Genomic DNA, 115,343 nt, shown 5'->3' on the forward strand with positions numbered 1-115,343 from the left:
CTAGCGGCTCTCTGCGCAGCGACCTCGGACCCGACGGCACCGGCGGTGGAGATGTTGTTGCCGGAGGCGGCACTGGTGGGGGCACCGGCGGTGGCACAGGTGGAGGCACAGGCGGTGGTACTGGTGGTGGCACAGGCGGTGGTACTGGTGGTGGCAACACCGGTGGCGGTGATGGCGGCACGGGCAACCCGCCTGTGGCAAGCACTCCGCTCACGCCGGTGCGCGACACCGTGGCGGATGTCACAGGAACGCTTTCCGGAACAAGCGGCGTCATCAGCGACGTCAACAACATCGTGACCTCCACTCTGGGCACGGCCACCAACGGCACGCCTCTGAGCGGTGTGGCCCAGCCGGCGGGCGGCATTCTTGGCAATGTGAACAATGCCGTCAACAGCGTGGGTAGCGGCGTCAGCGCAGGCCTGGGCCAGATCGGCAAGACGGCCGACCCCATCGGCACCACCTTGCAAGGCGTGGCTCCCGCTGTCGGCTATCTGGGCGCTGCGGTCACTTCGGCAGGCAAGACGGTCAGTGCGCTGGACACTCCTCAGCTTGGCGTGGTCGGCGATGTGGCGGGCCTGGCGGGCGGCACGGTGCAAATCCTGGGCACCACCGTTTCCGGCGTCGAGGGCACGGTGGCAAAGCTGACCGGCAACCCGCTGGTCTCGGGTCTTACGACTCAGGTCAGCCAGGTCGCCACACCGGTATTGAGCACCGTGCTCGGTACCACCCAGAATCTGGTTCAGACCACTGGCCTGGGCCAGCCGGTTAACAGCTTGCTGGGTACCGTGGGCGGAGTCGTCAATCATGTGGGAGCTTCCGTCACCAGCACCGGAGTTCCCGTTGTTGCTCCGCTGGGCGGTGTGGTCTCGGGCGTCGGCCAGACCGTGGCCGGCCTGGGCGGCGTAGTGACAGGCCCCGGCACACCTAGCGGCGGCCTGCTCGGTGGCGTACTTGGCAATGTCACGGGCGGCGCAGGCGGCTCCGCTGGTGGAGCAGGCAATATTGTCGGCGGCGTGCTGGGCGGCGTTACAGGCCTGGTCGGTGGTGTGACCGGTGGAGCAAGCGGTGGCGGCAATGCCGGTAGCCCTGTCGCAGGAGCAGGCAATCTGGTCGGAGGCGTGTTGGGCGGCGTCACAGGGCTTGTCGGCGGGGTCGCGGGATCGGCAGGCGCTCCAGCAGGAGGCAGCGGCAGTGCAGGCACTGCGGTGACAGGCCTGGTCGGCAACACCGTTGGCGCAGTCACAGGCCTTGTGGGCGGTGTACTTGGCGGCGTGACCAATGTCGCTGCAGGCGCAGGAGCAGCAGGTGGTGCAAGCTCCTCGGGCGGCCTGCTGGGTGGACTGCTGGGCGGCAATCTGGCGCTCGGCCTGGGCGGTGGAGCGGTAGCCACCAGCAAATAAGGGGAACGGCGGTGGTCTGTGCACCGCTTGAGCCTGGCCCGCCTGCAGGCGGGCTTTTTTACGACAGCCCCATACCCAGTTCTGGGGATGTAGGGAACAATGAGAGTCATAAAAATAGAACAGGAGGGACTTTTGCAGTCAAAAGCAAAACCACAGGGCCGCATCGGCTCCAGGATTCAGGCGTTGGCACTTGCAGCCTGGGCTCCTCTGGCCTGGTCACAGCAGGCTGGCAACCCGCTCAACAGCCTGCCCCAGACACCCGAAGCTGCAAGGAATCTGCAGCAGCAGCCCAGGCTGGTACCGGTGCAGATAGACAAGCCTCAGCCAAGTGTCCAGGATCTCATCAACCTCCGGGTCGCAGTACGTGGCGTCAATGTGCAGGGAAGCACGGCAATTCCTTTCGAGGAGGTCAGCGCGCTTTTCACGCCCTTCATCAATGGCACGCATACGGTTGGCGAGCTCAACGCCGCGACCCAGAAGGTCAGCGAGCTGTATCAACGCCATGGCTACGCCCTTTCTTTTGCCTACCTTCCTCCGCAGGACTTTGCCAATGGCGCGGTGCAGGTCATCGTGGTCGAAGGCTATGTGCAGAGCTTGAATCTGGAGGGAAATTTCGGTCGCTCCGAGGACCAGATACGCGAAATTGCCCAGCCGCTGCTCAATGAGAGGCCTTTGACCACCAAAACCTTTCAACACCAGACCCAGCTGATGGCACGCCTTCCAGGAGTGCAGATCACCGCGTCGGCCAATCTGCCGACCACCACCGATGGTGCAGTGCCCCTGGTCATCAAATCCAAGCACAAGCCCATTGCCGTCACCGTTGGGGGCGAGGCGCGCAAGCCCACGCCGCGCATCATTGCCTCCCTCACCCTGAACGACCCTCTGTGGTCAGGCAGCCAGCTTCAGGCTTCGGCGATGTTGCAAAACCCCGACAAGGAGCGTTTCGGCAGCATCGGTTTCACTCAGCAGTTGACACCAGAGGGCACGCAGGCACGTGTCAGCTATTCCGACTACCGCAGTTTCAACCCGCCGGCAACGCGCATTCCCGGCATTGATGACCTGACACAGCAGCGCAAGCTGGACTTCAATATCAGCCACCCATGGATCTTGAGCAATACCACCCAGCTCAGCACCACGGCGGGTCTGTATGCCATCAATTACAGCCGTGAACTGGCCGATAGCCAGGCCTCCCTGCTGCGCGAGGAAAAGGTTCGCACGCTCTATGCGCAAATGGCCTGGGCGTCCTTTGGCAAGACCACCACTCGTTCGGCTTCGGTCCTGCTGGCCCACGGCCTGGACAGCCTGGGGGCCTACAAGAATCTGGACCTCTACTATCGGCAGGGCTTGCTGCAAAAGCTTGAAAACCCGGCCAAGCTGGACTTCACACGCATCACCGCCGACTATGCACAGCGCCATCGCTTCGCGAACAAGATGGGCGCCGCTTTTGCCGTGGGCGGGCAATACAGTGCCGACATTCTTCCCATCCCGGAGAAAATCTCCTTTGGATCCACCCGCTTTGGCCGCGGCTATCAGGCTGGCGAGTTCTCAGGCGATTCCGGCGTAGGCGCCAGTGCCGAGCTCAACTACCAGTTCCTCATCAACCAGGCCTGGATCAAGTCGGCCGAGCCCTATCTGCTCTACGAATGGGCACGTACGCATCAGCAGACCAGCGGCGTCAGCGGCAATACGCTGCGCTCTGCCAGCCTGGGGCTGCGCCTCTCCGACAGCCGCCACTACGCACTGGACCTTGCCATGAGCAAGCCGCTGGGCGATCGCTCTGTCAACAATCCCGATAGGGAACTGCGCTACAGCCTTGTATTGAGCTACAACCTGGATCCCTGACTTGCTGCGATTCCGCCTGCCGAGCCGCTGTGTAACGCAGCGGCTTTTTCTTTGTTTCCCCCTGAACGACAAGCCACAATATCGCCCATGAAGAAAAACGATATAGCGCCGTTTTTTGCTGCGCTCAAGGCCGCCAACCCCACGCCACAAACCGAGCTGGAATACACCACGGTGTTCGAGTTACTGACCGCCGTGCTGCTGTCTGCCCAGGCCACCGACGTAGGGGTGAACAAGGCCACGCGCAAGCTTTTTCCTGTTGCCAACACTCCGCAGGCCATTCTGGATCTGGGGCTTGAGGGGCTGGAGAGCTACATCAAGACCATAGGCCTGTACCGCAGCAAGGCCAAGCATCTGATGGAGACCTGCCGCATGCTGGTTCAGCTGCATGGCGGCCAAGTACCCAGAACCCGCGAAGAGCTGGAAGCCCTTCCCGGTGTAGGCCGCAAGACCGCCAATGTGGTGCTCAACGTGGCTTTCGGTCAGCCCACCATGGCCGTGGACACGCACATCTTCCGCGTCAGCAACCGAACGGGGCTAGCACCTGGCAAGAATCCGCTGGAAGTCGAAAAGCAGCTGCTCAAGCGCGTACCCGACGAATACGCGGTGGACTCCCATCACTGGCTGATCCTGCTGGGCCGCTATGTCTGCCAGGCGCGCAAGCCCCGCTGCTGGGAATGCGTGGCGTCAAAATACTGCGATTTCACACCCAAAACCCCGGCACCGGCAGCTGGAAAAAAGAGCTGAAAACGCCCCAAATGCATATCCACAAAGCGCTTTCAGCTATATCTTTTCAAGCTCCTCAGCTCTTGCCGCTGACGCCAGCCGATTCAAAGCTGGCCATCTCATTGAGCATGGTGCAGGCCGAGCGCAGCAGCGGCCAGACCAACGCCGCGCCAGAACCCTCACCCAGGCGCAACTGCCAGTCCAGCATGGGTTGGGCCTGAAGGTGGGCCAGCAGGCGGGCATGACCCGGTTCACCCGATCGATGCGCATACACGCAGCGCTGCAGCACATGGGGCTGCAGGCGGCTGGCCACCAGCACGGCGGCCGTGGTGATAAAGCCGTCCACCACGATCAGGCGGCGTTCGGCAGCGGCCTGCAGCACAGCTCCAGTCATGGTGGCGATCTCCAGTCCGCCCATAGCTGCCAGTACAGCCAGTGGATCTTGCACGTCGGCGTGAAAATCCAGCACCCGCCCGAGCACTGCGATCTTGCGCGCCAGGCCTTCGCTGCTCAGGCCCGTGCCCACCCCGGTCACTTCCTCTATCGGCTCGCCGCACAGACGCGCCAGCAGCAATGAAGCGCTGGATGTATTGCCTATGCCCATCTCGCCCAGCAACAGCGCATTGCCCGGCAGTTTCTTGACCAGTTCCCCGCCATTGCGAAGCGCCATCGCACATTGCGCTTCGCTCATGGCCGGGCCCTGGCTGCAGTCCGCCGTGCCATAGGCCACCTTGCGCCGCCACAGGCGTGGCTCATGAGCCTTGGGAAGCTTGTGCGCAGGATCCTGCTCGCGCACCTCAAAGTCGCGGGCCACGCCGCAGTCCACGACATTCAGATCAATTCCGTTCTGCAGAGACAGCACGCTTACGGCCGCGCCGCCAGCGAGGAAGTTCTCCACCATCTGCCAGGTCACGTCGACCGGATAGGCCGACACACCCTGAGCAGCCAGTCCATGATCCGCAGCGAACACCACCATCTGCGGTGCATACAGATTGGGAGTCTCGCAACCCACGATGCCGGCAATGCGCAAAGCCAGTTGCTCCAGCACGCCCAGCGATCCCTGGGGCTTGGTCTTGAAATCCAGGCGATGCTGGACACGGACTTGCAGCGCCGCGTCATGGATATCCTGCACCTGCGGGCAGGACCAGAGGGTGGATGGTGGGAATTCGGAAAAAGAAGCGGAACTCATGCTTGCAGTCATTCCCGGTGCATCAGGCCTGAGTGCCATCCACCACCGGGATGCAGAAGGCACGCTTTTGCGATCCTGCAAGTATCGCGCTTTCATCGGCACCGAAACGCCAAGTTCGCCGATTGCTCAGGAGCGGCATGAAAAAGGCCCCTAAGGGCCTTGGCTGAAGACGCGGCAAAAGCCTCAGCGAATGACTTCCTCAACCGTGATTTCGCGCAGGATGCCGCCATCCTTGACCGAGCCGCTGACAGCGCCGTCCTTGACACGTGCCATACAGGCCTGCTGGTCGATTTCGGTCTTGAACACACCGCAGCGGGCGTAGGCATTGCGCTCGTACTGGCTGAGGCCTTGGCCGTCGTCGAGCTTGCCCTTCTTGGCTTCGGCACTTGCCGCCATCGCCTCGCGTGAAGACGAATTGCTCTCACGCATGGGACGCTGGCCCTTGTGATGATGGCGGTGGTGGTGCTTTTTCATCGCAGGCTTGGCCGCATCCATCGCAGCTGCTTCAGCCGCCGGCTTGGCTGCATCCACTTGTGCGCAGGCCATGCCTGCCAGCGACAAAACCGCTGCACCCAAAGCTAGTTGAAGAGTCTGAACCTTGAAAAAAGCCATACGCAACTCCATTCCGAAAAGTGAATAGCTCTGTCAGCTTGCACTCACTCTCAGGCAGGACTTATCGGCTCAGCGGCTATGCGTCCGCAGGAACAGTCCTACAAATCAGACCGAAGCCTGGAGCGCGGTCGGCTCAAACCATTGCCCCACGCCCTGCGCCAGCCGCGCAAACACCTGCTCCAGGCTGGGTGCATCGTGGCCGAACAGCGCATGAATTACCTCGGCGTTTTCAAACAGGCCATGTAGATAGGTACCGATGACAGCGCTGTTGCCTCCCTGCCATAGCATGCCGGGCAACAGCTCCTGAGCCGGTCGCACGCTGGCCGTCTGCATGTCGGAACGCAGCTGGGTCTGGCCGTGGTGGATCTCGTAGCCACGTGCGGGCACGCCACTCAGGGCATTCCATGGGGCTTGCAACGCAGGCAGTTGCAGGGTCGTGGGTTGCACGGTCTTGTCCTGCGCAAACAGGGTCGCCAGCGGCAGCAGACCCAGGCCTGCGGCATTGCCGTCCACTCCATGCAGATCGATCAGCGCCTCGCCCAGCATCTGCAGACCGCCGCAAATGCCCAGCACGCGCTTGCCGAGTCCGGCATGAGCGACGACGGCTGCATCCAGCCCTTGTGCACGCATCCAGGCCAGGTCGGCAGCCGTGGCCTTGCTGCCCGGCAGAATGACCCAGTCCGCCTCGGCGAGTTGCGCGGGAGAGCGAGCCCATACCACGCGCACGCCCGGCACTTGCAGCAGGGGCTGAAATTCATCGAGATTGCTGATGCGCGGATAGGCGATGATGGCAATCGTGGTGTGAACGGCCCGCCCGGCTCCCGTGCTGCCGCGATCATCGAACACGCCGTCCTCCTCGGGCAGACCATGCTGGAACTGCATGGGAATGCAGGCCACCGTGGGCACCCCCGTCTTCTCTTCCAGCATCTGGGGCGCCGGTGCCAGCAGTGCTGCATCGCCCCGGAACTTGTTGAGAACAAAGCCCTTGATGAGCTTTTGCTCATCCTCGGGCAGCAGGGCCCAGGTGCCGTAGAGGTGGGCAAAGGCACCGCCGCGGTCTATGTCCGAGACCAGCAGGCAATGTGCGTTGCAATGTTTGGCCACGCGCATATTGACCACATCGCTGGCATGCAGATTGATTTCGGCCGGCGAGCCCGCGCCTTCGATCACCACCACATCGTTTTCGGCACGCAGCTCGTCCAGCGCCTGCGCGATCTGCGGCCAGACCTTGAGACTGCGACCTCGCCAGGGCATGGCACTCAGCTCCTCATTGACCTGGCCGAACAGCACGACCTGGCTGTGCGTGTCGGCCTCGGGCTTGAGCAGCAGCGGGTTCATGCGCACATCGGGCACGGCCCCCGCCGCCAGGGCCTGCAGATACTGGGCCGTGCCGATCTCGCCCCAGCGGCCCTCGGGCGTGGCCACAACGCGCGCGTTGTTGCTCATGTTCTGCGCCTTGAACGGCGCAACCTTCAGGCCCTGGCCGCGGTAGTAGGCGCACAGCGCCGTGGCCACCCAGCTTTTGCCCGCGCCACTGCTGGTGCCCAGCACCATGATGCAACGTGCTGTCATGTCTTAAGTCTCGGTTGGGATCGGCAGCACCACGCGCTGCAGGATTCTGGCCAGCGCCTCGCCGGGATGGGTGCACATGCCCATATGCGAGGGCGAGGTCTGGATGATGCTGCTGCGCTTGGCCGTTAGCCAGTGATAGCGTGCACGCATGGGCAGCTGCGCAATCGGCCCACCATCGACCCTGCCTTCGCAGATGGCCACAATGGAGCCCAGGTGACGGTGCACGGCCTCCAGATCCACATTCGGGTCCAGCGCCAGCAGACGCTGTTCGTCAAGGGCCACGGCAGCCTGCAGATGACCGGTGCGCTGGCAGGAGAGGATCACACCCGCGTTCACAAATTCCTCACGCTCCACGCGCGGCACTACCCGCACGATGGCGTAGTCGTAGACCTCATGCGCGTGCATCGATCACTCCTTGCAGCCAGCGGCCACGCTCGGCAAGCCGGGCCACGAAATAATTCACATAGGCCGCGCGATGGGCCTGCACATTCCTGAGCACATCGCCCTCTTTGTCGGCGGCGGCCTGCTCCAGAAAGCAGTCGGGCACCTCGTCCACGATGCTCTTGAGCACTTCGGGCCCAAGCTTGGCGGCCAGTTGCGCATCCAGTTGCGCCAGCTGGCTGGCCTGCGGCAGCAGCACATGCTCGGCACTGGGCGCAAAAGGCTTGGCCGGATCGGCAACCTTTCCGTTCCAGGCATGGTGAAAGGTCAGACTCGCACCATGATCGATCAGCCAGGGCTGCTTCTGGTACATCAGCATATTGGTGTTTCGCGCCGTGCGGTCCACATTGCTGACCAGGGTGTCGAACCACACGAGGCGCGATGCAAAGTCGTCGTCCACCACGTCCACCGCCGGGTCAAAGTTGATGGAGCCCGGCAGATAGTCCAGCCCCACGTTCAGCCCGTCGCTGGCGCGAATCAGGTCCTGGATCTCGGGGTCGGATTCGGTGCGGGACAGGTCGCCGTTCAAGTGCAGCAGCACGATTTCAGGCACCGGCAGGCCCAGCGCACGTGCCATGCCGCCAGAGATGATCTCGGCCATCAACGCGCGCACGCCCTGCCCGGCGCCCCGGAACTTGAGCACATAGGTGCCCAGATCGTCGGTCTCGACAATTGCCGGCATGGAGCCGCCTTCGCGCAGCGGCGTGACATAGCGCTCCACCAGCACCGAGCGCAGCTTCAAGGTTTCAGTGTCCATGGGAAATGGTAGCGCCTTGCGCCCATCAGGTCTGATCGGCAAGGTCATTGGATGCTTTTCCAGGCCTGCTCCAGCGCGGCCTGCGACACGGGCGGCAGCACGCCCAACCGCACATGGCCGCTCAGGCCAAAGCTTGCGCAGTCGCGCAGTTTGATGCCCTGGGCACGCAGGCCGGCCAGAGGCGCCGCAAGCTCTGCCAGCGGCAGACCTGCGACAAAGTAATTGGCCTGATGACCGGGAACGACCTGCCAGCCCAGCTTCTCGCACAGCGCCAGCTGCTGCGCCTTCCAGCGGCGCAAGGTCATGAGGCTATAGGCCAGCCATTGCTGCGCCTCGTCCGTCACCCAGGCCTGCAGCATGGCCACTCCATGCGAGCCCACCACCCAGGAGGCCGCCAGCGCATTCAGCGCCTGCAGCTCTGCCGCTGCGGCCTGCATGGGCGCAATCGCATAGGCAGCGCGCACACCCGTCATGCCCAGCGCCTTGTTCGGCGTCCACAGCTGCCAGACCGTGTCGAGATTGCGCTCGGGTGGCTGGTCCTCCAGCCATAGCGGACGGTAGGCGCAGTCCAGCACGCGCCATTCCTTCTGCGCCGGCGGCTGCTGCCAGGCAGGCCAGATGTCTTCCATCGCCCCCAGCGGGCTTGAAGGCTCGCAGGCCCAGCTGAGCACCGGCGCCACGACCGCTTCTGTACGGCGGCACAGCGCCAGCCGCCACACCCGCGCGGCCTGCAGATAGTCGCCATAGTGATGCTGGGGAAACTGCACGCTTTTGGCACCGCTGCGCACAGCGTGCAGCGTGAGGCGATGAATCAGCTCGCTGCTGCTGCCGCCGATCAGGATGCGCTCTACCGCCACGCCATGAAAAGCCGCCAGCTGCGCGCGCAATGCCCCGTATTGCGGATCGGGGTATTGCGCTACATGGGCGGCCTGCAACGCCTTCACGGCCATGGGACAAGGCCCGCAGGCATTGCGATTGGTCGAAAAATCATGCGCCGGAACGCCCAGCGCATCGGTACCGCCATGCATGGCTGCCGCATTCACATCAAACATTGGCAAGCAGCCTTCCTCTCCACAGAAACATCAAAATCATAGCAATCAATGCAAGCAGTACATGCAATTTGATCACTTTTGATGCCAATTTTACAGACAGCTTCAGATCAGCCGCCTGCGGTGCCTGCCCCTGCGGGTTGAGTCTATAGACGCCGGGTTTGGAAAGCTGAACCCCCAGCGCCTGCGCCATGGCTCCCATGGGCCAGCCGCCATTGGGCGATGGCGTCACGGCTGCATCGCGCCTCAAACCGGTCCAGGACAGGCCGCCGGCCAGCAGCGCCAGCCACATTGCGGTGATGCGCGCCGGAATCCAGTTCAGCACATCGTCGGCGCGGGCCGCCCATTTGCCCGTCCATTGCCAGTGGCGGCGGCGCTCGCCCTGGCCTCGCCAGCCGGGGTAGCCCCACATGGCATCGGCCGTATTGGCAAAACGATAGACGGCCGCCCCGGGCAAGCCGGCCACGGCAAACCAGAACAGCGGAGCGATCACGGAGTCGCTGAGGTTCTCGGCCAGCGTCTCGATGGCGCTTTCGCGCACGGTGGCCGCGTCCAGCCGTGTCGTGTCGCGACTCACCAGCCAGCTCAGACGCTCCCGCCCTGCGGGCAGCGATTGCTGCAGTGCGGCCTCCACGGCAAGCACCTCATCCTTGAGCATGCGCCAGGACAGCAGCGGCTTGAGCAACACCCCCATCACCAGCCCCCAGAGCCACCAGGGTGCAAAACCCAGCATGAACTGGGCGAGGCCATAAACCATGAAAAACAGAGCTGCCAGCGCACACCAGACAATCGCTGCAAGGCCAAAACGCAGATAGTCACTCTGCACCTCAACACGCGGTGCAAGCGCCTGCCCCGACCAGCCCAGCAATTTGCCCATCAGCACCACGGGGTGCAGCCACACCGGCGGCTCGCCCCATAGCCGGTCCAGCAGCAAAGCAACCAGCAAGGCCAGCAAGCCAGCCTGCACATTGGCAGCCCAGTTGGGCGCCGCCAGATCACTGGCGGTAAATGTCTGATAGAGCCATGCCAGCGGACTGAGAGAAAGACCGATCAGCTCAGTCCAGCCAAAACTTGTCATGCGTCTGTTTTGTCCTTCGCGGCGCACGGCCCGCTGCCCGGCTTGCCCTTGGTCGCCGCGGCCACCACACGCGAGTCGTCCCAGACATCGTCCATCAGCATGTCTTCCAGAGGCGCACGGCAGGCCCATTTTTCCTGCTGCAACATGGGCTCGGCATAGTAGGCATCGACTGGGCCCAGGCAGAGCACGCCCAGCGGGTGGGCACCTTCAGGCATCTGCAACAGCCTTGCCAGCGCCAGCGGATCGAAAATCGAGACCCAGCCCATGCCCAGACCTTCGGCACGCGCGGCCAGCCAGAGGTTCTGGATGGCACAGGCGCTGCTGGCGATATCCATCTCGGGCAGGGTGCGGCGGCCGAAGATATGCGCCTCGCGTCCCGGCGGCATGGCGACAACCAGCACCTCGGCCGCATCGAGCACACCCTGAACCTTGAGCTTCATGAAGTCTTCTTCACGTTCGCCCAGGGCATGGGCGGTGCGCACGCGCTCCTCCTCGATCAGACCGTGGATCCGCAGGCGCAATTCGGCACTCTTGACCCGAATAAAGCGCCAGGGCTGCATGAACCCCACGCTGGGCGCGTGATGTGCTGCACGCAACAGGCGCAGCAAGACCTCGTCGGGGACCTTACCGCCCGCAAAATGACGCATGTCGCGGCGCTCATAGATGGCGCGGTAGACGGCAGCCCGCTCGGCCTCGGTGAAAGGCGTTGCGGCAATCGTCGCGAAAGAGCTGGTCTTGGATTCGGTCATGGAACTATTGTCGCGCCACAGACATGGCAAAAGCCATCAGTCTTCGATACCTCTTTGAGCGGGAATACCCGCCTGGAAGGCATGTTTGATCAGCGTCATCTCGGTCACGGTGTCGGCGATGTCGATGATCTCCTGCGGGCAGCGGCGGCCTGTCAGGCAGACATGCACATCCTTGGGGCGTGCCTTGAGCGTGTCCAGCACCTCCTGCAGCGGCAGCCAGCCGTAGATCAGCGGATAGGTGATCTCGTCGAGCACGACCAGAAACAGCTCGCCCGAGAGAATATCGGCCTTGGCCTTTTCCCAGCCGTCACGCGCCAGCTGGGCGGAGTGATCGAGATCCTTGCTTTTCCAGCTGAAGCCATCGCCCAGTCCTTCAATGGGCAGACCGACCTGCTCGGCCAGGCGGTGCTCGCCAAAGCGGGCCGTTGGCACCTTCATGAACTGATAGACCTTGACTGCCTTTCCCCGCCCCGTGGCTCGGAAGGCCAGACCAAAGGCGGCCGTGCTCTTGCCCTTGCCATTGCCGGTGTTGACGATGATCAGGCCGCGGCGTTCGCCCTCGGGCTTTTCGTAAGGCTTCTCGGTGGGAGGAGTTTCAATATTCATAGCTAATCTCGCTTGTCTATCAAGGGCTAAAGGGCAAAAAATCAGAATTTCAGCCGGACTCAGCTCAGGCGCGGCAAGGCCAGCCACAGGCCATCGAGTTCGCGCACCTGTATGCGTCTGTCAAACACGGACTCCAGCGCGGCATGGGTGGCGGGATCGCTGCACGCGCCCTGGTGGGTGATGCGGCCGGCCTGCATGACGACCATCTCGTCAGCCAGCAGGGCAAAGGACAACTCGTGCAGCACGCTGACCAGGGTCGCGCCTTGCTGCACCAGACTGCGGGCCGCCAGCATCCAGTCGGTCTGGTGCGGCGGGTCAAGATTGGCCAGTGGCTCATCCATCAGCAGAGTCCGGGCCTGCACGGCCAGGGCCCTTGCCAGCAGCACGCGCTGACGTTCACCTCCCGATAGCTGGCCTATGCTGCGCTGGCGCCAGTCCCAGGCATGGGTCTGGCGCAGCGCCTGCTCCACGGCCTGCCGGTCGGCGTTCGAGGCCGGAGCCAGCCAACCCTGGTGGGGCAAACGCCCCAGCATGACCACGTCATACACGGCCATATCGGCCGCAACAGGCTGATTCTGGCCCAGCCAGGCCAGGGCCTTGGCACGCTCGCGGCCATTCCAGTCGCCCAGCTCGCGGCCCTGCAGAAACACCGCGCCGCTTTGCCGCTGGTTGGCGGCACGCATGCCGGCCATGGCGCGCAGCAGCGTGGATTTACCCGCGCCATTGGGGCCAACGATGGCCGTCCAGCGGCCCTGGGGAATGCGCAGGCTGATCTGACGCAGCACCTCGCGCTCGCCCAGCTGCACACTCAGAGCCTCGGTCGCCAACGGGATTCCGGTCTCGATATTGCTGCTCATGTGCCATCTCCAGACGGCATGGCGCCACGCTTGTGCATCAGCCAGAGCAGATAGCTGCCTCCCAGCACCGCCGTCAGCACCCCCACGGGAAGCTCCTGCGGTGCGATCAACCATCGCGCCAGCAGGTCGGCGGCCAGCAGCAGCACCGCCCCCATCAGACTGCTTAGCACCAGCAGCCAGCGGTGCAGCGCGCGCACCATGGAACGCACCAGATGGGGCGCAGCCAGGCCTACAAAAGCGATCAAACCGGTCTGCGCCACGGCGGTCCCCGTGGCCAGCGCCAGCAGCACGATCAGCAGCAGACGCAGCGGCGCCAGCGGCAGACCCAGACTATGGGCCGTGGCCTCGCCGAGTGCCAAGCCGTCGAGCACGCGGCTCAGGCTACAGGCCAGCGCCAGCGCGGGCATAAGCACCCACAGCATGAGAGCGCAGGCAGGCCAGCCCGCAAAGGCTGTGCTGCCCAGCATGAAAGACTGCATGGCCTGCATGATGTCGGGGTTCATGAGCAGCACCAGCGATGCGGCGGCGCCCAGCACCACACCCACTACCACGCCGGCCAGCAGCAGGCGCATGGTGTTCTGCACGCCCTTGGCCAGCACCAGGGTCAGCACCACGGCAAGCACGGCACCCGCAAAAGCCGCGCCCGTCACGCCCCAGCGCGCCAGGCCGGCCAAAGCGAAAGGAGAGACACCCAGGGCGGCCATGGCCAGCGCCACCCCAAGCGATGCGCCCGAAGCACTGCCCAGCAAATAAGGATCGGCCAGGGGGTTGCGAAACACGCCCTGCGCCACCGCTCCGGCCAGCCCCAGCAGGCCTCCGGCCAGCAAGGCCGCCGCCGTGCGTGGCAGGCGAATATCCATCACGATCTGCCAGGCCAGCGGGTCTTGGCGGGCATTGAGTACGCTCTCAAAACCCGTACTGCCGATACCCGCGCCCAGCAGCGCCAGCAAAGCAGCAGCCAGCGTCAGCCACAGCAGCAGCCAAGCAGCGGCCAGCCCGCGCTGCCCCCTGCGGTGACGACTGGAGATGCAGGCGTTCATGGGCTCTTGCCCTGCCTTGCCGCCAGACGCTGCAGACATTGGGCAATGATTTGCGCCCCCTCGGCCATGCGGGGGCCTGGGCGCACCAGAATGTCGGATTGCTCGGGCGTGAAGGCGCAGATCGCGCCCTGCTTCACCGCCCGCATCTGGGCCCAGCCCGGGTATTCCGGCACGCCGGTTTTCCAGGCTCGCTCGCCGGCCATCAGAATGTCAGGATCCAGCTTGACCACATATTCGGGATTCAGGCGCGGAAACGGCCCTTGCCTGGCGTCGACCACGTTGCGCAGATGCAGCCGCGTCAGTGTCTGGCCGATAAAGGATTTTTCACCGGCGGCATACGGGCCGCGACTGGCCTCAAAGTACACACGCTGACCGCGCATGGCTCCGGGCACGCTGGCAGCGGCCTTGTTCAGGTCGGCCTCGATTCCGGCCCAGACGCGGTCTGCGCCCTGTGTGGGCGGCAAGGCGAGCAGCTGACCTATTTTCTGCATCACGGTACGCGCTTCCTCGTGGGTGCGTGGCTCCAGCGCCACCACCTTGAGGCCCAGCGCCTCCATTCGCGCAATGGCCCGTGATGCCATGGAAACCAGCACCAGATCTGGCTTTAGCGCCACAATAGCCTCGATATTCGGATCCAGCCCGCCACCCACCACGGGCACGGTCTTCACATGGGCTGGCCAGTTGGAATAGCGATCCACCCCCACCAGTCGTTCGCAACCGCCCAGTGCGCACAGGCTCTCGGTGAGCGAGGGCAGCAGGCTGACGATGCGCTGCGGCGGTTTGGCCAATTGCACCTGCGCGCCACGTGCATCGGTGATCTGCACGGACTGCGCCGCCACCGACAAAGCCCCAGCCAGGCCGCAAACAAGCAGCGCAGCAGCGGCAAACTGTTTTACGGTGGCCCTCATGCCTGCGGCCCTTTCAATGCCAGAGGCAAGCCGGCGCACATCAGCGTGACGCTTTCGCAATGCGCTGCCGCCTGCTGATTGAGCAAGCCCAGCGCATCGACAAAGGCGCGCACTTCGCGCCCCATGGGAATCACGCCCAGACCGATTTCGTTGCCGACCAGAATGACGGGGCCGGCTGCTTCATCAAGCGCTTTCAGAAAGAGTGCTAGCTGTGATTGCCAGTCGGGAGCTGGAGATTGGCTGTCTTCGGAGTTCCCGGTCTGCACCGGCATCAGCCAGTTTGTCAGCCACAAAGTCAGGCAATCAATCACCAGCAGCCGCTGCGGGCTGCTGTGCTGGGCCAGCACCTGGGCCAGCTCGCGAGGCTCCTCTATGGTCAGCATGCCTGGCACGCGCTCGGCGCGGTCGCGCTGGTGGCGCGCAATGCGCTCGCTCATTTCCGCGTCCCAGGCCTGGCCGGTCGCCACCAGCGCAGCCTGATTCCCGGCATCCGTCTGCAGCCACTGGCGCGCCAGCAGCTCCGCACGACGGGATTTGCCGCTTTTCTGCCCGCCCAGTATCAGCTGGGTACGCGGCATGACGAAGGAGACTGTGCTTGCAGGGCTCATGGTGATGGACTAAAGGTTCAGTCTTCGATTGTTGCGCCAAAAAGCGCCGCCACAGCCGATGGGCAGGACGGAAACCAGGCATGAAAGTAACTGGCCCGCACACTGCCATATTGATAAAGTGCCTCGCCACGGTCTGCCTGTACGGCTGCACCAGGGCGGCTGCTGCGCGTGAGCACCGGCATGGCGGTCTCCAGTCTTGTGTAGTGAAAGGTATGACCGCGCAACAAGCCCATATCGAGCGCCAGCTGCTGCATGCCCAGACCGCCGAGCCTGCTCTGCATGACAACCTGGCCGGGCAGCAGCCCCCACATGGGCTGGGTGCAGCCGTCCAGTGCTGTCACTCCATCACACAGCGCCAGCATGCCGCCGCACTCGGCCCAGACGGGCTTGCCCTGCGCCATATGCTCTGCAATGCCGTCGCGCAACTGCCGGTTCTCATGCAGGGCCCGGGCATGCAGCTCCGGATAGCCGCCGGGCAGCCAGATCGCATCGCAGGGCGGCAGCGCATCGCCAGCCACCGGCGAGAAAAAGCACAACTCGGCCCCCATGACACGCAGACAGTCCAAATTGGCGGGATAAATAAAGGAAAACGCCGCATCGCGCGCAATGGCAATGCGGCGGCCGCTCAGCCAATGCTCCACCCGAGCTTGATCGCCGGACATGTCCGGCGCTGCAAAGTCCACGCACCAGTCCTGCCAGCTGGGCTGACCGTCGTCCGAGCTCCAGGCCCGTTGCCCCAGGGGAGTCTGGGCCAGGGCGTCGGCCGCCGCATCCAGGCGCTGCAGGGCATCGCCAAGCTCGTGGGCGGCGATCAGGCCCAGGTGGCGCTCCGGCAGCAGCGCCGCAGACTTGGCCTTGACCGCTGCATCGCCCAGTTGCACACCGGGCATGGCACCCAGCCACAGCGACTGCTCGCGCAGGCCTTGCCTGAGCAGATCGGCATGATGGGCCGTGGCCACGCGGTTGGCCAGCATGCCGGCCCAGCGCAGACCGTCACGGTAATGCTGCAAGCCATAGGCCAGCGCCCCGAAAGTGCCCGCCATGGCCGAGGCATCGACCACGGCCAGCACAGGCAGACCCAGCAGCAGCGCCAGATCGCCAGCGCTGAAATTGCCGTCGAACAAGCCCATCACGCCTTCGACAAGAATCAGATCTGCTTCCTGGGCCGCCTCATGCAGACGCTGGCGCACATCCCCCTCGCCCGTCATCCACAAATCCACCGAATGCACGGGCGAACCGCTGGCCAGCTCGTGCCAATAAGGGTCCAGAAAATCCGGCCCGCACTTGAATACGCGCACCTTGCGTCCCTGGCGCGCATGCAGGCGAGCCAGGGCAGCCGTGATGGTGGTCTTGCCCTGGCCGGAGGCCGGAGCACTGATCAGCAACGCCGGGCAACGCGGGCCGGGTTCATGCATTGCGATGACTGTCATGGTCTCTTACCTGGCTTCCCACTTCACACCGATATAGCCGCTGCGGCCTTCGGTGGCATAGGTTCGGGCCAGCTCATAGCGCTTGTCGGCCAGGTTGTTGACGCGTGCCACCAGGCTCCATTCACGCGTCAGCTGCTTTTGCGCACTCAGATTCCAGAGCGTGTAACCGCCCAGCACGGTCTTGTTGGCCGCATCGTCAAAGCGCTTTCCGGCAGCCTGCATTTCGGCGCCCAGCCTCCAGCCGGCCAGCGTGGTGTCGGCAGACAGATTGGCGTAGCGCTTGGAGCGGCGAGCCAGTTGCAGATCCTTATCGGTATCGCGCGGATCCTGGAAGTCCACCGAACCTTGCAGATTCACCATGGCCAAACGGGTGGTGCCGGCCAGGGTGATGCCTTCGTAACGAGCCTTGGCCACGTTGGCATAGCAGCCGCCGTAAGGGCCGGTATTGCCCGCACAGGAGCCGGTATTGCCTACATAGTTGATGAGATTGGAGACATTGTTGCGATAAAGCGTAGCCGAGAAGCTGTCGCTGCCTTTGCCCCATTTCAGGCCCAGTTCCACATTGCGGCCTTTTTCCGGCGACAGACTGGCATCGCCATATTGGCTGAAGCGCTGATAGAGCGTAGGTGCACGAAAGGCAGTGCCGGCCGATGCGGTTGCGCGCCAGTTGGGCATAAACTCATAGCCGTATGCAGCGCTGCCCGTTGTGTGGCCGCCAAATTCACTGTCGCGGTCATGACGGGCATTGAGCTGCAGCGTGTGCTTGCCAGCATGCAGGCCATAGCCCAGCGCCAGTGCGTTCTGAGAGCGATTGCGGCTGCCGATATCCAGGCCGTTGTTGACCAGCTTGTCCTCACGGCGTTCCAGCGCAGCCGTCACGGTCTGCGCTCCCAGCCGCCATTCGTTCTGGAACAGATAGTTGTGCAAACGCGTATCGGTTTCATAGACACTGGGCTTGGTCTGGTAAAAATCGCGCGACTGCGTGTACTGCAGGCGCGTGCTGTAGACATCGCTCCACTTGGCCAGCCAGTTCAGGCCTACCGCATTCATCTTGTAGATGCTGCGGTCGTCGGCCATGGGGCTGGCCTTGGAGACAGGGGCGTCATAACCCGCGTTCATATAGCTGGTCAGAGCCGTGGCTTCAACACGGTGATTGCTGTTGATCTGGTAGCCCACCCGCCCGTTGAAGGCGTTGCTGCGATAACCATCGGCATCGGGATTGAAGCCCGCAGAGGTCTTGGCATTGAAGCCGTTGCTACTGGCATGCGAAACACCCAGGCTGTAATCCCAGCCGGCCACACCGCCGCTGACGCCGGCCTGCGCCTTTACCGTGCCACGACTGCCCCAGCCCAGGCCCACATAGGGCTTGGCTTTGCCCTCACCCTTTTTGGTAAAGATCTGCACCACGCCGCCCATGGCGTCAGAACCGTAAACAGCCGCTGCCGGGCCACGCAACACTTCAATTCGGTCGATCGCTTCCAGTGGGATGTCCTGCCAGGAGGCTCCGCCCGTGGACTGCGAATCCACTCGCACACCATCGATGTAGACGGCTGTGAAACGCGTGTCGGCACCGCGCAGATAAACGCTGGTGGTCGAGCCGGCGCCGCCGTTGCGCACCATCTGCACACCCGGCAGACGCGAGAGCACATCGGCTACACCCACGGCACCCGCAGTTTCAATCGTTTCACGGCCCACCACCGACATATCGGCCACCAGATCGGACAAAGGCTGCTCGATGCGATTGGCGGTGACCACGGTTTCTTTCATGTGCACCGCATCGGCCTGTGCAGCTGATTGAGCCTGTGCGGCAAACGCCACGGCCAACGCAGATGCCAGAAGAGTGGGACGGAGAACAAACGATGCGCGTGCGCGCGAAGCCACCTGCGCCATGCGCAGGGACGAAGATTGCGGACTCATGGAAAGCACACTTGAATACGCCCACATCAGCCTACCCGCCGACATTGAGCAAACATACCTGCACAGAATGCAGGCAACCCATGTTGGCCGGTATCCGGGCTAGGCGAATCATCCTCTTGCCGGCCTTCCCAGCGCGCAGCGCCAGTGGCCATGGGGAAAAAGGTGGAATGCCGCAGCATTCCATTCGCCGACCGTTGCGGGGGCAGCGCAGGTTCGGTGTGCCAGTGTGTCTGGCCAGCACCTCCCTGCTTCCCGTTGAACTGAGACCACAGAAAAGCGACCTCGAGCACCAACAGGCGCCCATTGTAATGAGCGCCACGCGGCGCAAATCCTTCATTCGGAGTAACCGAGCGCGGCTCAGGTGACGATTTTTTACCTTAAATATGCACTTGAGGTACACAGAACTTGTGCAGCACGCTACGATTTTGAGAGAAATATTGCAGTTTTACGATTGCGGCAGTCAAGCAGCCTGTGCTCCAGCGCAAACTGCTGAATTTGCCTGCACATTTATACTCACCCACGGACTGCAAGACCTACAATGGCAGAGTCTATGACCACCCAGCCCTCTCTTGATCTCATTGCCGAGCGCGTAGAGCGTCTGCTGGTGCGCCACGAGGAACTGCAGCGCACCAACACCCTGCTCACCGATCAGGTCATCGCTCTGACGCAAGAGCGCGATTTGCTGCGTCTGCGCCTGCAGGCCGCACGTGCGCGCGTCGATGCCTTGATCGAACGCCTGCCCGCCAACCAGGGAGAGTGACAGTCGTCACCCTCCATCACCAGACCCGCCACTGACGCCCATGAAGCAGATCGATGTGCAAATCATGCAGCAAAGCTATGTGCTGACCTGCCCCGATGGTCAAGAAGAACGTGTGCAGGAAGCCGTTCGCCGCGTGGACGAAGCCATGACCCGCATCCGCGACAGCGGCAAGGTCCGCTCGCGCGAGCGCGTGGCAGTGCTGGCAGCCCTCAATATGGCTTTCGACGTGCTTGACCGCGATGCCCAGCAAGCCCTTATGGCCAACGCCCAGGCAGAAATGCAGGCGCATGCTCAGGAGCAGTTCGCGCCCCCCGAGATCAATGAGGCCGCCCAGGCTGAACTGCAGCGCCAGCAGGAGCTTGCCGAGCAACTGGTGCTCAAGCTCGATCAGGCACTGGATGCTGACGCCAGGCTGCTCTGATCGGGTAACCTCAGCAGCAAAGCAGTCATGACCTCCGCGCGACTGCCAATACCCGTTAGAATAAAACCGTCTGCAAATCTGCCGGTTTTTATATTTCCTTGAACCAATGCTCAACGAGCATGGGCTTGATAAATCACCTATTGAGCGTGATCGTCTCGCGTCAGATGAACCCAACGATAGGTTGCTCTTGCCCACCTGAACCCCCGGTTCAGGATGACGAGCCGGTGGCATTTGCAGACACCTTTATACATACAAGCTGTTGATTTGCTTGCTTTCCAGCCATGAAGATGGCCTGAAGAATCAAACAAAGCCGAGCAATCGCAGGCAATTGAAATCAACAACTTGTACATCTATCTGGATTGATGATTGGCCCGCGTTGCGGGCCTTTTTCTTGCCCAATAGACTGAAGCCATGCTTGCCGCCACCCTTCTCTGCCTCGTCATCGGCATCTCCGACGGTCGCACCCTGACCGTGCGCTGCGGTGAGCCTGGCGCTTATGAGCAGGTCACGGTCAGGCTGCAGGGCATCGATGCACCCGAGCGCAAGCAGCCATTCGGCGAGAGAGCCCGACAAGCATTGGCTGAGCTGACATTTCTTAAGGAGACCGAACTGCGCTGCACCAAGACAGATCGGTACCAGCGACAGATCTGCTCTGTTTGGGTGACGCCTGCATCGGCACCCAGCGGGCCGCGCACGCTCGATGCCGGCCTGGCCATGATCACCCAAGGCATGGCCCGATGGTACCGCGCCTGTGGCCACGAACAGTCTCCCCAGGCGCGGGGACAGTATGAGTTTGCCGAGCAAGAGGCCATGGCACGCAAAGTCGGGCTGTGGCGTGATCCAGAGCCGGCTGTGCCTTGCAATCGGCCCACTCGCGCGGGTTTCTGCAAACCCTAAGTCGGTTGTCGCCCTAGCGAGCAGATCAGGATTTTCATGTTACTGCCCGCTGCACAGGGCGGATTCAACCGGTCGATGCAACACAAAGCAGCCGCTCCGAAGTGAAAACGCCAGCAAGCGTATGACATGATTCAGCGTCACCCTCGTCGCAGGCATACCCTGCCCCGCGCGCAACGTCTCGCAGGCTGTGCGCCTTCTTGTTTGCCGCTGTCCACACCAACATCCCTCCGCCATGAGCACCGCCATCGCCCTTCAGCCCCGCCCTTTCATGACCGTGGATGTCTTCACGGTCGTGCCCTACCGCGGCAACCCCGTGACTGTAGTGCTCGATGGGCGCGACCTTGACGATGCACAGATGCAAAACTTTGCGCGCTGGACCAACCTGTCCGAGACCACCTTTGTCCTGCCCCCGACGGACGCGGGCCGCGCCCTGGGCGCCGACTATCGAGTGCGCATCTTCACCCCGACTGCCGAAATGCCGTTTGCCGGCTACCCGACGCTGGGCACCTGCCACGCTTGGCTCGCCCAGGGCGGGGTCCCCAAGCATCCAGAGCGCATCGTGCAAGAGTGCGCCAAGGGTCTGATCCCCATCCAGCGCTCGATCCACGGCCTGGCATTCGCCACTCCGGCCCACCAGGCCCTGCCCCTGCCTGACCATTTGCACCTGATCTACGAGGCTCTGGGCATAGACGCAGCCCAGGTGCAGGATGCCGCCTACCTGGACAATGGAGCACAGTGGCTGTGCCTGCTGCTGGACAATACCGACAGCGTTCTCGGCCTGGAGCCCGACTTGGCACGCATCAAGGCCCTGGGCCATAAGGTAGGGGTGGCTGCTCTGTATCGAGCCACCAATGCGATGCCACTGATCGGCAATGCCTGTCAGGAGACACAGGCACAGCTCGAAGTGCGCGCCTTTTCCACCACCGGTGTGGAAGACCCGGTTACCGGCAGCCTGAATGGCAGCCTGGCTCAGTGGCTAATCGCCCAGAAACATATGCAGGCGCCCTACGTGGCAAGCCAAGGGATCCGCGTTGGCCGCAACGGCCGAGTGTCCGTGCAGCAGGATGCACAGCAACAACTGTGGATTGGAGGCCACACAGTCACCTGCATGCAAGGCACGGTCCAACTGTAAGAGCGCCCCCGATCCATGAGGCGTGCACCGACGATCAATGCAGCCAACTTCAGCAGCGCCTCGTGGGCACCAATAGCGACTTGTACAAGTTGGCTGGCAACTTGACCAAGCTTGAAGTCCCCTTGAAGTGAGATGCAATGTACAAGGTGGCATTGCAGATGCCGAACCGGCGTCTGAACGGCTGGGCCGATTGAATCTGTCGCTGTTCGGTCGAGAAGACCGCTGTAACGTTGGTAGCTGGGCCTGAAGTAGGCTCAGCTCGAAAGCACCGCACGAACCAATGCCTCTACGTGGATTTCGACGGTATCAAGGCAGGGAACAGGGCTGTTGCGGTCACTAAGGATCAGCGGCAGTTCAGTGCAGGCGAGTGCTATATGGTCGATACCTTCACGTTGCTGCAAATCCTGAATGATGGCAACGAACTCCTGGCGAGTGTTCTCTTTGACAAGGCCATGCTCAAGTTCGGCCTCGATCTTGGCCTGGATTTGCGCAATCTGATGCTCACTGGGCACGATAACTTGTATGCCCCGATCTTCAAAAGGTGTCTTGAAGAATGTATTCGTCATGGTGAACACGGTACCCAGCAAACCGACTTTTCGCGCGCCTCGCTCCTGTGCCGCGTTGCAGGTGGCATCAATGGCACTCACTATGGGAACCGGCGACAGCGGGAGTATGCGGTCCAGAACGATGTTGGGCGTATTGCCAGTCAAACCCACCATGCCCGCACCACCGGCGGCCAGGCTGTGAATTGCGCCGAGCACATAGTCGGCAAGCTGCTCGAACTCGCGTTCACGACAGAGGCTGAACACCTTGAAAGCGTTGAGGCTTTCGATGGACAGGCGAGGCAGATTCTCCTTGCCCGTCTGTGTCTGAACGCCGTGAATGATCTTTCGGTAATAGGCCACGGTGGACTCCGGGCCGATGCCACCAATGAGGCCGAGTTTCTTCATTTCGCTGTTCCTTGAGGTAATTCCGGGTGGTTGCCCATGGCGACATTCAGCGAGGCCGCTGAATTGCCTGCTGAAACGGTGCCAGCATGTGTTTCGATGAAGCGCCTTAGCAGCATCAACGGCGTTGGTGTCGGACTAACGCCTTGCAGCATGGCTGCTGGATCCAGACCTTCCGCGCGCAGCACTTGCGCTCTTGCATTGATGCAGGCTGCCATGACTTCCGATGTGAACTCTGGATGAAACTGCACGGACACCGCGGTGGGGCTGTATCGGACTATCTGATGGGGATCGTGAGCTGAGCGAGCCAATGCCCTGGCTCCATTGGGCAGGCGCAGGATGGTCTGAAGATGTGTGAGGTGGGCCAGGAAGCGAGGTGGGCATCCGGCAAGCCAGTCGTCCGGCTCAGCAACCGCCAGTTGTTCGATTTCCAGACTCCCCATCTCTCTGCCGTCAGGGTGGTAGTCCACTGCTCCTCCCAGTGCATGAGCCATAAGCTGATGCCCATAGCAAACTCCCATGAGAGGCATCCCCTGTGTCACAGCCTGCCGTATCCATATGGCGGTCGCTTCGCTCCAGGGATGCTGATCGGTCACCATGGACCACGAGCCCGTGATGATCGCCGCACGGTGCTGCCCGGGCTCGGGCAGAGGTTCTCCTTCATACACCTTCACTATGTCCATGGTTTCGGGCCTGCAGCCAGCAGCTACCAGAAACCACTGGGGAAGATCGCCTGCGATGACTCGAATGTCCTCGGGCGGCGTGCCCGCCTGGATCAGCAGCAAAGATTGAGAGTCCACGAGAAATGTAGGAAGGTGGCAATACCTCACACTTTAGTGAAACAAATCCATCATGAATACTGAATTCCAATGATGAGAAAATCTCCAAATGAGAAAGATCGATCTGGAATCGTTGGCGTTCTTCAAGTCTGTTGTGGATACCGGTAGTGTCACCCAGGCTGCCAGGCAGATGAACCGCGTGCAGTCCAATGTCACCACGCGCATCCGCAATCTGGAGGAGCGTCTGGGCGTGCAACTCTTTTTGCGGCATGGCAACCGGCTCAAGCTCTCGGCCGAAGGCGAGGTACTGCGCGGCTACGCCGAACGGATATTGCGACTGTCGTCAGAGGCCGAGTCCGCAATGCTGCTTCGGGCGCCGCAGGGTACGCTGCGACTGGGCACACTGGAGAGCACGGCTGCGGCGCGACTGCCTCCGTTTCTATCCAGGTTTCATGAGCGCTACCCGGATGTATTCATCGAACTGGTTACCGGATCCACATCACGGTTGCTGGACATGGTTCAGCGTTATGAAGTGGATGCAGCGCTGATTTCTGAGCCGTTTACGGCACCGGGACTGGCGACCCAGAAAGCATTTGATGAAGAACTGGTGCTCATCGCCGCACGCTCGGCTACCGGTGTGCTGGATTCGGAACAGTTGTCACGCTGCACAGTGATTGCATTCCCTGCAGGCTGTTCGTACCGTCGAATCCTGGAGGAATGGTTTGCCAGCATCGGAACTGCCCCTCACCGCGTTCTGGAGATGGCGTCCTACCACGCCATCGTGGCCTGCATTGCAGCCGGTACGGGCGTCGGCATCATGCCGCGCTCCATCTTGAGGGCCGTACATGCCGAACCACAGTTGCAAGTGCTTCCGCTGCCCAGACACTATGCAGAAGTGACCACGCATCTGGTCTGGTTGCCACAGCAGGAGTCAGCCTCCACGGAGGCGTTGAGGCAAATGCTGGCCGCCGACCGCCTAAAGAGTTGACCTTAAGCTCTTTGAGCTTAAGCAGCCGCTCCTGGTCGTTTCCGACCAGACACCATGCCGCAGCCGCAGCGGCCTGCTCCGAGTCACTCTCGCCTGACCGATAGGCCGTCGATCAAAATCGTCCACAAGCGCATCTACCGAACTTCTTGCAGCACCTGAAGTCCCACAACAACGATTAGCCCAAGCTCATCAAAGTGCCGCAGGAAGAACTGAGGCAGGCCAACCACGTCAACTCCTTCGACAAGCCCAATGATTTCCCTATTGAAATCGACGCCAACGCCACAGGCGTGATGATTGCGGTCGATGACTGGGATATGCCTTTGGTTGAAGGATGCTGGACTTACCCAGTCAATACTAGGCGATCGGAACCTCCCGGAGTGGCTGGGCGACAAGACCGTGCAGTGTCTAAAGGAAGATCCTTGGAGTGCCTGGTAGGAAATAGCGGCGTTCGCACAGGATGTGGTTCTTACTGCTTAATCACGGCGCCAGCCAAGGCCTCCAGAAGTGTCATCCCCGCCTGCCCACAGCGGCATGCTGCCTGGACCTTGATACGCTCCACGCCCCCATTCATAGCGCATATCACTGCTTCCCATCGTCCGCTGGGCACCTTGCTCTGGCATGTGTCCGGCATCACGCCCCGGCATCATCGAGCAACCCGCCAGCACACTGACTACTGCTGCAATTAAAAGTAGCGCTTTCATGACAACTCCTTGAGAAGAAGGAGTCTTCAAGGCTATTCCTGAGGCGTGTGTCCGCTGTAAATTCTTGTTGAACGGCTACTTTGCTTACCTAATTCATACAACAGTCAGTATTGATGCGCTCTGTTTTTTGAAGCTTTGAAGCCATAAAACTTGGCTGTCTACTTGAGGTCGAGGCTGATCGGTTCTTTCTGGCAGGCTGATGAGCCCTTTGTTCCAGTGAAGGCACTGCGCGACGAATTCGTGTGCCCAGGCACGTATGCCGAGCGGCTGGACGAAAGGACCGTGCAGTGCCTCGAAGCAAAAGCTTGACCCTGCCATTCACCTACATGTTCTGAGCGCCATAGAAGGCACCATCACCTCCGGTCCAAGGACGTCCATTGTCGTCATGCATCCAGCGATCCCGGTCGCCGCTCATATTCATTCCTCCCATCGTCTGGCTGGAACTCTCGGCAGGCATAGACCCGGAACTACGTCCCGGCATCATTGAGCATCCTGCCAGCATGCTGGCAAGTGCCGCGATTAAAAGTAGCGCTTTCATAGCAACTCCTTAAGAACGTGGAGCATTGCAGGCTAGTCTTGCCGCGCGCGCTGCATGTAAGTTCTTGTTGAACTTCCTGTTTGCCTACCCAATTCGTGCACCGTCCCGGCTCAAGCGGGCTTTTTTTGTTTCTGGATCGCAATGTTCAAGAGCATTTACCGCAGTGTTGTAGGTCGGCATGTCGAGTTGAAGGCGCCAGGAAACACTTCTACCGATATAGCCTTCCAATGGCTCTGGGTCGCCTTGCCGTATGCACCGCTAGCGATCAGTTCGACCCAAACTTTGTCAGGTCACTCACCGTAATTTTCCGGGGCCGGAATTCGGGCAAACTGTTATTTGCAACAACCAATCGCACCTTGGCGACCATTAACCGGCAATGGCTCACTCCCCTGAAAAAACACGCGGACCACCCTTGTGGGGCCCTAAGTCTTCATCGCCTCTTGCCAATGAAACTCAGCATTTCGAACGCTGGCGCAAGCGCACATGGCAGTTGCACGCTTCGGTCCTATTGAGCCATCTATATGCCTTCATGCTATTTCTCGGCCACTGCTGGGCAGGCTACGTGCCGTTGCATGCAGTGCTGCTGTATGGGCTCTGGATAGGTGCAGGGATGGCCTTTATCACCTGGGCCTACGCCAGTGGCTGGAGCCAGACTCAGAGTGACCCTGGCTTGTTCTTCTGGCACCAACTGGTCTCGGTTACAGGGGTGCTAGGCTTGCTTGTCGCAGCGCCTCAGGTTGCGTTCCAGGCACTGGTTATGCTTCTAGTCTTCAGTACCGACGGCTTTCTTGCACCGCGGCGTACAAGCTTCTGGATGACCTGGAGCTGCACGCTCATTGCAATTGCACTGGCTGTTTACTGGGTAGGGCCACAGATGCGCATGACCACCGACACCCTCATCGGGCAGTTCCTCACTGTCGGCGTCATGCTCGGAGCAGTCGTCCGATGCAGCGTGCTGGTCACCTACTTTCGTGGCATGCAATATCGACTCAGTGCGAGTAATGAAAAACTGGCCATCGCGCTGAAGCAGATTGAAAACTTGGTGCGCAACGATGACTTGACGGGACTGGAAAACCGCCGAGGGGTCATGGATCGACTGCAACAATGTATTCATGCGGCTCAACGCAGAGACGCCCCGTTTTGCATCGCAATGCTTGACATTGACTTCTTCAAACAGGTCAATGACCGTTACGGTCATGAAGGAGGAGATCAAGTACTTCGAGCCTTTGGACAACTTCTGTCCTCGCAGATTCGTGCAGCCGATTGCGCTGGTCGTTACGGCGGAGAAGAATTTCTTCTGGTGCTCTGTGACACACAACTGGCCCAGGCAGGAGTGTTGCTTGAGAGAATTCGCGAAAGCACAGAAGCACTCCCATGGACACAGTTAGTGCACAAAGATCTGCGAGTGACATGTACGTTGGGTGCGACTCAGTATCGACAGGGAGAAACCGCAGAAGCCCTCATCTCGCGCGCTGATGCTGCTATGTATCGAGGCAAGGCCGCTGGACGCAATCGCGTAGTTCTCGCGTAGATCAAACTTTCGCTAGCCAAGACCCTGAGCCGTCAGATCACTTCCTTGTGAGTGATCATTCCCGCCCACTGCCCACCGCTATCAAGCACATTGCACTTCTTGATGCGGTCATGGACGCCGAGAGCCTTCACGATCGCAGCTTTCCTTGATACAGGAGGTGCCATTGCCAGGGCCAAGCCTTCGCGCCTGACTACCGATCCGATTGAGGCGAAGGGATGCGAAGGCCGCAATGCTCTTGCATTCTTCCGAGCAGCGCCAGCATCACCGGCGCCAAGGCCGCGCCCGGAGATAAAACGTGCCATGCGCACAGCCGTTTTCAACATCCACTTATCGAGCCCTTCCTGCCATGCAGCGGAATTTTGTGCTTGGAAAAGCACATGCACCCGACGCTCATGAATCGCCACTGCCTTGCTGGACTTATTGCAAGAGCAGGTACTGAGGCAGTTTGAATGTTTATGGCCTGGCATCTACGTCGCTGGAGCTCGATCAATATCTCACTACCGATGCATGTGGCATGCTTGGCACCATTCACATTTTTTAACCATGGAGGCTCAATGAAGATGAATATGCCGTGTATCCGCCCTCGTGTGGCAGCCTTGCTACTTGGAGTTTCAGGTCTAGCAGCCATGTCCAGTTCCTGGGCATGCACACGGCTGGTATTTCACGGAGCCAACGGCCAAGTGATCACTGCACGATCCATGGACTGGAAGAGTGACATCGTCAGCAACCTCTGGGTACTGCCGCGAGGCATGCAGCGCACTGGCGAAACCGGCCCCAATACTGTGCGCTGGACGTCCAAGTACGGCAGCGTCATCACTTCAGGCTATGACATTTCCACTACCGACGGGGTCAACGAAGCCGGTCTGAATGCCAACCTTCTATGGCTCGTCGAGTCGCAATACCCTGCATTTGGCACCAATAGCAAGCCAGGCCTATCGATTGCCGCCTGGGCTCAATATGTACTGGACAACTTTGCGACAGTGCAGCAGGCAGTAGCCGCGCTAAGTAAGGAACCATTCACCCTCGTATCCGACACCATGCCCGGTGAAAACCGGCTGACAACCGTACACCTTTCAATCTCCGACGCCAGCGGCGATAGCGCGATCGTGGAATACATCGCGGGCAAGCAAGTCATTCATCATGGTCGCCAATACCAGGTCATGACAAACTCGCCAACCTTCGACCAGCAACTGGCGCTCAATGCATACTGGAAACAGATTGGAGGCACCACAATGCTGCCTGGCACCAACCGTGCAGCAGACCGCTTCGCCCGCGCTTCGTTCTACGTGAACGCAATACCCAAGGATCAAAGCCCGAACAAGGCGCTCGCCAGCGTGTTCAGTGTGATTCGCAATGCCTCTGTTCCTTATGGCCTGAATACGCCGGAGGAGCCCAATATTTCCTCCACACGCTGGCGCACCGTGTTTGATCACGAGCGCAAGCTGTATTTCTTTGAGTCGGCACTGACACCCAACACCTTCTGGGTAGACCTGAAGGCACTGGACTTCAGCAAGGAAAAAGGCAAGGTCATGAAGATCGATCTGGGACCGGACCAGAATCACACTTATTCAGGGGATGCCACTGGCCAATTCAAGGCATCCGAGCCATTTAAATTTCAAGGCATCTGATCATTTCTCAGCCAATGATTCTGCCCTGATACAAACCCGCACCGTGCGGGTTTTTCTTTCTGGAGCGCGATGTATCAGCCAATGCTGGCGGTCCGCCAACCCTGCCTCCGAGTTGCCACTGTCCTACCGCAAAAAGGCGTACCGACCTTATCCACATGCACTCAGCGCACCCCAAAAGACCCCTGACTGACAAGCAAGCAGGAACCCTTCAATGGGCGCGTATCCCTAGTCTCATCAGACGATTTTCCTCAACTCCACCACTTCAAGAATCTGGCTGATGAGTTGCTCGATCTTCAACCGCTGCATCGTCCTTGATGCGCAGATTGGAGTGCAGGAGCATCAAGCCAGACCGAAGAATCTTGATTCGCCTGAATGTTCAGGGTCCCTATCGCAAGGAAGTGGCATGTCGTATACGTTGACTGGTTTTGAAGGCAAAGTGGCCGTGGTCACCGGTGCAGGCCGGATGCGCAGCATCGGTCGCCCCATTGCACTGGCATTGGCGCAAGCGGGTTGTGATGTTGTCCTGACGGGCACGGGCCGCGCCCCCGACACCTATCCGGAAGATGAGCGCAAAGCGCATTGGCGAGATATCGAATCGGTGGCGGATGAAATCCGTCAGCTCGGGCGCCGCGCCCTGCCTGTGGTTTCCGATGTCAGCAATCCAGAGTCCATCGACGCATTGCTTGCACGCACGATTGCAGAATGGGGACGTGTGGATTTTCTGATCAACAACGCGGGTGCAACCCGCGGCGACGACCGCATCCCGGTGACGGAGCTATCCATCGATACATGGCATCGGGTGATGAATGTCAACCTGAACGGAACCTTCTATATGTCTCGTGCGTTCGCAAAACATATGGGGGCACAGGGAGAAGGCGGCGCCATCATCAATATCTCGTCGCTGGCAGCGCAGCTGCTGGCACCCGATACTGGCGCCTACGCCACCACTAAGGTGGCCATCAATGGCCTGACCACCATCATGGCGCGAGAGCTTGGCCCCAAGAAGATTCGCGTGAATGTCGTGGCTCCAGGCATCGTGGAAACAAGTCGCCTGGATGATGTGCCTCGCGGCAAAGTGTGGGACGACATGATCGCCGGCTACATCTCTCTGGGTCGAGCAGGTACCGGCGAAGATATCGCCCACTTGGTCGCATTCCTTTGCAGCGACCAAGGCGAATGGATCACCGGTCAGAACATCTACGTCGACGGCGGCCATCTGCCAACGCCACGACGCCTAACATGAATTAACTGCACTCCAACCGTGAGTCGCATGAGTGGGCTCTGACAAGCCACCTCAAGCAACAAACAGGCTCGCCATCGCGCGAGCTTTTTGCTTCCAGAAACGCCATGCGCACTGCACCATTAAGTCCCTATACCCTCTACAGCCGCTTCGTAAGATACAAAGCGGGCCGCTGCAGCCGCCAAGGCCGAATGGCTTGACGTCCAGATTCAGAAAGCAAGAAAGGTTGCCGCCCGACTCCTTCATGAGCACAGAGAGCCTGGCACAAGACCCGCATCACTCTATCGAGCTTGAATATCACCGACGCGAATGACGACAGGCCCCTGACCTTGATCGTGCTTTGTCGCAGCCAGCCCATGAATTGCTTGCCAATGGGCTCTGTATGCCGCCAAGTTCTGCCCCGCTCCAGCAAGTTCCTTGGCTCTCGTCAGGCGCTCAAGCGCATCGCCACTGATAGCTGCTGATCGAGCCTCACCATTGGTCCTGTACTCAAACACAACCCTGCGCGGGCTCATTTCATACGTTGCACTGGCATCCATTCGATCCATACATGCCTCACTGAATTAATCAGCCATAGTTTAACCATAGCTATCCGCTATGTGGCTTTTACTTTCTGGAGTCCTGCCCTCAACACTCAATCTGGTAAGCGCTGCGGCAGCTGCCATTCATCAATCTCCTCCAGCTTTCAAGAAGGCCAGGGACGAGCGCCGCCCTGCAACCCCTGCCCGTCGCGTGCTTTTCTCATTCGAGGAGCCAAAATGGAAAGCAAGATCTCCGACCATGCCGCAACGCATTGCAAACAACTGCCACCCTGTTCCCCTGCATGCAGCCTGCGCAGGAAACTCAGCCGACAGTGCTCGATGCTCTCGCCTCTGCAGCAAGCGTACTAAGCGACTAACAGAAAGGCTGCGACCGGCATTCGACAGCTCCAGACGTCGGTGGCGCATCTGCCTTCGCATTCAAACCTGGTTTCAACCTTGCAGGCAGCGTCTCCGCCGTGATAGTGCCGACCTTTAAGGCATGACCCAGCCAGTGAATGACGACTTCAAGCGCCATGACTGCGACTCCAACAACCACGAGGCGATGACGGATGTAAGCCCCACGCTGACAACAGCTTCCAGCCAGGCACAAGAAACAGCCCGCTTGCCGGGCCTTTTTTGCCTGTTTTCCGGGCTGGAATCAATGATTGCCCAACCAGGCCACGCTGTTGAGAAAGAGTCGCACCAGTTCGGTCTGACGACGTACCCCGGTCTTGGAGAAGATGGAGCGCAAATGGGCGCGGGCGGTATTGGGTTTGATACCCAAAGCCTCGGCCGCCTCCTCCAAAGACATGCCGTTGCTCAGATGCGTGGCCACTGCTGTCTCTGCAGGAGTCAGATGGAAAAGCTGCTGCGTGAGCTTGACGGGCGGCTCTGCCTTGCCCGTCGTATCACGCAGAAAAACCGCTACGCTGGGACGCTGCTTGCCTTCGGTCCATTCATCGGGAGAGATGCTTTGCACCACCACGCCCCAGTTGAGTTGGCCGGACTGGCGAGTGATGGACATGCCCTCGGTCATGGAGACGCTCTCCAGCTTGGGAGAGAGCAAGGCATCGCGGATCAGACGCTGCAGCCGGCGATTGTCATTGGCATAGACGGCCTCGAGCGCACCGTTGTTGACCCGTATTCCATCGCCCACGTTCAAAATGGTGGTGGCTGCTGGGTTGGCTTCAATCATTTTCCCCGTCTGATCGAGAATGACCACGCCCATCATCAGCTGCGCAGTGGCACGCCCGTATAGCGAAATGACCTGCCGGTCACGATGCAGATTCAGCTGCATGTTCAACACCCGCTTGAGGTGCGGCACCAACATGCGCACCACGTCCAGATGTGTTGACTCGAATGCTCCCGCCGCCGCAGGCCGCGTGATGCGCCAACCATAGGAGCAGCCGTTATCGGTCATGACATCCACTGCCAGAATGTGCTCGATGTCCACCCCCTTGCACCAGTCGGTGTAGTAGCGACAGGAATGCCATTCGGCTTCCGTCATCACATCCGACAGGGTGAGCACCTTGTCCTTGGCGATACCGAGAAACGGGCTCCATTGCGCATAGGGGTCGTAAGGAATGACTTCGGAGCGACCGCTCGATGCTGAAATCACCCAGCCCACATTCTCACCATGAGGGTCGCGCACCACGAGCGAGGCGTAGTTGCCATTGGCGCTTGAGCGCAGCAGCTCCAGAAATACCTTCCAGTTCTGCGGGTCCATGGCTGACTCGTACAGCGCAGTAATCAGTTGACTCAGGGCTTCGGTACCGATGACCGGGACCTGTTCCGGCGACGAAGCTGCCTCAGGCTCCACGGCATACGGAACGGGAAAGCCGGTGACGGCCTGAAGAGTATCCGAGCGATAGTTGTAGAAATCAAAAGTTGCGTAATCGCTTTTGGGCATCTGCTGTCTCAAAAAATCCGGCCCATCAAATACCGCACAGTTACTCAACTCTGCGCGCGTTCTTCATTGATGCACGCACCCGGAAGTCGGCCCAAGAAATGCCTTGATTTTGCTGAATCCCCACAAACTGCGCATCGTCAAATCAGACGATAGGAAACCTAGCAAAAAAGCATGCCCTCCAACTATTGCAGACCTGCAATATGAATACCACTGGCATCGTCATCCGACGAATACGGCTGAGCTCTCGGCTCCTGCTCGGATGCACCCTGCTCCAAGCGCTTTCGGAATTGCTCCGCAGGCAAGGCTGGCGAGCACAGATAGCCCTGAAAGTAGTCACCCTGTAACTGCTCAATTGCCTGGCATTGCTCCTGCGTTTCCACTCCTTCTGCCACAAGTTCCACACCCAATGCCTGCCCCATGCTGATGATGGCGCCCACAATGGCCTTGTCTCCCGCATCGTGCGGCAGGCCGCGCACAAAACTCTGGTCGATCTTGATCTTGGAGATCGGCAGTTTTTTCAAATAAGCCAAGCTCGAATAACCGGTACCGAAGTCGTCAATGACCAGACCCACGCCCAGCTCTGCGATCTGGTGCACGCGCAAAGCCATTTCCTGCGCTTCCTGCAGCAAAATGCTCTCGGTCAGTTCCAGCTCCAGCCACTGTGCCGGCAAGCCGCTGGCTTCCAGCACATATTTGAGGCGATCCACAAAGTCCGGCTGCCTGAACTCCAGCGCGGAGACATTCACCGATACCTTGACAGGCATGTCCATAGCCAGCCAGCGCGCCGCCTCTTGTACTGATTGCTCCAGCACCCAGGCATCCAGCGCAACCACATAGCCGGACTCCTCCGCCAAGGGAATGAAGGCTGCAGGAGAAATCACCCCCAGCTCGGGGTCCGTCCATCGAAGCAAGGCCTCTGCCGCCACAATGCGACCCGAACGGATATGTACCTGTGGCTGAAAGTGCACGGCCATATGCCCCTTGTCCAGCGCCTGGCGCATGGCATGCTCCAGCTTCATGCGCGAGAGCAGACCCGCACTCATTTGCGGCTGGTAGAAACTGAAATTGCCGCGTCCACGCTCCTTGACACGATACATGGCGATATCGGCCTGACGAATCAGCTCGTCCAGCGTCAAACCATCCGCCGGAAATTGCGCAGCCCCAATGCTGCACTGAACGGAAAAGCCCAGGCCGTCAAGCATGAAGGGCTGGCGCATTTCGTCCAGAATACGGGCAGCCACGGCCGAAGCCCCTTCCCCCGTGCAATCATGCAGATAGAGAACAAATTCGTCCCCGCCCTGACGGCACAGCACATCCGCAGGGCGCAGCAGTCCGCTCAGCCGCTGAGCAACCAGCTTGAGCACCCGGTCGCCGAAGTCATGGCCCAATGAATCGTTGATGATCTTGAAACGATCCAGATCCAGAAACAGAATGCTGAAGGGCTGCTGTGTGAAGCGCGCAGCAGTGATTGCGGCTTGCACGTGACGGCTCAAACTCAGGCGATTGGGCAGCCCTGTCAACGCATCACTGTAAGCCAGCTGCTCAATCTGCTTTTGGGCACTGCGCTGCATGGTCATGTCGCGCATAAAGCCAATGCTTTGTACCAGACGCCCATAGCCGTCACGCAATGCCACCCAGGACAGCCAGACCGCGCAGCGCTGACCTTCACTCTGCTTGAGCCAAAGATTGCCCTCCCAGAAGCTGCCCACATCCCAGCGCGCAGCGGCCAGCTCCAGCAGGTCGGACACAGGCCCTCCCTCGGACTCGAACAGAGTCCAGGCAGCGAGCCCCAGCACCGCCTTGCCATGCAGCAACTGCCCGCCGGCCGGATTGACCTGAACGATGACACCATTGGCATCGGCAATGAAGATACCGTCCAGGCTGGACTCGAACACTCTTGCAGCCAGACGTAGTTCTGTCGCCGAGCTGGATTCCACCGTGATGTCTCGATAGGAGTAGATACGCCCTATCGCCACACCGCGACTGAGCTGAGGCACGGAGCGACGCTCCAGCACCCTGCCACTGAGCAGCTGCAGTACCTCCGAGGTTTCAGGAGCCGACAGATCCTGCGCATCCTGCAGAAGAGTGAACTGACTCTCGCTGCTGATGGTCTGCGCTTCCAGATGGGCAAAGACGGCCGCATCATCTCGCTGCACGAGCAGTGGTTCGGGTAGTTGCCACAGCTCCGCGAAACGGTGATTGAATGCCCGAATGCCGCCGCGCAGATCACAGACCAGCATGCCATCTGCAGCGGACTCAAGCGTCGCCCGCAACTCTGCAAGCAGCATGTCCAGTTCGCTCTCGTGCCGCAACTGCTCGCTGCGGTCGAGCATGGTGAGCATCAACCAGCGCGGATTCAGGGCGATGGAGCCCACCCCCATCTCCACAGCTGTCAATGAACCATTGGCTGTACAGATTTCTGTGAGAAATTTCGCCCCGCCCACCCAGTTTGAGGCATCCTGCCAGAACGCCTTTTGCACCAGGGAGGCGCACAGCACATCGACATACTGCTCCTGCGCCTGCTCGGGCGTGTAGCCCGTGAGCTGCATACTGGCTGCATTGGCATGCACGACACGCAATGTCTGCGCATCCAGCAGCCAGACCGCCTCCTGCAAACCATCGAGCATGGAGGCAAGCAGAGGGTCAATCAGAAAACTCTGCTGCAAAGTCACGCGAGGTCTTTCTCGGCAGCAGGTGCTGCAGAACTGTCAAAAAAGTAGCAAAGACGCCTTTGCGGCTGTAAAGCTTCTAACGCATTTCGAGAAAGCTGATTTCGCGTCAAGCCCCGGCGAATACCCAAACCCACATATTCAAGCAAATCTACGAACCGCAGCTTCTGCGGCGCCTGCATGTCATAGGTCAGCACCTTCGGCTTGAGCGACTGGCTGGTGTTGACAGACACCACCACGCCCATCCGCCCATCGCTTAGTTCCACCAAAGAGCCCGGTGGATAGACCCCCAAGGTCTGCACGAATGCCTTGAGCACATCGGGCGCATACCGCTGGCGATACTGTCCGTACAGTGCAGCCATGGCTTCATGAGGCGTCATTTCGTTGCCTTGCAGTGGCAGATTGCACAAGCGCTCAAAATTATTGACCAGCGCCAGGATCTGTCCGGCAATGTCCATATCTTCGGCCAGCAAGCCAAGTGGAAAGCCTGACCCATCGGCCCATTCATGATGCTGGGCGATGGCCGTCGTGACGGAAGGAGGATAGCCCATGGTTAGAGCCAATGCCACCGACTCTCCGACATGACGTGCATACACGGTCTCTCGCAGTGGCGTGCGGCCCGTGCCCTGATTCAGTGCATTGGCCGATGCGGAAATCTCAAGCCCCGGCTTGCCGATGTCATGCAACAGGGCCGCCGTGCCCAGATCCTTCAATACGTCATCGCACAGGCCCAGCGTCTTACCCAGCAACAGGCTCAGCACGGAGACATTAACACCATGAACGCCAAAGGTGGCGCCCCCCGTATCCGCGAGCAGATGCAAACTCAGATCACGAGCCTGCGCCAGTTTGACGACTTGCTGTGCAACCAGCATATCCGTCGTTGTCCGCGCCTTCTCGGGGTTGACAGGCAACAAGGCCTGCACGTCATCAAATACGGAAACCGCGCCCAGAAACCTGGACTGCACGCCCAAAATACTGTTACGCCAGGCATGCGCATCGTTCTCGGGGGGGGCAGGAGCGGGTTGAGGGTCTGCTGTCGGAGGCGCTGCCGCTTCCTCCAGATCGCTTCTCGATAGATCGACCTGAACTGCCTTGAGCTTCAGGGTCCTGAGTGTCTGCAACTGCTCGTCATTGACAATCTTGAAGCTGCTGACGGGAAACGGATGGCGCAACCAGCCGGTCTCCAGATGGACATACATGCCGATACGCAGTTGTCCGATATCAATAGCAACGAAACGATTCACTTTGGGCGCTACACACAAGATGAGACATTATTCCGCAGTTCCATGACTGCTCAAGCATGACTAGGGTCTGTTGGGATGCAAACAGCGTCAACAACCCCCTCTTGTGTGACTTATCGGCACCAAAGACTGGGTTTGTAGACCAGGTCCATCCACAAAGCCCAACTCGCAACGCCAATCAGCATCAGACCTGCAACTCTGGTGCCCCACCTGGCCCGCAATGCATTGACATGCGACTGCCCCAGTTGCCACAGCCAGGGCCCCGCCAGCAACCACAGTGCACCACCAACGGCAAAGGCAGCCATGGACAAAGCACCTTGCCAGGCGCCGCCACTCAGGGCCGCCACCAACACCGCCGAATACAGCAAACCACAAGGCATCAGTGCCCAGGCAAAGCCCGCTGCCAGACTGCCGCCCGGCGCGGTGACCCAGGGCTGAACCCTGGCCCAGACGGAACGCCCCGCCCTCTCCAGCCAGGCTGGCTGCCGCGCCTGCACCACCATGGCCAACCCCCAGGCCATGACCGCCACATGCATCAGCGTCCAAAGTCTCTGCAATGCCGTTGTCTGACTGGTCAGCCAGGCCAGACTTTCCATGGCCACGGCCGCGATCCCGCCCAGCAGGGCATAGGCAGCGATGCGCCCCAGATGAAACAGGCTGGTACGCAGCCATTGGCGTTTTTGCAGGCCGAGCACGACAACTGGCTGCCCGCCGCCGACAGGCTTCGCTGCTGTGACCACACTGCAGGGGGCAGCGCACATCACAAGACAATGGGGCCCACCCACGAGCCCCATGATCAAAGCAGTCCAGACCAGCGAAAACAACATGCGCTAGATGATGCGCGAAAAGCGGGCGCGGTTCCGGTCGGCCTGCAAATATCGGTCAAACAGCATGGCTACTCCGCGCACAAAAAACCAGCCCAGGCCAGTGACCTTGAAGCCCTCGACGGACAGCTCGACCAAGCCATTGCGCTGCATCTCTGCCAGCGCATCCAGCTCCGCAGCGAAGTACTCGCGGAAATTGATAAGCCAGGCCTGCTCCATGGGCTCATACAGGACGGAGCCCTGGCACATGATGGACATGATGACGGCTCTGCGCACCAGATCGTCACGCGAAAGCGCCAGTCCGCGCTGCACGGGCAGCATGCCTCCATCGACGGCATCGTAGTACTCTTCAAGAGTCTTGACGTTCTGGCTGTAGGTCGCACCCACCTTGCCGATAGCCGATACGCCCAGTGCAATCAGATCGCAATCAGGCTGGGTGCTGTAGCCCTGAAAGTTGCGATGCAGGCGCCCCTGGCGCTTGGCAATGGCCAGAGAGTCGTCAGGCAGCGCAAAGTGGTCCATGCCTACATAGACATAGCCGCCATCCATGAATGCATCAATTGCGCCGGAGAGCATGTTCAGCTTGTCCTGTCCCATGGGCAGGTCTGCCGATTCGATACGCCTTTGCGGCTTGAAACGCTCGGGCAGATGCGCATAGGCATACAGTGCAATGCGATCGGGGCGCAGCTCATTGACCTGTGCCAGCGTGCGCGCAAAAGACTCGGGCGTCTGCCTGGGCAGCCCGTAGATCAGGTCCACATTGATGGAGACAAAGCCCAGGCGGCGCGCCTCGGCCACCAACGAAAAGACTTGCTCGGCGGGCTGCTCGCGGTGCACCGCTTTCTGCACCGCGGGATCAAAGTCCTGCACGCCAAAGCTCAGGCGATTGAACCCCATGTCCTTGAGAGCTCTCAGCCGCTCGTTGCTGACGGTGCGCGGATCGACCTCGATGGAGTACTCGCCCGCGGGATCCAGCTTGAAATGTTCACGCATCAAAACCATCAGCTGCTGCAACTCGGCATCGCTGAAGAAGGTCGGTGTGCCTCCGCCCAGATGCAGCTGGCTTACGAGCTGACCTTTGCCGCAATGCTCGGTATGCATGGCCAGCTCGCGGCTCAGGTAGTCCAGATACTCGGCAGCCTTCTCGTGATGCTTGGTCACGATCTTGTTGCAGGCGCAGTAATAGCAAAGCGACTCACAGAACGGCACATGCACATAAACGGACAGGGGCAAAGCACGCGAGCCAGAATGCGTCTTGCGCTGCTTGAGTGCCAGTATGTAGTCGTCTGCACCAAAAGCCTCAACAAAACGGTCGGCTGTTGGGAACGATGTGTAGCGTGGGCCGGGGATATCAAAGCGGCTCAGCAACTCAGGCGTGACTGCGGTCATAACTGGGAGTTAGGGTGCGCCCACACTCTGTATAGAGCAGATTTCAATGGAAATCAGATCCTGAAAATCATGCCCAAAATAGGCAAAAGCGCATGTTTTTGAACGAATACAGGCAATGTGCCCCAAGGCAATCACCCTGTCCTTGATGAAAATCAAGAGACCTCAAGGCAAGTGCTGCGACAATTTGATCCATCTCATCTTCAACCACGAGGTCAATGACCAGCGCGACTCTCCACTCTGTGTCTGTCTGCGCCGTTGCAAAAAGCCCATGAATCTTCAGACCATCAAAGCATCCTGCTCCAACTGCAATCTGCGTGAACTGTGCATGCCCATGGGCCTGGACGATGAACAAATGGAGCGCATTGACGAGATTGTGGCCACGCGCCGCAAGGTCAAGCGCGGCGGGCTGCTGTTTCGCAATGGCGAAGAGTTCACCTCGCTGTATGCCATTCGAACCGGCTTCTTCAAGACCAGCGTGGCCACCGAAGACGGACGCGATCAGGTCACAGGCTTTCAGATGGCTGGCGAAATCATTGGTCTGGACGGCATCGTCAACGACCACCACACTTGTGATGCCGTGGCCCTGGAAGACGCCGAGGTCTGTGTCATGCCGTTTGACAAACTGGAGCAGCTCTCGCGCGAGGTCACGGCCCTGCAGAACCATGTGCACAAGGTCATGAGCCGCGAAATCGTGCGCGAGCATGGCGTGATGCTGCTGCTGGGCAGCATGCGTGCCGAGGAGCGCCTGGCGGCCTTTGTGTTGAACCTGGTCCAGCGCCTGTCGGCACGCGGCTTTTCCAAGTCGGAACTGGTGCTGCGCATGACGCGCGAAGAAATCGGCAGTTACCTGGGCCTCAAGCTCGAGACCGTGAGCCGCACCTTCTCCAAATTTGCAGAGGAAGGCATCGTGGAAGTCAAGCAGCGCCACCTGCGCATCCTGGATACCGAGGCGCTCAAACGCATCGTCAACAGCCAGCAATGCCAGAGCTGAACCGATTCGACAGACACTCTCAAGACAAAGCCCGCGGACAGCGGGCTTTTTTATCTGGGCGAGTTACTCGGGCAGAGGCTCGGAAACGATGCCGCCATTGAGATCGCTGACGGAGCGCCCCAGCATCACCGTCATCGCACCTCCAATCAGCGTCACGACCCAGAAGGCAAAAAAAGCGACCGTATAGATGGCCTGGCGCGACCAGTCCAGTGGGGAGCCCAGCCAGTGCACATCCAGCGGGTCCACAAAAGCGAAAACCACCATCTCCATGATTGCCGCCGCCAGAAAGGCCGGCCAGACAATCCACATCCAGCGTCGAGCATCCATCCTGATTCTCCTTGGGCTGTGGGCTTGGTCATATTTTGCACAACAGTGGTGACCGTTCATGCAGGACTGCGGGCATGCACCGTGGCGGGAAACCCTGAACCACTCTCTTTTCAGTAGCATCCTGCGCCATCTGGATATCAAAAAACCATTTACTTCTACATCAACGTTAGGCGGAGCATTCGCAACACGCTCTGATTTTGATATCGGCAACAAAAAAGGCCGCAAAAGCGACCTTGGCGGAGCAAGCGCCGGAGCGCTCAGCGATCCAGCGGATGGTCCTTGGCTGGCGTGGCCGCATGATTGCGACCGGTGACTGCTGGGGCCAGGCTTTTTTCACTTTCGCTCAGGCGCTGGTTGATTTCCATGCCATGGCGGTAGTAGTCAGGGTCAATCACGGGATCGGGCCTGCTCAGTGCGATGTATGCGGTGACAAAGCCGGCAATCACCACGATCACCGGGCCGGCGATGATGAGCCAGACATGGGCAAACTTCCACCAGGGCTTGCCGTCCTCGGGGTGGATGATCTTGGCCGTTTGCGAGACCTTGGCTTGTGCTGCCGACATGATGAAACCTCTTTCCAAAATTCTGACCACCCGAGCACGCATGGCAGGGTGGCATAAATTGTTGCCGATTGGCGGTGCCCTTGTCCGGCCTCCGTGATGGCTCACGAAGACCGGCAAGACCTGGCATTAACGCGGCACCAGGAACACCGTCTTCTCGGAAATACGCCCTGCTCCGGCAGTCACTGCATCCACATTGAAGTGTACGGGGTGCGAGCCGGGAGTTGCCGAGCCATACGGAATCTGCAGCCGCACCGCAATGCCGCGTGTCTCTGCCGGGCCAACGCTCACTTCCTGCTCGGATGCGACTTCCAGATTCTCCAGGCCCACGGCGCTGATACGGTAGCGCTGCTCGGACTCGGTGGCGTTCATGATCTGCAGACGGTAGACGTTCTCCAGCTTGCCGCCCGCCACGATGCGCGAAAGCGCAGCACGGTCGCGAATCACGTCGACCTTGAGCGGCTCGCGCAGCACCAGACTGGCGATCATGGCGGCGCTGAGGGCCACCAGCACGGCCGAGTAGATCAGCACACGCGGGCGGAAAATGCGGCGAATCACCTGCACCTGCTTCCAGGCCTTTGCCACGGCATTCTGAGTGGTCAACCGGATCAGGCCACGCGGATACTCCATCTTGTCCATCACGGAGTTGCAGGCATCGATGCACAGACCGCAGCCGATGCATTCGTACTGCAACCCTTTGCGGATATCGATGCCCACGGGGCAGACCTGAACGCAAAGCTTGCAATCTATGCAGTCCCCCAGGCCCTGTGCCTTGTAGTCGACGTCTTTCTTGCGCGGGCCGCGAGCTTCACCACGTTCGGCGTCGTAGCTGACGATCATGGTGTCCTTGTCGAACATGGCACTCTGAAAGCGTGCATAGGGACACATGTACTTGCAGACCTGCTCGCGCATATAGCCGGCGTTGCCGTAGGTGGCGAAGCCGTAGAACGCCACCCAGAAGATCTGCCAGTTGCCCTGGAAGGCCATCAACTCCACACCCAACTCACGGATGGGCACGAAGTAGCCGACAAAGGTGAAACCTGTCCAAAGAGATAGAGCGATCCAGAGAAACTGCTTGAGCGACTTTTTCCAGATCTTCTCCAAAGTCCAGCCGCTCTTGTCGATACGCATGCGGGCACTGCGATCGCCTTCGACCTTGCTTTCGATCCACATGAAGATCTCGGTGTAGACCGTCTGCGGACAGGAGAAGCCGCACCACAGACGCCCGGCTACGGCGGTAAACAGGAACAGCCCCAGTGCGCTGATGATCAGCAGCCCCGTCAGATAGATGAAGTCCTGCGGGTACAGCACCAGTCCGAACAGATAGAAGCGCCGGGCCCCCAGATCGAACAGCACCATCTGGCGCTCGCCCCACTGCAGCCAGGGCAGGCCGTAGAAGACGATCTGGGTCAGAAACACCATGGCCCAGCGCCACCGTGAGAACACGCCGCTAATAGAGCGTGAGTACACTTTTTGCTCGGAAGCGAACATAGGCACCAGCTCAGGCCCGCCCTCATGAGGCTCAGGCGTGATCGGTATGACTTTTCGGGGCTTCCCCTGATCGCACGGCATCGCAGTTCCTTAATATTTTTGTAATTACTGAAAATTGAAACGCGAAAAAGGCGGTGCCAGGGCACCGCCTTTTCAAAACGCATTACTTCTGGTTTTGCGTATTCGAAAGACTCCAGACATAGGAAGCCAGCACGGCAATTTGCGCCTCCGTCAGCTTCTCTTTCTGGGCAGGCATCTCATTGTGCTTGCCGTTGTTGACGATGTTCACGATTGCCGCCTCGCCCCAGCCATGCAGCCAGATGTCGTCGGTCAGGTTAGGAGCACCCAGCGCGGGGTTGCCCTTGCCGTCCATGCCGTGACAAGCCGCACAGGCCACGAATTTGGACTTGCCCTGCGAAGCCTTGACGGCATCGTGAGGGCTGCCCGACAGGCTCAGCACATAGTGCGCCACATTGCGCACATCTTCCGCCGAGCCCACGGCTGCCGCCATGGGCGGCATCATGCCGATACGGCCGTTGGTGATGGTCTCCCTGATCTTCTCGGGAGATCCGCCATGCAACCAGTCGCCGTCCGCCAGATTCGGGAAGGACTTGCTGCCGCGAGCGTCAGAGCCGTGGCATTGCGCACAGTTGTTCATGAACAGACGCTCGCCAATGGCCATGGCCTGAGGATCCTTGGCCATTTCTTCGGTGGGCATGCTGGTGAACTTGGCATACAGAGGCTCCAGGTCCGCCTTGGCCTTGGCCATTTCCTTGTCGTAGGCGCCGGTCTGGCTCCAGTCCAGCTTGCCGCCGAAGCCGCCCAGACCTGGGTAGACCACAAGATAGCCCAGGCTGAAAACCACGGTGATCACGAACAGACCCATCCACCACTTGGGCATGGGGTTGTTGAGTTCACGCAGGTCTTCGTCCCAGACATGGCCTGTGGTGTTGTCGCCCGAGGGAACGACCTTCTTGCGGGCCACCAGAATCAGCAGCAGCAAGCAGCCAAAGATGCCGATCAGCGTAATCGCCGCGACATACACCGACCAGAAATTGTTAATGAAATCGCTCATGGGATGTTCTCGTTGTGGTGATCAGACTCAGTCTTCCAGGAATGGAACCTGAGCTGCCTCGTCAAAACGGGCCTGGTTGCGGCGGGCATACGCCCACCACCAGATGCCCACGAAACACGCCAGCGATGCCAGCGTGGCCACGATACGCATGGTGGTGATATCCATTTCCAGCCCTTTCTCTCTTACTTGACGGCGCGACCAAGGACCTGCAGATAGGCAATCACTGCCTCCATCTCCGTCTTGTCCTTGACCTCGGCCTGAGCACCGGCGATTTCCGCATCGGTGTACGGCACGCCCACCTTGCGCAGCGCGCTCATGCGCGTTGCCACGGCCGTGTCATCCACCTTGTTGGCTTCCAGCCAGGGGTAAGCAGGCATGTTGGACTCGGGCACCACGTCACGCGGGTTGTTCAGGTGGATGCGATGCCATTCGTCGCTGTACTTGCCGCCCACGCGATGCAGATCGGGGCCGGTACGCTTGGAGCCCCACTGGAAGGGGTGGTCGTAGACGAACTCGCCAGCCACCGAGTAGTGGCCGTAGCGCATGGTTTCGGCGCGGAAGGGACGGATCATCTGCGAGTGGCAGTTGTAGCAACCCTCGCGCAGATAGACGTCGCGCCCCATCAGCTGCAACGGCGTGTAGGGCTTGAGACCCGCCACGGCTTCGGTCGTGGACTTCTGGAAGAACAGCGGCACGATTTCCACCAGGCCGCCAATGGTCAGCACGAACAGCGTCAGCGCGATCAGCAAAAAGTTGCTGGTCTCGATCTTCTCGTGCGAAAAGCTCTTGGGAGCTGCGTTATTTTGATCAGACATTGCTTTTGCTCCTCAATGCTCAGGCGTGAGCCACCACGGCAGGCACTGCCACCTTGACGGAACGGCCGGCCATTGCGGTCTTCCAGGTGTTCCATGCCATCACCAGCATGCCGCCCAGATACAGCAGACCGCCAGTCACGCGAATCACATAGAAGGGATAGGTCGCCTTCACGCTTTCCACGAAGGTGTAGGTCAGCGTGCCGTCGGGGTTGACAGCGCGCCACATCAGGCCCTGCATCACACCGGCAATCCACATTGCGGCGATGTACAGCACGATGCCGATGGTCGCCATCCAGAAGTGCAGCTCGATCGCGGGCACGGAGTGCATCTTCTCGCGGCCGAACAGACGAGGGATCAGGTAGTACAGAGAGCCCATGGTGATCAGACCCACCCAGCCCAGAGCGCCGGAGTGCACGTGGCCCACGGTCCAATCGGTGTAGTGGCTCAGCGCGTTCACGGTCTTGATGGCCATCATCGGGCCTTCGAAGGTGGACATGCCGTAGAACGACAGGGACACGATCAGGAAGCGCAGGATGGGATCGTCGCGCAGCTTGTGCCAGGCACCCGACAGCGTCATGATGCCGTTGATCATGCCGCCCCAGCTGGGAGCCAGCAGGATCAGCGAGAACACCATGCCCACGGACTGAGTCCAGTCAGGCAAAGCGGTGTAGTGCAGGTGGTGAGGACCCGCCCACATGTACGTGAAGATCAGCGCCCAGAAGTGCACGATCGACAGGCGATACGAATACACGGGACGGCCCGCCTGCTTGGGGATGAAGTAATACATCATGCCCAGGAAGCCGGCGGTCAGGAAGAAGCCCACGGCGTTGTGCCCGTACCACCACTGAACCATCGCATCCTGCACGCCGGCGTAAGCCGAGTAGCTCTTCATCCAGCCGGCGGGGATGGAAATATTGTTGACGATGTGCAGCAGGGCCACGGCCAGAATGAAAGCACCGAAGAACCAGTTGGCCACATAGATGTGCTTGACCTTGCGGATGCCGATAGTGCCGAAGAACACGATGGCATAGGACACCCAGGTCACGGCAATCAGCAAGTCCAGAGGCCATTCCAGCTCGGCGTATTCCTTGCCCTGGGTGTAACCCAGAGGCAGGCTGATGGCCGCGCCGACGATAACCAGTTGCCAGGCCCAGAAGGTCAGGCTGGCCAGCTTGGGCATGAACAGCTTGGTCTGGCAGGTGCGTTGCACCACGTAGTAGCTGGTCGCGAACAGCGCCGAGCCACCAAAAGCGAAGATCACGGCATTGGTATGCAGCGGACGCAGACGTCCGTAGCTCAGCCATGGAATGCCGAAGTTGAGTTCCGGCCAGGCCAGCTGGGACGCGATAAACACGCCCACCGCCATACCTACCACCCCCCATACCACGGCCATGATAGAGAACTGTCTTACGACGGTGTCGTCGTAATAGACAGCATTGTTATTTGTTGCTTCCATCGGGCACCTCTTAGATATCTTGCAAAGTGTTCATTGGTTTCTGGTCGGGCTCGTTGAGCCACATCAATCGTCGCGAAGAATGCGCTCGCCTTCTTGTTCCACGCTCTCGAACTGGCCCCGGTACACGGCCCACCACAGGGCAGCCACAATGGCCATGACCAGAACAACCGACAGCGGAATCAATACATACAAAATGTCCATCAATGGCCTCCTTGAGTCAGTGGCATGACGGTGCCCCGCGGCGCAAGGTGCGCGGGGGCGGACGCGTTGCTATCTGCAGCCTGCAGCGGCAACGCACGTGCAAGACGGGCTGCGTTGGCGACGACCAGCAAGGAGCTCAGCGCCATGCCGAGCCCTGCCAGCCAGGCAGGCATCCAGCCCACGAGGGCCAGAGGAATAGAGATCGCGTTATAGGCTGCTGCCCAGCCCAGGTTCTGGCGCACCACGGACAGGGTCCGTCGGGCCAGCAACAGGCTTTGCAACACTAACTCCAGGCTGTCTCCCAGTACCACGAAGTCTGCTTGCGATTGTGCCAGCGGCACTGCTTTACCAAAAGCAAAAGAGACATGCGCTCCGGCTAAAACTGGGCCGTCATTCAGGCCGTCGCCGACCATGGCAACCTTATGCCCTGCCGCCTGTGCCGCCTGCATGGCGGCCAGCTTGTCCTGCGGTTTGCAGTCGCCCTGCGCCTGCTCTATGCCCAGCTTGGCGGCCACGGTTTGCACCGCTGCAGAGCGGTCACCCGAGAGCAGTTGCACCGTCACGCCTTGCTGCCTGAGGTCGGCAATGACCTGGGCCGCTTCGGGACGCACGTCCTCGCTCAGATGGAACTGTGCCAGGGGCAGCCAGCCACCTTGCGATTCCTCGGCCAGCACCACGCTCTGTCCCAGTTCATGCGGAGCCAGCTCGGGCACGCCGCAATGCGCGGCCGAGCCCAGACGAAGATGGCGGCGCAAGGCGGTATTGCTGCGCGCCTGCACCCAGACATCGAGGCCGCTGCCAGCGATTTCCTGGACGGAATCCAGCAGCCATGCGCTGGCAGGCAGTTCGGCCACCTCGGCCGCCTGCGCCAGTGCCTTGGAAGCGGGATGCATGGACTGGCGCGCCAGCAAGGCGGCCAGCGCCAGCAGCTCATCAGTGTTTTGACCTTCTGCAGGTGTCAGCGCGCGCAGCACCAGGCCGTCGCGCGTCAGCGTTCCGGTCTTGTCGAACACCAGCGTATCCACGGCGGCCAGCGCCTCCAGCCCCTGCAGATTGCGCACCAGCACGCCGCTGCGCGCCAAGGTGCCGGCCGCCGTCAGCATGGCCACGGGCGTGGCCAGAGAAAGCGCACAGGGGCAGGTGACAATGAGCACGGCCACGGCCACCATCATGGCCTTGCCCGGGTCGGTGGGCCACCACCAGATGGCGGCAGCCAGCGCCGCCAGCAGCACCACAACGAGAAAAGGCCGGGCCACCTTGTCGGCCAACTGTGCCAGTGTTGGCTTTTGCAGCGAAGCGCTTTCCATCAGATTCACGATCTGCGCAAAGCGGGTGCCCTCACCCACGCTGTCCACTCTCACATCGACAACACTGTCCAGGTTGTAGCTGCCGGCGGTGACTGCATCGCCTTGTGCGCGCAAAACAGGCGTGGACTCGCCAGTCAGAAGCGCCTCATCGGCATGGGTGGTGCCGCGCAGAATCCGGCCGTCTGCGGGGAAAGCCTCGCCCGTGAGCACACGCACCACATCACCCACACGCAGGCGGCGCGTGGCCACACGCTCGAACTCTCCCGAGTCGGGCTGCTGACGCAGCACCGAATCCGGCAGCCGGTTCATCACGGCTTCCAATGCACCGGCCGTGCGATCGCGCAGGCGCAGCTCCAGCCAGCGTCCTGTGAGCAGGAAGAAGACAAACATGGTCAGCGAGTCGAAGAAGACTTCCTGACCGAAGGGACCGGAGGGATCAAAAGTGCCCAGCGTGCTGATGACAAAGGTGATCAACATGCCCAGGGCCACGGGCAGGTCCATGCTCACGCGGCGCTGGGTGATGTCCTTGAGCGCGCTCTTGAAGAAGGGCCCGCAGCAAAACAGCACCACGGGCAGAGAAATCACCCAGGATGCCCAGCGCAGCAAGGTCTCCATCTCCAGCGACAGGTCGCCGGGCCGCGCCGTGTAGGCGGGCCATGCATACATCATCACCTGCATCATGCACAGGCCGGCCACCAGCCAGCGCCACAGGGCTCGGCGCGTCTCGGCCTGGCGCAGCTCGCGCGCAAATGCGTCGCGCGCGGGCAAGGCGCGATAGCCGGCACGCGATACGGCCTCCATCCATTGCGATGGAAGCACCTGGGCGGGACGCCACTCGACACGGGCTCGGCGCGTTGCGGCACTGACTTCGGCTGCCTGCACTCCGGGGACAGCCCGAAGCGCCTCCTCGATGGTCAGCGCACATGCAGCACAGTGCATGCCCTCCAGAACCACAAAGGAATCCCACACCGGGGACTCGGTTGCGTTCTCGGAGATTGGGGCCTTGGAGCTCTGGCCGGCGGGGCGACCAAACGAGCTCCATTCTTGCGGATCGTCCAGCAGATGACTATGCATCTGGGACAAGTTCAGGAAACCGGTGTCAGCAACAGCATGCTCTGCCGCGGAAGGCTGGACAGTAGTGTGTTGGGACATGTTTCAAGCGTAACGACGCCAGATGATACCCACCTTGACATTAATCAACCGTTAACTGCCCAATCGACATATGCTTGTATTTACAACGCATGCAACCCAAGGAGAAAGCTATGTACAACCGCATTTTGATTGCTACCGACGGCACCGAACTCTCAGACAAGGCTGTGCATGCAGGCCTGGATCTGGCCGCTTTGTGCGGCGCCAGCGTGATTGCGCTCAAGGTTGTCTCGCACTATCCGCGCAGCTACCTGGAAGGCAGCGACTTGCTGGACATCAAGGAAGCCAAGCGCGTTGAGGAGCAATGGACCAATCAGGCCCAGACCCTGCTGAACGGCGTCAAAGCCTTTGGCCATGAGCGCAAGGTCAATGTCACCACCGAAATCGCCCACTCAGACCTGGTGGCCGAGTCGATTGTGGAGATGGCCAAAAAGCATGACTGCGACCTGATCGTCATGGCTTCGCACGGTCGCAAGGGTCTGCAGCGCCTGCTGCTGGGCAGCGAAACCCAGCATGTGCTGACGCACTCACCGGTGCCGGTGCTGGTGCTGCGCTGATCGGATCTCTCTGAGCCGCTTAGCGGCTTCCCTTGAGAGGATGGCATCTGATGGCATCTGTACTGGGAGACGCCCCTGGCCGGGCGCCCCTCGCCGGGCGCCCCTTGCTGGGTTTACCCCTGATATCCAGTGACACAGGCTGCTCATGGGCCGCCGTTTGCTACTCACAAATTAAAAGCAGCTTGCGTACAAGCTGCTTTATTTTTGGGTCGATTCAATGCTGAATCTGCCTTGCAAGCTGCGCAATAAGCTCACTTTTCAGGAGTCAAGTCAAAAGACAAGCGCCTGAAACGCAGCCAATAGTGCAGCCAAAAACCAACGCCTGGCGTCCGCTTCGACCGGGTTCAGGAGAACTCCTGCTGATACTGATCGCGCAGCAGCTTCTTCTGGACCTTGCCCATGGTGTTGCGCGGCAGGCTGTCCACCACATAGCAGCGCTTGGGCACCTTGAAATTGGCCAGCCTGGCTTTGAGCGACTCCAGAATTTTCAGCCCATCCAGTTGCGCGCCCTTGCGCGGCACGATGACGGCAACGCCGACCTCGCCAAAGTCCGGGTGAGGCACGCCCACCAGGGCGCTTTCGTCCACGCCGGGAAGATCGTTGATGAAGCCTTCCACCTCGGCCGGATAGACGTTGTAGCCGCCCGAGATGATCAAGTCCTTGCTGCGCCCCACGATGCTGAAATAGCCGCGCTCGTCCTGCAGGCCCACATCGCCGGTCTTGAACCAGCCGTCGGCCGTGAACTCCTCTGCCGTCTTCTCGGGCATGCGCCAGTAGCCCTTGAAGACATTGGGGCCCTGCACCTCGATATTGCCGATCTCGCCTGCGGGCATGGCCTTGCCGTCATCGCCATGAATGCGCACGCCCACGCCAGGCAGGGGAAAGCCCACGGTTGCGCCGCGACGCTCGGCCTCGTTGCCATAGCGCGCATCTGCCTGATAGGGGTTGGAGGTCAGCATGATGGTCTCGCTCATGCCGTAGCGCTCAAGAATGGTGTGGCCGGTACGCGTCTTCCAGGCACGGAAAGTCTCGATCAGCATGGGAGCCGAGCCCGAGATGAACAGACGCATGTGCGCGGCCATGTCGCGATCCAGTCTGGCATCGGCCAGCATGCGCACATAAAGGGTTGGCACCCCCATGAAGACGGTCGCATCCTTGAAGCGCGCCATGACGGCCTCGGGCTCGAAGCGGGCAAACCAGATCATGGGACTGCCGTTGAGCAGCGCGCCGTGAATGGCGACAAACAGGCCATGCACATGGAAGATGGGTAGCGCGTGAATCAGCACATCGCCTTCCTGCCAGCCCCAGTACACCTTGAGCATGGCCGCATTGCTCAGCAGATTGCCGTGGCTGAGCATGGCGCCCTTGCTACGCCCCGTGGTGCCGCTAGTGTAGAGAATTGCCGCCAGATCGTCGGCGCGACGTGGCACGACCTGATGCTCGTCGCTGTGGTGGGCCGCTCGCTCCAGCAAGCTGCCCGTGCGATCGGTGCCCAGGGTGTAGACATGGCCCACGCCGTGGTTGAAGGCAATCTTGGACACCCAGCCAAAACAGCCGGGGGCGCACACCACCACGGCCGGCTCGGCATTGGTGATGAAGTACTCCATCTCGGCGCTCTGGTAGGCGGTGTTCAGCGGCAGGAACACATGGCCGCTGCGCAGCGTGGCCAGGTAGAGCATCATGGCTTCGACCGACTTTTCCACCTGCACCGCAATGCGGCTGCCCTCGGGCAGATCCAGCGAGGCCAGCAGATTGGCCATGCGTGCACTGCCCTGCTCCAGATCGGCCCAGGTGTAGTAGAGGCTGGAGCCATCGGGCTCGATGGCCTCCACGGCGATTTTCGTCAGATCCGCAGGAAACGCAGCGCGCAGCGCGCTGAAAAGATTGGCTTGAGGCATGTCGGTCATCGTGATGCTGTCGAACTCGGAAACGGTGAAAGCAAAAGGTCCATGGCCATCATAGGCCCGGCCCTGGCCTGGCCGGTGGCGCCAGGCACTGAAAAAATCACTTCTTCAAAATGGGGCGCCAGCAAAGGGCGCCCCGCAAGGCAGCCAGCTGGCTCAGGAGTCAATCTTCACATTCGCCGCCTTGACCACATGGGCCCAGCGCTGGATCTCGCTTTGCACCATGGCGGCAAACTGCGGCTGGCTCAGCTGGCCGTAATCGGCGCCGTTCTTGGCCCAGGCAGCCTTGATGTCCTCGGCGGCACCGATCTTGCGTACCTCGTCCAGCATCTGCTGCTGCACGGCAGCAGGCGTGCCCTTGGGGGCCCATAGCCCATACCAGGTGGTGACGGTGAAGTCCGGCAGGCCGCACTCGGCCGCGCTGGGCACATCGGGGAAGGCGGGATTGCGCTTGGCTCCCGCCACCATCAAGGCCTTGATGCGGCCGCCCTTGATATGCTGGGCCGATGAGCCCAGGCCATCGAACAGCATGTCCACATTGCCGGCAATCAGGTCCTGCAGCGCCGGCCCTGCGCCCTTGTAGGGGATATGGGTGATCTGGGTCTTGGTCTGCAGCTTGAACAGCTCGCCCGCCAGATGGTGCGAGGAGCCCGGCCCTGCCGAGGCATAGTTGTACTTGCCGGGGTTGGCACGCAGGTCCTGTACAAGAGCCTGCAAGCTGGCATGCGTCACCTTCTTGGGATTGACCACCACGACTTGCGGCACGCTGGCCAGCAGCGCCAGCGGGATGAAGTCGCGCTCCAGATCGTATTCGAGCTTGGGGTAGACCGATGGCGCAATCACATGGTGAGTGCCGCCCATGAAGAAGTTGTAGCCGTCGGGTACGGCCTTGGCCGCAATGCTGGCGCCCAGCGTACCGCCCGCGCCACCGCGGTTGTCTATCACCAAGGTCTTGCCCGAGGTCTTGGCGAACTGGGCAGAGAACGGCCTGGCAAAGGTGTCGGTGCCGCCGCCGGCAGGAAAAGGCACGATCAGATTGACAGGCCTGCTCGGCCATTCCGATGCCTGGGCCATGCCCGTCCAGCCCGATGCTCCAGCCGCCAGCAGCGCCCCCGTCGCCCCCAGCAGCGTGCGCCGCTGCAAACCCACGCTCTTTTCCCAAGAATCCTGCATCTATGTCTCCTCTGCGCGCCTGGTCAGCAGCATCGCCGCAGCCAGACTTGTGGTTGGAAGACGCAGCAGCAACAAGCCGGCTCAGGCCGGGCGCAGCGCGAGTCGCGATGCACTCAACCCTTGCACAGCGATTCGATCTCCGAGGAAACGGGAATCTTGCTCTGCGCCAACAGGCTGCGGTGCTTGTCCAGGCGCTTGAGGTCATACAGATAGTTGACCATCAGCCCCATGGATTGCTTGAGTCCCTTGGACGACAGGTCTGCCGCCCAGTTCAGGCGCTCCACGCGCGCACCGTTGCCAAGGTGAAAGCGTGCCACGGCATCTAGCGGACGACCCTTGGCAGTTTCCCGACCCAGATAGCGCGCGGCGCAAAACATGGCAGCCTGACGCACCACCGATTTCTCCGGCAGCGAGCCCGGATCGTCCAGCGCGGCCAGCAATTGCGCGGCACTCACTCCGCCGGCGACCTTCTCCAGGGCTGCCTTTTGCTTGTCGTCGAGCTCCGCCAGCGCCGCATCGCCGTTCTTGCTCAGCCAGCTGCGCAGTCCCGGAATCGGCGACAGCGTGGCGAACTGCTTGAGCTTGGGAAACTCCTCGGTGAGCGTCTCCACCACATGCTTGATGAGCGAATCGCCGAAGCTCACGCCCTTGAGTCCGGTCTGGGTGTTGCTGATGGAATAGAAGATGGCGGTGTTGGCCTTGGCCAGATCGGCTGCCGCTGCGGCCTCGTCCAGCAACGGAGCCATGCTGCCGGCCATCTTGTCCAGCAGTGCCACCTCCACAAAGATCAGCGGCACATTGGGCATGCGCGGGTGAAAGAACCCATAGCAGCGGCGGTCGCTGTCGAGGCGATTCTTCAGATCGGCCCAGCTGCGGATATCGTGCACTGCCTCGTACTTGATCAGCTTTTCGAGCAGCGATGCGGGCGAGTCCCAGTTCAGGCTTCTGAGCTCCAGCAAGGCCACATCGAACCAGCTGGAAAACAGATGCTCCAGCTCGGCGTCCAGCGCCACATAGTGCTGCTCCCCCTTGGGCAAGGCCAGCAACTCGGCGCGCATGTCGACCAGAAAGCCCATGCCGCCCTTGGGCTGGGCAAAACGCTGCAGCAGCCGCGTGCGCGACGAAACCAGGGCGCGGCGCAGGCTCATCTCGGCCTCGCCGCGTTCCACATCGCTGCCCGCCTTGTCGTAGCGCTCGCGGGCCGCCTGCAGCGCCTTGGCATCGGGGCCGAACTTTTCGATCGCCAGCAGCCAGAAGTCCTTGCGCGCGGCCAGATCGGCCTTGGCATACCAATCCATCAGCAGCTGCGCGTGACGGCCGCCCTCCACGTCGCTGAGCGCGGTATCCGCCACCTGCTGCATGTCCAGCAGCAAGCGACGCAGCTCGCGCGGCGACAGCGCCTCCTCCCCACGACGCAAGGTGGCCTCCAGGCGTTGCGCCAGCGGGCGATGCTGGCCGTCGCCCTTCTCGCCCTCGGCACCGCGCACCCACAGCTTGGTTTGCTCAATCCACTCGGCTGCCCACCCCATATGCATCTCCTTGTTCCAGCACCATCATGCTCTCATTGAAGAAGCAGATACCGCAATTGCAGTAACGCTTTCAGCCATTATGTGCAGTTTTTCCGCCTCGCACACCACACCATGAAAAACGCAGACCGAAGTCTGCGTTTTTCAGGATTTGGCCTTCAGGCCGCAGTCCGCTGAACCGCGTAGGCCTGGCGCTTGCCGCACCACACCCACATGAGCACACCGGCCACGATCATGGGAATGCACAGCCACTGCCCCATGCTCATGCCCAGCGAGAGAATGCCCAGGAAGTCGTCGGGCTCGCGGAAGTACTCTGCGATGAAGCGGAAGGCCCCATAGCCGATCAGAAAAACCGCCGCGACCTGGCCGGGCTTGCGCTCCTTGCGCGCGTAAAGCCACAGGATGATGAACAGCAGCAGCCCTTCCATCAGGAACTGATAGATCTGCGAGGGATGACGCGGCAGCATGGAGCCGCTTTGCGGGAACACCATGGCCCAGGGCAGATCCGCACTCGCAAAACGCCCCCAGAGCTCGCCGTTGATGAAGTTGCCGATGCGGCCCGCAGCCAGCCCTGTGGGCACGCAGGGCGCCACAAAATCTGCGACTTCCAGCCAGTTGCGCTTGCGCGAGCGCGCAAACCAGATCATGGAGCCGATGACGCCCAGCAGGCCGCCGTGAAAGCTCATGCCGCCCTGCCAGACAGCAAGAATCTCCAGCGGATGCGAGAGGTAGTAACCGGGCTTGTAGAACAGGCAGTAGCCGATGCGCCCGCCCACGACCACGCCCAGCACGCCAAGGAAGAGAATATCCTCCACATCCTTGCGCGCCCAGGCACGATCGCCCGTCATGTATTTGAATGGAGGGTGGTGCAGTCGGCGCGTGCCCAGAAACAGGAACAGACCAAAGGCCACCAGATAGGTAATGCCATACCAGTGCACGGCCAGCGGGCCAATCTGCACGGCTACAGGATCAATGTGCGGATACATCAGCATGTCAGGCATTGTGCCGCAGGCCGATGACGTTTCTGCAAAACTGCATGCTCCGAGAACGCTGCAGAGCCTCATTCACCGGCTCAAAGCCCCCTGATGCGAAAAACCTCGACCTGGCATCCTGCTGCATCCGGCGCCAGCGGCGCTCTTTCAAGCGTCAATGCGGCTTGTCCACCGCCAGGCCCTGCTCGCGCACGGTCTGGCGCACAACCTTGGCGGTCTCATCCATCATGGTGCTCAATCGCTGCGGTGTGCCACCCAATACATTCACGCCCATGGCCTGCAACCGCTCCTGCACGGCAGGATCCTGCAAGGCCGCGTTGGCAGCGCCGTTGAGCCTGGTCACGACGGCCTGCGGTGTTCCTGCCGGAGCAACGATGCCGAACCAGGTGATGGCCAGATCGTTGAGCGCAGGGTGGCCCAACTCCCTGAACGTGGGCACCTGCGGCAGGGCCGGCAAGCGCTCCTGCGCGGCCACGGCGAACGGAACCAGGCGGCCCGCAGCCACATGCGGAGCCGACGAAGGGTATTGATCGCTGAGCACCTGGGTCTCGCCCGACAACGCGCCGCTGATCACCGGCCCCTGTCCCTTGTAGGGAATATGGTGCAGCTTGAGCTTGAGATCGGCATTGAGGCGCTCGGCAATCAGATGCCCGATGGAGCCGATTCCGGCCGAGCCGATATTGAACTGACCCGGCTTGCTGCGCGCAAGAGTGAGGAACTGGGCGTAGTTCTGCACACCCATATTGGGATGCACGGAAAACACCGACGGAATGGACGCCAGTGCAACCACCGGCACAAAGGCCTTGGCAGGATCTATGCGTGCCGTCTGGGGCAGCATGACGGGATTGACCACCAGCGTGCTGATGGTGCCCAGGCCGATCGTGTAGCCGTCAGGCGCCGCATTGGCCACGGCCTCGGCCCCGATGAAGCCGCTGGCGCCGGACCGGTTGTCGACCACCACGGGCTGACCCAGCGTCGTGTGCATGGCATCGGCAACCAGGCGCGCCACGATATCGGTGGAGCCTCCGGGCGTGAAAGGGACCACCAGACGCACGGGACGCTGCGGGTAACGCCCTTCTGCAGCCTGCGCCGTCAATGCCCCCAGCAAGGCCAGCAGCCCTGCTGTCTTCAACAAGAAGGAGGGGCGAACAGCGAAAGACATGGAGATCACTTTCTGGCAAGACAATAAAAACAGCCGCGCGACTTGCATCGAGCGGCTGTGGGATTGTCCGTCAGCAGGCAAAGTCCGCGCTGACGAAATGACGAAACAAACGTAACTTAATCGTCGAGCAGCGACAGATCGCGCACGGCGCCGGTATCGGCGCTGGTCACCAGCTTGGCATAGGCCTTGAGGGCCGCTGAGATCTTGCGGGGACGGGCCTGGGCAGGCTTCCAGCCCTTGGCATTCTGCGCTTCACGGCGGCGGGCCAGCTCTTCGTCGCTGACCAGCATGTTGATGCTGCGGTTGGGAATGTCGATGCGGATGATGTCGCCGTTCTGCACCAGGCCAATCGCGCCGCCGGCTGCCGCTTCGGGAGAGCAGTGACCGATGGACAGGCCGGAGGTACCGCCCGAGAAGCGGCCGTCCGTCAGCAGCGCACAGACCTTGCCCAGGCCCTTGGACTTGATATAGCTGGTGGGGTAGAGCATTTCCTGCATGCCGGGGCCGCCCTTGGGGCCTTCGTAGCGCACGATGACCACATCGCCTGCCTTGACCTTGTCGGCCAGGATGTTGGCCACGGCCTCATCCTGCGACTCGACCACATGGGCCGGGCCTTCGAAGACCAGGATCGACTCGTCCACGCCTGCGGACTTCACCACGCAGCCGTCCAGCGCGATGTTGCCGCGCAGCACGGCCAGGCCGCCTTCCTTGCTGAAAGCGTGCTCGTAGCTGCGGATGCAGCCTTCGGCACGATCCAGGTCCAGGCTGGGCCAGCGGGTGTTCTGGCTGAACGCCACCTGCGTGGGAATGCCGGCGGGGCCAGCCATGTAGAAGTGGCGCACGGCCTCGTCCTGCGTGCGCATGATGTCCCACTGCTCCAGCGCATCCTTCATGGTCTTGGCATGCACCGTGGGCACATCGGTGTGCAGCTTGCCGGCGCGGTCCAGCTCGCCCAGGATGGCCATGATGCCGCCAGCGCGGTGCACGTCTTCGATGTGGTACTTGGGCGTGTTGGGTGCCACCTTGCACAGCTGGGGCACGACGCGCGAGAGGCGGTCGATGTCGGCCATGGTGAAATCGATACCCGCTTCCTGGGCGATGGCCAGCAAGTGCAGGATGGTATTGGTGGAGCCGCCCATGGCGATGTCCAGCGTGATGCAGTTCTCGAAGGCCTTGAAGCCCACGGAGCGCGGCAGCACGCTGTCGTTGTCGTTCTCGTAGTAGTCGCGGGCCAGCTCGACGATGCGGCGGCCGGCGCGCAGGAACAGCTCTTCGCGGTCGGCATGCGTGGCCACCACGGTGCCATTGCCGGGCAGGGACAGGCCCAGCGCTTCGGTCAGGCAGTTCATCGAATTGGCGGTGAACATGCCCGAGCAGGAGCCGCAGGTCGGGCAGGCGGAGCGCTCCACCTCGGCCACTTCGGCGTCGGAATAGCGCTGATCGGCCGCGATCACCATGGCGTCCACCAGGTCCAGCTTCTTGAACTCGATGGTCTTGGTTTCGGGGTTGGCCAGCTTGGTCTTGCCGGCTTCCATGGGGCCGCCGGAAACAAAGATCACCGGAATGTTCAGGCGCATCGCAGCCATCAGCATGCCGGGGGTGATCTTGTCGCAGTTGGAGATGCACACCAGCGCATCGGCGCAATGGGCATTGACCATGTACTCGACCGAGTCCGCGATCAGGTCGCGGCTGGGCAGCGAATACAGCATGCCGTCATGGCCCATGGCGATGCCATCGTCCACGGCGATGGTGTTGAACTCCTTGGCCACGCCGCCGGCCTTTTCGATCTCGCGCGCGACCAGTTGCCCCAGATCCTTCAGGTGCACATGGCCGGGCACGAACTGGGTGAAGGAGTTGGCAATCGCAATGATGGGCTTGTCGAAATCGCCATCTTTCATGCCGGTGGCACGCCACAGGGCGCGCGCACCGGCCATGTTGCGGCCGCCAGTGGAGGTTTTGGAACGGTATGCGGGCATGGGGTTCGCTATAAGACGTTATCGGGAAATGATTCTTTGGATTATGGCCCAGCACTGCAAGGCAGCGATGCCTAGCCCATGGCGGGCTGTCAGGCAAAACAATCGCCAGGCATCGTCAATCACGATGCCTGATTCACTGCTCAACGACGTCGCTGACCCGGTGCCATGGCCTGCTTCTGACGCTCGATACGCTCTTTCTTGCGCTGGTCCATCTTCTCCATGGCCTTGCGCTTGGTATAGCCCGAAGCATCGGCCCAGGCCCACCAGACGGCAGCCGCGCCATAAACGCCCAGAATCGGCCACCAGCTCCAGCCTGCAACAGGCCCGATCTGAGCCAGCTTGAGCAGCGACAACACGATCGCCAAACCTAACAGATACATACATCCCCTTTTTTGTTGATTTTCCAGAACACAGAGTGCACTGGAGAGTACACAAGCCAAGCACTACAATGCGCTAAAAGATCAACTTTAACCCCGCACCCTGGGAACTCATGATGAAGCAATTTCTGATCGCTTTCGCCCTTTCCGCCGCTGCCGTGGCACCTGCCATGGCCGATCAGGCCCTGGCACAGTCCAAGAACTGCATGGCCTGCCACGCTGTTGACAAGAAGCTGGTTGGTCCCGCATTCAAGGATGTGGCCGCCAAGTATGCAGGCCAGAAGGACGCAGCCGACAAGCTGGCTGCCAAGGTCATCAAGGGCGGCTCCGGCGTGTGGGGCCCCGTGCCCATGCCCGCCAATCCCCAGGTGAACGACGCCGATGCCAAGAAGCTGGTGGCCTGGATTCTGGCGCAGAAGTAAATCGACTGCCTCTCAACGGCGCGAGACAGGGCCGTTATCAAAAACCGCATGGCTCCCATGCGGTTTTTTGTTTCTGAAGCTACCGCGACTCAGCGGATCGCCCTGCTCTTCCATCAGCCCACCGGCACCAGGATTCCAGACTTCGCTCCACACCCGTGAGATCAGCATCTGCAACACTTGACTGCTGCTGCTCGGCAGCAACTCGGCCCGTGGCTCGCTTCGCGACGAATCAATACCGCAGCCGTTGCAATGCAGACTGTCAGGCAGCAGCGTGCAATAAAAAAGGCCCCGAAGGGCCTTTTTTTGGATTCACGGCCTAGGCCAGTGAATTACGCATCACGCGAAGCACGCTTGCGATCGTGTTCCTTCAGGTGACGCTTGCGCACGCGCAGGCTGGTGGGGGTGATTTCCAGCAGCTCGTCCTCTTCGATGAATTCCACGCCGTACTCCAGCGACAGCTCGATGGGAGGCGTGATCTTGATCGCGTCTTCCTTGCCGGAAACACGGAAGTTGGTCAGCTGCTTGGTACGTGTGGCGTTCACCACCAGATCGTTGTCGCGGCTGTGGATGCCGATGATCATGCCTTCGTACACGGGGTCGCCGGCCTTCACGAACATGCGGCCACGGTCGTCCAGCTTGCCCAGGGCGTAGGTGAAGATTTCACCGTCGTCCATGGAGATCAGCACGCCGTTCTTGCGGCCGCCGATGTCGCCCTTATGGGGTTCGTAGCTGTCGAAGATGTTGGCGATCAGGCCGGAACCACGTGTCAGGTTCAGGAATTCGTTGGTAAAACCGATCAGGCCGCGGGCAGGGATACGGTATTCCAGACGGACGCGACCGCGGCCATCGGGTTCCATGTTCACCAGCTCGCCCTTGCGCTCGCCCAGTGCCTGCATCACGCCGCCCTGATGGCCTTCTTCGATGTCGGCAGTCACCAGCTCGATAGGCTCGTGCTTTTCGCCGTCAATCATCTGCATCACGACGCGAGGCTTGGACACGGCCAGCTCGTAACCTTCGCGGCGCATTTCTTCCAGCAAGATGGTCAGGTGCAGTTCGCCGCGGCCGGAGACTTCAAAGATACCGTCTTCGTCGGTTTCCTTGACGCGCAGAGCCACGTTGGAGCGCAGTTCCTTTTGCAGACGGTCCCAGATCTGGCGGCTGGTCACGAACTTGCCTTCACGACCTGCCAGGGGCGAGGTGTTCACGCAGAAGTTCATGGTCAGGGTGGGCTCGTCAATCTTCAGCATGGGCAGAGGCTGGGGATTGGCGGGGTCGGTGACGGTCTCGCCGATACCGATGTTTTCGATACCGCTGATCAGCACGATCTCGGAAGGACCGGCTTCGGTGGCCTGCACGCGGTCCAGACCCTGGAAGGTATGCACCTGGTTGATCTTGCCGCTGTAGCTCTTGCCGTCAGGACCGGCCATCACGGCCACTTGCTGACCGGGCTTGAGCGTGCCCTGGGTGATGCGGCCCACGCCGATACGACCCACGAAGGTGGAGTAATCCAGAGCGGAGACCTGCAGCTGCAGGGGAGCGCCGGCATCGCCTTGCACGGAAGGCACGTGATCCAGGATGGTGTCGAACAGGGCGGACATGTCCTCACCCCACTTGGCACCGGGCTCGCCCTCTTCCTTGGACGACCAGCCGTTGATGCCGGAGGCGTAGACCACGGGGAAGTCCAGCTGCTCGTCGGTGGCGCCCAGCTTGTCGAACAGGTCGAAAGCAGCGTTGATCACCTTGTCGGGGTTGGCGCCGGGCTTGTCCACCTTGTTCACCACCACGATGGGGCGCAGGCCCAGGGCCAGAGCCTTCTTGGTCACGAAGCGCGTCTGGGGCATGGGGCCTTCCTGCGCATCGATCAGCAGCACCACGCCGTCGACCATGGACAGGGCACGTTCCACTTCGCCGCCGAAGTCCGCGTGACCGGGCGTGTCTAGAATGTTGATGTGGGTGTCCTTCCAGGACACGGCACAGTTCTTGGCCAGAATGGTGATGCCGCGCTCACGTTCGATGGCATGGTTGTCCATCACGGTGTCGACGACTTTTTCGTGCTCGGCAAAAGTGCCGGACTGGCGCAGCAGCTGGTCCACCATGGTGGTCTTACCGTGGTCAACGTGCGCGATGATCGCAATGTTGCGGATTTGTTTGCTCATAATGTTTCCAAAATGCCGCTTGCTTGTGGACGCGGCGTTCCTTCCAAAATTTGTTGAATTTCTAGCGGACTGAGCAGGCGCTCGGGAATCAATTCCCCGCTCGCCACACGGCCTACCCCTAAAAGGGCATGCGGGCGCTCACCATACACCGCCACGGCCGGGGCATCCGCCCAAGACCCTCGACGGCGCAAGCCTGATAGAAAGCGTCCTGCATCCTGTTCACCCAAGGTGACGACGGCATGACGATGCAGCAGGGTATCGACAGGCTGGACCTGCGCGATGCGCTCTTCATCGTTCATGGCTTCCAGCGCCTGCAGCGTCACGCAACGCGATACTTCAAGACCGCCGGTTTCCACACGGCGCAGAAAACGCAAGTGGGCGCCACAGCCCAAGGCCTCGCCCACGTCTTCGCCCAATGTGCGGATATAAGTGCCCTTGCTGCAGCTCACTCTCATCTTGACAGCCGGATGCCCCTGATCGTCCTGCACCAGAGTCAGATCCAATGCATGAATGGTGACATCGCGTGCGGGGCGCTCCACTTCCACGCCCGCACGGGCATATTCATAGAGTGCCTTGCCGTCCTTCTTCAGCGCACTGTGCATGGGCGGCACCTGCTTGATATCGCCTGTGAACTGGGCCTGCACCTGCGCCAGGCGCTCGGGCGTGATGGCTGCCAGATCGACGGCACGCTCCAGCACCACATCGCCCTCGGCATCGGCCGTGGTCGTGGTCTGGCCCAGGCGGGCAATGGCTTCGTAGGTTTTCTCGGCTTCGAGTTGAAGCTGACTGAATTTGGTGGCAGCGCCGAAACACAGCGGCAGCACGCCACTGGCCAGCGGATCAAGCGTGCCTGTATGCCCGGCCTTTTCGGCGCGCAGCAGCCACTTGACCTTCTGCAAGATATCGTTGCTGGACCAGCCCAGCGGTTTATCGAGCAGCAACACCCCATGCACAGGGCGCCGCTGCACCCGGGTGCGAGGGGCGTTCATGTGCTTATTCCTGTTCGGGTCCGCGCGACGCCACAGCCTTGGCGATCAAGGCGTTCATGTCGGCAGCGCGCTCTGTAGTGCGGTCGTAGACGAAATGCAGCGTGGGCACGGTATGAATGTGCAGACGCTTGAACAGGCCGTTGCGCAGAAAGCCTGCGGCCTGATTGAGTGCTGCCAGCGTCACTTCGGGATCGCCGACGAGCACGCTGAAGAACACCTTGGCGTGGGCATAGTCAGGAGTCACCTCCACGCCTTGCAGCGTGACCATGCCGACGCGCGGGTCCTTCAACTCGCGGGCGATCAGCTCCGACAGATCACGCTGGATCTGGTCGGAAACTTTGAAGCTGCGGTTGGGAGCAGCAGATTTGCGTTTGGTTGCCATGAATAAAAAAGGAGCTATTTGCGCTTGCTGCACAAGGAATTCAAGGCATTTTCAGCCTCAAATCCTTGCGTAACAGGCGCTAGCAGCTATTGCTTTTACAGCGTACGAGCGATTTCCTTGATCTCGAAGACTTCCAGCACGTCGCCTTCCTTGATGTCGTTGTAGTTGCGCAGCTTGATACCGCACTCGAAGCCTTCCTTGACTTCCTTGACATCGTCCTTCATGCGACGCAGCGACTCGATCTCGCCCGTGTAGATGACCACGTTGTCGCGCAGCAGACGGAAGTGTGCATTGCGGGTGACGTGACCTTGCGTGATGTACGAGCCGGCAATGGTGCCGATCTTCGTCGCCACGAACACGGTACGGATCTCGGCCATACCGATGATCTCTTCGCGCTTCTCGGGAGCCAGCATGCCCGACATCGCAGCCTTCACCTCATCCACGGCGTCGTAGATGATGTTGTAGTAGCGAACGTCGACATCATTGCCTTCAGCGGTCTTGCGGGCCTGAGCATCCGCACGCACGTTGAAGCCGATGATGATGGCCTTGGAAGCCAGCGCCAGGTTGACGTCGGACTCGGAGATACCGCCCACGCCGGAGTACACCAACTGAACCTTGATCTCGTCGGTGGACAGCTTGAGCAGCGAGGCTGCCAGAGCTTCCTGCGAGCCTTGCATGTCGGCCTTGATGATGATGGGCAGGGTCTGCACATCGCCAGCGGACATTTCGGCGAACATGTTTTCCAGCTTCGCAGCCTGCTGCTTGGCCAGCTTGGTGTTGCGGAACTTGCCGGCGCGGTAGGTCGCGATTTCACGGGCACGACGCTCGTCGCTCAGCACCATGAAGTCGTCACCCGCCTGGGGCACTTCGTTCAGACCCTGGATCTCGACAGGGATGGAAGGACCGGCTTCCTTGGTCTGCTTGCCGTCTTCGTCGAGCATGGCTCGCACGCGACCATAGGTCTGGCCAGCCAGCACCACATCGCCGACCTTCAGCGTACCGGACTGCACCAGCACCGTAGCCACGGTACCGCGACCCTTGTCCAGCTGGGCTTCGATCACGATACCCTTGGCAGCGGCGTCCACGGGCGCCTTGAGTTCCAGCACTTCGGCCTGCAGCAGCACTTGCTCCAGCAGCTCGTCGATGCCCTGACCGGTCTTGGAGGACACGGCCACGAAGGGAGAGTCACCGCCGTATTCTTCGGGTAGCACCTCTTCCACGACCAGCTCCTGCTTGACGCGATCGGGGTTGGCTTCGGGCTTGTCGGCCTTGGTGATGGCCACCACGATGGGAACACCAGCCGCCTTGGCGTGCTTGATGGCTTCCTTGGTCTGGGGCATGACGCCGTCGTCGGCAGCAGCCACCAGAATCACGATGTCGGTGGACTTGGCACCGCGAGCACGCATGGCCGTGAAGGCCTCGTGACCGGGGGTGTCCAGGAAGGTGATGATGCCGCGAGGCGTCTTCACATGGTAGGCACCGATGTGCTGAGTGATGCCGCCGGCTTCGCCCGACGCCACCTTGGTGCGACGGATGTAGTCCAGCAGCGAGGTCTTGCCGTGGTCCACGTGACCCATGACGGTCACCACGGGAGCGCGCGGCAGTTGCTCGGCTTCGGAGTTGGAGACTTCCTCGGCGGTGAAGGCTTCGGGATCGTCCAGCGCAGCCACCTTGGCGGTGTGGCCCATTTCTTCCACCACGATCATGGCGGTGTCCTGGTCCAGCGGCTGATTGATAGTGACCATCTGGCCCATCTTCATCAGAACCTTGATGACCTCGGATGCCTTGATGGCCATCTTGTGAGCCAGTTCGGCCACGGTGATGGTCTCGGGCACCGAAATCTCCAGCTGACGGAACTCGGGAGCCTGCTGCTGTTGCTGCTCGTGACGATCATTGCCACGACGGCCGCCCTTGGGACCACCGCGCCAGTTGGAACGGCCAGCCACGCCGCCGGAGCTGTCGCCACGGGTCTTGATTTCCTTCTTCTTGCCGGCGTCGTTGGACCAGCTCGAAGACAGCTTGGCGGACTTGACTTCCTTGCCTGGACGGGCACCGCCGCCGGCATTGGCCGCGCCAGCGCTGCCTGCAGGCTTGTTGCCATCCTTGGCGGCAACAGGCTTCTTGGCATCCGCAGCGACCGGAGCAGCCTTCTTGGGCTCCTCGGGCTTCTTGGCGACCAGCACCTTCTTAGGCGCAGCCATCATGGCGCGGATGGCTTCCGCTTCGGCCAGGGCCTTGCGGCGGCGCTCATCCAGATCCTTGGCGCGGCTGGCTTCTTCAGCAGCCTTGGCCTGGGATTCGGCTTCCGCCTTGGCGCGTGCCTCGGCCTGGGCCGCAGCACGTGCGGCAGCGCCTGCGGCGTGCTCGCGCTTTTCTTCTTCCTTTGCCGCCTTGGCTTCAGCCACCTTGGCGACTTCCGCGGCTGCATAGGCTGCAGCACGTTCCTCGGCTTCGCGCTCGCGGCGCTCGCGCTCTTCGCGCTCTTGACGTTCCTTGGCCAATTGTTCTTCCTGATGGCTCAACAGCTCGGCCTCGCGGCGAGCATCTTCTTCACGGCGTACCAGCTCTTGACTAGCGGCACGCTCCTGCACAGCCTTAGCCATGCTTTCCGCATTGGCCTGAGCCTCGGCGGGAGTGTCTTCCCGCTTCACGAAAGTGCGCTTCTTGCGCACTTCCACCTGAATCGTACGGGCACGGCCCGATGAATCCGCCTGCTTGATTTCGCTGGTGGACTTCTTGGTCAGCGTGATCTTCTTGGCACCGCTGCCATGGCTTGCCTGCAGGTGAGACAGCAAGCGCTGCTTGTCACCTTCGGTCAGCGCGTCAGCCGCATTGGCCTTGTCAACCCCGGCGGCCTTGAGCTGCTGCAGCAAGGTATCAGGGGTCGTGTTGCGCTCTTTCGCAAATTCTGCAACCGTATTACTCGACATAAATGCTCTGTACCTCCCTGACCTTACTCTTGCCCATCGGTAAACCAGTGCTCACGCGCCTTCATGATCAAGGCCTTGGCTTCTTCGGCAGTCTGACCGGTGATTTCGGTCAGCTCGTCGATCGCCAGGTCGGCCAGATCGTCACGTGTGTGCACATCAGCTTGCGCCAGCTTGTCCAGCAGCTCGGCAGTCATGCCGTCCAGAGACACCAGATCCTCGGATGCCTTGCTCACATTTTCTTCGCGAGCAATTTCCTGACTCAGCAGTGCATCCTTGGCGCGGCTACGCAGCTCGTTCACCGTCTCTTCGTCGAAGGATTCGATTTCGAGCATTTCCTGCAGCGGCACATAGGCCACTTCTTCCAGGGTCTCGAAACCTTCTTCGATCAGGATGTTGGCGATTTCCTCGTCCACATCCAGCTTTTCCATGAACAGCTTGCGCGAGACAGCCGACTCGTCGGCCTGCTTCTGGGCAGACTCTGCAGCGTCCATGATGTTGATCTTCCAGCCTGTCAGCTCGGAGGCCAGACGCACGTTCTGACCGCCGCGACCGATGGCGATGGCCAGATTTTCCTCGTCCACGACCACGTCCATGGCATGCTTTTCCTCATCCACAACGATGGAAGAGACATTGGCAGGAGCCAGGGCACCGATCACGAACTGGGCGGGGTCTTCGGACCAGAGCACGATATCCACACGCTCGCCGGCCAGCTCGTTGGTCACCGCATTCACGCGGGTGCCGCGCACGCCGACGCAGGTACCAATGGGGTCCACGCGCTTGTCGTGGCTGAGCACGGCGATCTTGGCACGAGAGCCGGCGTCACGGGCGCAGCTCTTGATCTCCAGCAGGCCTTGCTCGATCTCGGGCACTTCATTGCGGAACAATTCCACCATGAATTCGGGAGCCGAGCGCGACAGCAGGATGGGAGCACCGCGCAAGGTGGCATCGACTTCCATGATCATGGCGCGCACGCGGTCGCCATTGCGCAGATTTTCCTTGGGGATCATCTCGCCGCGCTTGAGTCGACCTTCCACACGGCCGGATTCGACAATGATGTCGCCCTTGTCCATGCGCTTGACGGTACCGGTAAAGATCTTCTCGCCACGGGCCAGGAATTCGTTGAGCAGCATTTCGCGCTCGGCGTCGCGAATCTTCTGCAGGATGACCTGCTTGGCAGCCATGGCACCGATACGGCCGATGGGCAGCGACTCGATCTGCTCTTCAATGAACTCACCAATTTGAATGCCGGGCACGCGGTCTTCCGCATCCATCAGCATTTCTTCGGCGTCGGGGTTCTGCAGACCGGCATCGTCAGACACCACCACCCAGCGGCGGAAGGTGTCGTAGTCGCCGCTTTCGCGATCGATGGACACGCGGATGTCTACTTCACCTTGGTACAGCTTCTTGGTGGCCTGTGCCAGTGCGGATTCCACGGCACCAAAAACCACATCGCGTTCCACGTTCTTTTCACGCGAAATGGCTTCAACCAACATCAACAGTTCGCGATTCATGCGACGACTCTCCTATTTCAATCACACAAAGAGGATTTGCATGCGACCTCTTTGCCCCAAAAGATTCAAACGCTTCAGCTGCCTCATTCGGGCTTGGCTGCGCGTCCTTTGAAATTCACAATCGGTGCCAGACGAGCTTCGCGCAACTCGTCAAGCGTAAAGCCCATCGCGTTCAACGGCGCAGGCTCACGCTTCTTGCTGACGCGCACGCCCGGCTTGGGAGGCGGCTCATCGCTCCAGATGATCTGCCAGCCACCTTCTTCAGTCCGCTCCAGCGTGCCACGAAATTTCTTGCGGTTTGCATTGATCTTGTCGCCACCCGCAGCCCCGATGGGAGCCTTGAGCGTCAGATCCACCTCCGAGCCTTCAAAGCGGATGAAGTCCTGCTCATGGCGCAGCAAACGATCAATGCCTGGAGAAGAGACCTCCAGGCGGGCGTAGTCCGCACCATCGACTTCCAGCGCAAACTGAAGCTGGCGCGTGACCTTTTCGCAGTCTTCCACTGTCACGAACTGCTCGGGCAGCTCAGGCGCACCGTCCTCCGGCGCCTGCCAAGGCAAATCAATCGTGATGCGCAGCAGGCCGCCGGCCGAGCGCTCGATTTCAACCAGGTCATAGCCCAGACCTGTCACGGTTTGTTCAACGATTTGCTGTAGTGCCACGTGTATTCAGTTCAATCCCGAAAAATCTGTCAAATCATGGACTTAGCTCTGCCAAAAACAGGTTTCGCCATGAATTGCCCAAAAAAAACGGGCGGTATGTACCCGCCCGTTTGGTCGTGAAGCCGTGATTGTAGCCGCAAACCACTGTTTTCGCAAAAAGTGTCTCGCATAAAACAGCGATCAACGCAAGACTTCCTGCAGGTCATCAGCGCGCAACAATCGCTGCAGCAAATCCTGGGCCTCCTGCACATCGGCGGGCCTCGCCGCCGCATCTGCGGGCAGGGATTGCAGCATCCGCGCCAGCACCCCCGTTTGCGGAAGCACAGGCCCCAGGAATCTGGCCTGCTCGCCCTGCGCCACCAAAATGGACGGAAAGGTTTCTATGTCCAGATCGCCAGCTACATCCTCACGGTCTTCCACATCGAGCCAGACAAAACGCATCTGTGGAAACTGGGCAGCAAGAGCCTCGAAGGGCTGCCGGTACTGTTTACAGGTACCGCACCAGTCAGCACAGAGGCAGACAACCAGCCATGCGTCTGCTTTTGTAATTTCTTGTTTCATTTCACGAACTCTGGGCAGGCCTTCGCACACGCCCCTGCATTGATCCCGGCAATGGTAGCGCCAGATGCACCCAAGGACTCAAACCCCGGTCATCACCCCACCAGCGCGCATTGAGACCCTTGAAGCTGCCGCACTCTATCCCTATTATTTTCCTGAATGCGGGCGCAGCAATGGCAGCAGCCAAGGCAACAGTCTTGCGCCCATCTTTTGACAAGAAGATTGGTGACTCCATGGATTACAAGGACTATTACAAGATACTTGGCGTGGACAAAAAGGCCTCCACCGAGGACATCAAAAAGGCCTATCGCAAACTCGCCCGCAAATACCACCCCGACATCAGCAAGGAAAAAGACGCGGCTGCTCGCATGGCCGAGGTCAACGAAGCCAACACCGTGCTCTCCGACCCCGAAAAGCGCGCCGCCTACGACGCCATGGGCGACGAGATGCAGTTTGCTCAAAATGCCAGAGCTCAGGGCAGCGGAGGCTTTCGCCCGCCGCCCGACTGGGATCAGCGGGACTTTCACTTCAGCAGCCAGGGCGATGCCGGCAGCGACGCCGATTTCAGCGACTTTTTCTCGCAGATGTTCGGCCAAGCCGCTCGTGCACGGCGCCATCAGGGCCAGCAAGGCGCGCGCAGCACCCCAGACATGCGCGGCCAGGACCAGCATGCCAGCATAGAGCTGGATCTGCAGGACAGCTATAGCGGCGCCGTACGCTCGCTGCATCTGCGCAGCACCGTGCTCGACGACCAGGGCATCCCCACCCACAAGGACAAGGAGCTGCAGGTCACCATTCCCAAGGGCGTGCGCGAGGGCCAGATGATTCGCCTTGCCGGTCAGGGCAACCCGGGCCTGGGCAAGGGTGCTCCAGGCGATCTGCTGCTGGAGGTGCACTTCCGCAGCGACCCACGCTGGTGGTCCGAAGGCAAGGATGTCTACCAGCGAGTGCCGCTCGCGCCCTGGGAAGCCGAGCTGGGTGGCCCCGTCCCCTTCAAGACGCTGGCCGGGGAACTGGAAGTCACCGTGCCCGCCGGCTATCGCTCGGGCCGCAAACTGCGCCTCAAGGGCAAGGGCCTGCCCGCCGCCACGCCAGGTGATCTGTACCTGGTGCTGGATGTGGTCTTCCCGCCCGCGGCGACACCCGCGCAAAAGCAGGCTTATGCCGACTTTGCCAGGGCCTTCCCGCAGTTCGATGCCCGCAGCCTGAGTTGAAAGGTTTTCCCATGAGCCCCTCCCACTACCCTTTCTACGAACCTGCCGAGCTGCTGGAACAGGCCGTGCTCGATCTGCACGAGCTGGCGCGCCATTGCTGCACCAGCCCGCAATGGGTGATCGAGCATGTGCAGACAGGCGTCATCAGCTACGACAACGAAGGTCAGCTGCGCGAGATCAGCCACGAGCAATGGCGCTTCAGCAGCCAGACGCTGGTACGTGCACGCCGCATTGCCCAGCTGGAACACAGCTTCGACGCCGACCCTCAGCTCGCCGCCCTGACCACCGATCTCATTGAGGAAGTGCAGCAACTGCGCCGCAAGCTGAAAAATCTGCAAGGATGAGCAAACCAACGCTCTGAAGCCGTGAAAAGCAAAAAGCCCTCGTACCGAAGTGACGAGGGCTTTTTTGCGGGCCGCACACCAGGGCGCAGCCTGCCGCAGGAATTAGCCGTGGCGCTTGCCGGGCTGCTTCTTGCTGCGAGTGTGCGAACCACGCTCCAGGCTCACGCGCTGGCCACGGCCGGGAGTGGGCAGGGTCACGCCATTGGGTGCCTGGGGACGGGGAGTGGCCTTGCGGTCTGCTTCGGTAACGATCTTATTGCCCATGTCGAATTCTCAATTGGGAGGTTGAAAAGGATCAATTAGGCCACAGCCAGAGAATTCGCGCCAAATAAATACAAACTTTCGAGTGCGGATTCAGTGTTTTTCAGCGAATGCCTGCCTCGAGAATCAGTGAATCGACAGCAATTGCAGGCATTCAAAGCCTCAAACCTTTGAAGGGAAAGCGCTGCTCGCCATCACATTCAGACCGCCGAAGGCTCGGCAACGACCCCGGCGGCCTCGACCAACTGGCGCGTATATGCCTGCCTCGGCGCAGTCAGCACCGCCTGCACATCGCCCTGCTCCACGATCTGCCCGTCCTTCATGACCAGCACCTCATGGGCCATGGCGCGAATCACGTCCACATCGTGGGTGATGAGCAGATAGGCCAGACCACGCTCCTTCTGCAGCCGCTGCAACAGGGCCAGCACTTGATGTTGAATGGTGACATCGAGTGCACTGGTGGGCTCGTCCAGCACCAGGACCTCGGGCTCCATGATGAGCGCGCGTGAAATCGCCAGGCGCTGCCGCTGCCCGCCCGAGAATTCATGCGGATAGCGCTGCAGCAGGCCGGGAAACTGGGCCTCGGTCAAGCCCACCTCTTCGAGCATCTTGAGCACGCGCTCGCGCCGCGGCCCGGCAGCGAGCTCAGGGGCATGGATCTGCAGGCCTTCGCCGACGATCTCCTCCACCGTCATGCGCGGAGAGAGCGAGGAGAACGGATCCTGAAACACCACCTGGATCTTGCGCCGCAGCGCCAGATTGGCGACGCTGTTGCGGATTGCCGGCTGCTGCCATTGCCTGCCAGCCACCTGCAGCTCCCCGGCCGCAGGCAACAGCCCCAGCACGGCCTGGGCCAGCGTGGATTTACCGGAGCCCGATTCACCGATCACGCCCAGGGTACGGCCGGGCCGCAGCAGCATATCCGCGCCCTTGACCGCGACGAACGCGCCCTTTTTGAACCAGCCGCGAATGCCTGGCAAGGGCGTGGCATAGCTCACCTGCAAGGCCCGGGTTTGCACCACGGCAGCCTCACCGGCCGGCACGGTCTCATCCGCCACATTGCGTACCGGCCGGCTGGCCAGCAGCTTGCGGGTATAGGCATGCTGCGGGTTCCGCATCAGCTCGGCCACCGCGCCCTGCTCCACGAGACGGCCTTTTTCCATGACGGCCACGCGGTCGGCAAAGCGGCGCACCAGGTTCAGGTCATGCGTGATCATCAGCACGGCCATGCCGGTCTGCCGCTGCAGATCGGCCAGCAAATCCAGGATCTGGCCACGCAGCGTCACATCCAGCGCCGTTGTCGGCTCGTCGGCCAGCAGCAGCCGGGGACGGCTGGCCAGGGCCATGGCAATCATGGCGCGCTGACGCTGGCCGCCGCTGAGCTGGTGCGGAAAGCTCTGCGCGCGACGCTCGGGCTCAGGGATGCCGGTAGTGGCCAGCAGCTCGACGGCCTGCTTCAAGGCCTGGGCCCGGCTCAAGGCCTGCTTGAGCTGCAGCACCTCCGCCACCTGCGCGCCGACGGTCATCAGCGGGTTCAGCGCCGTCATCGGCTCCTGAAAGATCATGGCGATATCGCCGCCGCGTATGCCCTGCATCTCGCGCTCCGAAAGCCCCAGCAGATCGCGCCCGTCCAGCAGGGCCCGGCCACCCAGTTGCGCATCGCCCACCAGGCGCAGCAGCGACAGCGCCGTGACCGACTTGCCCGAGCCGGACTCCCCCACCAGCGCCAGCTTTTCACCGGCTGCAAGTTCGAAGCTCACATCCTGCACCACGGGCTTGCCCGCAAAAGACACGCTCAGATCGTGCACGGCCAGCAGCTTGCTGCCGGCCTGGCCTTCGTATTTCTCCTTGCTCATGGCTTGCCTCCTGCGCGCTTTGCAGCCCCGGTGTGCGCCTGCTTGCGCGGGTCCAGCGCATCGCGCAGGGCATCCCCCATAAAGGTCAGCAACAGCAGCGTGATGACCAGCACGCCAAAGGTGGACAGGGAAATCCACCAGGCATCGATATTGTTCTTGCCCTGGCTCAGCAGCTCACCCAGGCTTGGCGTGCCTGGCGGGACGCCCAGACCCAGAAAATCGAGCGAGGTCAGCGCCAGGATGGCCCCGCTCATGCGAAACGGCAAAAAGGTGATCACCGGCGTCATGCTGTTGGGCAGAATGTGGCGAAAGATGATGGAGCGATTGCTGGCACCCAGCGCCTGGGCGGATTTCACATAGTCGAGCTGGCGATTGCGCAGAAACTCGGCTCTCACATAGTCGGCCAGCCCCATCCAGCCGAACAGGCTCAGCAGGATCAGCAGCAGCGAGACACTGGGCGCAAACAGCGCGCTGAAGATGATGAGCAGGTAGAGCTCGGGCATGGAGCCCCAGATTTCCGTCAGGCGCTGGAAGGCCAGATCCGTCTTGCCGCCAAAAAAGCCCTGCACCGCTCCCGCCAGCACGCCCAGCAGCACGCCCACGGCCGTCAGCGCCAGGCCGAACAGCACGCTGACGCGAAAACCGTAGATGAGCTGCGCCAGCAGATCGCGCCCCCGGTCGTCGGTGCCCAGCCAGTTGTCGGCCGACGGCGCAGAAGGATTGGGCGACTTGGCAAAGTAGTTGATGGTGGACTTGCCATAGCGGTTGATGGGGAAGATCGCCCAGTTGTCGCCCTCGCCGAGCCTTTGCCGGATGAAGGGATCGAGGTAATCGGTCGGCGTATGGAAATCGCCGCCAAATGTGGTTTCCGGGTAATCGTGCAGCAGCGGCAGATAGGTCTGCCCCTCGTAGCGCACGATGAGCGGCTTGTCGTTGGACAGCAGTTCGGCAAACAGGCTGAGCAGCACCAGCACCGAAAAGACCAGCAGGCTGGCAAAGCCCAGCCGATTGCCTTTGAAGCGCCGCCAGGCCCGGCGCCCAGGGGATTCGGACTTGGCAGCAGGCGCCGCCGGCACACGCTCTACTCCTGTATTCATAGCTTCTTGCGCTTGCAGGGCATTGGTTTGAGGCTTATTTTGCATAAATCAATCAAACTTGACCCGGGGGTCCACCCAGACATAGCAAAGATCGCTGATGAGCTTGGTCACCAGGCCGATCAGCGTGAACAGATACAGCGTGCCCAGCACCACGGGAAAGTCGCGCCGGATCACGCTTTCATAGCTGAGCAGACCCAGGCCATCGAGCGAGAACAGGGTCTCGATCAGCAGCGCGCCGGCAAAGAAGGCGCCGATGAAAGCCGAGGGAAAGCCCGTGACGATGGGAATCAGCGCATTGCGAAACACATGCTTGTAGAGCACCTGGCGCTCGGACAGACCCTTGGCGCGGGCCGTCAGCACATACTGCTTGCGGATCTCTTCGAGAAACGAGTTCTTGGTCAGCATGGCTGTCACGGCAAAGCTGCCGGCCACCATGGCCGTCACAGGCAGCGCGATATGCCAGAGATAGTCCGCCACCTTGCCCATGGTGCTGAGTTCGTCGAAATTGGCCGATGTCAGCCCGCGCAGCGGAAACCACTGCAGCTGCCCGCCAAAGACGACCAGCAGCGCCACGCCCAGCACAAAGCCCGGGATGGCATAGCCGATGAGAATCACGATTGTGGTCGCCAGATCGAAGCGCGAGCCGGCCCGCACGGCCTTGGCCACGCCCAGTGGCACGGCCACCAGATAGCTGATGAAAAACGTCCACAGCCCCAGGCTGATGGAGACCGGCAGTTTTTCCTTGACCAGCGCCCAGACGCTTTTGTTCTGAAAAAAGCTGGTGCCCAGATCGAAGCGCGCGAACTGGCCCAGCATCTGCACAAAGCGTTCTACCGGGGGCTTGTCAAAGCCGTACAGCGCCTTGATCTCCTCCAGGCGCTTGGGATCCACGCCCTGGCCGCCCCGGTAGCTCATGGAAGCGCCTTCGGCGCCGTGTCCGGCACCAGCCTTGGCCTCGGCCAGATACTGCTCCACCGGGCCACCGGGCACGAACTGGATGACGACAAAGGTCAGCAGCAGCACGCCCAGCAGCGTGGGGATCATCAACAAAATGCGTTTGAGAATATAGGCAAACATCTTCGATCAACCCTTGTTTTCAGCCGCGGCGGCGCTGGCCGCAGCGCCGGGCCGCCCAAAGCAGAGGGGCAGCGACCCGTGCAACGGCGGAGCGTGGGGGCCACTTTACCTGGGCCGCAGCGCGGGCCGCCCCAAGCAAGGCCAGCCCCCTCGGGGGGCAGCGCCCTCGGGGGGCAGCGCCCCGTGCAACGGTGGAGCGTGGGGGCCACCTTACTTGGCCCACCAGGCATAGACGGCCCATAGCTCGCCCGGCGAATAGGCCGGAATCTGCCCCGGCAGCGCCAACTTCCAGGCGTCATAGACCATGCGGTGCGTGCCCGAGTAATACTGCGGAATCAGGTAATGGCCGTGGACGATGATGCGCTCCAGCGCGTGGCAGGCGGGCAGCATCTGCTGCTCGGACTTGGCCGCCGCCATCTGGGCGATGATGGCATCCACAGCCTTGCTCTTGAGACCGACATAGTTCGAGGCTCCCTCCACATCGGCGGCGGCTCTGCCGAACAGCTCGGCATATTCCTGGCCCGGATTGTGCGTGCCGGGCACGTTGAGCGTCACGATGTCGAAATCGTATTTGTCCATGCGCTGCTGATAGAGCGCGTAGTCCACATTGCGCACCTTGAGCGTGATGCCCAGCTTTTCCAGATTGCGCATCCAGCTGCTGACGATCTTGACACCGCTCTCGCTGCTGTCCAGATATTCCAGCACCATGGGCTCGCCCTTGGCGTTGCGCAAGGCTCCATCCCTGACCGTCCAGCCGGCATCGGCCAGCAGCTTCTGCGCACGCCGCAGATTGCCGCGCAGGCCATCAGGCCCGTCGGTGCGTGGCGGCTGGGCCATCCGCCCCAGCGTGCCTGGCGGCAGACTGCTCTCATAGGGCTTGAGCAGGGCCAACTCGGCATCGCTGGGATCGCCCGTGGTTTCGCAAGCGGTGTTGCCAAACAATCCATGCACACGCTGATATGCGCCATAGAACATCTGACGGCTCATCCACTCAAAGTCATAAGCCAGGCCCAGGGCCTCGCGCACACGCACATCCTTGAGCAGCTCACGCCGCGTATTCAGGAAAAAACTCTGAAAGCCCGAGGGCAGCTTGTTCTCGAACGCGCCCTTGACCAGTTCGCCCGAGGCGAAGCGCCGCCCCGTCAGACGCCTGGCCCAGTCGCCCGCGCTGTTGATGCGCATGAGATCGAACTCACCGGCCTTGAGTGCCTCCAGCCGCGCCGTGTTGTCCTTGTAGATCTTGATGGTGACTCGGTCAAAATTGGCCAAACCGACACGCACCGGCAAGGCTGCCCCCCAATACTTAGGGTCGCGAACATAGCTGATGTCCTTGCCAAACTTGACCGGCCCTATCTTGTAGGGCCCGCTGCCGATAGGCGTGTCCATCACCACCTGATCGAAGGCCTTGGGCTTGCCATCCGCGCCCAGCCCCCAGTCACGGCTGAACACCGGCAACAGGGCGCCCACGGTCAGCGGCAGGTCGCGGTTGGGCTTTTTGAAGCGAAAGCGCACCGTGCGCTCGTCGAGCACATCACAGGCAGCCACCTCGGCAAACAGCGTCTTGTAGCCGGGCGAGACATATTTGCTCAGCAGCGTCTCGTAGCTGTGCTTCACATCCTGGGCCAGCACGGGCTTGCCGTTGTGAAAGCGCGCCTGCTTGCGCAATTTGAAGGTCGCGGACAGGCCGTCGGCCGCCACCTCCACATCCTCGGCCAGCAGGCCGTAGCCCGTGGCCGTCTCGTCGAGGCTGGGGGTCAGCAGGGTCTCGAACAGCATGTCCGCCAGATAGGCAGGCGGCGAGCCCTTGATGGTGAAGGGGTTGTACTTGTCGAAGGTCGAATAGCGCAGATTGCTGACCATGCGCAACTCGCCGCCCTTGGGCGCTTGAGGGTTCACATAGTCAAAGTGCTTGAAGTCGGCCGCGTACCTGGGCTGGCCCCAGAGCGCATAGCCATGTGCTGCCAGGGCAGGTGTGGCAACTTGGCTGCTGACAATCAGGGCTGAGCAAATCATCCAATGGCGCATGCGACAATTCTGCCCTACCCCGACTGATTCGCACCCAGTTCGAACAGATACGTTTTCAAAGATGGCGCGTCTGCCACAGATGCAGCCATCGTCTCTTTCAATTTTCTTTGGAGAACAACAATGGGTTTTCTCGCCGGTAAAAAGCTGCTGATCACGGGCGTTCTGTCCAACCGTTCCATTGCCTACGGCATTGCCAAGGCCTGCCATGAGCAAGGCGCAGAACTGGCTTTCAGCTATGTGGGTGAACGCTTCAAGGACCGCATCACCGAATTTGCTGCCGACTTCGACTCCAAGCTGGTGTTCGACTGCGACGTGGGCGACGACGCCCAGATCGAAAAGCTGTTCGCCGACCTGGGTGCCACCTGGGGCAAGTTCGACGGCTTTGTGCACTCCATCGGTTTTGCCCCCCGTGAAGCCATTGCCGGCAACTTCCTCGACGGTCTGAGCCGCGAGAACTTCAAGATCGCCCACGATATCAGCGCCTACAGCTTCCCCGCCATGGCCAAGGCAGCCCTGCCTTACCTGAACGACAAGTCCTCGCTGCTGACCCTGTCCTATCTGGGCGCTCTGCGCTCCATCCCCAACTACAACACCATGGGCCTGGCCAAGGCATCGCTGGAAGCATCCGTGCGTTACCTGGCAGAAGCCGTGGGTCGCACTGCCGACGGCCGCGCCATTCGTGCCAACGGCATCTCCGCCGGCCCCATCAAGACCCTGGCTGCCTCCGGCATCAAGGACTTCGGCAAGCTGCTGGGCCGTGTGGCCGACGCCGCTCCTCTGCGCCGCAACGTGACCATTGAAGACGTGGGCAATGTCGCGGCCTTCCTGCTGTCCGACCTGGCCTCCGGCGTGACCGCCGAGATCACCTATGTGGACGGCGGCTTCAGCCAGACCGCAGGCCTGTCTGCCGATCAGGTCTGAGCCCCAGGCTTTTGAGGACACCAGCCCCGCAGGCTTCTGAGGCCTGCGGGGCTTTGTTTTTTTGGGGCCGTGCCCGACATCTTGGCCCTTGCCCTACAAGCGCGGCAAAGCACTGACGCTATGGTTCACAGTGTTTTCTCTATGGTTCTGACGAATATTCAAGAGGAGCTTACATGCCATATCGTTTTCTCATCCTGACCGCATCCGCTGCTGCCCTGACGGCCTGCAGCACCCCCGAGCCCCAGCCCGCCCAGGCCATCGCCAGGCTGCAGGCCACTTCGGGTAGCAAGGTCGGCGGCGATGTGAAATTCACCCAGAAGACCGGCCAGCAGGTGATGGTCAATGCCGTGATTCACGGCCTCAAGCCCAATTCCGAGCATGGCTTTCACATCCACGACAAGGGCGACTGCGGCGACAATGGCAATGCCGCTGCCGGCCACTTCAACCCGCTGGGCAATCCGCATGGCAAATATGACTCGACCCAGCACCATATGGGCGACCTGCCCAGCCTGAAGGCCGACTCCAACGGCGTGGCCACCGTCAACGTACAGTCGGCGGACATCACCTTGCTGGCCGGCCCTGGCAATGTCATGGGCCGGGCGGTCATCGTCCATGCACAGCCCGACGACTACACCACCCAGCCCACGGGCAATGCCGGCGCGCGCATCGCCTGCGCCGTCATCAGCCGCGACTGAAGGTCTTGCCCCTTTGACAAAAGCCGCTGCCTGGCTGCAGCGGCTTTTTCATTGAAATCACCGCAATTACTTATGGATAAGCCGCTGATAGCCATGTTTTTTGATATGGGTTCGTACCCGCATCGACAGCATAGGCTCCGCGCTCTAGCATGAGCTGCCTCTTTACCGGGAGATAGCCATGCCTGAGCCACGGCATCGCCCCCTGCGGGAATGCATTCTCTGGCTGGTCTGTGCCTGTCTCTGCATGGGCTTTGTTGCCGTGCGGTCCCAGACCACGACACAGCCGCCTTCGCTGATGCTGGCCCAGGTCTGGCGCAGCGGCCTGCCGCTGCAGGACTATTGGGTCAGCGAGAAACTGGATGGCGTACGCGGCTACTGGAACGGCCACCAGCTCGTCAGCCGTGGCGGGCAGCGGATCGCGACGCCAGAGTGGTTTGTTCGGGACTGGCCGGCCACCCCCATGGATGGCGAGCTCTGGGCCGGACGCGGCCGGTTTTCCCATGCCCAGTCCACCACGGCACAGGCCATCCCGGACGATCGGGCCTGGCGCCAGATGAGATTCATGGTGTTTGATCTGCCCGCGGCTCCGGGCAGCTTTGACCAGCGCCTGCCGCTGCTGCAGCGCACCGTCGGGGCCATTGCCCAGGACTGGGTGCAGATGGTGGAGCAGCGCAAGCTGGGCTCGGAAGCCGAGTTGCGGCAATGGCTGCACACAGTCGTCAAAGGCGGCGGCGAGGGCTTGATGCTGCACAAAGGCAGCGCCCCCTATCGCCCGGGCCGCAGCGACGATCTGCTCAAGCTCAAGCCTTTCGATGATGCCGAAGCCCGGGTCATAGGCTACAAAAACGGACGCGGACAATGGCAGGGCATGACGGGTGCGCTACTGGTGCAGACCCCGGACGGCAAGCAGTTTTCACTGGGCTCCGGACTGACGGTGCAGATGCGCAAAAGTCCGCCCGCGCTCGGCAGCTGGGTCACCTACCGCTACCAGGGCCTGCACGAAAAAAGCGGGCTGCCGCGCTTTGCCCGCTTTTTGCGCGTACGCAGCGAGCCGGGCTTTCAGCCCGAGCCGGCAGGCCCGTGACTCTGGCTTCATCGCTACCTGCGACTGCCGACCCTGCGCCTCAAGCCCAGGGCGCCCAAACCTACGGCAGTTGCGCCCCCAGGTCGCGCGCGGCCTGCAGCACGTTTTTGACATAGCGCTCGTCATAGCGATGCGCAGGCATGGTCAGCGTCAGGGCGGCCGCCAGCTCCCCGCTGCGGCGAAAGACCGGAGCCGAGATGCCGGCGATCTCGCTATGTCTGTCGCCCACCAGGGCTTCGTAGCCATCGGCCCGTACACGCGCATAGTGGTTGCGATTCTTCTTCACCCAGTCGCCCAGCTCCGGATCGAAAGCGACCAGCACACGCCCGCCAGCTCCCTTATCCAGGGGGAGCAGATCGCCGGCACGCGCATGATCGCGTACCGGGTGCGGCGAATCCACACGGTACAGACACAGGCGTTCACGCCCCTGGCGCACATGGTAGGCAGCGCTCTCGCCCGTGGCCTGAACCAGTGCGCGCAGCACCGGCATGACCAGTTTGTCCAGCGAGAAGCTCTGCTCGTAGACCACATGCAGCCTGGCCACGGCCGGGCCCACCGCATAGCGCCCGTCATCCTGGCGCTGAACCCAGCCGCCATGCTCCAGAGAGGCCAGCAGCCTCAGCACCGTGCTCTTGTAGAGCCGGGTGCGCTCGGCCAGCTCGGCCAGGCTCAGCGCGGCATCGCCATCCTGGAATGCACTCAGCACGCTGAGAGCACGGTCCACTGCAGCCACACCGCCAGGTGCTGCATTCTCGTCAGCTACGGATTCATTCAGGGATTTACGCGGCATGGAAACTCCTGCCCCGCTGCTTGACAGGGCATCGGGACGCAAGGCAATATTTCAATAGAAAGAACTCAGTTCTATTAGATAGAACATCATTAAAACATTGTGCCAGCTGCAATGCAAGCATGAAATCCAAGTGAGGCAACCATGTCATACCCCCAGCGTTTCGATCTCCTGATCAGCGAAGTCGGCCCCCGCGACGGCCTGCAGTCGGTCTCGGCCACCATGAGCACGGCCCACAAACATGCATGGATCGATGCACTGGTGGCAGCGGGCGTGCAGGAGATCGAGGTCGGCTCCTTTGTCTCGCCCAAACTGCTGCCGCAGATGGCCGACGCCGCCGAGGTCGTACGCCACGCCACCGCCCATCCCGGCGTCACCATCATGGCCCTGGTGCCCAATCTCAAGGGAGCCGAGGCCGCCATGCGCGCCGGCGCGCACAAGATCACGCTGCCCGTCTCGGCCAGCCCCGCGCACTCCATGGCCAATGTGCGCAAGACACCCGCGCAGATGGTGGAGGAAGTGCGCGCCATCGCCAGGCTGCGCGATGAGATCGCCCCTGCCGTGCATATCGAGGCCGGCATCTCCACCGCTTTCGGCTGCACCTTGCAGGGCCTGGTGCCCGAGGACGAGGTGATTGCTCTAGCGGCGGCCTGCGTGGCCGCCGGCGCCGACGAATCGGGGCTGTCGGACACCACGGGCATGGCCAACCCGGCCCAGGTCAAGCGCCTGTTCACACGCCTGCGCAGCGAACTCGGCGACAAGGCCGGCGCCGCACATATGCACAACACCCGAGGCCTGGGCCTGGCCAACTGCCTGGCTGCCTATGAAGCCGGCGTGCGCACTTTCGACGCCTCCCAGGCCGGACTGGGCGGCTGCCCCTATGCCCCCGGCGCCTCGGGCAATGTGGTGACCGAAGATCTGGTCTTCATGTTCGAAGCCATGGGGCTGCGCACCGGCATTGACATTGAACGATTGCTTGCAGCGCGAGAAACGCTGGCCGCCGGCCTGCCGGGCGAGGCGCTCTACGGCATGCTGCCACCCGCGGGCCTGCCCAAGGGCTTTGTGCCTCAGCGCTACTGATCACACAGCGGCTCGCCCATGAGCCGAAGACAAGAAGAGATGAATATGCACGCCTCAACCGAAACCGCCGAGACTTCCTCCCCCCTGCCCTATAGCGGCATCCGCGTGGTGGAGTTCACCCATATGGTCATGGGCCCCAGCTGCGGCCTGATGCTGGCCGACCTGGGCGCCGAAGTCATCAAGGTCGAGCCCGTGGGCCACGGCCGCAACGGCGATGCCACGCGCAAGCTGCTCGGCTCGGGCTCGGGCTTTTTCCCGCTGTTCAACCGCAACAAGAAAAGCCTGACGCTGGATCTGCAGACCCCCGAGGGCAAGGAAGCCGCGCTGCGGCTGATCGCCACGGCCGATGTGGTGACCGAAAACTTCAAGCCCGGCACCATGAAGAAGCTGGGCCTGGACTATGAAAGTCTCAAGCAACAATTCCCACGCCTCATCTATGTGAGTCACAAGGGCTTTCTGCCCGGCCCCTACGAACACCGCACGGCCCTCGACGAGGTGGTGCAGATGATGGGGGGCCTTGCCTATATGACGGGCCGGCCCGGCGACCCGCTGCGCGCGGGCACCAGTGTCAACGACATCATGGGCGGAATGTTCGGTGCCATGGGAGCCATGGCCGCCCTGGCCCAGCGCGAGAAGACCGGCAAGGGCCAGGAAGTGCAGAGCGCTCTGTTCGAGAACAATGTGTTTCTGATCGCCCAGCACATGATGCAGTACGCGGTGACCGGCAAGCCTGCAGCACCCATGCCCGCACGCATTTCGGCCTGGGCGATCTACGACGTGTTCGAGGTCCAGGGCGGCGAGCAGATCTTTCTGGCCGTGGTCAGCGACGGCGCATGGCGCGAGTTCTGCGATGCCTTTGGCCTGGAGCAGCTGCGTGACGATCCGCGCCTTGGCAGCAACAACGACCGCGTGCAGGCCCGCAGCTGGCTGATGCCGCTGCTGCGCGAAACCATGGCCGGCTACAGCGCCGCGCATATCGCCAGCGTCTTCGAGGACAAGGGCCTGCCGTTTGCGCCCATCGCCCGCCCGCACGACCTGCTCGAGGACCCGCACCTGAACGCCACCGGTGCGCTGGCCCCCATCACCTTGCCCGACGGCCGCGACAGCAAGACCGTGCTGCTGCCGCTGACCCTGGACGGCAAGCATCTGCAGGTGCGCCTCTCGCCGCCCAAGCTCGGCGAGCACAGCCTGGAGATTCTGACAGCGCTGGGCTACAGCCAGGCCCAGGCCCGGGCACTGGCACAGGGCCAGCCCGACTGAGCGGCCCTGCGGGGCCATCGCCCCGCACGACTCATCCACCCCAGAACAGGGCGCCCACGCGCGCCCTGCGGGGATTCTTTCGCCCCATTTCCATCATTCAGGAGACAAAACCATGCCGTACAGCCCCTCTTCCCGACACCCGAACCGCCGCCTGGCGATGGCAGCATGCGCGCTGACGGCCATGACGCTGGCCGCCGGCAGTGCTGCGGCCCAGCCCGGCGAATGGCCCGCCAAGTCGATACGCATGGTCGTGCCTTTCACGCCAGGCGGCGGCACCGACACGGTGACGCGCCAGATCAGCGAGCGCATGGCGACCGCGAATCGCTGGGTCATCGTGGTGGACAACAAGCCTGGCGCGGGCGGCAATATCGGCCTCGATGCCGTCGCCAAGGCGCCGGCCGACGGCTATACCTTCGGCATGGGGCAGACCGCCAATCTGGCCATCAATCCCTCGCTGCTGCCCAGCATGCCGTTCAACGCCAAGACCGATCTGCTTCCCGTGGCGCTGGTGGCCTCGCAGCCCGTGGTGCTGGTCGTGCCCACCGATTCGCCCTGGAAATCGCTGCAGGATCTGATCGCCGCAGCCAAGGCCCAGCCTGGAGCCATCAAGCAAGGTCTGGCTTCCACGGGCACCGTCGGCCATCTGGCGGGGGAAATGCTTTCCTACAAGGCCAAGATCGATGTGCTCAACGTGCCCTACAAAGGCGCCGCGCCGGCTGTGACCGATCTGCTGGGCAAGCAGACCCACTATATGTTCGGCACGCCTCAGGCGGTCTACCCCATGATCAAGGGCCAGCGCCTGCGCGCACTGGCCGTGACCTCGGCCAAGCGTCTTGCCATCCTGCCCCAGGTCCCCACCGTGGCCGAGTCCGGCTTTCCGGGCTTTGAAGCCGTGGACTGGAAGCTGATCGTGGCCCCCAGAAACACGCCCGCCGCGCTGGCGCAGAAGATCAACGCCGCAGTGAACACCGGCTTGCAGGACCCTGCAGTGCTCAAACAGCTGCAGTCCGAAGGCAGCACACCCATGGGGGGCAGCCTGCAGGATGCCCAGGCCTATCTGCAAAAGGAGCAAGCCAGCTGGGCCGCGCTCATCCGCGACGCGAAGATCACTCTGGAATAGTCATCAAAATCAGTAGCTGCCTGCGCAATAACCACCTATGTTTCAAATAGATTCATTTCTATATACGATACAGGTCAAGCGCAAGCAGCTACTATTTTTGCTTCATGCAGCGCAGCCCCTGAATGAACAGCACAGCCAGACTCGCGCCCGCGGCATTGGCCAGCACATCCAGCCACTCGGCTGACCGCGTGGGGGCGACGCCGGCCTGCAGCAGCTCGATCACGCCGCCATAGCCGGCACAGACCAGCACCACGGCCAGTGCTTGCCCGGCGGCCCAGCGCAAGCCCCGCGCAGCAGAGCAAACCCGCCAGCACCGTATGCAGGCCGGCATGCACCAGCTTGTCCGTGTGCGCGAAGCCACGCAGAAACGGGAACAGCCTGAGAATCAGCCCACCGCTGCTGCCTGTCTCATTGAGGCAGCCCCAGAGCATGAACAAGGCCCAGCCCAGGCTGGCTGCCGCCAACCGCTTCCACAGAGGCACGGCGCCAGCCGGTTGCAGGAATGAATGCATGGCAGGGATATGAAAAAGCCCGAAGTGCAGGCACTCCGGGCTGATGTGCAAAAAGGCCTGGATCGCCCCGACCTTGCAAAGGCCAAGGCTTATGCAGCCTTCCTTGCCGTTTTGGCCGCAGCCTTCACCGCAGGCTTTGCGGCGGACTTGGCTGCCACCTTTGTTACCGGCTTTGTTGCCGACTTTTTGGCAGGCGTCTTGGCAACTGGCGTGGTTACGGGCGCCGCAGCCGTCTTCTTGGCAGCGGGCTTCTTCACGGCAGCAGTCTTCTTCACTGCCACAGGCTTGACGCTTTCCTCGGCCACGCAGTCCGCGTAGTAGCGGATCTCGCCGTTTTCGTCTTCCAGCTCGACCAGACCGTGGATATCGGTCTCGAAGCCCGGGCATTCCTTGGCGAATTCGCGCGCGAACACCAGGTAGTCAACGATCTTCTTGTTGAAGACTTCACCGGGAATCAGCAGCGGAATTCCGGGCGGGTAAGGCGTGACCAGACCCACGGTGGTGCGGCCGACCAGATGGTCGATTTCCACGCGCTCGGTCTTGCGCTGCGCGATATGCGCGTAGGCATCCGAGGGCTTCATCGTGGGCTTGAGATCCGACAGATACATCTCGGTCGTCAGGCGTGCGATGTCGTACTTGGCATACAGCTCGTGCACATGCTGGCACAGATCGCGCAGGCCCATGCGCTCGTAGCGGCGGTGCTGCTGGCAGAACTCGGGCAGGATGCGCGCCAGCGGCTGATTGCGGTCGTAATCGTCCTTGAACTGCTGCAGCGCGGTCAGCATGGTGTTCCAGCGGCCCTTGGTGATGCCGATGGTGAACATGATGAAGAAGGAATACAGGCCGGTCTTCTCGACCACCACGCCATGCTCGGCCAGGTACTTGGTGACGATGGACGCGGGAATGCCGGTATCGGCAAAGTCGCCGTCCAGATCCAGGCCGGGCGTGACGATGGTGGACTTGATCGGGTCCAGCATGTTGAAGCCGTCAGCCAGATCGCCAAAGCCGTGCCAGTTGTCGAACTCCTTGCCGTTCTTCTTGGAGCGGGTCTTGGTCGATGCGTCTGTGCCGCGGATGATCCAGTCCTGGGCCGTGCCCACGCCTTCCTCGGCCAGGGCTTCAGGGCCCCAGACCTCGAACCACCAGTCGTCGTCGCCGAACTCGTCTTCCACCTTGCGCATGGCACGGCGGAAGTCCAGTGCCTCGACAATCGACTCCTCCACCAGGGCCGTGCCGCCGGGCGGCTCCATCATGGCGGCAGCCACGTCGCAGCTGGCAATGATGCTGTACTGAGGGCTGGTCGAGGTGTGCATCAGATACGCCTCGTTGAACAGAGGGTGATCCAGCTTCTCGGTCTGGCTGTCCTGCACCAGCACATGCGAGGCCTGGCTGATGCCGGCGAGCAGCTTGTGGATGGACTGGGTGGCATAGACCACCGAGTGCATCGGGCGCTTGCGCTTCTTGCCCATGGCGTGATAGCTGCCATAGAAGGGATGGAAGGCAGCGTGGGGCAGCCAGGCTTCATCGAAGTGCAGATTGGCCACATAGCCGTCCAGCATGCCCTTGATGGTCTCGGTGTTGTAGAGCACGCCGTCGTAGGTGGACTGCGTCAGCGTCAGCACGCGGGGCTTGACGGCCTTGGCATCCACGCCCTTGAGCAAGGGGTTGGCGGCAATCTTGGCCTGGATGGACTCGACCGAGAACTCGCTCTGCGGGATAGGACCGATGATGCCGAAGTGATTGCGCGTGGGCTTGAGGAACACCGGAATCGCACCCGTCATGATGATGGAGTGCAGGATGGACTTGTGGCAGTTGCGATCCACCACCACCACATCGCCGGGTGCCACGGTGTGGTGCCAGACGATCTTGTTGGAGGTCGATGTGCCATTGGTCACAAAGTAGCAGTGATCGGCATTGAAGATGCGCGCGGCATTGCGCTCGGACTCGCCGATGGCGCCGTTGTGGTCCAGCAACTGGCCCAGCTCTTCCACGGCATTGCAGACGTCGGCGCGCAGCATGTTCTCACCGTAGAACTGGTGATACATCTGGCCCACGGGGCTCTTGAGAAAGGCCACGCCGCCCGAGTGACCGGGGCAGTGCCAGCTGTAGGAGCCGTCTTCGGCGTAGTCCAGCAGCGCCTTGAAGAACGGCGGCTGCACGCTCTCCAGATAGCTCTTGGCTTCGCGGATGATGTGCTTGGCCACGAACTCGGGCGTGTCCTCGAACATGTGAATGAAGCCATGCAGCTCACGCAGAATGTCGTTGGGCAGGTGACGGCTGGTCTTGGTCTCGCCGTAGATATAGATGGGCACTTCCTCATTCTTGCGGCGTACTTCACCGATGAAGTCGCGCAGGCTGTGAATGATGGGGTCCTTGTCGCCGCCGAGCTGGAATTCCTCGTCGTCGATCGACAAAATAAAGGCACTGGCCCGGCTTTGCTGCTGTGCGAACTGCGACAGATCGCCATAGCTGGTCACGCCCAGGACTTCAAAGCCCTCTTCTTCAATGGCTTGAGCCAGGGCGCGGATGCCCAGTCCCGAGGTGTTCTCGGAACGATAGTCCTCGTCGATGATGACGATGGGAAAGCGAAACTTCATGAACAGCCTCCGTACCAATCAGGCCTAAAAAACGAAACAGCCGCGAAGTGTAAGGAATATCCTTATTGCGGCTTTGAAACAGGCTGTTTTTAACCCAGAATGTGGTGCACTAAATACAGGCCTTAACAGGAGCTCAGGTATGGATCACTCCACCGCGTGGTGGTTGCTTGTCGGTTTGCTGGTCATTGCGGAGCTGTTGACCGGCACTTTCTATCTCCTCATGCTGGCTCTGGGTGCCATTGCCGGAGCGCTTTGCGCTCATTTCGGCCTGGGCACCAGCAGCCAGATCGTCGCTGCGGCCCTGCTGGGCTCCGGTGCCGTCCTCGTCTGCTATCTGCTGCGCAAGCGCAGCCCGCGCAGACAGCCCGCTTCCAGCAATCGCGATGTCAACCTGGATGTGGGCGAAACCGTGGTCATCGAACAGTGGAACACCGACGGCACGGCCCAGGTCCGCTATCGCGGCGCCACCTGGACTGTCATGGGACGCCAGGGCGCGCTGCCCATCCCGGGCCCGCATCGCGTGGCCGAAGTCATCGGCAACCGCCTGCTGGTTGACAAGATCTGATCATCGACCGGCCCCGGCATGGTTATGCTGGACGCCGGAACGCTTCGCTCTCTTTCTTCACACCAACGCCCCACAAGGGCTGGAGACAATATGGATTACGCAGTCCCTCTCGCCATCGCCATCATTGCCATCATCTTCATCGTCCGCTCGATCAAGGTGGTTCCCCAGCAGCATGCATGGGTCAAGGAGCGTCTGGGCAAATACGCAGGCACGCTCACACCCGGCCTGAACTTTCTGATCCCGTTCGTGGACCGCATCGCCTACAAGCACAGCCTCAAGGAAATTCCCCTGGACGTGCCCAGCCAGGTCTGCATCACGCGCGACAACACGCAGCTGACCGTGGACGGCATTCTCTACTTCCAGGTCACCGACCCCATGCGCGCCAGCTATGGCTCGTCCAACTACATCATGGCCGTGACCCAGCTCGCCCAGACCTCGCTGCGCAGCGTGATCGGCAAGCTGGAGCTGGACAAGACCTTTGAAGAGCGCGACATGATCAACGCCCAGGTCGTCAATGCCATCGACGAGGCCGCGCTGAACTGGGGCGTGAAGGTGCTGCGCTACGAAATCAAGGACCTGACGCCGCCCGCTGAAATCCTGCGTGCCATGCAGGCCCAGATCACGGCCGAACGCGAAAAGCGTGCCCTGATCGCAGCTTCCGAAGGTCGACGCCAGGAACAGATCAACATTGCCACCGGCGAGCGCGAAGCTTTCATCGCCCGCTCCGAAGGCGAGAAGCAAGCCGCCATCAACAAGGCGCAAGGTGAAGCTGCCGCCATCACCACCGTGGCCGAAGCCACCGGACAGGCGCTGGAGCGCGTGGCCATGGCCATCCGCCAGCCCGGCGGCGAGCAGGCGGTTCAACTCAAGGTGGCTGAAAGCGCCGTGGAGGCCTACAGCAAAGTGGCAGCGGACTCCAACACCACTCTGGTCATTCCTGCGAACATGACCGAGGTCTCCGGCCTGATTGCCTCTGCCATGAAGATGGTTCAGGTGGGCAAGAGCGCCTGAGCCTGCTCGCTTCAGGCTGCGTGCAGAAAAGAACTTTCTGCACTTTCATTTTGAGGTCGAAATTTCTGGTTAGAATAGCGGCTTCATCACACGGAGCGGTGGATGAGTGGTTTAAGTCGCACGCCTGGAAAGCGTGTGTGGGTTAATAGCCCACCGCGGGTTCGAATCCCGCCTGCTCCGCCAGATTTTAAAATCAAGTCGACCACACTTGGTTTTTTACTTCAGAAATGAAGTATTTTGGGATCGCTGTGGAGCGGTGGATGAGTGGTTTAAGTCGCACGCCTGGAAAGCGTGTGTGGGTTAATAGCCCACCGCGGGTTCGAATCCCGCCTGCTCCGCCAAATGACAAAAGGCCTTGAAGAAATTCAAGGCCTTTTTTCTTTGGTGCGCTTCTCCCCTGGAAGGAGATTTGAATGGACCTTTCAGCGATGGCTGCGCATGTTTATCCAACTCAGCCCCGGCGAATACCACGGGAACTAACAGCCCATGCGTACCAAGCAACTGCTTCAGGCTAGGCATCACACAAACAGCCGCAGTGCTCAAGCTGCCTGCTGGCAAGCCCAGCGCAGCAAGCACTGACGCACTGAATGGCAACGCCAACCCAGACGAAAAGCGATAGCACCGCCCCCCCACTTGCGCGCCTGGGCTCTCGAGCCTGTATTGCCTCGGCTTTCAAGGGCTACCCAGCCCCCTTGGCATGGAGCTCAGAACTTGCCGCGCAGTGTCAGCATCACATTGCGCGGCTCGCCATAGTAGTTGGAGCCATAAGCCGCCCAGACACGCTGGTAATACACCTTGTCAAAGACATTGTTGACGGTCAGCGTTGCATCCAGATTCTTGTTGAAGCGATAGCCGATCTGCAGTGCAGCCGTAGTCACCGGACCCTGAGAGAACTTCACGTCACCATTGAGGCGGTACATCCGGCTGACGCTGCGCAGACCGCCCCCCACACTGAAGCCTTCCAGAGGCCCCGAACCGAACTGGTAGCGTGTCCACAGGTTGAAGCTGTGGCGCGGAGCGATGAAGGTATAGAGCTGAGCCTTCTCGTCCGGTGTTCCTTCCAGCGTTTTGGTCTGTGTGTACGCGTATCCGACAGCGAGATTCCAGCCCGGAGCTATGCGACCGTTGATTTCCGCCTCCACCCCCTGGCTTCGCATCTTGCCAGCGGCAAGGGAGAACAGCGGATTGGCCGGATCGGTCATTGCACGATTGCTGTCCTCCATACGGAAAACAGCCGCACGGGCATTGAGCTGTTTGTTCAGCCATTCGCCCTTCAGGCCTGCCTCGTACTGCTGGCCCACGCGTGGGCGCAATGTCATGCCCTCAGCGTCGCTGGCGGTCTGCGGCGCGAAAATGCGGGTATAGCTGGCATAGGCGGACAACTGCTCGCTCAGATCGAACACGACTCCCGCATAGGGAGTGAACTTGCCGCTGATGCGCGTATCGGTTTCGGAGAACTGGTTGAAATAGGCATTGCGATTGACGGCATGGTTGTCCCACCAGGTCATGCGCCCTCCCATGCTGAGCAACACGCCGCTGGCCGGGCGCAGATTGATTCGTCCATAGAGCCCGTACTGCTCGGTTCGGTTGTCGTTGCCGTTGGAGAAGCTGTAATTCGCAGGCTTGGGAACGTTGTTGTCGGGATCGAAGATATTGATGGGAGCACCGTCTCCGCCGCCGTATTTGAAGCTCTTGTGCACCTTGCGATAGTCCGCTCCCAGCGTCAGCTCATTATTGGATGAGCCCAGCGCGGCAAACGGCGTGGTGATGAAGCCGTCAAGGCCATGGGTCTTCCAGTGGCTGCGGTAAGCCCAGCTGATGAGGCAGCTGTCGCCGGTAGCAGGGTCGGCCGCGCAGTCCGACCAGCCGAACAGACGAGAGGGCTCATCCTGCTCCCGGTAGGTCGCATTGAGCTTGATCTGCCCGCCATTGTCCAGGCGATGCTGAAATTCTGCGAAGTACTCGGTGTTGCGTTCGGTGATGTGATTCCAGATGGGATCCAGATAGCTGGAGCGCGGAATATCCAGCAGGCGGCCATCCGGATAGGCAGGCAGGCCGAAGGCGGGACGCCCCTTGTATTGCTGATGGCTGGCTCCGGCGGTAAGCGTGCTTGACGGAGTGAGGTCGGCGTCCAGCACGCCATAGATCAACGGCTTCCTTGAATACACATGATCCACAAAAGAGCCCTGGTCCTGGTAGGCGGTGACAAGACGCCCGCGTATGCGTCCATCACTGCTCAGAGGCCCGCTCATGTCCGCCTCGGCGTAGTAGCGATTCCAGGAGCCGGCCGATAGTTGCGTGCTGAACTCCCGCTGCGCCTTGGGGCGCTTGCGTACAAGATTGATGGAGCCGCCAGGGTCGCCGGCCCCCTGGAACAGTCCTGCAGGGCCGCGCAGAACCTCAATACGGTCATACATGGCCATGCCGAATCCGCTGGAAAGATCATTGCCGGTGCTCGCAGGAGTGTTGACACCGTCGATCTGCACGGTATCTACCGCGTAGCCGCGCAGGTAGAAATTGCCATGATTGCCCCCCGTGCTGCCTGGCTCCACAGTGACGCCAGGTACTGTGCGCATGGCGTCATCGAGACTCTGGATATTCTGATCCTCGAGCATCTGGCGCGTCACCACCGACACCGACTGCGGAGTTTCTCGCAGACTCTGTGCACTCTTGCCGATCGTGACGAGCTGTGCAGCATAGGAACCCGTGCCTTCCGAGAAGGTCGATGCTTCCGCCGCAGCAGTCACCAGCACTTCCGCCAGACTGGAGGCTGCACCCGCCGCCACAGGGGCCTGAGTGCTTGTGCGCAGAATGAAAATACCGGGCTGGGTTTGCGCGACCTCAAGCCCGCTACCACGCAGCAGCTGCGCAAAGCCCTCAGCGACGGCAAATCTGCCATTCAAACCAGCCGTCTGGAGCTCCCCGGTCAGCGCAGAGTCCGCGGATAGCGTCACCCCCGATTCCCCCGCAAAGCGCGCCAGCGCTTGGCTCAATGGCCCCCTGGGGAGACTGTACTCTCTAACTTGCGGGCTGCTGGCGGAGCCCTGACTCGACTGGGCTTGGACGCCACCGGCACCTGCCACCCCGAGCAGCAGGATCAGCGCAGCTTGAACTGCGTTCTGTTTGAGGCCCAGGCTCTCGACGGGCACAAAGGAGGATGAAGGCACTGAAATTTGCCCGGGAATATGCTGCGCCAAGACCATGGAGTAACCCTTTTTGAAAATGCCGATAAATGTGTTGCCTTTCTTGTATGACCGGCGTCCTGGCAAAAAGGGGACATGGAAGGTGAAGAAATCGAGTGTTTCAGCGCGGCACGATAGTCGCCCAGTAACGCGAGCGCTGCAAGATTCTGACGGGCATGGAGGCAGCCAGCGCCGCCAGCGCCTGGTCCGTATCGCGCAGTTGAAAGGCTCCGCTCACAGGCAGCGCAGCAACAGCCGGATCGCATCGCACGATGCCCGGGCGATAGCGCGAAAGCTCGGCAGCAAAAATCCCCAGCGGTGTCTTTTCCGCATAGAGCACCCCATGAGTCCAGCCATCGGAGGCCAGGCCGGCTGCTTCGGGTACGCCGACATTCCCCGCGCTCATCTGCGCCTGCTTACCCGCATCAATGCGCACGCTTGTGTCGTCGTTGACGGGACTCAACTCCACCGCTCCTTGTTGAACCGCAATGAGACAGCTGTGTTCCGTTCGCGCAAAGGGCGGCGCGATGCGCACGGTAAAACGCGTCCCCAATGCCCGGACCGTTCCTTGCGCTGTCTGGACCAGAAAAGGCCGCAGCGCGGCATCGGCAGCAGTCTGCACCCAGATGGCGCCCGCGCGCAGGATCAGGCGACGCTCCGATGATGTGAACGCCATGTCGACGGCGCTCCCGGTATCCAGCTGGATTCTGCTGCCGTCGGCCAGCGTCGATTCACGGCTCTCGCCCGTGTCGGTACGCATGTCCGCCGACCATTCATGCCAGGGCGCAAGACGCCAGACCCCATAGCCGATCGGCCCCGCCACAATCGCTGTCGCCAGCAGCCGCGCGACGGCACGCCGCTGCGAGCGATTCGCCTCGCGCAGCGCTGCAGCGCTCAGGCCGCCCAGCGTATTGCCTGCTTCGGCACTGTTGCCGGCCCGGGTTGCATTCAGTTTGCAAAGAACCAGTTCGGCGCGCTGCCAGGCCATTTCATGACTCGGATCCGAGTTGCGCCAGCGCATGAGTTCGGCATGCACTGTCATGTCGGCATCGCCGGCATGCAGCCGCACAAGCCACTGTGCAGCCTGCCGTGCTGCGCTCGGATCGATATCCAGAGCCGAAGGGGGTACAACGACCATCACTCAAATCACCAGCAAAATGCACTGCTCGAATGCTTGGGCCATATAGCGCTTGACGGTGCGAGACGTGACTCCCAGGCGCTCTGCCACCTGTGCATAGCTCAGACCATCGAGTTGGGATAGTAGAAACGCCTCGCGCACCTTGGGTGGCAAGCCGTTGAGCATGGCATCGACCTGATGCAATGACTCCAGCACCAGCAACTGCTGCTCGGGCGAAGGCGCCAGAGGCTCCGGCAGTTGGGCCATCGCGTCCAGCCATGCCTGCTCCAGCGACAGCCGCTGCACATGATTGATGAGCAGATTGCGCGCCACCGTGGTCAGATAGGCACGCGGTTCGCGCAACACCAGCGCGCGCTGCTCCGCCTGGGCAGCCAGCACTCTCACAAAGGTATCTTGCGCAAGATCCGCGGCATGATCAGCCCCGCCGAGCTTGCGCCTCAGCCAGCCCAAAAGCCAGGGGTGATGCTCTCCATAAATCTTGGCCACGTCGGTCAAGGAGTGGAATGGGTATGACAAGATACGATAGGTTACTCATTTGTGATAATGAGAATTATTATCGATCAGAGTCAAAAATGAAATAGATGTGGTTTTTGGGGAATTTCGGCTCGGCCTGTGCTTCGCCTGCCGGCCATCCCCTCATCGCCAACAAATTCACCGGCACCCTGCAAACCGCACGGCTTTCGACGACCGGCTCGGTTCCTTGATTTCAGAGGCCAAGCAAGACTCGGCCATCCGTCCAATCTGGCTGAGTCTCATGAGCGTTGGAGCGGCTTCATAGGCCACACCAACGCTCTTCTCATGCAGCGAACGGGTTAGGCGCACTCAACCCTGGGCGCCAGGACTGGCCTGCCAGCCGCCGCCCAAGGCCTTGAACAGCGTGGCCAGGGCCATCTGCCGCTGCGCGCTGACCTCGATCAGCGCCATCTGCTGCGCATAGTCCGTGCGCTGCGCATCCAGATAACGCAGATGACTGTCCACCCCCGCGCGATAGCGCAGCTCGGCCAGCTTGAGCGTATTCGCGCTGGTCTGCACCAGGCGCTGGCGCGCAAGCTCCTCGCGCCTCAGCGTCTCCACGGAGGCCAGCGCATCGCTGACCTCACGGAACGCCGTCTGGATGCTGCGCTCGTAGCTGGCTATCGCCATGTCCTTGCGCAGCTGCGCGATTTCCAGATTGGCGCGATTGCGCCCGCCATCAAAAATCGGCAGGCTCAGCTGCGGCATGAAGGACCAGGAGCGCTGACCGCCGGCAAACAGATCGCCAAGCTCTGCACTGGCCGAGCCATAGGAGCCCGTGAGCGAGATGCGTGGAAAGAATGCAGCCCGCGCCGCGCCAATGCTTGCATTGCGTGAGCGCAGCTGATATTCGGCGGCGCGGATATCGGGGCGCAGCACCAGCAGATCTGAGGGCAGACCCGGGCCTATCTCCTGCACCAGGGGCGTGGCGCTCAGATCTGCTGCCGGCTGGACCCTGCCATCACCCACCAGCCAGTCCAGAGCATTGCCGGCCTGGCGCAGCTCGCGCTCGAAGCGCTCGACTTCGGCGCGCGCCAGCTCGAGCTGTCCTTGCGCCTCCTGCTCGTCAAGGCGGCTTGCCGTGCCGGTCTTTCTGCGCTCGCTCATCAGCTGCGATTCCTTCTCGCGCGCCTGCAAGGTGCGCAGCGCCAGGGCCTGGCGCTGCCGCGCGCTGTCCTGCGCCAGCGAGGCCTGGATCACTTCGGCTACCAGACTGATCTGCACGCTGCGCGCGGCCTCTTCGGTGGCCAGGTATTCCATCAGCGCAGCCTCGGACAGCGAGCTCACGCGGCCGAAGAGATCAAGCTCGAAAGCCATCAGCCCGACGCCAGCCTGATAGTTGCTCTGCACCCTGGCCGCTCCCGTGCCGCTCAGGTCGGCAGGCAGACGCTGGCGGTTGCCGCCGGCCTGTGCTTCCAGACCGGGCAGTTGGTCCGCACGCTGCACGCGATAGGCCGCGCGTGCGGTCTGAACATTGAGCAGTGTCTGACGCAGATCGCGGTTGTTGGCCAGCGCCGTTTCGATACGCGAGCGCAGGCGCTCATCGATCACGAAATCCTTCCAGCGCAAGCTCTGCATCGATGCAGCCGAGGCCGATGATGCCGCGCTCCAGCTGCCGGGAATGGGCGCAGCAGGCCTTTCATAGATCGGTGCAAAAGAGCAGCCGGCAAGCATCGCGGCAATCAGCGTCAGCGCCGCGGTACGCATGGTGTTTCGCCCGTTCATGCGGTTTCTCCTTCGGAGTCTGTGTTTTTTTCCTCCGGCACTGCGCGGCGCTTGCGCCGCAGCGAGAGCACAAAGACAAAGAAGATGGGCACGAACAGCACGCCCAGCAAGGTGGCGCTGAGCATGCCGCCGATCACGCCGACGCCGATTGCGGCCTGGCTGGAGGCACCCGCCCCGGTGGCCAGTGCCAGCGGCACCACCCCAAGGATGAAGGCCAGCGAAGTCATCACGATGGGTCGGAAGCGCAAACGGGCTGCCTGCAATGCCGCTTCCGCCAGCGAATGGCCGCGCTCGTGCAGGTCCTTGGCGAACTCCACGATCAGGATGGCGTTCTTGGCCGCCAGGCCGATGATGGTGATCAGGCCGACCTTGAAATACACGTCATTCGAGAGACCCAGCGCCGAGGTGGCCAGCACCGAGCCCAGCGCACCTATGGGCACGATCAGCATCACGGCTGCGGGAATGCTCCAGCTTTCGTACAGGGCCACGAGCAGCAGGAACACTACCACGATGGCCAGAGCGAACAGCTTGGGAGCCTGTGCGCCAGCAGCCTTTTCCTGATAGGACAGCGCCGTCCACTCGTAGCCTATGCCGCGCGGCATTTCGCCCAGGATGCGTTCGAGCTCGGCCATGGCCTCACCCGTGGTGTGGCCGGGCTTGGCGTCGCCCGCGATACGGAAGGCCGGATAGCCGTTGTAGCGCGAGATCTGCACCGGCCCCTGCTCCCACTCCACGCTGGCAAACGAGGCCAGCGGCACCTGCTCGCCCTGGGCATTGGGCACATACAGGCGCAGCAGGGCTTCAGGCGTCATGCGCGCGGCCGTGTCGGCCTGCACTACCACACGCTGCAGGCGCCCGGCATTCGGAAATTCGTTGATCACGGCCGAGCCATAGGCCGTGGACAGCACGGCGCTGATGCTCGCGAAGCTCACGCCCTGGGCCTGGGCCTTGCGCCGGTCTATGTCCAGACGCAGCTGCGGCGCGTCTTCCAGGTTCTCCATCATTGCGTAGGCGATCACCGGCGAGGCATTGGCCTTCTTCAGCAGCTCGTCGCGCGCGGCAACCAGGGCCTCGCGGCCCAGATTGGAGCGGTCCTGCAGACGCAGCGCAAAGCCGCCGGAATTGCCCAGGCCGTCGATGGGTGGCGGGTCCACCGCCATGGCCGCACCATCGGACAGACTGCCGAAGCGCTGATTGAAGGCCTGGACCTCGTCCCACGACGCCTGGCCCTTGCCGCGCAAGGACCAGTCCTTGAGCGTGACGAAGGCCATGGCCGCGTTCTGCCCCATGCCCGAGAAGCTGTAGCCCATCAGGAACTCGGCCTGGGCCGTGGCGGGGCGGCTTTGCACATAGGCTTCCATGTCGCGCACCACGGCCTCGGTACGTGCTTCGGTTGCACCAGGAGGCAGTTGCACGCTGACGATGTAGTAGCCCATGTCTTCATAAGGCACAAAGGACTCGGGCATGCGCGTATAGGCAAAGCCCAGCCCGCCCACGATGGCCGCATAGATCAGCATATAGCGGCCTGTGCGCCTGACCAGACGCTGGTTGAGCAGCGAAAAGCGCTCGGTCAGCTTGGCAAAGTGGCGGTTGAACCAGCCGAAGAGGCCTTTCTTCTCCTTGTGGTGATCCTCAGCAACAGGCTTGAGCAGCGTGGCGCACAGCGCCGGCGTGAAAGTCAGCGCCAGCAGGCCCGAAAACAGGATGGAGACCGCCAGCGACAGCGAGAACTGGCGGTAGATCACGCCCACCGAGCCGCTCATGAAGGCCAGAGGCAGGAACACGGCCACCAGCACCAGCGTGATGCCGACGATGGCCCCCGAGACCTGCTGCATGGCCTTCACCGTGGCGGCTAGCGGCGAGAGCCCCTCCTCGGCCATGAGGCGCTCCACGTTCTCCACCACCACGATGGCATCGTCGACCAGAATGCCGATGGCCAGCACCATGCCGAACATGGTCATCATATTGACCGAGAAGCCCAGCGCATACATCACGGCCAGGGTACCGGCCAGACACACCGGGACCACGATGGTGGGAATCAGCGTATAGCGCAGGTTCTGCAGAAACAGCCACATCACCAGAAACACCAGCACCACGGCCTCGACCAGGGTCTGGATCACCTTGCCGATGGCGACTTCGACAAAGCGCGAGGTGTCGTAGGGCACGGCGTACTGAATATCGTCGGGGAAGTTCTGCGACAGCTCGGCTAGCCTCGCCTTGACCGCCTTGGCGGTCTGCATAGCATTGGCACCAGGTGCCAGTTGCACGGCGGCCGCCACTCCTTTGTGGCCGTCCTCGCGCGAGGCAAAGCTGTAGTCGAGCTGGCCGACTTCGAGACGCGCCACATCGGCCAGGTGCACGGCCGAGCCATCGGCCCTGGCCTGCAACACGATCTGGCCGAACTCCTCGGGCGAACTCAGCGTGCCCTTGACGGCAATCGTGGCGCTGAGCTCCTGCTCGGACGATCCGGGCTGGCTGCCGAAGCTGCCTGCCGGCACCTGGGCGTTCTGCGCGGCAATGGCCGCATTCACGTCCGCCACCGACAGGCCGTAACCCAGCAGCTTCTGCGGATCGACCCAGACCCGCATGGCGACATCGGCGCCGAAGTACTGCACCTTGCCCACCCCGGGCACGCGGCGGATCTCGTTATTGATGTTGCGCACCGCATAGTCGGAGAGGCGGACCTCGTTCTTGCCGCTGTCGTCACCCTTGTAGGTCAGCGAATAGATCATCAGGAAATTGGCGCTGGCCTGCTCGACCTGCAGACCCATCTGCATCACCGATGCGGGCAGTCTGGCCTCGGCCTTCTTGATGCGGTTCTGCACCTCGACCTGGGCCAGTGCGGGATCGGTGCCCGGCGCGAAGGTGGCCGTGATCTCGGCCAGGCCCGTGGCGCCGCTGGACGAGTCGAAGTACAGCAGACCCTTGGTGCCGTTGAGCTCCTCCTCGATGACACTGGTCACCGACTCCATCACCGTGGTGGCCGATGCCCCCGGATAGGTTGCAGAGATGGAGATCTGCGGCGGAGCCACGTTGGGAAACTGCGCCACGGGCAAGGCCGGGATCGCCAGCAGGCCGGCTAGCAGGATGAAGATCGCGACCACCCAGGCCAGCTTGGGGCGATCAATAAAAAACCGGGACATTGTCTATCCTTGAATAAGGCTTGTCTTCTTGGCATTCAGCGCTTGCAGGACCAGCGCATAGTGCTCATTTCTTTTCCGTGACTTCCGCATCTTTGACAGCGTCAGCGAGATTTGCAGCGGCAGCTCTGATCTGCACCTTGGTGCCGGGCACGGCTGCCGCAAGGCCTCCGACCAGCACTCGGGCGTTTTCCTTGAGACCCTCGGTGATATGCCAGTCGGAGCCGTACATGGCACCGGTGCTCACCTTCTGGGATTGCACAATGTCGTTCTCGTCGAGCACCAGCACATGGGCCAGTCCGTCGGCGCCGCGCTGCACCGAGCGCTGAGGCACGAGAATGGCCGCGGGATCCTCGCCCAGACCCATGGTCACGCGCACATACATGCCGGGCAGCAGCAAGCCATCCTTGTTGGGGAATTCACCGCGCAGTGCAAGCTGGCCGGTGCCGCGATCCACCGTCACATCCGAAAACAGCATGCGTCCCTGGCGCTTTTCGTCCAGACCGTCCGCCACCAGCGTCACTGGAGCACTCTTCTGCGACTGCTCTCCCTGTTGCTGTGAACGCAAGCGCGTGGCCAGCGCTGCGGTCTGACGGAAATCGGCATAAATGGGGTCAAGCTGCTGTATCACTGCCATCGGTGTGGCCTCCCCCTGGCCGACCAGGGCGCCTTCCGTCACCAGCGCACGGCCGATGCGGCCCGCAATCGGGGCCCTCACCGTCGCATAGTCCAGGTTCAGGCGTGCCGCCTCTACTTCGGCCTGGGCCGATTGACGCGTGGCCAAGGCGCTGTGCAGCGCAGCCTTGGCGCTGTCGAAATCCTGGCGACTCACGGCTTCCTGTTTCACCAGCGGCTCGTAACGACGCACCACGGACTGAGCATCGGAGAGCGCGGCCTCGGCTCGCGCCAATTCGCCCCGGGCCCGCGACAGCGCCGCGCGCAGCGGTGCTGGGTCGATGTTGAACAGCACCTCTCCGGCCTTCACATCGGCACCTTCTTTGAAGTTGCGGCTCAGCACGATACCTGGCACCCGCGCACGCACCTCCGCCACACGTACGGGCTCGATGCGCCCGGGCAGCTCAGCGCTGAGGCTCAGCGCCCTGGGCTTGACGGTCACCACATCCACCAGCGGCAATTCCTGAGACGGTCCGCCCGCTTCCGACTTGATGCAGCCGGCCAACATCATTGCGGCTGCCAATGCGGCCAGGGCCGACCAGGCACGCACATTCTGGCTTTTCTTCTTCATGGCTTTTGAGTCTTGTCAAATCTTGAAAGAAGCGCATGATGCATGAAAATATTTTTTGAATCAAATTTGATTCATTAATACCTATATTGATTCATGGCATTTTGATACCAAGTAAAGTTGCTATCCCAAGCTTTTAGGCCCGCCGCTTGAATCAAAATAGGTTCATCCGTATCCGCCCCAACCGGAGCCACGAATGACGACCGCCCCCCACGACAACACAGCAATCCTCCCCCCATTGGCCCTGGCCCTGGTCAACCACCCGCGCGCCACGCTGCAAGAACTGGCCAAGGCCATAGGCATCAGCAAGGCCACGCTCTATCGCTTCTGCCCCACGCGCGATCTGCTGATCAAGCGCCTGCTGGAGCAAAGCCTGCGCACGCTGGACGATGCGCTGGACGAAGCCCGCATCGAGGAAGGCCCGGTGCTCGAGGCCCTCAAGCGCCTCAATGCCAAGCATCTTGAACACCGCGAATTCACGCTGTTCCTGACCTATTACTGGAATGAAGTCGAAAAACCCATGGAGGAAAATGCGATCTGGGAACCCAAGGTCGACGCTTTTTTCCTGCGCGGCCAACAGGAAGGCGTGTTCCGCATCGATTTCAGCGCCGCAACGCTGACCGAGCTGTGGCTGGGTACCGTGATCGCGCTCATCGATGGAGAGCGCCGCGGTCGCATCCCGCGCGCCCCGCTGGCACAGCTTGCCGAGCAGGCGTTTTTGCAGGGAGTCATGCGCCAGGATGGGACGGCGACAGCCTGACAGAATCGACCCGGACTGCAGCCTTAGCGGCAATACCTGCCTGCAACTGCACCATGGTCATGCCGTTCCCCTGCAACGCGAGTTCGCGTGCCTTCACACTCGTTTTCACAACCAGAGAGTAGCCTTGTCATGATCAGTCACCTCGACCACCTGGTTCTCACCACGGCCAACGAAGCCCAATGCATACGCTTTTACACCGAAGTCCTCGGCATGCGGCTGGAATCCTTCATCGGCGGCACCCCGCCCGTGGAGCGCAAGGCCTTTGTGTTCGGCCGGCAGAAGATCAATCTGCATGTGAAAGGGCGCGAGTTCGAACCCAAGGCCCACACGCCTGTGCCCGGTGCCCTTGATCTGTGCTTTCTGGCCTCGGTGCCGCTGGACGAGGTCATCGCGCGTCTGCAGCAGTTGTCGGTTCCCATCGCCGAAGGCCCTGTGATGCGCACCGGTGCCACATCGAAAATCCGCTCCATCTATGTGCGTGACCCCGACCTGAACCTGATCGAGATCTCGGAGCCGGCCTAGCCGCCCTCGCGCTGGCAAGCCGGGGCCTCTGAAAACGGCCCCCCGCTTGTCAGTTCAGAGCTGTGCCAAAGCCTTTTTTGCCGGTGCATGGCCTTGCTCTGCGGCGCGCTGCAACCACTCACGAGCCTGCTTGGCATTCTTCTTCACACCCAGACCGTCCCGGTACAAAGTTCCCAGCGCGTACTGGGCCGGGGCATCCTGCTGCTCGGCGGCCAGACGGTACCACTTGAGCGCCTGAGGCAGGCTCTTGCCCACACCCTCGCCGTTCTCGTACAAGGTGCCCAGGTTGTACTGGGCCTTGGCATAGCCTTGATTGGCTGCCATGGTGAACCACTTGGCGGCCTCGGTGTAGTTGGGTTGCGCAAAGCCCTTGCCCAAATATTGAAAGACACCGACGTTGTACTGGGCCAGAACATTGCCCTTGAGAGCCGAGTTCAGGTTCTCCATGTATTCCATGGACTGCGCAGACTCCGCGGACTTGGGCGACGAAGCGGAGAGCTGCTCCAGCCGCTGCGCCGCCGCTGCATGCTGGTACTTCAGCGCCTGGGTGTAATAGGCGATCGCTTCTTTTTCGTTGCGATACTCGCCCTCGCCCTGCTCGAACAGACGGCCCAGTTCATAGTAAGCCTCGCCCGAGCCGCGGATGGCAACAGCGTGCAGCAGCAGCACGGCCCGCTTGTAGTCGGGGGCCACACCCTGGCCTTCGAAGCAAATCTTTCCCAGCAGCAATTGGGCCTTCTGCACGCCTTTGTCTGCCAGCGGGGTCAGCCATTTCGCAGCTTCGGCACGATTCTTCTCCACGCCTTCGCCAAGGTAGTACATCTCGGCCACGGTGAACTGCGCAAGCACATCGGCTTGCTGGGCCGCCTTCAGATACCAGCGAAACGAGGCCTGCAAATCCTGGGCAAGCAACTCGCCTTTGCGGTAGACAAAGCCCAGGCTATTTTGTGCCGTTGCAGAGCCCTGTTGCGCGGCGCGCTCCAGCCATGCGACACCTGTTGCGGCATCCTTCTCAACCGCTTCGCCTTTTAGATAAATAGTTCCCAGCAGGTTCTGCGCATCGAGATTTCCGGCGTTTGCAGCCTGATGAATGTGTGCCAGGCCTGCCTCAGGATCCTTTTTCACACCTTCGGCACCCAGCACATAGACCAGACCCAGCAGATACTGGGACGGCGCATGCTGCTGATCGGCGGCCAGCCGCAGCCAGCGCAAGGCATCGTCGGCATTCTTTTCCACGCCCTTGCCGTAAAGATAGGCTTTTCCCAACTCGTACTGTGCCGCGACATCTCCTGTCTTCGCGGCATTGACCATTTCGCTGGGCTGAGCCTGCGCACAACCCCAAACTGACAGCCAAGCCGACAGAACCAAAGCACCAGACCATCGCGCAAGCATTGCTTCCCCTGTTCACAAAAAAAGGGGAGTATATAGAAGCAATACCTTGCCCATAAAGCGTTGGCAGCTATCAAAACCATACTTCCCCACCTCAACACGGAGACGGCTGCCAATGCAGCTCATGCTTGACTGCAGGCACTAGACCGCCAGGTGGCCCGCAAAATCTTTCCTGGTCCCCGGCTCGCTGCGGCTGGGGCTGGGGCTGGGGCTGGGGCTGGGGCTGAGCACCGGCAACGGCCAAGAACCTCTTTGGCTCAGGCAGCCATGGGCGTGCAAAGCTCCACTACGCAGCCGTCGGGGCAACGCAGATAAGACACCATCTGACCCCAGGGCTTGGCCGTCGGAGCGGCCATCTCGATGGCGCCGGCGCTCAGCGCATTCCGATGGGCCTGCACGATCTCCTCCGTGACCAGCGCGATTTCAAATCCCAATGGCTTGGCAGAGCTGTGCGCTTCGACATGGCCTCCCGGAAAATTCAACGCGCCCAGTTCATGGGCGGCAAATGCCAGCGTGGTCTGCCCTGTCTCGAGCTCGCCGTAGGTTCCGGATTCATGCAGAAAACGCTGTTGTATGCCGAATGCCCGGCTAAAGAATTCCAGCGATGCCGAGACATCCGGGACGTAGATGATTGTGTAACCCAATTTCATGAAGGCATCCTCTCAAAACCCAACCGAATTTGAACGGTCGCATCTTTACCGCTCAAGACCATTGCCTGCATCATCCTACTCAGCAAAAACGGCAAAGGCCTTGAAACGCTTCAAGGCCTTCCGGGGAACGGTCAGATTCAAGCTCTCATCTATAGCCCCATGCCCAGAATCGAGTTATCGGCATGCAGCTCGCTACCGCTCATGACACTGGACTCGTCGCTGGCCAGGAACAGCACCAGTTGCGCGATGCGCTCGGGCATATAGGCGCGGCCGGCGCGGTTGAGTTTGGGGTCGTGCAAGACCATTTCCTTGCTCACGCCCTTTGGCAGCGAAGCCTGCATCATGGGCGTATAAATGCCATCGGGATGAATGGAGTTGACGCGAATCGCATAGCCTTGCTTGCGACAGTTCAGAGCAGCGGCGCGCGTCAGCGCGGACACTGCAGCCTTGCTGGCGCTGTAGCCGGCATATTGCTCCACGGGCAGCCAGCTGGATACCGAAGCCATATTGATGATGGAGCCACCGGCCTGCTTCATCGCCGCAATGCCCTGCTGGCAACCGATGAAGACCGACTCGGTGTTGATCTTGAGCAGGCGGCTGAAATCCTCCAGACGCCCTGTTTCCATATCACCAGGCAGCAGGATGCCGGCATTGTTGACCAGTACATCGAGCCTGCCAAGACGTTGCTGCACCGCCGCCATCACAAGCGTCCAGTCCGTCTCGCTGCTCACGTCATGGCGAACAAACATGGAGCCTTCGCCCAATTCAGCCGCCAGTTGCTGCCCCGCCGTTTCATTGATATCGCTGAATGCGACCTTGGCGCCTTCACCAAGAAGCAGCTTCACCACCTCCAGACCCACACCGCTGGCACCACCAGTGACCAGCGCCACCTTGCCCTGCAAACGATTTGTCATCTACGTCTCCTCTTGTTTTTCCAAGCCCTGAGCAGGGCATTGTTACTGCCACATAAAAAAGGAGGCGCAAGCGCCTCCTGACTTGAATGGCAAAAGCCCGCAGCCACACAAACTACGCCACAAGCTGTTTGCCGGATTCATTTTTAGTTGCCTGCGTTACGCGCTGCTTCGGGCGTAAACATGGCTGCAGTCATATTGCCCTTGTTCAAGACGGGACCCTGGGGGCGCTCCTGGAACAGGTTGTAGGCCACATAGCCGCCAGAGTTCAGGTCGTGATAGAAGCTGGTGCCCGCATGCCAGATCCTTGCGTCGAAGGCGTAGTAATGATTGACCACCGCCTGCAGCCACAGCTGGCCGCGTGCATCGTAGTAATCGCTCATCAGTGCCTGCCCGGTATCTTCATCGAGGAACAGCACGCGCTTGCCGAACATGTGGCGGTAGCCATCCTTGAGCGAAGCCTCAAGCACCCAGACCCGGCGCAGCTCGTAGCGCATGTAGTCGGGGTTTTCATGACCAGGTTTGAGCAGATCGGCATACTTCACGTTGCTGCCGTGAATCTTGTAGGCATTGGCCGGCACATAGACTTCCTTCTTGCCCAGCGACTTCCAGTTGTAGCGCTCGGGCGAGCCGTTGAACAGGCGATCGGAGTCAATCGTCAGCTTGCCACCGGTGCCCGACAATGGCTGGTCAAAACCGTACTCGGGAATCTGGCGCACACGACGTGTGCCGGGGTCATAGCTCCAGCCCAGGCGCTTTTCCTTGCCAAACTCAACCGGCTCGGAAACCACGCTGACGCCGCCTTTCTCGCGTTCGGGCAACTTGACCGCATTCATGCCCTGGGACATGGGACTGCCCAGTGGCTGTCCTGCGTTGGCCGGGTCGTTGATCTGACTGAAAGCGCGATTGTCGGCACGACCCCAGACGATGCTGCCATCGGCCAACACATTGGCGTTATCACGCAGCGTGTGTTCGGTGAAAGCACGCGAAGGCAGCAGATTGTTGAAGGCCAGCTCAAGTCCATTTCTGGGGAACGGGAAGGGCAGCGCCCCCTTGACCGCGCCCGTTGTGCCCTGACCGTCTGCGTTCATCACGGCATCCTGGGCATTCTTTCTGGCCGCCGCGCAGACGGCATCCGAGAAGCGAAAGTCACGGTGGCCCTGATAGACCGGAATGCGATAGGTCTTGGGGTATTTGGCAAACATGGCCTTCTGCCCCTCGCTCAGGCGCTCGCCATACTGCGCCAGATTCTCAGCCGTGATGGTGAGCAACGGCTTTTCACCGGCATAGGGGTCCACCGGGTGCTGGCCAGCATGCGGGTTGTATTGAATGCCAGGCGGCGTACCCAGCCATTTGCCCGTGAACTCGGGTACACCACTGGCTGTACCCGCTTTTTCTCCTCCCGTGCAGGTCAACGACTTGCCCAGCCTGGCCAGCTCATCGGGCGTCGCCTTGGCCCAAGCCCCCCCCACAAACAATACACCTGCAGCCAAGACCGCCAGCAAACGGGGTCCCTCTCCTAACTTCATGCCTAGTCTCCTTGGATGCATCCGCCATGCATCTACCTGTCATTGAACTTCTCTTATCGTTCTTCTTCCTTGCCCACTCGCGATTCGGAAGCAACGAAATCATTGTTCGACCGGCGACAATCGCAAACATCGTCAATTAGGACTAGCGCAGGCAGACGCCAGCAACAGACACAAAAAAGCGGGCCATTGGCCCGCTCGGGAAAAGCAGTTTTCGTTCAGCGCTTGATGCCGAACACACCCAGCATCTGCTCCGTCTGCTTTTGCATCTGCTCCTGCATCTGCGTGAACATGTTCTGGGACTGCTCCATATAGCTGCCCATCAAACCCTGCATGGCTTGAGGCTGCATGCTCATGAACTGCTTCCAGGCCTCGGGATTCATGCCCTGGGACTGGCCCGCAAGCTTGCTTTGGAAGTCCGTGAACATCTGCACGTTCTTTTCGATGTAGCTCCCCATGAAGCCCTGCATGGCATGACCGTAGAAGCGAATGATGTTGGCCAGCATTGCCTCGGAGAACATGGGAGCCCCGCCCGCTTCTTCTTCCAGAATGATCTGCAGCAGGATGGAACGCGTCAGGTCTTCATTGGTCTTGGCATCCCTGATGACCACCGGCTCGCTATCCATGACCAGTTGCTTGACCTCGGCCAGAGTGATGTATGAAGAGGTATTGGTGTCGTAGAGGCGGCGATTGGGATACTTCTTGATGATTCGCTGGCTCCCCACCTGGACATCACCCTCTTTGCCCTCTTTGCTTTCTTGCATCGCAAGTCCTTTATGTTCTGGGGGTCGGCCCCGTCGTCAATTGAGCTATTGCAGTGCAACAGATTTTAGGCAGTGCACAAGCCGCATCGGCAAGCAGTAACCCTGACAACCCTGCTTGTCCGTGTTGCAACAAAGTCGCACCACCGTCACAGCCAGCATCAGGTCTTTGCCATTTATTCACAAAAAACAGTTTGCCGTCTATCGAAATCAAGCTTGCAGAAGGTTTACAGTGCCTCTCGTTGTTTGACGAAAGGCTCAACGGATGATTACCACCAAAACACGCAATGCTGTTTGTCTGACCGCCCTGCTGGCTGCCGCCGGCTTCATGACTGCAGCACAGGCCCAGCCCGATGCTGCTGCGGCCGATGCCGCCAAGCCCGCTGCGCCGCAGGCAGCACCCGCAGCTCAGGCAGCCCCTGCCAATGTGGATGCCGCTGCCGCAGACGCCGCATTGCGCAAGCGCCTACAGGCAGTTGTCGCAGCCATGGACGGCAAGTCCAAGCTGGCTGCCAACAATTTCAACGAGGAGTTCCTCAAGAACTCCCCCATCGACACCGTCCAGAAAGCCCTGGACTCCGTGCGCACCGGCGTCGGCAGCTGCCAGGCGGTTGGCCGCATGGAAAGCTCCACACCTCTGGCCACCAGCGTGCTGCTGAGCTGCACCAAGGGCTTTGTGCCCATGGAACTGGCGGTCGAGCCCAAGGCCCCTTACCGCATCTCCGGTATCTTGCTGCGCCCGGCCTTCTGGAAATAAGTGCTTTCACCACCAAAAATGGAGCCTCCTGGCTCCATTTTTTGTTGGTACCGACAAAGTCAGATCACCACCGGCTCGGGCTCCAGGCGAATGCCAAAACGTTCGTAGACACTGGTCTGAATTGCCCCTGCAAGCGTCATCACCTCGCCGCCGGTCACGCTGGCGTCGAGGCTGTGGCGATCTCCGCGATTGACCAGCACCAGCGCCTGCTTGTCGTAGACGCCCGCGCGGCCCATGGTCTTGCCTTTCCAGCCGCAGGCATCGATCAGCCAGCCGGCCGCCAGCTTGATGGAGCCGTCATCCATGGGATAGTGAACAATCTTTGGCTCGCGCGCGATGATGTCCGCGCATTGCTCGGTCGTCACCGTGGGATTCTTGAAGAAGCTGCCCGCATTGCCGATGACTTCGGGGTCCGGCAGCTTGGCACGACGAATCTCGCAGACCCATTCAAAGATCTGCTGTGCAGTCGGCTGCTCTATGCCTTTTTCCGCCTGCTTGCGCTGCAGATCGAGATAGCCCAGATCCGGCTGCCAGCTCTTGGGCAGCGCCAGACGCACCTGGGTGATCACCGCCCGCCCTTTGAGACCCAGGCCGCGCGGGACAGCCGTCGAGCCCGTCACGGGCCAGTACTTGGGCTGAGCCGGTGCATGTTTGAACACCGAGTCACGGTAGCCGAAGGCACATTGCGCGGCATTGAGACTGAACTGCTCGCCGGTGACCAGATCGATCGCGTCCAGGGAGTCGAAGCGATCCTGCAGCTCCATCCCGTAAGCGCCGATGTTCTGCACCGGGGCCGCGCCTACCGTGCCTGGAATCAGGGCCATGTTTTCAAGGCCTGTATAGCCCTGGGCCAGCGTCCATGCCACCATGTCATGCCAGCGCTCGCCCGCCCCGATCTCGACAATCCAGTGCCTGTCGGTTTCGCGCAGCAGCCGCATGCCCATGATTTCCATCTTGAGCACCACGGGGGCCACGTCGCCCGTCAGCACCACATTGCTGCCACCGCCAAGGACGAACACAGGCTGCCGCCCCCATAGCGGGTCGGCGAGAAACTGACGGATATCGTCCTGGCTACGAATGCGCACCAGCGTTTCGGCGCGCGCGGCAATGCCAAAGGTGTTGCAATGCTGCAGGGGAACATTTTTCTCGACTAACATCCATCCAATTGTCGCACTGCGCCTGCTCTGCTGCTGGCAAGCAGCACATCACGGCCCGGCGCACTGTGGCTGTTTACTGCTCTGATACTGATAGGAATTACACATGCCTTCTTTTGACACTGTTTGCGAAGCCGATTTCGTCGAAGTGAAGAACGCCGTTGACAACGCCACCAAGGAAATTGGCACCCGTTTCGACTTCAAGGGCACATCGGCCGCCGTCGAACTCAAGGACAAGGAAATCACCATTTACGGCGATGCCGAGTTCCAGCTGCAGCAAGTCGAGGACCTGCTGCGCAACAAGCTGACCAAGCGCAATGTCGATGTGCGCTTCCTGGACATCCAGAAGGCACAGAAGATTGGCGGCGACAAGGTCAAGCAGCTCATCAAGGTCAAGAACGGCATCGAGTCCGAGCTGGCCAAGAAGATCCAGAAGCTGATGAAGGAAAGCAAGCTCAAGGTGCAGGCTGCCATTCAGGAAGAGAAGGTCCGCATCACCGGAGCGAAGCGTGACGATCTGCAGGCGGCCATGGCATTGATCCGCAAGGATCTGGCCGACCACCCTCTGTCGTTCAACAACTTCCGCGATTGAATGAAGCCCCCCCTGCGCAGCTCCGCTGCTTCCCCTTCCCTCGCCTTGCGGGAGGGGGGCGAGGCCCTTGCCACAGGGCGACGCGGCCAGCTCAGCTCCTTGCCCCGCGCCTCTCGCCTGCGTCGCATGGGGCTCTTGCTTTCAGTCGCTGTGGCCTCCAGCAGTGCCTTTGGACAGTCCGTAGCCCTGACCGGCGTGCTGGGCAGCAAGGCCTTGCTGGTCATTGATGGCAGTGCCCCCAAGGCGCTGGCCGTCAACGAAAGCCACAAGGAGGTGCGCCTGCTGCAGATCAGCGGCGACTCCGCCGTGGTGGATATCAAGGGCCAGCGCCAGACCGTGCATCTGGGAGCAGCACCGGTCAGCGTGGGCAGCCGGGGCGGCATTGGCGGCGCCGCGCGCTCGGGCCGGCTGGTCCTGATCGCCGACTCGCGCGGCCATTTTGTGGATCGCGGCTATATCAACGGGAAAACCATGCAGTACATGGTGGACACCGGCGCTAGCACCATTGCCATAGGCCGTGCCGATGCCGATCGCATGGGACTGCCCTACGAGCAGGGTGCCCCCGTCCTGATGCGCACGGCCAACGGCACTGCCCAGGGCTGGCGCATCAAGCTCGACAGCGTCAGACTGGGCGAGATGGAGGTCTACGGGATAGAGGCCGTCGTTGCCCCCCAGTCCATGCCCTATGTGCTGCTGGGCAACAGTCTGCTGACCCGGTTTCAGATGACCCGCAAGGGCAATGAGATGGTTCTGGAAAAGAACTGAACCCGCCTCTCGCCCATGCACGCACGCTACGACGACCCCTATGAAGACCTGCTGGGCCTATGGTCGGATCTGGAGGCCGCACTCGCGGTTTTGCTGACCGAGCCGCTGCGCATCCCCGGCTTTGCCATCAAGCTGCACCAGCTTGATCTATGGCTGCAAGACCTCATCACGCAGGACAGTGATGCCGCGCTGTATCTGATGTTTCAACGTGCCAGCTCGACAACCGTGGGCTATAGCCCGTCTCACGCCGTGGTCTGCGCGGGCCTGTGCCATATCCTTGCCAAGGAGCTTGACCTGCCTCAATCCGAGCGCGACACGCTGATCCAGGCCGCTCTGACCATGAACATCGGCATGACCGTGCTGCAGAATCAGCTGGCCGAGCAGCGTACACCGCTGAGCAGCCAGCAGGCCGAAGCTGTCAAGCAGCACCCCACAGAGGGGCGGCTGATGCTGGAGCGGCTCATGGTGCGTGACCGACTCTGGCTGGACACCGTGCAATACCACCACGTGGTGCTGCAGCCCGCGCCGCTGGCACAGTTGCAGCCGCTGGAGCGTCTGGTACGCATTCTGGGCACGGTAGACCGATATGCGGCCCTGATCAGCCCACGCAAGACCCGTAGCGGCCGCTCGGCTACCGAGTCGCTGCAAGTGCTGCAGCAGGGCGGCCAATACGCCGATGAGGTCAAGCAGGCCTTGATCGATGTCGTGGGCCTGTACCCGCCCGGCACCTATGTGCAGCTGGACAATGGCGAAGTGGCCGTGGTGCTGCGCCGCGGGAAAAGTCTGGAAGAACCCGAGATTGCCAGCGTGATCGACCGTGACGGCCACAGCATGTACCCGCCCATCTGGCATCTGGAGGGGCGCAGGCCGGCCATCACCTCCGCGCTGGCGCGTTCCTCGCTGACGCTGGATCTGGACCTGCGCTCCATGGCACAGCTGGGCATTCACAGTGCACGCGGCAATGCGGAGCTGTACCGCATGGTGAAGCTGCCGGGCAGCAGACGCTGACCCTTTCTAGACGCCTTGTGCAGCGATCAGGCCGGCATGGTGGCCACGCGTGAACGCCTCTTCCAGTACCGAGTAGCCGGCCCAGTCCGAATGCGCAAAGCTCAGCCGCGCCGTCGCAGGCGTGGGCAGGCCTTGCACTCGCTCCCCATTCAATAGCAGATTGCGCTTGCTGGCACTGAACTTGACGGCTATTTCACTCAATATCCGCTGATCGCCAGGACGCGGAATCGCCATGGCATGGCCATAGCGGGTGATTTCCATGCGTGTGGCATGCTGCAGCAAGTCTGGGTGCGGCTCGCTCAGCGTGTTCACAATGCGCTCGCGCCAGAAGGCAAACGGCTGCTGCATCAATTGCCGGCGCCCATCGGCCCAGTCGCCCAGCGCCTGGTAGTAGCTCAGCACCGTGGGCTGGCTGCGGATGCGGTCCAGTCGCTGATTGCCCGCATCCACATAGCCCAGCCCGCCCGCATTGCCATCGCGATACAGCACATTGTCCCAGGCGGGCTCGGCGCCGGGGTAGTCGGCCAACGGTCGGTCGATATGGATGTTCGCCACCAGCCAGGGGGCCCAGTCCAGGCGAGCCGCCACGGCACGCAGAAAATCGGGCGCATTGCGCAGCACTCTTGCAGCAACAAAGCTGGGCAGCGCCACCACGCAATGGCGCGCCAGCCAGCGTTCATGCTGCTGGCGGCCATGGTGATAAACCTCGATCTGCACGCCGCCCGCGTCCTCGGTGACGGCAAGCACGCTGCAATCGGTCTGCAACTGCGTGGCTTTCAGTCCCGCCGCCAGTTGCTGCGCCAGCCAGCCATTGCCCTGTGGCCAGGTCAGCACCTGCTCGCCATCCGCTTCGCTCTCGTGCTCGGACTGCGGACGCGGCGCGTGGAAACCATGGCGGCTGGCGAAATAATGAATCCCCGCCCAAGCTGAGACACGGCTCAGACCGGCACCGAAATCATCCCGGCAGCTGTAGTCCAGATACCAGAGCAGGCGCTCGTCATCGAGGCCCTGCGCCGCCAGCCATTGGTCGAAACGCTGTGCATCAAGCACCGCATGAGAGGCAGGCAGACCCGCTTCGCGCTGCCAGACACGGATGGAAGGCATGGCAAAGGCTGCGGCCCGAGACGCTGCCTCGACCTGCTTTTCAAACAGCGCATATTGCTCCAGCGTGCGCTGGCTCACGCCCTGCACGGGCAGCAGTCCCTCATGCCAGCCGCCCTGCCAGTACAGGCGCTCCTGCGGGCTATGGCAGAGATAGCGCTCGTCATAGCGCCAGCGGCCAGCGAAGCGCTGGCGCACACCCAGTTCCTCGAGCCAGTCCTGCACCTCATGGGCATCGTCGCCGGGAACGGGCAGATAGTGGGCACCCAGGGGGCAGGCAATACCCTTGACTTGCCCGGCCTGGCTGTTGCCTCCCATGGCGGCCTGGGTATCGAGCAAGGCTGCGCCCTGCACGCCAGCCAGTTCCAGCGCGCGTGCCGCCGCCAGCCCGGCCATGCCCCCGCCCGCAATCACGACCGGCGCTCGGTGCACCACAGCAGGTGCAGGCAGCTCCAGCCCCTGCGCCAGGCGCTGCCAGAAAGGGCGCAGGCCATGACCACGCTCCAGCGCCACGCCGCTGAAGCCGCCAGGCAAGTCCTCCAGTCTGGGCGCTGGCTGCTTGCAGCCGGCCAGGCCAGCTGCGCCCAAAGCGCTGGCAGCCGCCAGCCCGAGCCAGTCGCGCCGCTTCAGATCGGCCCGCATCAATGCTCCACCTTGCCCCACTCGCGCTCATAGGTGTTGACCAGGACCTGATTGGACAGGCGATTCACCTCGGTCGGCAGGCGCGCCATATCGAGAGGGAAGTCAAACATCAGGCGCAGCGTGGGCAGGGTCAGAAAACGCATGCCAGCGGGCAAAGCCTCGGGCTCGCGCCAGGGACGGTGGCTGGCCAGCACAAAACCCCATTCGCCAAAACTGGGCACATGCACGTGATAGGGCTTCGCCGTCAGACCCACGGACTCCACGGTCTGCACCACGGTCCAGAAGCTCTGGCGCGCAATCAGCGGCGAGGTGGTTTGAATCACGGCATAGCCGCTGGCCGCCAGACGCTTGTCCAGCAGCGAATAAAAACTATTGGTGAACAGCTTGCCTATGGCGAAATTCGTGGGATCGGGAAAGTCCACCACGATCACATCGAAGGTGTCTGCAGTCTCCTGCAACCAGTGAAAGGCGTCGGTGTTGACGATGCTCACGCGGGCATCGTTGAGTGCATTGCCATTGAGCGCCGTCATCATGGCATTGCTCTTGAACAGGCCGGTCATCGCCGGGTCCAGCTCCACCAGCACCACGGACTCCACGCCAGGGTACTTGAGCACCTCGCGCACGGCCATGCCGTCGCCACCACCCAGCACCGCCACCTTCCTCGGTGCACCATGTGCGGCCATGGCGGGGTGGACCAGCGCTTCGTGATAGCGGTACTCGTCGCTCTGGGCAAACTGCAGATTGCCGTTCAGGTACAGCCGCGCGCCCTGGCGCCCCTGTGTCACCACGATGCGCTGGTAGGGCGAGCTGCTGCTCAGCACGATGCGGTCCTGGTAGAAATGGTCGTCGGCCAGCCGGGTCAGCTGATCCGCGCCCGCGATGCCGCCGCCCAGGGCCAGCAGCACCAGCGCACAGGCCCAGGCATGGGCACGCAGATTGCGCAGCTCATGCTTGAACAGCACCAGGGCCCACACGGCAATGGCCGCGTTCATGAAGCCGAACAGCAGACCTGTGCGCACCAGCCCCAGCTTGGGCACCAGCACGATGGGAAACGCCAGCGACACGGCCAAGGCTCCCAGATAGTCGAAGGTCAGCACCTTGGAGACCAGATCCTTGAGCGATGCATTGCGCTTGAGAATGCGCATGACAAGCGGAATCTCCAGCCCCACCAGGGTGCCCACCACCATCACCATGCCGTAGAGCAGAAAGCGGAACGCGCCCGGCGCATAGGCATTGGCCAGAAACAGCACGGCCGGCAAGGCACCGCCGACCAGCGCCACCATCAGCTCCACGCGCAGAAAATGCGCGGGCAGCTGATCTTCGAAATAGCGCGACAGCCACGAGCCTATGCCCATGGCAAACAGATAGGTGCCGATGATGGTGGAGAACTGCAGCACCGAATCACCGAGCAGATAGGATGCCAGCGCGCCTGCCGCCAGCTCATAGAGCAGACCGCAGGCCGCAATCACGAACACACTGGCCAGCAGCGCCACATCAATGGGCCTAGGCCCCAGGCCAGCGCTGTCCTGCTCGGCCACCATCGAAGTCATCAAAGGTACTTTCTATCTAGTTAAGCACACCATCGGCCTGCACTCCTCAGGAATCAGCACTTCCCATTGGACTCTGAAGCTCAGACCCGGCGCGCTGCAAACGAGGGACTGCCAGCAAGCGCCGCCGCGCAGCGATGCAGTCGTCCCCCTCCCGCGTAGCGAGAGAGGGGGAAGGCGCGGGCGCCTCAGGGGGTGTTTAGTGAATCGCCGCAGCGACGATGATGCTGATCCCCAGGCACATGGCCGCAACCACCATGGCCAGTGCCTTGTTGTGCTTCTCCACAATCTCGGCCCACATGTCCACGGGCGTGATCTTGTCGATGATGATGAAGCACAGCCAGAACACCACCACGCCCACCAGGGCGTAGATGATGGAGCCGAAGAAGTTCTGGGCGCTGAACCAGTCGAAATTCATGATGTCTCTCCTGTAATGAGATAGGGGGCCGGCCTGTGAGAGCAGCGACGCTTATTTATGGCTGCCACCAGAGGTGTAACCACCGTAGGAGCCGCTGCTGGAGCGGCTGTACGTGCAGTTGGGATCTGTGCGCGGGTCGCAGTTGGGACTGGACATGCAGGCACGCAGGAACGGCAGGATGAACAGCAGCAGGAACAACCAGAACAGAATCGTGCCCCAGCTGAAGCCGCTGCCCGACAGAGGACTGACCTGGGAGCGATCCTTGAGCTTGGCCGTGCCGAACGCCTTGGCCACCGTCTCAGTCGAAACGCGCTGGCCATGGGTCCAGGTCGTTTCCTGATTGGCGGTCTCCAGCGCCAGCGTGGACTGCTTGCCGCCATTGGCAAAGTCCACATTGCTGGACTTGGCGCCCTTGAAGACGGGCCAGTAGAACTCGCCCTCTGCATATTCCGTCTCCGCCAGGTAGGCGTAGTCGCGCTGGTATTTGCGCTGCAGATAGGTCGCAGTGGCGCCGTTCTTGCTGAGCTTGGGAGCACCCGTGATGACGCGGGCCGTGCTCCAGCCGTCTTCCGAATCGACGATGAACGAAAAGCCCGCTTTCTTGTTGTAAAGCAGGTACTCGTCCCAGGTGAAGCTGTCGTCCTCATCCTCGCCCAGACCACGCCCGCTGCGCCTTTGAAAACCCACGACCTGCCATTTCAGGCCATCCAGCGTGCCTTCGCTGCCCAGCGGGATCAGAGGCTTGACCTTTCTGCGCTGCTCGGCATAGCTCAGCTCCGCCCCCATGCCCTTGGACATGTCGATCAGGCTGCCACAGCTGGGGCAGCTCAGGGCCTTGGTGGTGTCGAAGCGCACGGGCACCACGGCACCGCACTTGGGACAGTTGAAGTGGCGGCCCTGGGTTTTCTGCTGGGCGCTGCTGCGCAGACCCTGCATCTGCAAAGCCTCCAGCGCCACGGCTGCCCCCAGGCTGAAGGCCGGTGTCTTGTCGCTGAAGTCGATGGAGAGAATCTGGTTCTTGTCGCTGCGCAGCTCCACCAGCTTGAAGCTCTTGCCGAGCTGGGGCAGTTGGGGCAGCTCGCCCTGAGCCGCCATCAGTTGCGCATCCTGAATGCTGGTGACGGTAAAGGATTCCGTGCCTGCCTTGAGCTCGCGGCCCATGCGCCATTCGCGCTGCTGGAACTCTTTCACGTTCCAGCCCGGCGGCTGCCAGTTCACGGCAAAGACAAAGCTGCCGTTGTCCTCGCTCAGCCAGGCCAGCTCGCCGTTGCTGAGCGCAGCCACCCACTCCGACCAATTGCCGGCCGCGCTTTTGTACTGGGCGCGGCCCACGATGGTGAAGGGCTCGGGCTTGCCGTTGCGCTTGACCATGCCCGAGGCACCCAGCTGCAGCGGGCTGTAGTCCTCGAACACCTCGGCCATGGAGCCAATGCGCTTGAGCGTCTCGCCATCGCGCAACACGGTGCTGCGGCAAAACTCGCAGACGGCAAAACTCGATTGCGCACTGGCGAAGTGGACCGGCGCGCCACAACCAGGACAGGGAGCGCTGTAATCGCGCTGCGATGGGCTGGAAGCCATATTTTTTGCTATTGAATTAAGAGCTTCTTGCGCTTGTATATATGGGGCCTGACTGACCCCGATGGACTATTTTCGCGAGCGTCCTAGCGATGCTTGCTCTTACCGCTCTTGCGGGCAGCGCCCTCTGCAGGCTTGGAGCCATCGGTCTTTTTCTGTCCCAGCCTGGATTCCTTGCCGGCGATCAGGCGCTGAATGTTTTCGCGATGACGCCAGACCAGCAGGATCGCCATCACGACAATCGCGGCAGTGATGGGCGTTTCCGCATCCCAGACAATGCCGCTGCACAGCACGTAATACACGGGCGCGAACACCGATGCCACCAGCGCGGCCAGGGAGGAATAGCGGAAGAACACGGCCACTATGACCCAGGTCAGCGCCGTCGCCAGACCCAGCCAGCCGCTGATGCCCAGCAGCACGCCCAGCGCCGTGGCCACACCCTTGCCCCCCTTGAAGCCAAAGAACACCGGGTACAGATGGCCCAGGAAAGCAGCCAGGCCGACCAGCGCGACCGTGCTGTCGCCCAGCCCGAACTGCGCGCCGAAGGCTTTGACCAGCACCACGGGCACCAGGCCCTTGAGCGCATCCAGCAGCAGCGTGACAGCCGCTGCCGCCTTGCTGCCCGAGCGCAGCACATTGGTGGCCCCGGGGTTGCCGCTGCCATAGGTGCGCGGGTCGTTCAGGCCCATGACGCGGCTGACGATGACGGCAAAGGACAGCGAACCAATCAGATAGGCCGCGATGACGGCGATAACGGGATAGAGGGCGTTCAAAGGAATTCCTCGGCCAGAGACTGGCCCTTAGGCCCGCCAACCAAGGTCGACGGAACCGATTGTTGTCACGACTTACGCAAGCTCGGACCGTGCATGCTGTCTTGTCGACAGCAATGCCGTTGTAGATTCTTGATTGCGTATGTTTTAGTTGTTTGCTTTTTTGCCAGCCGGCGTCTGCCCCGGCTGACCAGCCCCTATTCTGCCAGCGCGCAGTGCACCGGCCGGGCATCGAGCAAACGGGTGCAGACCTCAGGCGCCAGCTGCACCAGATAGCCGCGCCGCCCGCCGTTGATGGCAATGCGTGGCAGCGCGAGTATGGTTTCCTCGATATAGACCGGCATCTCGCGCCTGGTGCCGAAGGGTGAGGTGCCGCCCACCAGATAGCCGCTGTGGCGGTTGGCCACCTCGGGTTTGCAAGGCTCCACGCTCTTGGCCCCGATCTGGCGCGCCAGGTTCTTGGTCGATACCTTGCAATCGCCATGCATGAGCACGATGAGCGGCTT

General features: G+C 61.4%; 104 protein-coding genes, 2 tRNA genes and 1 riboswitch (2 of these 107 only partly in view). Of the genes, 32 read left to right on the forward strand and 74 right to left on the reverse strand.

What is annotated here, in order from left to right; translation table 11 throughout:
• From Cth01_RS24440 to nth, 3 genes are all read left to right on the forward strand, one after another.
• Positions 1-1,400: the 3' portion of a collagen-like triple helix repeat-containing protein gene (locus tag Cth01_RS24440; RefSeq protein WP_045839039.1), read on the forward strand. The gene continues 118 nt to the left of window position 1, outside the view; 1,400 of the gene's 1,518 nt are visible here — the last part of the coding sequence; its start codon lies beyond the left edge, outside the window; it ends in the stop codon at positions 1,398-1,400.
• Between the two features lie 132 nt (positions 1,401-1,532).
• The gene (locus Cth01_RS09610; RefSeq protein WP_174447048.1) at positions 1,533-3,242 is read left to right on the forward strand and encodes a ShlB/FhaC/HecB family hemolysin secretion/activation protein; all 1,710 of its coding nucleotides are present in this window, start codon (positions 1,533-1,535) and stop codon (positions 3,240-3,242) included.
• 87 nt (positions 3,243-3,329) lie between these two features.
• On the forward strand, positions 3,330-3,986 hold the full coding sequence (gene nth, locus Cth01_RS09615) for an endonuclease III (protein WP_034351836.1): 657 nt from the start codon (positions 3,330-3,332) through the stop codon (positions 3,984-3,986).
• 55 nt (positions 3,987-4,041) lie between these two features.
• Here the strand turns inward: nth and cobT are convergent, their stop codons facing one another.
• The 15 genes from cobT to Cth01_RS09690 all read right to left on the reverse strand — a co-directional run bounded on the left by cobT (position 4,042) and on the right by Cth01_RS09690 (position 18,778).
• Entirely contained in the window at positions 4,042-5,154 is a 1,113-nt protein-coding gene (cobT, locus tag Cth01_RS09620) for a nicotinate-nucleotide--dimethylbenzimidazole phosphoribosyltransferase (RefSeq protein WP_045839041.1), read from the reverse strand.
• 183 nt (positions 5,155-5,337) lie between these two features.
• Entirely contained in the window at positions 5,338-5,766 is a 429-nt protein-coding gene (locus tag Cth01_RS09625) for a hypothetical protein (RefSeq protein ID WP_034351857.1), read from the reverse strand.
• 105 nt (positions 5,767-5,871) lie between these two features.
• A complete protein-coding gene (locus Cth01_RS09630) occupies positions 5,872-7,338 on the reverse strand; it encodes a cobyric acid synthase (RefSeq protein ID WP_045839042.1) in 1,467 nt (488 codons plus the stop codon).
• 3 nt (positions 7,339-7,341) lie between these two features.
• Positions 7,342-7,743 (reverse strand): DUF3037 domain-containing protein, encoded by a 402-nt coding sequence (locus tag Cth01_RS09635; RefSeq protein WP_034392377.1) that lies wholly within the window; start codon positions 7,741-7,743, stop codon positions 7,342-7,344.
• A complete protein-coding gene (locus tag Cth01_RS09640; protein WP_034351856.1) occupies positions 7,730-8,515 on the reverse strand; it encodes a HipA family kinase in 786 nt (261 codons plus the stop codon). Before Cth01_RS09640 ends, Cth01_RS09635 begins: the two co-directional genes overlap by 14 nt.
• 65 nt (positions 8,516-8,580) lie before the next feature.
• A complete protein-coding gene (locus Cth01_RS09645; protein WP_045839043.1) occupies positions 8,581-9,588 on the reverse strand; it encodes an aminotransferase class I/II-fold pyridoxal phosphate-dependent enzyme in 1,008 nt (335 codons plus the stop codon).
• Complete coding sequence (gene cbiB, locus Cth01_RS09650) at positions 9,581-10,663, reverse strand: adenosylcobinamide-phosphate synthase CbiB (RefSeq protein WP_045839044.1); 1,083 nt, start codon at positions 10,661-10,663, stop codon at positions 9,581-9,583. The genes Cth01_RS09645 and cbiB overlap by 8 nt, the downstream gene beginning before the upstream one ends.
• Positions 10,660-11,412, reverse strand: coding sequence for a 5,6-dimethylbenzimidazole synthase (bluB, locus tag Cth01_RS09655; RefSeq protein ID WP_034351830.1), 753 nt, complete (start codon positions 11,410-11,412; stop codon positions 10,660-10,662). Before bluB ends, cbiB begins: the two co-directional genes overlap by 4 nt.
• A 36-nt stretch (positions 11,413-11,448) precedes the next feature.
• On the reverse strand, positions 11,449-12,018 hold the full coding sequence (gene cobO / locus Cth01_RS09660) for a cob(I)yrinic acid a,c-diamide adenosyltransferase (protein WP_003080011.1): 570 nt from the start codon (positions 12,016-12,018) through the stop codon (positions 11,449-11,451).
• Between the two features lie 59 nt (positions 12,019-12,077).
• Entirely contained in the window at positions 12,078-12,875 is a 798-nt protein-coding gene (locus Cth01_RS09665) for an ABC transporter ATP-binding protein (RefSeq protein WP_045839045.1), read from the reverse strand.
• Positions 12,872-13,915, reverse strand: a complete 1,044-nt coding sequence (locus Cth01_RS09670) for a FecCD family ABC transporter permease (protein ID WP_174447058.1) — start codon at positions 13,913-13,915, stop codon at positions 12,872-12,874. Before Cth01_RS09670 ends, Cth01_RS09665 begins: the two co-directional genes overlap by 4 nt.
• Positions 13,912-14,823, reverse strand: a complete 912-nt coding sequence (locus Cth01_RS09675) for an ABC transporter substrate-binding protein (RefSeq protein WP_034392362.1) — start codon at positions 14,821-14,823, stop codon at positions 13,912-13,914. The genes Cth01_RS09670 and Cth01_RS09675 overlap by 4 nt, the downstream gene beginning before the upstream one ends.
• Entirely contained in the window at positions 14,820-15,401 is a 582-nt protein-coding gene (locus Cth01_RS09680) for a bifunctional adenosylcobinamide kinase/adenosylcobinamide-phosphate guanylyltransferase (RefSeq protein WP_034377469.1), read from the reverse strand. The genes Cth01_RS09675 and Cth01_RS09680 overlap by 4 nt, the downstream gene beginning before the upstream one ends.
• 47 nt (positions 15,402-15,448) lie before the next feature.
• A complete protein-coding gene (locus Cth01_RS09685) occupies positions 15,449-16,861 on the reverse strand; it encodes a cobyrinic acid a,c-diamide synthase CobB (protein WP_045839046.1) in 1,413 nt (470 codons plus the stop codon).
• 6 nt (positions 16,862-16,867) lie between these two features.
• Positions 16,868-18,778 (reverse strand): TonB-dependent receptor domain-containing protein, encoded by a 1,911-nt coding sequence (locus tag Cth01_RS09690; protein ID WP_045839047.1) that lies wholly within the window; start codon positions 18,776-18,778, stop codon positions 16,868-16,870.
• 68 nt (positions 18,779-18,846) lie between these two features.
• Positions 18,847-19,087: riboswitch (cobalamin riboswitch) on the reverse strand.
• A 241-nt stretch (positions 19,088-19,328) separates the two neighbouring features.
• On the opposite strand from Cth01_RS09690, the gene Cth01_RS09695 reads away from it, so the two are divergent.
• From Cth01_RS09695 to Cth01_RS09710, 4 genes are all read left to right on the forward strand, one after another.
• On the forward strand, positions 19,329-19,538 hold the full coding sequence (locus tag Cth01_RS09695; RefSeq protein WP_003063053.1) for a hypothetical protein: 210 nt from the start codon (positions 19,329-19,331) through the stop codon (positions 19,536-19,538).
• A 40-nt stretch (positions 19,539-19,578) separates the two neighbouring features.
• Positions 19,579-19,959, forward strand: coding sequence for a cell division protein ZapA (locus Cth01_RS09700; protein ID WP_034377466.1), 381 nt, complete (start codon positions 19,579-19,581; stop codon positions 19,957-19,959).
• 411 nt (positions 19,960-20,370) lie between these two features.
• Positions 20,371-20,856 carry a thermonuclease family protein gene (locus Cth01_RS09705; RefSeq protein WP_045839048.1) on the forward strand — a complete coding sequence of 162 codons (486 nt, stop codon included), beginning with the start codon at positions 20,371-20,373 and terminating at the stop codon, positions 20,854-20,856.
• A gap of 232 nt (positions 20,857-21,088) precedes the next feature.
• Complete coding sequence (locus tag Cth01_RS09710; RefSeq protein WP_045839049.1) at positions 21,089-21,988, forward strand: PhzF family phenazine biosynthesis protein; 900 nt, start codon at positions 21,089-21,091, stop codon at positions 21,986-21,988.
• A gap of 254 nt (positions 21,989-22,242) precedes the next feature.
• Here the strand turns inward: Cth01_RS09710 and Cth01_RS09715 are convergent, their stop codons facing one another.
• Positions 22,243-22,938 carry an aspartate/glutamate racemase family protein gene (locus tag Cth01_RS09715; protein WP_045839050.1) on the reverse strand — a complete coding sequence of 232 codons (696 nt, stop codon included), beginning with the start codon at positions 22,936-22,938 and terminating at the stop codon, positions 22,243-22,245.
• Positions 22,935-23,735 carry a glutamine amidotransferase gene (locus Cth01_RS09720; RefSeq protein ID WP_233425141.1) on the reverse strand — a complete coding sequence of 267 codons (801 nt, stop codon included), beginning with the start codon at positions 23,733-23,735 and terminating at the stop codon, positions 22,935-22,937. The genes Cth01_RS09715 and Cth01_RS09720 overlap by 4 nt, the downstream gene beginning before the upstream one ends.
• 88 nt (positions 23,736-23,823) lie before the next feature.
• Here Cth01_RS09720 and Cth01_RS09725 point away from each other — a divergent pair, with 88 nt between their 5' ends.
• Positions 23,824-24,702 (forward strand): LysR family transcriptional regulator, encoded by an 879-nt coding sequence (locus Cth01_RS09725; protein WP_034377461.1) that lies wholly within the window; start codon positions 23,824-23,826, stop codon positions 24,700-24,702.
• Between the two features lie 473 nt (positions 24,703-25,175).
• On the opposite strand, the gene Cth01_RS09730 is transcribed toward Cth01_RS09725, so the two are convergent.
• Positions 25,176-25,433 carry a hypothetical protein gene (locus Cth01_RS09730; protein ID WP_233425142.1) on the reverse strand — a complete coding sequence of 86 codons (258 nt, stop codon included), beginning with the start codon at positions 25,431-25,433 and terminating at the stop codon, positions 25,176-25,178.
• An 884-nt stretch (positions 25,434-26,317) separates the two neighbouring features.
• Between Cth01_RS09730 and Cth01_RS09735 the strand changes: the two genes are divergently transcribed.
• Positions 26,318-27,472, forward strand: coding sequence for a GGDEF domain-containing protein (locus tag Cth01_RS09735; RefSeq protein WP_233425143.1), 1,155 nt, complete (start codon positions 26,318-26,320; stop codon positions 27,470-27,472).
• Positions 27,473-27,504: 32 nt separating this feature from the next.
• Here Cth01_RS09735 and Cth01_RS09740 read toward each other — a convergent pair whose 3' ends face one another.
• A complete protein-coding gene (locus Cth01_RS09740; protein WP_139032059.1) occupies positions 27,505-27,876 on the reverse strand; it encodes a hypothetical protein in 372 nt (123 codons plus the stop codon).
• 150 nt (positions 27,877-28,026) lie between these two features.
• Between Cth01_RS09740 and Cth01_RS09745 the strand changes: the two genes are divergently transcribed.
• Both Cth01_RS09745 and Cth01_RS09750 read left to right on the forward strand, forming a co-directional pair.
• On the forward strand, positions 28,027-29,100 hold the full coding sequence (locus tag Cth01_RS09745) for a linear amide C-N hydrolase (RefSeq protein ID WP_034394203.1): 1,074 nt from the start codon (positions 28,027-28,029) through the stop codon (positions 29,098-29,100).
• A gap of 403 nt (positions 29,101-29,503) precedes the next feature.
• Positions 29,504-30,343: an SDR family NAD(P)-dependent oxidoreductase gene (locus tag Cth01_RS09750; protein WP_045839053.1), complete on the forward strand. Its 840-nt coding sequence runs from the start codon at positions 29,504-29,506 to the stop codon at positions 30,341-30,343.
• 1,176 nt (positions 30,344-31,519) lie between these two features.
• Here Cth01_RS09750 and Cth01_RS09760 read toward each other — a convergent pair.
• From Cth01_RS09760 to hemN, 5 genes are all read right to left on the reverse strand, one after another.
• Positions 31,520-32,770 (reverse strand): helix-turn-helix transcriptional regulator, encoded by a 1,251-nt coding sequence (locus Cth01_RS09760; RefSeq protein ID WP_045839054.1) that lies wholly within the window; start codon positions 32,768-32,770, stop codon positions 31,520-31,522.
• Positions 32,771-32,952: 182 nt separating this feature from the next.
• A complete protein-coding gene (locus tag Cth01_RS09765; RefSeq protein WP_012837932.1) occupies positions 32,953-35,442 on the reverse strand; it encodes a sensor domain-containing protein in 2,490 nt (829 codons plus the stop codon).
• Positions 35,439-36,683, reverse strand: a complete 1,245-nt coding sequence (locus tag Cth01_RS09770) for an HD-GYP domain-containing protein (RefSeq protein WP_072248231.1) — start codon at positions 36,681-36,683, stop codon at positions 35,439-35,441. The genes Cth01_RS09765 and Cth01_RS09770 overlap by 4 nt, the downstream gene beginning before the upstream one ends.
• Before the next feature lie 110 nt (positions 36,684-36,793).
• Positions 36,794-37,507 (reverse strand): sulfite exporter TauE/SafE family protein, encoded by a 714-nt coding sequence (locus Cth01_RS09775; protein ID WP_034351810.1) that lies wholly within the window; start codon positions 37,505-37,507, stop codon positions 36,794-36,796.
• Between the two features lie 3 nt (positions 37,508-37,510).
• Positions 37,511-38,893 carry an oxygen-independent coproporphyrinogen III oxidase gene (gene hemN, locus Cth01_RS09780; protein ID WP_034351809.1) on the reverse strand — a complete coding sequence of 461 codons (1,383 nt, stop codon included), beginning with the start codon at positions 38,891-38,893 and terminating at the stop codon, positions 37,511-37,513.
• Between the two features lie 268 nt (positions 38,894-39,161).
• On the opposite strand from hemN, the gene fnr reads away from it, so the two are divergent.
• On the forward strand, positions 39,162-39,884 hold the full coding sequence (gene fnr / locus Cth01_RS09785; RefSeq protein ID WP_034369963.1) for a fumarate/nitrate reduction transcriptional regulator Fnr: 723 nt from the start codon (positions 39,162-39,164) through the stop codon (positions 39,882-39,884).
• Between the two features lie 63 nt (positions 39,885-39,947).
• On the opposite strand, the gene Cth01_RS09790 is transcribed toward fnr, so the two are convergent.
• From Cth01_RS09790 to Cth01_RS09830, 9 genes are all read right to left on the reverse strand, one after another.
• Complete coding sequence (locus Cth01_RS09790; protein ID WP_003080436.1) at positions 39,948-40,211, reverse strand: hypothetical protein; 264 nt, start codon at positions 40,209-40,211, stop codon at positions 39,948-39,950.
• Between the two features lie 257 nt (positions 40,212-40,468).
• Positions 40,469-40,774: a FixH family protein gene (locus Cth01_RS09795; protein ID WP_003063123.1), complete on the reverse strand. Its 306-nt coding sequence runs from the start codon at positions 40,772-40,774 to the stop codon at positions 40,469-40,471.
• Between the two features lie 126 nt (positions 40,775-40,900).
• Positions 40,901-42,343 carry a cytochrome c oxidase accessory protein CcoG gene (gene ccoG, locus Cth01_RS09800; protein ID WP_045839056.1) on the reverse strand — a complete coding sequence of 481 codons (1,443 nt, stop codon included), beginning with the start codon at positions 42,341-42,343 and terminating at the stop codon, positions 40,901-40,903.
• 82 nt (positions 42,344-42,425) lie between these two features.
• On the reverse strand, positions 42,426-43,337 hold the full coding sequence (ccoP, locus tag Cth01_RS09805) for a cytochrome-c oxidase, cbb3-type subunit III (RefSeq protein ID WP_003063126.1): 912 nt from the start codon (positions 43,335-43,337) through the stop codon (positions 42,426-42,428).
• A 27-nt stretch (positions 43,338-43,364) separates the two neighbouring features.
• Positions 43,365-43,502 carry a cbb3-type cytochrome oxidase subunit 3 gene (locus Cth01_RS09810; RefSeq protein WP_003063128.1) on the reverse strand — a complete coding sequence of 46 codons (138 nt, stop codon included), beginning with the start codon at positions 43,500-43,502 and terminating at the stop codon, positions 43,365-43,367.
• A gap of 17 nt (positions 43,503-43,519) precedes the next feature.
• Positions 43,520-44,152, reverse strand: a complete 633-nt coding sequence (ccoO, locus tag Cth01_RS09815) for a cytochrome-c oxidase, cbb3-type subunit II (protein ID WP_003063130.1) — start codon at positions 44,150-44,152, stop codon at positions 43,520-43,522.
• Positions 44,153-44,171: 19 nt separating this feature from the next.
• On the reverse strand, positions 44,172-45,608 hold the full coding sequence (gene ccoN / locus Cth01_RS09820; RefSeq protein WP_034351806.1) for a cytochrome-c oxidase, cbb3-type subunit I: 1,437 nt from the start codon (positions 45,606-45,608) through the stop codon (positions 44,172-44,174).
• A gap of 63 nt (positions 45,609-45,671) precedes the next feature.
• Entirely contained in the window at positions 45,672-45,809 is a 138-nt protein-coding gene (ccoS, locus tag Cth01_RS09825) for a cbb3-type cytochrome oxidase assembly protein CcoS (RefSeq protein WP_003056328.1), read from the reverse strand.
• The gene (locus Cth01_RS09830) at positions 45,809-48,190 is read right to left on the reverse strand and encodes a heavy metal translocating P-type ATPase (RefSeq protein ID WP_045839057.1); all 2,382 of its coding nucleotides are present in this window, start codon (positions 48,188-48,190) and stop codon (positions 45,809-45,811) included. The genes ccoS and Cth01_RS09830 overlap by 1 nt, the downstream gene beginning before the upstream one ends.
• Positions 48,191-48,378: 188 nt before the next feature.
• Between Cth01_RS09830 and Cth01_RS09835 the strand changes: the two genes are divergently transcribed.
• Complete coding sequence (locus Cth01_RS09835; RefSeq protein ID WP_003080460.1) at positions 48,379-48,822, forward strand: universal stress protein; 444 nt, start codon at positions 48,379-48,381, stop codon at positions 48,820-48,822.
• 344 nt (positions 48,823-49,166) lie between these two features.
• Here Cth01_RS09835 and Cth01_RS09840 read toward each other — a convergent pair whose 3' ends face one another.
• The 7 genes from Cth01_RS09840 to Cth01_RS09870 form a co-directional block, all read right to left on the reverse strand.
• Positions 49,167-50,720 carry a malonate--CoA ligase gene (locus Cth01_RS09840; RefSeq protein WP_034377530.1) on the reverse strand — a complete coding sequence of 518 codons (1,554 nt, stop codon included), beginning with the start codon at positions 50,718-50,720 and terminating at the stop codon, positions 49,167-49,169.
• A 162-nt stretch (positions 50,721-50,882) separates the two neighbouring features.
• On the reverse strand, positions 50,883-51,899 hold the full coding sequence (locus tag Cth01_RS09845; protein WP_034351804.1) for a Bug family tripartite tricarboxylate transporter substrate binding protein: 1,017 nt from the start codon (positions 51,897-51,899) through the stop codon (positions 50,883-50,885).
• A 113-nt stretch (positions 51,900-52,012) separates the two neighbouring features.
• On the reverse strand, positions 52,013-53,428 hold the full coding sequence (locus Cth01_RS09850) for a malonyl-CoA decarboxylase (RefSeq protein WP_045839159.1): 1,416 nt from the start codon (positions 53,426-53,428) through the stop codon (positions 52,013-52,015).
• A 155-nt stretch (positions 53,429-53,583) separates the two neighbouring features.
• The gene (lgt, locus tag Cth01_RS09855) at positions 53,584-54,426 is read right to left on the reverse strand and encodes a prolipoprotein diacylglyceryl transferase (RefSeq protein WP_034351803.1); all 843 of its coding nucleotides are present in this window, start codon (positions 54,424-54,426) and stop codon (positions 53,584-53,586) included.
• 145 nt (positions 54,427-54,571) lie between these two features.
• Positions 54,572-55,579 (reverse strand): Bug family tripartite tricarboxylate transporter substrate binding protein, encoded by a 1,008-nt coding sequence (locus Cth01_RS09860; protein WP_045839058.1) that lies wholly within the window; start codon positions 55,577-55,579, stop codon positions 54,572-54,574.
• A gap of 116 nt (positions 55,580-55,695) precedes the next feature.
• On the reverse strand, positions 55,696-57,555 hold the full coding sequence (gene ilvD, locus Cth01_RS09865) for a dihydroxy-acid dehydratase (protein WP_045839059.1): 1,860 nt from the start codon (positions 57,553-57,555) through the stop codon (positions 55,696-55,698).
• A gap of 140 nt (positions 57,556-57,695) precedes the next feature.
• The gene (locus Cth01_RS09870; RefSeq protein WP_045839060.1) at positions 57,696-57,935 is read right to left on the reverse strand and encodes a TIGR04438 family Trp-rich protein; all 240 of its coding nucleotides are present in this window, start codon (positions 57,933-57,935) and stop codon (positions 57,696-57,698) included.
• A gap of 113 nt (positions 57,936-58,048) precedes the next feature.
• On the opposite strand from Cth01_RS09870, the gene Cth01_RS09875 reads away from it, so the two are divergent.
• Positions 58,049-58,354, forward strand: coding sequence for a c-type cytochrome (locus Cth01_RS09875; protein WP_034350048.1), 306 nt, complete (start codon positions 58,049-58,051; stop codon positions 58,352-58,354).
• Between the two features lie 329 nt (positions 58,355-58,683).
• On the opposite strand, the gene typA is transcribed toward Cth01_RS09875, so the two are convergent.
• The 7 genes from typA to Cth01_RS09910 all read right to left on the reverse strand — a co-directional run bounded on the left by typA (position 58,684) and on the right by Cth01_RS09910 (position 67,545).
• Positions 58,684-60,510, reverse strand: coding sequence for a translational GTPase TypA (gene typA / locus Cth01_RS09880; RefSeq protein ID WP_045839061.1), 1,827 nt, complete (start codon positions 60,508-60,510; stop codon positions 58,684-58,686).
• A complete protein-coding gene (gene truB / locus Cth01_RS09885; protein WP_045839062.1) occupies positions 60,507-61,499 on the reverse strand; it encodes a tRNA pseudouridine(55) synthase TruB in 993 nt (330 codons plus the stop codon). Before truB ends, typA begins: the two co-directional genes overlap by 4 nt.
• 4 nt (positions 61,500-61,503) lie before the next feature.
• Positions 61,504-61,881: a 30S ribosome-binding factor RbfA gene (rbfA, locus tag Cth01_RS09890; RefSeq protein WP_003056352.1), complete on the reverse strand. Its 378-nt coding sequence runs from the start codon at positions 61,879-61,881 to the stop codon at positions 61,504-61,506.
• 95 nt (positions 61,882-61,976) lie between these two features.
• Positions 61,977-64,811, reverse strand: coding sequence for a translation initiation factor IF-2 (infB, locus tag Cth01_RS09895; protein ID WP_012837914.1), 2,835 nt, complete (start codon positions 64,809-64,811; stop codon positions 61,977-61,979).
• 23 nt (positions 64,812-64,834) lie between these two features.
• Positions 64,835-66,322 (reverse strand): transcription termination factor NusA, encoded by a 1,488-nt coding sequence (gene nusA / locus Cth01_RS09900; RefSeq protein ID WP_003063156.1) that lies wholly within the window; start codon positions 66,320-66,322, stop codon positions 64,835-64,837.
• Positions 66,323-66,405: 83 nt separating this feature from the next.
• Positions 66,406-66,984 carry a ribosome maturation factor RimP gene (gene rimP, locus Cth01_RS09905; RefSeq protein ID WP_045839063.1) on the reverse strand — a complete coding sequence of 193 codons (579 nt, stop codon included), beginning with the start codon at positions 66,982-66,984 and terminating at the stop codon, positions 66,406-66,408.
• Positions 66,985-67,164: 180 nt separating this feature from the next.
• The gene (locus tag Cth01_RS09910) at positions 67,165-67,545 is read right to left on the reverse strand and encodes a thioredoxin family protein (RefSeq protein ID WP_034349992.1); all 381 of its coding nucleotides are present in this window, start codon (positions 67,543-67,545) and stop codon (positions 67,165-67,167) included.
• Between the two features lie 230 nt (positions 67,546-67,775).
• On the opposite strand from Cth01_RS09910, the gene Cth01_RS09915 reads away from it, so the two are divergent.
• Both Cth01_RS09915 and Cth01_RS09920 read left to right on the forward strand, forming a co-directional pair.
• Positions 67,776-68,756, forward strand: coding sequence for a DnaJ C-terminal domain-containing protein (locus tag Cth01_RS09915; protein WP_034351852.1), 981 nt, complete (start codon positions 67,776-67,778; stop codon positions 68,754-68,756).
• Between the two features lie 11 nt (positions 68,757-68,767).
• Positions 68,768-69,100, forward strand: a complete 333-nt coding sequence (locus tag Cth01_RS09920) for a chaperone modulator CbpM (protein WP_003063164.1) — start codon at positions 68,768-68,770, stop codon at positions 69,098-69,100.
• 102 nt (positions 69,101-69,202) lie between these two features.
• Here Cth01_RS09920 and Cth01_RS23975 read toward each other — a convergent pair whose 3' ends face one another.
• The 5 genes from Cth01_RS23975 to Cth01_RS09940 all read right to left on the reverse strand — a co-directional run bounded on the left by Cth01_RS23975 (position 69,203) and on the right by Cth01_RS09940 (position 75,416).
• Positions 69,203-69,364: a hypothetical protein gene (locus tag Cth01_RS23975; protein ID WP_003056362.1), complete on the reverse strand. Its 162-nt coding sequence runs from the start codon at positions 69,362-69,364 to the stop codon at positions 69,203-69,205.
• A 197-nt stretch (positions 69,365-69,561) separates the two neighbouring features.
• Complete coding sequence (locus tag Cth01_RS09925; protein ID WP_045839064.1) at positions 69,562-71,217, reverse strand: ABC transporter ATP-binding protein; 1,656 nt, start codon at positions 71,215-71,217, stop codon at positions 69,562-69,564.
• Complete coding sequence (locus tag Cth01_RS09930; RefSeq protein ID WP_139032058.1) at positions 71,214-72,314, reverse strand: ABC transporter permease; 1,101 nt, start codon at positions 72,312-72,314, stop codon at positions 71,214-71,216. The genes Cth01_RS09925 and Cth01_RS09930 overlap by 4 nt, the downstream gene beginning before the upstream one ends.
• 48 nt (positions 72,315-72,362) lie before the next feature.
• Positions 72,363-73,391: a microcin C ABC transporter permease YejB gene (locus tag Cth01_RS09935; RefSeq protein ID WP_034351795.1), complete on the reverse strand. Its 1,029-nt coding sequence runs from the start codon at positions 73,389-73,391 to the stop codon at positions 72,363-72,365.
• 210 nt (positions 73,392-73,601) lie between these two features.
• Positions 73,602-75,416: an extracellular solute-binding protein gene (locus Cth01_RS09940; protein ID WP_082085647.1), complete on the reverse strand. Its 1,815-nt coding sequence runs from the start codon at positions 75,414-75,416 to the stop codon at positions 73,602-73,604.
• A 120-nt stretch (positions 75,417-75,536) separates the two neighbouring features.
• Between Cth01_RS09940 and fabI the strand changes: the two genes are divergently transcribed.
• The 3 genes from fabI to Cth01_RS09955 all read left to right on the forward strand — a co-directional run bounded on the left by fabI (position 75,537) and on the right by Cth01_RS09955 (position 78,116).
• Positions 75,537-76,337: an enoyl-ACP reductase FabI gene (fabI, locus tag Cth01_RS09945; protein ID WP_003063172.1), complete on the forward strand. Its 801-nt coding sequence runs from the start codon at positions 75,537-75,539 to the stop codon at positions 76,335-76,337.
• Positions 76,338-76,510: 173 nt separating this feature from the next.
• Complete coding sequence (locus tag Cth01_RS09950) at positions 76,511-77,032, forward strand: superoxide dismutase family protein (RefSeq protein WP_045839067.1); 522 nt, start codon at positions 76,511-76,513, stop codon at positions 77,030-77,032.
• A gap of 178 nt (positions 77,033-77,210) precedes the next feature.
• Positions 77,211-78,116 carry a DNA ligase gene (locus Cth01_RS09955; RefSeq protein ID WP_072248230.1) on the forward strand — a complete coding sequence of 302 codons (906 nt, stop codon included), beginning with the start codon at positions 77,211-77,213 and terminating at the stop codon, positions 78,114-78,116.
• A gap of 61 nt (positions 78,117-78,177) precedes the next feature.
• Here the strand turns inward: Cth01_RS09955 and Cth01_RS09960 are convergent, their stop codons facing one another.
• Entirely contained in the window at positions 78,178-78,906 is a 729-nt protein-coding gene (locus tag Cth01_RS09960; protein WP_034351792.1) for an IclR family transcriptional regulator, read from the reverse strand.
• Positions 78,907-79,047: 141 nt separating this feature from the next.
• Between Cth01_RS09960 and Cth01_RS09965 the strand changes: the two genes are divergently transcribed.
• From Cth01_RS09965 to Cth01_RS09975, 3 genes are all read left to right on the forward strand, one after another.
• Complete coding sequence (locus Cth01_RS09965) at positions 79,048-79,983, forward strand: hydroxymethylglutaryl-CoA lyase (protein WP_045839069.1); 936 nt, start codon at positions 79,048-79,050, stop codon at positions 79,981-79,983.
• A gap of 45 nt (positions 79,984-80,028) precedes the next feature.
• On the forward strand, positions 80,029-81,243 hold the full coding sequence (locus tag Cth01_RS09970; RefSeq protein ID WP_174447051.1) for a CaiB/BaiF CoA transferase family protein: 1,215 nt from the start codon (positions 80,029-80,031) through the stop codon (positions 81,241-81,243).
• A gap of 157 nt (positions 81,244-81,400) precedes the next feature.
• On the forward strand, positions 81,401-82,363 hold the full coding sequence (locus tag Cth01_RS09975) for a Bug family tripartite tricarboxylate transporter substrate binding protein (RefSeq protein WP_100086387.1): 963 nt from the start codon (positions 81,401-81,403) through the stop codon (positions 82,361-82,363).
• Between the two features lie 91 nt (positions 82,364-82,454).
• On the opposite strand, the gene Cth01_RS24275 is transcribed toward Cth01_RS09975, so the two are convergent.
• Together Cth01_RS24275 and Cth01_RS09985 are read right to left on the reverse strand one after the other, a co-directional pair.
• On the reverse strand, positions 82,455-82,646 hold the full coding sequence (locus tag Cth01_RS24275; RefSeq protein WP_233425144.1) for a VanZ family protein: 192 nt from the start codon (positions 82,644-82,646) through the stop codon (positions 82,455-82,457).
• Between the two features lie 318 nt (positions 82,647-82,964).
• Positions 82,965-85,472: an arginine/lysine/ornithine decarboxylase gene (locus Cth01_RS09985; protein WP_045839072.1), complete on the reverse strand. Its 2,508-nt coding sequence runs from the start codon at positions 85,470-85,472 to the stop codon at positions 82,965-82,967.
• Positions 85,473-85,611: 139 nt separating this feature from the next.
• On the opposite strand from Cth01_RS09985, the gene Cth01_RS09990 reads away from it, so the two are divergent.
• The 4 genes from Cth01_RS09990 to Cth01_RS10005 all read left to right on the forward strand — a co-directional run bounded on the left by Cth01_RS09990 (position 85,612) and on the right by Cth01_RS10005 (position 87,389).
• Positions 85,612-86,037, forward strand: coding sequence for an NfeD family protein (locus Cth01_RS09990; RefSeq protein ID WP_003063189.1), 426 nt, complete (start codon positions 85,612-85,614; stop codon positions 86,035-86,037).
• Between the two features lie 90 nt (positions 86,038-86,127).
• A complete protein-coding gene (locus Cth01_RS09995) occupies positions 86,128-87,048 on the forward strand; it encodes an SPFH domain-containing protein (protein ID WP_045839073.1) in 921 nt (306 codons plus the stop codon).
• Between the two features lie 92 nt (positions 87,049-87,140).
• Positions 87,141-87,231: transfer RNA gene (locus Cth01_RS10000), tRNA-Ser, on the forward strand.
• A 67-nt stretch (positions 87,232-87,298) separates the two neighbouring features.
• A tRNA-Ser gene (locus Cth01_RS10005) sits at positions 87,299-87,389 on the forward strand.
• Here Cth01_RS10005 and Cth01_RS10010 read toward each other — a convergent pair.
• The 7 genes from Cth01_RS10010 to Cth01_RS10040 form a co-directional block, all read right to left on the reverse strand.
• Complete coding sequence (locus Cth01_RS10010) at positions 87,349-87,591, reverse strand: hypothetical protein (RefSeq protein ID WP_131324617.1); 243 nt, start codon at positions 87,589-87,591, stop codon at positions 87,349-87,351. The two genes, Cth01_RS10005 and Cth01_RS10010, sit on opposite strands and share 41 nt — an antisense overlap.
• 161 nt (positions 87,592-87,752) lie before the next feature.
• Entirely contained in the window at positions 87,753-90,002 is a 2,250-nt protein-coding gene (locus Cth01_RS10015; protein ID WP_233425145.1) for a TonB-dependent siderophore receptor, read from the reverse strand.
• A gap of 349 nt (positions 90,003-90,351) precedes the next feature.
• On the reverse strand, positions 90,352-91,368 hold the full coding sequence (locus Cth01_RS10020) for a FecR domain-containing protein (protein ID WP_045839074.1): 1,017 nt from the start codon (positions 91,366-91,368) through the stop codon (positions 90,352-90,354).
• Positions 91,369-91,371: 3 nt separating this feature from the next.
• The gene (locus tag Cth01_RS10025) at positions 91,372-91,863 is read right to left on the reverse strand and encodes a sigma-70 family RNA polymerase sigma factor (RefSeq protein ID WP_052057557.1); all 492 of its coding nucleotides are present in this window, start codon (positions 91,861-91,863) and stop codon (positions 91,372-91,374) included.
• Positions 91,864-92,190: 327 nt separating this feature from the next.
• On the reverse strand, positions 92,191-93,606 hold the full coding sequence (locus Cth01_RS10030; protein ID WP_045839075.1) for an efflux transporter outer membrane subunit: 1,416 nt from the start codon (positions 93,604-93,606) through the stop codon (positions 92,191-92,193).
• Positions 93,603-96,749 (reverse strand): multidrug efflux RND transporter permease subunit, encoded by a 3,147-nt coding sequence (locus Cth01_RS10035; RefSeq protein ID WP_034407768.1) that lies wholly within the window; start codon positions 96,747-96,749, stop codon positions 93,603-93,605. The genes Cth01_RS10030 and Cth01_RS10035 overlap by 4 nt, the downstream gene beginning before the upstream one ends.
• A gap of 64 nt (positions 96,750-96,813) precedes the next feature.
• Positions 96,814-97,992, reverse strand: coding sequence for an efflux RND transporter periplasmic adaptor subunit (locus tag Cth01_RS10040; RefSeq protein WP_034407766.1), 1,179 nt, complete (start codon positions 97,990-97,992; stop codon positions 96,814-96,816).
• A 193-nt stretch (positions 97,993-98,185) separates the two neighbouring features.
• Here Cth01_RS10040 and Cth01_RS10045 point away from each other — a divergent pair, with 193 nt between their 5' ends.
• Both Cth01_RS10045 and Cth01_RS10050 read left to right on the forward strand, forming a co-directional pair.
• Positions 98,186-98,749 (forward strand): TetR/AcrR family transcriptional regulator, encoded by a 564-nt coding sequence (locus Cth01_RS10045; RefSeq protein WP_003063204.1) that lies wholly within the window; start codon positions 98,186-98,188, stop codon positions 98,747-98,749.
• A gap of 129 nt (positions 98,750-98,878) precedes the next feature.
• Positions 98,879-99,271 carry a VOC family protein gene (locus Cth01_RS10050; protein ID WP_012837892.1) on the forward strand — a complete coding sequence of 131 codons (393 nt, stop codon included), beginning with the start codon at positions 98,879-98,881 and terminating at the stop codon, positions 99,269-99,271.
• Between the two features lie 54 nt (positions 99,272-99,325).
• Here the strand turns inward: Cth01_RS10050 and Cth01_RS10055 are convergent, their stop codons facing one another.
• From Cth01_RS10055 to phaR, 5 genes are all read right to left on the reverse strand, one after another.
• Entirely contained in the window at positions 99,326-100,582 is a 1,257-nt protein-coding gene (locus tag Cth01_RS10055; RefSeq protein ID WP_233425146.1) for a tetratricopeptide repeat protein, read from the reverse strand.
• Between the two features lie 335 nt (positions 100,583-100,917).
• Entirely contained in the window at positions 100,918-101,310 is a 393-nt protein-coding gene (locus tag Cth01_RS10060; RefSeq protein ID WP_034351770.1) for a VOC family protein, read from the reverse strand.
• A gap of 149 nt (positions 101,311-101,459) precedes the next feature.
• On the reverse strand, positions 101,460-102,224 hold the full coding sequence (locus Cth01_RS10065; RefSeq protein WP_045839077.1) for an SDR family oxidoreductase: 765 nt from the start codon (positions 102,222-102,224) through the stop codon (positions 101,460-101,462).
• A 143-nt stretch (positions 102,225-102,367) separates the two neighbouring features.
• A complete protein-coding gene (locus Cth01_RS10070) occupies positions 102,368-103,750 on the reverse strand; it encodes a DUF1329 domain-containing protein (RefSeq protein WP_034351768.1) in 1,383 nt (460 codons plus the stop codon).
• A 215-nt stretch (positions 103,751-103,965) separates the two neighbouring features.
• Positions 103,966-104,511 (reverse strand): polyhydroxyalkanoate synthesis repressor PhaR, encoded by a 546-nt coding sequence (phaR, locus tag Cth01_RS10075; RefSeq protein ID WP_012837888.1) that lies wholly within the window; start codon positions 104,509-104,511, stop codon positions 103,966-103,968.
• Positions 104,512-104,773: 262 nt separating this feature from the next.
• Here phaR and Cth01_RS10080 point away from each other — a divergent pair, with 262 nt between their 5' ends.
• Entirely contained in the window at positions 104,774-105,265 is a 492-nt protein-coding gene (locus Cth01_RS10080; RefSeq protein WP_034351767.1) for a hypothetical protein, read from the forward strand.
• 59 nt (positions 105,266-105,324) lie between these two features.
• Here the strand turns inward: Cth01_RS10080 and murB are convergent, their stop codons facing one another.
• Positions 105,325-106,422, reverse strand: a complete 1,098-nt coding sequence (gene murB, locus Cth01_RS10085) for a UDP-N-acetylmuramate dehydrogenase (protein ID WP_045839078.1) — start codon at positions 106,420-106,422, stop codon at positions 105,325-105,327.
• 103 nt (positions 106,423-106,525) lie between these two features.
• Here murB and Cth01_RS10090 point away from each other — a divergent pair, with 103 nt between their 5' ends.
• The 3 genes from Cth01_RS10090 (at position 106,526) to Cth01_RS10100 (ending at position 108,784) form a co-directional block, all read left to right on the forward strand.
• Entirely contained in the window at positions 106,526-107,011 is a 486-nt protein-coding gene (locus tag Cth01_RS10090; RefSeq protein ID WP_003063225.1) for a YajQ family cyclic di-GMP-binding protein, read from the forward strand.
• A gap of 126 nt (positions 107,012-107,137) precedes the next feature.
• Entirely contained in the window at positions 107,138-107,776 is a 639-nt protein-coding gene (locus tag Cth01_RS10095) for a retropepsin-like aspartic protease family protein (protein WP_034351847.1), read from the forward strand.
• A gap of 15 nt (positions 107,777-107,791) precedes the next feature.
• A complete protein-coding gene (locus Cth01_RS10100; protein WP_045839079.1) occupies positions 107,792-108,784 on the forward strand; it encodes an HD-GYP domain-containing protein in 993 nt (330 codons plus the stop codon).
• 6 nt (positions 108,785-108,790) lie between these two features.
• Here Cth01_RS10100 and Cth01_RS10105 read toward each other — a convergent pair whose 3' ends face one another.
• From Cth01_RS10105 to ybaK, 6 genes are all read right to left on the reverse strand, one after another.
• The gene (locus Cth01_RS10105; protein ID WP_045839080.1) at positions 108,791-110,527 is read right to left on the reverse strand and encodes an FAD-dependent oxidoreductase; all 1,737 of its coding nucleotides are present in this window, start codon (positions 110,525-110,527) and stop codon (positions 108,791-108,793) included.
• Complete coding sequence (locus Cth01_RS10110) at positions 110,527-112,077, reverse strand: polyamine aminopropyltransferase (protein WP_034383795.1); 1,551 nt, start codon at positions 112,075-112,077, stop codon at positions 110,527-110,529. The genes Cth01_RS10105 and Cth01_RS10110 overlap by 1 nt, the downstream gene beginning before the upstream one ends.
• Positions 112,078-112,273: 196 nt before the next feature.
• Positions 112,274-112,492 (reverse strand): DUF350 domain-containing protein, encoded by a 219-nt coding sequence (locus Cth01_RS10115; RefSeq protein WP_003063240.1) that lies wholly within the window; start codon positions 112,490-112,492, stop codon positions 112,274-112,276.
• 51 nt (positions 112,493-112,543) lie between these two features.
• Positions 112,544-114,070: a DUF4178 domain-containing protein gene (locus Cth01_RS10120; protein ID WP_045839081.1), complete on the reverse strand. Its 1,527-nt coding sequence runs from the start codon at positions 114,068-114,070 to the stop codon at positions 112,544-112,546.
• Positions 114,071-114,153: 83 nt separating this feature from the next.
• On the reverse strand, positions 114,154-114,840 hold the full coding sequence (plsY, locus tag Cth01_RS10125; protein WP_003063247.1) for a glycerol-3-phosphate 1-O-acyltransferase PlsY: 687 nt from the start codon (positions 114,838-114,840) through the stop codon (positions 114,154-114,156).
• A 194-nt stretch (positions 114,841-115,034) separates the two neighbouring features.
• Positions 115,035-115,343 carry the 3' portion of a Cys-tRNA(Pro) deacylase gene (gene ybaK / locus Cth01_RS10130; RefSeq protein WP_045839082.1) on the reverse strand. 192 nt of this gene lie beyond the right edge of the window, so 309 of the gene's 501 nt are visible here — the last part of the coding sequence; its start codon lies off the right edge, out of view; it ends in the stop codon at positions 115,035-115,037.

Origin of the sequence: Comamonas thiooxydans, assembly GCF_000964545.1 — a bacterium.
Taxonomy (GTDB): domain Bacteria; phylum Pseudomonadota; class Gammaproteobacteria; order Burkholderiales; family Burkholderiaceae_C; genus Comamonas; species Comamonas thiooxydans.

Coding starts and splice junctions, on each gene's coding strand:
- nth (WP_034351836.1), top strand. CDS start 3,330: ATGAAGAAAAACGATATAGCGCCGTTTTTTGCTGCGCTCAAGGCCGCC.
- cobT (WP_045839041.1), bottom strand. CDS start 5,154: ATGAGTTCCGCTTCTTTTTCCGAATTCCCACCATCCACCCTCTGGTCC.
- Cth01_RS09625 (WP_034351857.1), bottom strand. CDS start 5,766: ATGGCTTTTTTCAAGGTTCAGACTCTTCAACTAGCTTTGGGTGCAGCG.
- Cth01_RS09630 (WP_045839042.1), bottom strand. CDS start 7,338: ATGACAGCACGTTGCATCATGGTGCTGGGCACCAGCAGTGGCGCGGGC.
- Cth01_RS09635 (WP_034392377.1), bottom strand. CDS start 7,743: ATGCACGCGCATGAGGTCTACGACTACGCCATCGTGCGGGTAGTGCCG.
- Cth01_RS09645 (WP_045839043.1), bottom strand. CDS start 9,588: ATGTTTGATGTGAATGCGGCAGCCATGCATGGCGGTACCGATGCGCTG.
- cbiB (WP_045839044.1), bottom strand. CDS start 10,663: ATGACAAGTTTTGGCTGGACTGAGCTGATCGGTCTTTCTCTCAGTCCG.
- bluB (WP_034351830.1), bottom strand. CDS start 11,412: ATGACCGAATCCAAGACCAGCTCTTTCGCGACGATTGCCGCAACGCCT.
- cobO (WP_003080011.1), bottom strand. CDS start 12,018: ATGAATATTGAAACTCCTCCCACCGAGAAGCCTTACGAAAAGCCCGAG.
- Cth01_RS09665 (WP_045839045.1), bottom strand. CDS start 12,875: ATGAGCAGCAATATCGAGACCGGAATCCCGTTGGCGACCGAGGCTCTG.
- Cth01_RS09670 (WP_174447058.1), bottom strand. CDS start 13,915: ATGAACGCCTGCATCTCCAGTCGTCACCGCAGGGGGCAGCGCGGGCTG.
- Cth01_RS09675 (WP_034392362.1), bottom strand. CDS start 14,823: ATGAGGGCCACCGTAAAACAGTTTGCCGCTGCTGCGCTGCTTGTTTGC.
- Cth01_RS09680 (WP_034377469.1), bottom strand. CDS start 15,401: ATGCCGCGTACCCAGCTGATACTGGGCGGGCAGAAAAGCGGCAAATCC.
- Cth01_RS09685 (WP_045839046.1), bottom strand. CDS start 16,861: ATGACAGTCATCGCAATGCATGAACCCGGCCCGCGTTGCCCGGCGTTG.
- Cth01_RS09690 (WP_045839047.1), bottom strand. CDS start 18,778: ATGAGTCCGCAATCTTCGTCCCTGCGCATGGCGCAGGTGGCTTCGCGC.
- Cth01_RS09695 (WP_003063053.1), top strand. CDS start 19,329: ATGACCACCCAGCCCTCTCTTGATCTCATTGCCGAGCGCGTAGAGCGT.
- Cth01_RS09700 (WP_034377466.1), top strand. CDS start 19,579: ATGAAGCAGATCGATGTGCAAATCATGCAGCAAAGCTATGTGCTGACC.
- Cth01_RS09705 (WP_045839048.1), top strand. CDS start 20,371: ATGCTTGCCGCCACCCTTCTCTGCCTCGTCATCGGCATCTCCGACGGT.
- Cth01_RS09710 (WP_045839049.1), top strand. CDS start 21,089: ATGAGCACCGCCATCGCCCTTCAGCCCCGCCCTTTCATGACCGTGGAT.
- Cth01_RS09715 (WP_045839050.1), bottom strand. CDS start 22,938: ATGAAGAAACTCGGCCTCATTGGTGGCATCGGCCCGGAGTCCACCGTG.
- Cth01_RS09725 (WP_034377461.1), top strand. CDS start 23,824: ATGAGAAAGATCGATCTGGAATCGTTGGCGTTCTTCAAGTCTGTTGTG.
- Cth01_RS09735 (WP_233425143.1), top strand. CDS start 26,318: ATGGCTCACTCCCCTGAAAAAACACGCGGACCACCCTTGTGGGGCCCT.
- Cth01_RS09745 (WP_034394203.1), top strand. CDS start 28,027: ATGAAGATGAATATGCCGTGTATCCGCCCTCGTGTGGCAGCCTTGCTA.
- Cth01_RS09750 (WP_045839053.1), top strand. CDS start 29,504: ATGTCGTATACGTTGACTGGTTTTGAAGGCAAAGTGGCCGTGGTCACC.
- Cth01_RS09760 (WP_045839054.1), bottom strand. CDS start 32,770: ATGCCCAAAAGCGATTACGCAACTTTTGATTTCTACAACTATCGCTCG.
- Cth01_RS09775 (WP_034351810.1), bottom strand. CDS start 37,507: ATGTTGTTTTCGCTGGTCTGGACTGCTTTGATCATGGGGCTCGTGGGT.
- hemN (WP_034351809.1), bottom strand. CDS start 38,893: ATGACCGCAGTCACGCCTGAGTTGCTGAGCCGCTTTGATATCCCCGGC.
- fnr (WP_034369963.1), top strand. CDS start 39,162: ATGAATCTTCAGACCATCAAAGCATCCTGCTCCAACTGCAATCTGCGT.
- Cth01_RS09790 (WP_003080436.1), bottom strand. CDS start 40,211: ATGGATGCTCGACGCTGGATGTGGATTGTCTGGCCGGCCTTTCTGGCG.
- Cth01_RS09795 (WP_003063123.1), bottom strand. CDS start 40,774: ATGTCGGCAGCACAAGCCAAGGTCTCGCAAACGGCCAAGATCATCCAC.
- ccoG (WP_045839056.1), bottom strand. CDS start 42,343: ATGCCGTGCGATCAGGGGAAGCCCCGAAAAGTCATACCGATCACGCCT.
- ccoP (WP_003063126.1), bottom strand. CDS start 43,337: ATGAGCGATTTCATTAACAATTTCTGGTCGGTGTATGTCGCGGCGATT.
- Cth01_RS09810 (WP_003063128.1), bottom strand. CDS start 43,502: ATGGATATCACCACCATGCGTATCGTGGCCACGCTGGCATCGCTGGCG.
- ccoO (WP_003063130.1), bottom strand. CDS start 44,152: ATGTCTGATCAAAATAACGCAGCTCCCAAGAGCTTTTCGCACGAGAAG.
- ccoN (WP_034351806.1), bottom strand. CDS start 45,608: ATGGAAGCAACAAATAACAATGCTGTCTATTACGACGACACCGTCGTA.
- ccoS (WP_003056328.1), bottom strand. CDS start 45,809: ATGGACATTTTGTATGTATTGATTCCGCTGTCGGTTGTTCTGGTCATG.
- Cth01_RS09830 (WP_045839057.1), bottom strand. CDS start 48,190: ATGCATAGTCATCTGCTGGACGATCCGCAAGAATGGAGCTCGTTTGGT.
- Cth01_RS09835 (WP_003080460.1), top strand. CDS start 48,379: ATGTACAACCGCATTTTGATTGCTACCGACGGCACCGAACTCTCAGAC.
- Cth01_RS09840 (WP_034377530.1), bottom strand. CDS start 50,720: ATGCCTCAAGCCAATCTTTTCAGCGCGCTGCGCGCTGCGTTTCCTGCG.
- Cth01_RS09845 (WP_034351804.1), bottom strand. CDS start 51,899: ATGCAGGATTCTTGGGAAAAGAGCGTGGGTTTGCAGCGGCGCACGCTG.
- Cth01_RS09850 (WP_045839159.1), bottom strand. CDS start 53,428: ATGGGGTGGGCAGCCGAGTGGATTGAGCAAACCAAGCTGTGGGTGCGC.
- lgt (WP_034351803.1), bottom strand. CDS start 54,426: ATGCCTGACATGCTGATGTATCCGCACATTGATCCTGTAGCCGTGCAG.
- Cth01_RS09860 (WP_045839058.1), bottom strand. CDS start 55,579: ATGTCTTTCGCTGTTCGCCCCTCCTTCTTGTTGAAGACAGCAGGGCTG.
- ilvD (WP_045839059.1), bottom strand. CDS start 57,555: ATGCCCGCATACCGTTCCAAAACCTCCACTGGCGGCCGCAACATGGCC.
- Cth01_RS09870 (WP_045839060.1), bottom strand. CDS start 57,935: ATGTATCTGTTAGGTTTGGCGATCGTGTTGTCGCTGCTCAAGCTGGCT.
- Cth01_RS09875 (WP_034350048.1), top strand. CDS start 58,049: ATGAAGCAATTTCTGATCGCTTTCGCCCTTTCCGCCGCTGCCGTGGCA.
- typA (WP_045839061.1), bottom strand. CDS start 60,510: ATGAGCAAACAAATCCGCAACATTGCGATCATCGCGCACGTTGACCAC.
- truB (WP_045839062.1), bottom strand. CDS start 61,499: ATGAACGCCCCTCGCACCCGGGTGCAGCGGCGCCCTGTGCATGGGGTG.
- rbfA (WP_003056352.1), bottom strand. CDS start 61,881: ATGGCAACCAAACGCAAATCTGCTGCTCCCAACCGCAGCTTCAAAGTT.
- infB (WP_012837914.1), bottom strand. CDS start 64,811: ATGTCGAGTAATACGGTTGCAGAATTTGCGAAAGAGCGCAACACGACC.
- nusA (WP_003063156.1), bottom strand. CDS start 66,322: ATGAATCGCGAACTGTTGATGTTGGTTGAAGCCATTTCGCGTGAAAAG.
- Cth01_RS09910 (WP_034349992.1), bottom strand. CDS start 67,545: ATGAAACAAGAAATTACAAAAGCAGACGCATGGCTGGTTGTCTGCCTC.
- Cth01_RS09915 (WP_034351852.1), top strand. CDS start 67,776: ATGGATTACAAGGACTATTACAAGATACTTGGCGTGGACAAAAAGGCC.
- Cth01_RS09920 (WP_003063164.1), top strand. CDS start 68,768: ATGAGCCCCTCCCACTACCCTTTCTACGAACCTGCCGAGCTGCTGGAA.
- Cth01_RS23975 (WP_003056362.1), bottom strand. CDS start 69,364: ATGGGCAATAAGATCGTTACCGAAGCAGACCGCAAGGCCACTCCCCGT.
- Cth01_RS09925 (WP_045839064.1), bottom strand. CDS start 71,217: ATGAGCAAGGAGAAATACGAAGGCCAGGCCGGCAGCAAGCTGCTGGCC.
- Cth01_RS09930 (WP_139032058.1), bottom strand. CDS start 72,314: ATGAATACAGGAGTAGAGCGTGTGCCGGCGGCGCCTGCTGCCAAGTCC.
- Cth01_RS09935 (WP_034351795.1), bottom strand. CDS start 73,391: ATGTTTGCCTATATTCTCAAACGCATTTTGTTGATGATCCCCACGCTG.
- Cth01_RS09940 (WP_082085647.1), bottom strand. CDS start 75,416: ATGCGCCATTGGATGATTTGCTCAGCCCTGATTGTCAGCAGCCAAGTT.
- fabI (WP_003063172.1), top strand. CDS start 75,537: ATGGGTTTTCTCGCCGGTAAAAAGCTGCTGATCACGGGCGTTCTGTCC.
- Cth01_RS09950 (WP_045839067.1), top strand. CDS start 76,511: ATGCCATATCGTTTTCTCATCCTGACCGCATCCGCTGCTGCCCTGACG.
- Cth01_RS09955 (WP_072248230.1), top strand. CDS start 77,211: ATGCCTGAGCCACGGCATCGCCCCCTGCGGGAATGCATTCTCTGGCTG.
- Cth01_RS09960 (WP_034351792.1), bottom strand. CDS start 78,906: ATGCCGCGTAAATCCCTGAATGAATCCGTAGCTGACGAGAATGCAGCA.
- Cth01_RS09965 (WP_045839069.1), top strand. CDS start 79,048: ATGTCATACCCCCAGCGTTTCGATCTCCTGATCAGCGAAGTCGGCCCC.
- Cth01_RS09970 (WP_174447051.1), top strand. CDS start 80,029: ATGCACGCCTCAACCGAAACCGCCGAGACTTCCTCCCCCCTGCCCTAT.
- Cth01_RS09975 (WP_100086387.1), top strand. CDS start 81,401: ATGGCAGCATGCGCGCTGACGGCCATGACGCTGGCCGCCGGCAGTGCT.
- Cth01_RS09985 (WP_045839072.1), bottom strand. CDS start 85,472: ATGAAGTTTCGCTTTCCCATCGTCATCATCGACGAGGACTATCGTTCC.
- Cth01_RS09990 (WP_003063189.1), top strand. CDS start 85,612: ATGGATCACTCCACCGCGTGGTGGTTGCTTGTCGGTTTGCTGGTCATT.
- Cth01_RS09995 (WP_045839073.1), top strand. CDS start 86,128: ATGGATTACGCAGTCCCTCTCGCCATCGCCATCATTGCCATCATCTTC.
- Cth01_RS10020 (WP_045839074.1), bottom strand. CDS start 91,368: ATGGTCGTTGTACCCCCTTCGGCTCTGGATATCGATCCGAGCGCAGCA.
- Cth01_RS10030 (WP_045839075.1), bottom strand. CDS start 93,606: ATGAACGGGCGAAACACCATGCGTACCGCGGCGCTGACGCTGATTGCC.
- Cth01_RS10035 (WP_034407768.1), bottom strand. CDS start 96,749: ATGTCCCGGTTTTTTATTGATCGCCCCAAGCTGGCCTGGGTGGTCGCG.
- Cth01_RS10040 (WP_034407766.1), bottom strand. CDS start 97,992: ATGAAGAAGAAAAGCCAGAATGTGCGTGCCTGGTCGGCCCTGGCCGCA.
- Cth01_RS10045 (WP_003063204.1), top strand. CDS start 98,186: ATGACGACCGCCCCCCACGACAACACAGCAATCCTCCCCCCATTGGCC.
- Cth01_RS10050 (WP_012837892.1), top strand. CDS start 98,879: ATGATCAGTCACCTCGACCACCTGGTTCTCACCACGGCCAACGAAGCC.
- Cth01_RS10055 (WP_233425146.1), bottom strand. CDS start 100,582: ATGGTCAATGCCGCGAAGACAGGAGATGTCGCGGCACAGTACGAGTTG.
- Cth01_RS10060 (WP_034351770.1), bottom strand. CDS start 101,310: ATGAAATTGGGTTACACAATCATCTACGTCCCGGATGTCTCGGCATCG.
- Cth01_RS10065 (WP_045839077.1), bottom strand. CDS start 102,224: ATGACAAATCGTTTGCAGGGCAAGGTGGCGCTGGTCACTGGTGGTGCC.
- Cth01_RS10070 (WP_034351768.1), bottom strand. CDS start 103,750: ATGAAGTTAGGAGAGGGACCCCGTTTGCTGGCGGTCTTGGCTGCAGGT.
- phaR (WP_012837888.1), bottom strand. CDS start 104,511: ATGCAAGAAAGCAAAGAGGGCAAAGAGGGTGATGTCCAGGTGGGGAGC.
- Cth01_RS10080 (WP_034351767.1), top strand. CDS start 104,774: ATGATTACCACCAAAACACGCAATGCTGTTTGTCTGACCGCCCTGCTG.
- murB (WP_045839078.1), bottom strand. CDS start 106,422: ATGTTAGTCGAGAAAAATGTTCCCCTGCAGCATTGCAACACCTTTGGC.
- Cth01_RS10090 (WP_003063225.1), top strand. CDS start 106,526: ATGCCTTCTTTTGACACTGTTTGCGAAGCCGATTTCGTCGAAGTGAAG.
- Cth01_RS10095 (WP_034351847.1), top strand. CDS start 107,138: ATGGGGCTCTTGCTTTCAGTCGCTGTGGCCTCCAGCAGTGCCTTTGGA.
- Cth01_RS10100 (WP_045839079.1), top strand. CDS start 107,792: ATGCACGCACGCTACGACGACCCCTATGAAGACCTGCTGGGCCTATGG.
- Cth01_RS10105 (WP_045839080.1), bottom strand. CDS start 110,527: ATGCGGGCCGATCTGAAGCGGCGCGACTGGCTCGGGCTGGCGGCTGCC.
- Cth01_RS10110 (WP_034383795.1), bottom strand. CDS start 112,077: ATGACTTCGATGGTGGCCGAGCAGGACAGCGCTGGCCTGGGGCCTAGG.
- Cth01_RS10115 (WP_003063240.1), bottom strand. CDS start 112,492: ATGAATTTCGACTGGTTCAGCGCCCAGAACTTCTTCGGCTCCATCATC.
- Cth01_RS10120 (WP_045839081.1), bottom strand. CDS start 114,070: ATGGCTTCCAGCCCATCGCAGCGCGATTACAGCGCTCCCTGTCCTGGT.